Genomic DNA, 114,205 nt, shown 5'->3' with positions numbered 1-114,205 from the left:
GTTAAAGCTACTTTCGGTTTTGATAATGGCGTAAATAAGATCTTCAGGAATGCCATATTTTTTCGATGCCCGACGAACAATATTGGCGTATTTATAACTGCGAATTTCTAGTTGTTCTTCGACCATAGGAATTTCGACGTAGTAGGCTTTTTTAAAGTCGACCTGTTTGACTTTGAGTTTGTTCGCGATCAGGTAATCAGCAAATCGGTTTGCTCGCCATGACCATTGGATGGGCTTATTTTCTTGATCGACCACTTGTTGATAAAGAAAAGGTTGGCCTTCTAAGCGAATATCTTTAGACGAGAAAAGATCGACTTGCGCAGGATCATCGGGCGTCAGTAGCGTGGTCACAATCGCGTTTTTGAGGTGCTCTTTCGGAGCGGTGGGGGAGACGGTCTCTACAGTAATAAGGCCTTGATTGAAATTCACCTCTGAACGGCTGAGATAGTTGTCGATGTACTTAACGTAATTGCTTTTACCCGCATACTTAACTTCATTTTTGCCCCAACGCTTTTCAATGTTGCCGGAAAAACTGCTAATAAGGGTGTCTAATGCCGCCGTGTCTTTTTCAAATTGTCCTGGCAACTGGGCTAGATTACGAGCAAAACGGTTGGTCGGCTCGTAATTGACATCGTAAAAACCTTCGACAAACTCGCGGCTACAGCCAGTGATCGCCAGTGCTAAAAGCAAATAAGTTAACTTTTTCATCATGATATCTATGCCAATGCTATCGCTCCCCGTGTTCGTACCGAATCGGAGGCGTAAAAAAGACACCAGTGCAGAGCAGTGATGTCTTTTACTATTGAGTTATCGCTGGGTATTACTCGCTTGGTGGCGTGTAGCCTTCGATATGAACATCTTTACCTTCGAAAAGGAAATTCACCATCTCTGTCTCAAGTAATTTACGATGCTCAGGATCCATCATGTTGAGTTTTTTCTCATTGATCAGCATTGTCTGTTTGTGTTGCCACTCAGCCCATGCTTCTTTAGAGATATTGTCAAAAATACGTTTACCCAGCTCACCTGGGTACAACTGAAAGTCCATACCTTCAGCTTCTTTCTGTAATCGAGCACAAAATACGGTGCGGCTCATGATGACTCCTTAATCGTGTTCTGATTGAAGTTCGAACGGAAGGCTGTCCAGTAACTGTTTTACTGGAGCCGCTAGGCCGATCTCTTCAGGTTTTGATAAGTTATACCAAAGACCTTTGCTTCCTTCCATTACCACATCCGGTTGCTTTGATAGTTCTACCAGAATTGGCGTGATATCGAGATGGTAATGGCTAAAAGTGTGTCTAAAGGCAATTAATTGTTTTTTCTGGTGGATGTCTGGCTCACGGACGCCGCGCAATGAGAGCAGATGATCGAGTTCATCATTGCTATGTTCTGGAAAACAGAATAATCCGCCCCAGATGCCAGACTGAGGGCGCTGCTCTAACCAGATATGGTTGTTGTGGTGCAGCATGACGAACCACGTCTCTTTTACTGGTTTTTCTTTCTTCGGTTTTTTACCGGGGTAATCGAGAGGGTTGCCTTGCTTGTTGGATACACACAGCGACTCCACCGGGCACAACGTACATTTGGGCTTACTGCGGGTACAAACCATCGCGCCCATGTCCATCATTGCTTGGTTGTATTTATCGACATCGCTGTTTGGCGTATGCGCTTCTGCGTGTTCCCAAAGCTGATTTTCGACTTTCTTTTGCCCTGGCCAGCCATCAACCGCAAAGCAGCGCGCTAAGGTACGTTTCACATTGCCATCAAGAATCGCGTGCGGTTGTTTATGCACCGACGATAGGATAGCAGCCGCAGTCGAACGGCCGATCCCAGGTAAAGCGTTCATTTGCTCTATATCTAATGGGAACTCACCGTTGTATTGCTCTGCAACGGTTTTGGCTGCCTTATGTAAATTGCGGGCGCGAGCGTAATAACCTAAGCCCGTCCATAAGTGCAGCACTTCGTCTTGTTCGGCGTTTGCAAGATCGATAACCGTTGGGAATCGCTGAAGAAAACGTTCGTAGTAAGGGATAACTGTCGCTACTTGAGTCTGTTGAAGCATGATCTCAGACAGCCAGACGCTGTAAGCGGTCTTATTTTGTTGCCATGGGAGGTTTTTTCTTCCATAGGCGTCATACCAATCTAGTATGGCTTTGGCAAAAGGGGTCACGACTTGCTCTGTGTTTAATATTTGTATAGCAAAATTGCACCACAAATTGAGCAATTTGTACAACCGACAAAGTGTGTGGTTATCTGTTCATCGGTTAAGACCAGCCGGGAACATACGGGATTTTCGGGAAAAGACTTGCACCCGTAGCAATTCTTTGGATAATCACAAGCCCTTTGAGTCGAGTGCAAAATTTATACAGGCAATATCAATGAGTGAAGTGACTACCAACGAATACACAGAAGACGGTAAGTTGATCCGTAAAGTGCGCAGTTTTGTTCGCCGCGAAGGCCGCTTAACAAAAGGCCAAGAAAACGCGATGAATGAGTGTTGGCCAACCATGGGTATCGACTATCAAGAGAAGCTGCTCGACTGGAACGAAGTATTCGGCAACGATAACCCTGTAGTACTTGAGATCGGCTTTGGTATGGGTGCTTCATTGGTTGAAATGGCGAAAAACGCACCTGAGAAAAACTTCATTGGTATTGAAGTACACAGTCCAGGCGTAGGCGCTTGTTTGTCAGATGCTCGCGATGCGGGTGTGACGAACCTACGTGTGATGTGTCACGATGCGGTGGAAGTGTTTGCGAACATGATTCCAGACAGCAGCTTGGCAACGCTACAGCTATTCTTCCCAGACCCATGGCATAAAAAGCGTCATCATAAGCGTCGTATTGTTCAGCTAGACTTTGCTGAAATGGTACGTGAAAAGCTGATTCTTGGTGAAGGTGTTTTCCACATGGCGACGGATTGGGAAAACTACGCAGAGCACATGGTTGAAGTGATGAACCAAGCTCCTGGTTTTGAGAACATTGCACAAGAAGGTGATTTTGTTCCTCGTCCGGAAGACCGTCCTCTAACAAAATTTGAAGCGCGTGGTCACCGTTTGGGTCACGGCGTGTGGGATATTAAATATAAGCGCGTAAAATAAACGACTCACAGCGCTAATATCGTTGAATATTAAGAAAGCCAACATTGAAGGATGTTGGCTTTTTTGACCCGGTAAGAAAAATAATAAGCCTTTGATAAATAGGTAAGTAATGAAACCAACAAAAGAAATTTTAGCTGAAATCCTTAACGAAGTTCGTCCACTTATCGGTCACGGCAAAGTGGCGGATTATATTCCGGCTTTGGAGAAAGTGCCGGCTAACAAATTAGGTATTGCGGTTTTTACCAATGAAGGGGAAGTGATCAAAGCAGGGGACGCGGATGAGTCGTTCTCTATTCAGTCGATCTCTAAAGCGCTGAGCTTGACCCTAGCAATGTGCCTGTATAAACCTGACGAGATCTGGACGCGCGTAGGTAAAGAACCATCGGGTCAAGCATTTAACTCGTTGATCCAGCTTGAAATGGAGCAGGGCATTCCGCGCAACCCCTTTATTAATGCGGGCGCGATTGTGGTGGCTGATTTGCTGAATAGCCGTTTGTCCGCCCCTCGTCAGCGTTTGTTGGAGTTCGTTCGTCAGCTCTCGGGTGATACGCACATCTGCTACGACAAAGTGGTTGCCGCGTCGGAAATGATGCACAGCGATCGCAATGCCGCCATCGCCTATTTGATGCGTTCGTTTGGCAACTTCGAAAATGAAGTCATTCCGGTACTCAACAATTACTTTCACGCCTGTGCGCTTAAAATGAGCTGTGTCGATTTGGCGAAAACCTTTAGCTATTTAGCGAACAAAGGTACATCGGTACAAACTGGACGTTCTGTGATCACCCCAACGCAAACCAAACAGCTTAATGCACTGCTGGCAACGTGTGGCTTATATGACGGAGCCGGCGAGTTTGCTTACCGCGTTGGTATGCCAGGTAAGTCTGGTGTTGGTGGCGGTATTATCGCGATTGTACCGGGCGAAATGACGATTGCGGTATGGTCGCCTGAGCTTGACCCATCAGGCAACTCACTGGCAGGAACAAAAGCGTTGGAGCTGCTTTCTGAGCGGATCGGTCGTTCTATCTTCTAGACTTAAGTAAGTCGGTGCAGGAGGCGATATGACGAAGCAAGAGTCTGAATGGATACACGATGAATTACTGAATAAGCTGGTGGTTTACCCTTTGCTGCATGAGGTGGTGCGCAAGAACGGCCCACAGCATATCGAGAAGCAGCCACAAGAGCAGTTCCTTACATACTTAAGTCGCGCGGTCGCCGGGCAGCAGCTTTCTGTTACGGCAGCAAAAACGATCTGGCAACGTGTTGAGGCTCAGTCGTTAGATCTGGGGCTGCCTAGGTTATTGGTCGAAGAGCATTACGACACATTAAGAGGTTGTGGGTTGTCTAACGCCAAAGTGAAGACGTTATTGGGCATCAACCACGCGCTCAAAGAAGGCATTATTTGTCCATCGGTGCATCAAAGTGACGACGCGCAATTTATTATCGAGCAACTGGTGCAGTTATGGGGCGTCGGGCAGTGGACGGCTGAAATGGCACTGATGTTTTTCTTCGCTCATCCTGATGTGTGGTCAGACGGTGATCTGGCGTTAAAACGCGGCTTAAAGCGAATGGCAGAGCAGCAAGGTGTCAGCAGTGAGGAGATCCTTCAGTCTGTGACACCTTATCGAACGTATTTTGCCCTGCACGTTTGGGAGGTGATGGACGCAGAGCTAATGAAAGAGGATTAATCCTCGTCCTCAGACATAAAGGCTTCGAGAAGGTCGTTCAAAAACAGTTTGCCTTTCTCGGTAATTTGCCAGTGCGTTTCAGACTCGCTCAGGTAACCCATCTCTTTTGCCCAGTCGATGGTCGGTTTTATGGCGTCAAACCCTAAACCAGTGGTATCGAGAAAATCTTGTTTTGGGCACGCTTCCATCAATCTAAAGCGGTTCATAAAGAACTCAAACGGTCTATCTTCAGCCGCGACATTCGTTTCACTGTCTAAATACGGTTTGACCATATTCTGATACGCTGCCAAATAGCCTTTTGGGTGTTTCACTTTGGTGGTGCGAATGATGCGCCCGTCAGCAAAACTCAGCTTGCCGTGCGAGCCACAGCCGATTCCTAAGTAGTCACCAAAACGCCAGTAGTTAAGGTTGTGCTGGCACTGATAGCCAGGCTTGCTGTAGCCTGATATTTCGTACTGGACGTAACCTGCTGCCGCGAGCTTCTGGTGGCCTAACTCAAAAATGTCCCACAGGTCGTCGTCGTCAGGCAGTGCTGGCGGTTTGTAGTAGAACATGGTGTTAGGCTCAATGGTAAGCTGATACCACGACAGATGTGGTGGGTTCAGTTCGATCGCTTTGTCCAAGTCCGCCAGCGCTTGCTCGACGGATTGATCCGGCAAGCCGTGCATCAGGTCAAGGTTAAAACTGTTCAAGCCGATTTGATGGGCTAATTTCGCTGCGTTAACTGCCTCGTTCTGACCGTGAATACGACCCAACCTTTCCAGTTTCGATTGCTCAAAACTCTGCACACCGATAGAGATCCGAGTGACGCCTGCTTTGCGATAGCCCGCGAAACGTTCCGCTTCAATTGTGCCTGGGTTGGCTTCCATGGTGATCTCAATCTCAGGCTTAAAAGGAATGCGCTGTTCAATGCCTTTCAACAGGTCTGCGATACCTTCGGCGGAGATAAGGCTCGGCGTACCGCCTCCGATAAAAATCGAATGGAGCGGGCGCGGATTCGCCTTAAGCTGGTAGCGTTCGATATCGCTGTCGAGATCTTCCAGTAGAGCAGCGATGTACTGCTGCTCTGGGATCTCGGCTTTGAGTGCGTGCGAGTTAAAATCGCAGTACGGGCACTTTTGTACACACCATGGGATGTGGACATAAAGGCTTAAAGCAGGAGGCGTTAGTTGGCTCATTATGGCTGCTCAGAAAGGGTAGCAAACAGCTGCTTGAGCGCTTTACCGCGGTGAGAGAGTTGCTTCTTGCGTATTGGTTCCAATTCAGCAGACGCACAATCATCTTCAGGGACGTAGAAAACAGGATCATAACCAAAGCCGTTTTCACCGTGTGCCTGTGTCAAGATACGGCCTTCCCATTTGCCGTGGCAAACAATCGGCGTAGGGTCGTTTTCGTGGCGCATCAGAACTAATACGCAGTGGAATCGTGCAGTGCGTTCAGCTTCAGGTACACCTTGCAGTGCGTGTAACAGTTTTTCTAAGTTCTGCTGGTCTGTCGCATCTTCACCTGCATAACGAGCAGAGTAGATGCCCGGTGCACCTTGAAGAAAATCGACTTCTAGACCAGAGTCATCCGCGATCGCGGGTAAGCCCGTTTCTTTCGCGGCATGGCGCGCTTTGATGATCGCGTTTTCAATAAAAGTCGTGCCAGTTTCTGCTACGTCGGATACATTGAACTCACTTTGTGCCAAGACTTCAAAACCGAAATCAGACAGCAGATCGGCCATTTCTCGCACTTTACCTTGGTTGCCAGTGGCTAGCACAATTTTTTTCATGGGGCTCTCTTTTTGTTGCGATAAAGGAGAACAATCGATTCTCCTCTAGATAACGTCTAACTTAAACGTAAGCTTTTGGCCTACGGGTGTCTAAAAGCATTTGGATCATCACAACCCAATTACTCTTCGACATAAAATTTCTGGGTGAACTGTAATGTGCCATTGCCTTTAATGCCAGCATTTACTTTGACATCAAAGGTGAGATTCTCTTCTTCAGAGACAGGGAATTCGGCAAGGTAATAAATAGCGTTACCTTCTTTGACTTCGCGGAAGCTCAGTTCTCGCGTTTGTCCTATCAAGTTTCTACTGCTACCTGACACGTCGGCAGTGATGGCGGGTTTACCTGCTTGAGAATTATCCAGCACACTGATGTTTAAAATCGCTGAGTAACCGTTGCGCTTCAGGTTGTAGGTTCTGGCCACCTCTGAGGTCAAAAAGGTCGAGTTAAATGCAGAGTAGTGCACCTCAACGTCTTTGATGTTTTTGAACTGTTCTGCCCAGCTTGGCATGGCCAGTGTGCTTGCTAGTAACAGTGCTATCCATTTTTTCATAGTGCTTCCTTTTGCGATAGTGCGCTACAAACCTTGTCAGTTTGCAGCTATCGATAAACAAAAAGCCATCATAGGATGGCTTCAATTTCTTGCGGGATTTGTACAGGAGAGTTAACCCTGACCTGCTTATGCCGGCCTAACTCGCCTTTTTCTATCTTTATTAATCCCTTAGCCACTTTAAACTGTTTGGCTAGGTACTTACTCAGATGAGCGTTGGCTTTTCCGTCAACAGGAGGCGCAGTGATCGCGATCTTGAGTTCATCACCGTGTAAACCAACAATCTTGTCCCGACTGGCTTTCGGTTGAATATAGAGCCGCAGGACAAGGTCTTCTCCATCTTTCCAGACTGCCTTTATCATTATAGTCGGAACCACATCGGACCGATTAGGTCTCCGAGTAAAATGTTGGCAAATTGCAGCGCGATAAACAGAACCAATACGCTTAAATCAAATCCGCCCATCGCTGGGATAACACGGCGAATTGGAGCCAGCATAGGTTCGGTTAGTTGGTGGAATACGTACTCAATTGGGCTGCGGCCTTGGCTAACCCAGCTTAAGATGGCACGAATTAACAGTACCCAGAAAAGTAATCCGCCAGCGGCTTTGACCAGTGACAACGCACCTAGGAACAGGAAGTCTGTGCTGAATGAGACCGCTCCGTTAGAGGCGATCATGATCAAGATGACAAACTTGAGTACGCACAGTACGTACGCAAACAAAACTGTTGCTAAGTCGATGTTGCCCACCGATGGAATCACACGGCGCATAGGGCCAATGATCGGCTGCGTTGCTTTCACGATAAATTGTGAAAACGGGTTGTAGAAGTCTGCTCGTGCAGCTTGCAACCAAATACGTAAGATCACCACCATGATATAAAGATCAAAGGCCGTGGAAATCAGAAAACTCATAGAATTCATGGGTTACCCTTAGTTCGGTGAGCGTTATGCTCAATATTAAAATAGTTTTTCCATTTCTTCAGCTCGAGTCACCGCGGCCTGCATCGCTTTTGCCACGATGTCAGAGAGCTGATGCTCGTTGAATGTACGCAGGGCTTCAGCGGTAGTGCCACCTTTTGAAGTCACTTGCTCACGTAATGTAGAAAGTTCGGTATCAGCATTGGCAATTACCATCTCTGCTGCGCCCAAGGCGGATTGTTGAACCAGTAAACGAGCGGTATCTTTATCAAAGCCTTGCGCGATCGCTTCTGCTTGCATCGCTTCCATAAATAGGAAGAAATAAGCTGGCGCACTGCCTGCTGCTGCAATCACATTGTTAATACCAGATTCTTGCTCTACCCAGCACACCTTGCCAACGGCTTCAAGCAGTGACGCGGCAAACGCTTTGTCTTGCTCAGAAACATGCTCAGGTGCATATAAGCCGCTCATGCCACGCCCAACCAGTGCGGGTGTGTTTGGCATTACGCGCACTAGGTTAAGCGTTGCGCCAAACATTTCGTTAAGTCGCTGCGCACTGATGCCAGCCGCGATAGAGATAACCAACTTATCTGAATAATCTGTACCGCTCAGGCCGTTTGCAACCACTTCCATTAACTGAGGTTTTACCGCAAGTACAATGGCATCGGCGTCTTTCACTGCGGCAAGGTTGTCCGCTTCCGTGTTGATACCATAAGTCTTTGCAAGAAAACTACGCTGATCTTCGTTTGGGTCCGTGGCAGTGATCAAGTTGGCAGGATAGCCACTTGCTACCAGCCCAGCGATGATAGAGCGCGCCATATTGCCAGCGCCGATAAACGTAACCTTCTTTTGTTCCATGACTTTTTCTTCCTATTGATTAGTTTTTATTGCTGTAATCTCTCGCACCAAAAATGGCCGTACCAATTCGAACCATGGTGCTTCCCGCTTCAATCGCGGCTTCCATATCGCCTGACATACCCATTGATAGTGTATCGAGGTTGAGCTCTGGGTAGCGGTCTGCAAGCTTAGCTTTAAGTTGAGCCAGTTGTGTAAACGCATCCAATTGAGATTGATAGTCTGACACGTTGGCTGGGATAGACATTAATCCTCTTAAGGTGAGGTTCGGTAATGAAGAAATCAACGCCGCCAGCTCAAAGACTTCTTCATCGTTGGCACCGGATTTTGAGTTCTCACCACTGGTGTTAACCTGAATCAGTACCTGGATCGGTAGCATCCCTTCAGGGCGCTGTTCATTGAGTCGTTTTGCTATTTTTGCACGGTCTACCGTGTGCACCCAACTGAAGTTTTCTGCCACATGGCGTGACTTGTTGGACTGAATTGGGCCAATGAAATGCCACTCTAGTGGTAAGTTTGGATGGTGCTCGGTAAAGTAAGCGACTTTGTTGGCCCCTTCTTGAACATAGTTCTCACCAAAAGCAATTTGGCCTGCATTTGCCGCTTCTAGAATAGCTTCTACAGGTTTTGTCTTACTTACAGCCAAAAGTTGCACTGAGTCACGAGACCGTCCGCATTTTTGCTGTATCGCTGTAATCTGTGAGGTGATCTGTTCAATATTTTGTTGAATACTGTTCATAGCAGATTTTACTTAAGGAAAATAAATGGATATCGCTGAGTTACTGGATTTTAGTGTAAAGCATAATGCATCAGATCTACATCTTTCTGCGGGTGTTTCCCCAATGGTACGTATAGATGGTGAAGTAAGGAAGCTTGGCGTATCAGCTTTTAGCCATTCTGATGTACATCGTTTGGTTTTTGAGATCATGAACGATGCACAGCGCAGTGAGTTTGAAGAACGCTTAGAAGTCGACTTTTCTTTTGAGCTACCTAACGTAGGGCGTTTTCGTGTCAACGCGTTTAACCAGGCACGAGGCTGTGCCGCGGTATTTCGTACTATCCCGCAAGAGATCCCGACATTGGCGCAAATAGAAGCGCCAGAGATCTTCGAGAAGATCGCCGATATGGAGAAGGGCTTGGTATTAGTGACCGGGCCGACGGGGTCGGGTAAATCGACCACATTGGCGGCGATGGTGGATCATGTCAATCGCCATCACAACAAGCATATTCTGACCATCGAAGATCCGATCGAATTTGTGCACACCAACAACAAATGCCTGATCAACCAACGAGAAGTGCACCGTGATACACACAGCTTTAGCAATGCGTTACGTAGTGCTTTGCGTGAAGACCCGGATGTGATTTTAGTCGGTGAGCTGAGAGATCAAGAAACGATCAGCTTGGCTTTGACAGCAGCCGAAACGGGTCACTTAGTGTTTGGTACGTTGCATACCAGTAGCGCAGCGAAAACAGTCGACCGTATTATTGATGTATTCCCGGGAACGGATAAAGAAATGGTTCGCTCCATGTTGTCTGAATCGTTGCGAGCGGTGATCGCACAAAAACTGCTTAAGCGTGTTGGAGGTGGTCGTACCGCTTGCCATGAAATTATGATGGCGACACCAGCCATTCGAAACCTGATCCGTGAAGATAAAGTGGCTCAGATGTATTCAATCATTCAAACGGGTGCGGCCTATGGTATGCAAACCATGGAGCAGAACGGGTCTCAGTTGATTGCCAAAGGGATGGTCGAGCCTGATGAAGTCGCCAAAAAAATCGGCACTGAATCACACAGCGTGTTCTGATAGAGGTAACTATGGATATCAATACGTTCCTGCAGGGAATGAATAATCAAAAAGCATCGGATCTGTATATTACCGTTGGTGCTCCCGTTTTGTATCGCGTAGATGGTGAGCTTCGTGCTCATGGTGAAAAGCTAAGCTTGTCTGATGTGGATAGCCTTCTGGGCACAATGATGGATCAAGAGCGTCACAATGAGTTTATGCAGAGTAAGGAAGCAAACTTTGCCATAGTACGCGATTTTGGCCGTTATCGTATTTCAGCGTTTTATCAGCGCGAACTGCCGGGAGCGGTCGTTCGTCGTATTGAAACGACCATCCCGACGTTTGACGATCTTCGGCTGCCGGATGTGTTGCAGAACTTGTCCATTGCTAAGCGCGGTTTGGTGCTGGTGGTAGGGGCTACAGGGTCCGGTAAGTCGACTACCATGGCAGCCATGACTGGCTTTCGCAACTCGAACCGGACTGGCCATATCTTAACAATTGAAGATCCGATTGAATTTGTGCATGAACACAAACGCTGTATTGTGACTCAACGTGAAGTGGGGTTAGATACAGAAAGCTATGAAGTGGCGCTGAAAAACTCACTTCGCCAAGCGCCAGATATGATTTTGATTGGTGAGATCCGTACCCGAGAAACCATGGAGTACGCGATGACCTTTGCTGAAACAGGGCATTTGTGTATGGCGACATTACATGCCAACAATGCCAACCAAGCGCTTGAACGTATCTTGCACCTTGTGCCAAAAGAGCAAAAGCAGCAGTTCTTGTTTGATCTTTCGATGAACTTGCGGGGTGTGGTTGGCCAGCAGCTCATTCGAGACAAGAATGGGCGAGGGCGCCATGGTGTATTTGAGATCTTGCTAAACAGCCCACGCGTATCGGATTTGATCCGCCGAGGTGATCTGCATGAACTGAAATCAACCATGGCGAAGTCCACAGAGTTCGGTATGCAAACCTTCGATCAGTCTCTGTATCAGCTTGTGGTGGATGGAAAGATCAATGAAGAAGATGCGCTGCATAGTGCAGATTCTGCCAATGATCTTCGTATTATGCTGAAGACTAAGCGCGGAGACTCTTTGGCTGGTGGTTCACTGGAACATGTGAAGATAGACATGGGTTAATTGTTCAGTCGCTTAAGAACAACAAAGGCTTGGTGAAAACCAAGCCTTTTTTATGATCGTGCGCGAAATTAGATTAGCCCCATTGAGCTTCAAACCAACTTTCAAGAATGACCACCGCCGATTGGCAATCGACATTGCCTTTACTCAGCGCTTTATAGCCCCCCATTTCAAACAGTTCTGCTCGCGCCGCTGTGGTAGACAGTCTTTCGTCATGCAGTTCAACAGGCAGGCCAAAACGGCCATGGAGACGGTTGGCAAACTTTTTTGCTCGGGGAGTGATGGTTTCCAAATCTTTACCGCGCAGGTCGGTGGGCAGACCGACGACCAATAAGTGTGGTTGCCACTCCTTAATGAGCTTTTCGATATCATCCCAGTTTGGAATACCGTCATTCGCTTTAAATGCTCTGAGTGGGGATGCGGTCCCCGTGATCTCTTGGCCGATAGCACTGCCGATACTTTTAGTGCCAAAATCAAAGGCCATGATAGTTCTAGACATAGTCTTATGTGTCTCTTAAATAATTACGCGTGACCAATTTCGCTGGATAGCTGAGAAGCATCAATTCCTAACATTTGCACGGCTTTCTGCCAGCGCTCATTGATAGGTGTGTTGAAAATAACGTCAGGGTCGGCCTCAATGGTTAGCCAAGAATTTTCCGATAGCTCAATTTCTAATTGACCGGCTTCCCAACCTGAATAGCCTAAAGCAACCAGGTACTTATTCGGTTCAGCTTCTGTGCCCAGTACACTGAGAATATCGCGAGAGGTTGTCACCGAGATATTGTCGGTCATCTGAATACTGGATTCGTACTTATCTTTGGGGTGGTGAAGGATAAAGCCACGATCATTCGAAACCGGACCACCGTTGAGAACTGGTCTTTCTAAGCTCTCGGTATGCAATTGTGGGTGAACAGGCTGTACATCCACTTGTTTCAGCATTTTTCCAACGGTGATATCAATCGGAGCATTAATCATCAGGCCCATCGCACCATCTTCATTGTGTTCACACACATAGATTACGCTGCGTTGAAAATAGGGATCTTTCATCCCCGGCATCGCCACTAAAAAATGGTTGGTTAAATTCATAAACACTCCAACTTATCACGGGGCAGACAATCCCGCCCCAAACTCATAAGGCAATGCTTACTGTTTATTGATACGACGTTCAATCGCATCCATCAGCTTGCCGGTAATCGAGATACCAAATGCTGCTTCGATTTCACGAATACAAGTTGGACTTGTTACGTTAATCTCGGTCAGCTTATCGCCAATAACGTCTAGGCCAACGAATATCAGACCTTTTTCTTTAAGTGTAGGCGCTACAGCCGCTGCGATCTGTTTATCTGTCTCACTAAGTGGACGTGCTTCACCAGTGCCACCGGCTGCTAGGTTGCCACGCGTTTCGCCTTTAGCAGGAATACGCGCCAAGCAGTAAGGCATTGCTTCGCCATCCACCACTAGGATGCGTTTGTCTCCGTTGCTGATGTCTGGCACGAAAGTCTGCGCCATGGCGTAGTTCTGCCCGTGGTTAGTCAGCGTTTCGATGATCACCGATACGTTTGGATCGTTCTCTTTTACACGGAAGATCGATGCACCGCCCATACCGTCAAGCGGTTTTAAGATCACATCACCGTGTTCTTCGCGGAACGCTTTGATCTTCTCTGCTTTGCGCGTGACCACAGTCGTTGGCGTCAGCTCTGGGAACCAAGCGGTAAACAGTTTTTCGTTACAGTCGCGCAGACTTTGCGGCTTGTTGACGATCAATGTGCCTTTTTCTTCCGCTCGTTCAAGAATATAGGTTGCGTAGATGAACTCGGTATCAAATGGAGGATCTTTACGCATCAGTACGGCATCTAACTCAGAAAGAACGATCGTTTGTTCTGATTTAAATTCGTACCAGCCATTGGGATCTTCTTTTAGCTCTATCACTTTGGTGTCGGCGACGGGCACACCTTGGTCTAGGTGCAGATCGTTCATTTCCATGTAGTGGATTTCGTAGCCGCGGCGCTGCGCTTCAAGCATCATGGCAAAGCTAGAGTCTTTTTTGATGTTAATGGACGAGATAGGGTCCATCACAATACCTAATTTGATCATTGTTGTTCTCCGTTTAACCAAGATCGCCGAAACGAACTTGAAGGGCAGTAATAGCGGTTAGAGCCGCGGTTTCAGTACGCAAAACGCGTGGACCAAGTAGCGTCTCTTCAAATTGATACTCTCGGGTTTTGTCGATTTCTTCTGCGGACAAGCCACCTTCAGGGCCAATCAGTAGGCGGACTTTTTCTACCGGTGTCGGAAGCGTATTGATGGAGTATTTTGCGCGTGGGTGCAAGTTGAGCTTGAGGCCATCGTATTCTTCAGCGCACCATTCGTCTAAATGCATGATAGGACGAATTTCCGGTACAGTATTACGTCCGCACTGCTCGCATGCACTAATAGCAATCTTCTGCCACTGGGCGAGTTTTTTCTCAAAACGTTTTTGGTCAAGTTTGACACCACATCGTTCAGAGATCAGTGGCGTAATGGTGTTAACGCCTAATTCTACAGACTTCTGGATGGTGAATTCCATCTTATCGCCACGAGAAATTACCTGTCCAAGGTGCAAATCTAGAGGAGATTCAGAGCTGCGCTCTATACGCTCTTTTAGCTCCACCTCGACTGACTTTTTCGACACATTGGAAATGACTGCCGGAAACTCCGCCCCACTACCATCAAACAGAAGGACTTCTTGGCCTTCTTTCATACGCAAAACGCGCCCAATATGGCCGGCAGCGTCTTCGCTCAGTGACACTTCACCGAGCTGGTGGATGGTTTCTGGATGATAAATTCGTGGGATTCGCATGAGATTTCCAGCAAGAGAGTTAAAGTTAATCCCTAACATGGATGCTTTGTCACGAAAAAACAAGGGGAAAAGGCGTTTCTTTGTGGCTAAGAAACGCCGTGTTGATTAGTGCGCTCTGCAGGCTTCAAAGACGTATGGGTTGTGGTTTCCCTGAACTTTGAAAATTCGCGCTTCTCGTTCACATTCCCACGTGTCGACGGGGTAAAGTTTATTCCATGCGGTCATCAAATTGGTTTGCTGTTTTGACAGCTTAAAACCGTACTCTTTACTCATGTAGAGGTAAGTACGAGCGATGGAACCTTTGGCGCGATCAGGTGGCATGACCTTACGTTGTTTAAAGTTAACCTGTACTTCGCAGCGTCCATAGGTCGCCCCATCAATACCGTTCCATTGGCTGAAGTTGTAGTTAGAACGATCGCCGTTTACCTCACCAATGGCGGGGGTCAAGTTGTGTAGATCGGCTTCCATCATGCGGAACGTTTTATCTTTTTTCTTACAGTTTCTACGTCCACCGTTTTGCCAACATTGGCGTTGATGACCGAATTGCCAAGCAGGAACAACATGCTCCCATTCAATCCGCGAGGCGCGTTTTTGTTGTTTGCGAACTTGATAGCCGCACGATTGTAAATCGGGCACACCTTTACGCCCTTTCCATTGAATATCACAGCCGCAGTAAAAGCTGGTTGGGTGGTCAGCGTAGATTTTTACTGCTTCTTTTTTCGCTTTTGAAAACGAGCTGGGAGGGGCTGCAAACGCTGAGCTGGAAAACAGCGTGACAGCGACAGCAATAACGGAGAATAACTTCATAAATCGCGTATTAGAAAAGTATTAGATAATTAAGTCTAACACGCAGAATAATGATCAATTAAAGAGTTTTAAATCAACTATGAGAGCTGCTTGCCAGTAAACATCAGGGTGTGATCGCATTGCTGGCAGCGGTAAGAAGCTTGATGACGCATTACTTTGTTATGGCGACGAATCGAAAGCGGGTAGGTAGTACAAGCACATTGGTATTCAAAGGTTTTCCCTTGCACTGATTTCACAGAGAAACTGTGAGTCGTTTTGGCTGGGACGGCAAATACCGACTCCATCACGCCTTGCCACTCTTTGCCGTGTGGTCGGACACGACCATACACTTGGTGTGTAATTAAATGTGCGATCTCATGGGGGATCACTTCAGCTAGGAAAGCCTGCCGGTTTTCTTTGAATAGCACTGGATTTAAGCGGATCTCATTTAGGTTCAGGTAGGCTTTACCCGCGACTTTGCCTCTGAGTTTGAAATGCACGGAAGGGGAAGGAAATGTGCGCTGAAATGCGGTTTGCGCCTGTTGGATGCAACGAGCAACCACCTTATTGATCTGATAATGCGTTTCTATATCCACCCTTACTCCCAAAAATAACCCCAGCACAATGGCTGGGGCGCATCATAAACCGAATCTTACTGAGAAGTTAAGGAGTATGTTTTTTCTTAATGGTCTCATGGTAACCATGCCAGGTCGCATAACCTAAGATAGGCATGGTAAACAGCATTCCGATCCCGTAAGTGGCAAAGCCGACCAAAATACCGCCGCAGATCAGTAGTGCCCACACGATCATCGCTGGAATATTCGATTTCACCGCGTTAAAGCTACTGAATACCGCAGTCATAACGTCAACGCGGCGTTCCATCATTAGTGGAATTGAAAATGCAGAGATGCTGAACACTACTGCTGCAAGCACAAAGCCCACCAGCGAGCCGATCACCAAGAAAGGTAAGAAGTCAGCCAGCGGCGCGCCTTGCACTGATGGGTAAAGAGCATGAAGCAGGGCTGCGATACGCATCCAAAAGATCATTGCTACCGCGAGTAAAACCGCAAATGCCCATTGAGAGGTTGAGTTACGTCCAATCGCTTTCATTGAGTGGAACAGACTGGCTTTGTGGCCTTTTTCTCGCTCCCAGCTCGCGTCGTATAGGCCGAGTGCTAAAAATGGGCCGATTAACATGTAAACAATTAGGCTCGGTAGTACGACTAGGTGTGTGCCTTGCCATTGCACTAACAGTACGATACCCACCGCGGCGGCCATGAAGCAGAGCCCGTAAAATGCACTGATGAGTGGCATGCGGACAAAGTCATGCAGTCCGAGGGACAACCAATGAAAAGGAGCGGATATGCTCAGTTGGTTGCAAGGTATCGTGCGAGCATATTCTTTATCTGAGACTTCCTTTCGCTTGTTGCTGAAGTCATGTTGGTTCACCGTACGAGGCATAGATCCTCCTTGATCGATTCTCTGTTCTCACCAAGCGATATGCTTGGTGCGTTTGAAACTCGATGCCCGGCTTGCGTGACTTCTGTTGGGGGCAAGAGTTTATTGTATCAACGAACTGAGCCGGAGGACTTAGCTCGTTAACATACTCTTAACTATTGACCGCTTGGCAAAAAAATACAAATTTGTTGTGTGCTTTTATGCGCAATAAAAAAGAGCTTCTGGTTGCCCAGAAGCTCTTTCGTGTTTGATATGGGTGAGGTATTAAATTATTTAATACCAGCAAACTCGCGCAGAAGTGCTGCTTTGTCTGTTGCTTCCCATGGGAATTCTTCGCGACCGAAGTGACCGTATGCTGCGGTCTTCTTATAGATAGGCTGAAGAAGGTTAAGCATTTCTTGTAGGCCGTATGGACGCAGGTCAAAGAACTGGCGAACCGCTTTAACGATAACGTCGTGAGAGACTTTCTCAGTACCGAACGTTTCCACCATGATAGAGGTAGGATCCGCCACACCGATTGCGTAAGACAGTTGGATTTCACAACGGTCAGCCATACCAGCGGCAACGATGTTTTTCGCTACGTAACGTGCTGCGTATGCTGCAGAACGGTCAACTTTTGATGGATCTTTACCAGAGAATGCACCACCACCGTGACGCGCTGCACCGCCGTAAGTGTCAACAATGATCTTACGACCTGTTAGACCACAGTCACCCATTGGGCCACCGATTACGAAACGACCGGTTGGGTTGATGAAGAAGTCTGTGTCTTTGTTGATCCATTCAGCAGGCAGTACCGGCTTGATGATTGTTTCCATCACCGCTTCGCGTAGGTCAGGCGTAGAGATTGAGTCACAGTGCTGAGTTGAAAGTACAACTGCGTCAATACCAACGATCTTGCCTTGGTCGTATTGGAACGTTACCTGTGATTTTGCGTCTGGACGCAACCAAGGTAGTGTGCCGTTTTTACGCACTTCCGCTTGCTTTTGCACAAGACGGTGAGAGTAAGTGATTGGCGCTGGCATTAGCACGTCAGTTTCGTTACATGCGTAACCGAACATAATGCCTTGGTCGCCTGCACCTTGTTCTTTAGGGTCTGCTTTATCAACACCTTGGTTGATGTCTGGAGACTGCTTACCGATGGTGTTCAGTACCGCACAAGAGTTAGCGTCAAAGCCCATGTCTGAGTGCACGTAGCCGATTTCGCGAACGGTTTCACGAGTTAGCTCTTCGATGTCTACCCATGCTGAAGTTGTGATTTCACCACCGACCATTACCATGCCGGTTTTTACGTAAGTTTCACATGCAACACGAGCCTTAGGATCTTGCTCTAGAATCGCGTCAAGAACCGCATCAGAAATCTGGTCTGCAATTTTATCTGGATGACCTTCTGATACTGACTCAGAAGTAAACAGGTGCTTAGCCATGTTAGCTCCACTATATCTGGTTTAAAACCGGAGCATGATAAACGCTCCAGCGCAAAATAATACTAATATATGCAGGTGTATCTACATCTAGACGGCTATTCTAATTTTGATTGCTCGAATTACAAGCTCTTTTTTGGTTTTTGTTATAACCAAACGTTTGCTTAGTTTCGCTTGATTAAATTAAATCAGTAGGAATTGGGATAAAAGGTGCAACAATTGTGAGGTCTTGGCTTGGAAAACGTTTGCACACCCTGTGGTGCTTTGAGAGAATTATTAACCAAATTTTTCGTATCGCTTAATGTACTCAGGAGCAGACATGTCGTCTCGTAAACATCTTGCCAATGCAATCCGCGCTTTAAGCATGGATGGCGTTCAAAAAGCCAACTCTGGCCACCCAGGTGCACCTATGGGTATGGCTGATATCGCCGAAGTTCTTTGGCGCTCTCACCTAAATCACAACCCAACTAACCCAGAGTGGGCCGATCGCGACCGCTTTGTGCTTTCAAACGGCCACGGTTCTATGTTGATTTACTCTCTGCTTCACCTAAGCGGTTACGAGCTATCAATTGATGATCTGAAAAACTTCCGTCAGTTGCACTCTAAGACTCCGGGTCACCCAGAGTACGGCTACGCACCAGGTATCGAGACTACGACTGGTCCTTTAGGTCAAGGTATCACCAACGCGGTTGGTATGGCGTTGGCAGAGAAAGCGCTAGCGGCACAGTTCAACAAAGAAGGCCATGACATCGTTGATCACTTTACGTACGTGTTTATGGGTGACGGTTGTTTGATGGAAGGTATCTCGCACGAGGCATGTTCTCTGGCAGGTACATTAGGTCTTGGCAAACTGATCGCATTCTGGGATGACAACGGCATCTCAATTGATGGTGACGTGGAAGGCTGGTTCTCTGACGATACACCGAAGCGTTTTGAAGCGTACGGTTGGCATGTTATCCCAGCGGTAGACGGGCACGATCCAGAAGCGATCAACGCAGCGATTGAAGCGGCAAAAGCAGATCCTCGTCCAACGCTAATCTGTACTAAAACGATTATTGGTTTTGGCTCACCAAACAAAGCGGGCTCACACGACTGCCACGGCGCACCACTAGGCGCTGACGAAATTACTGCAGCACGTGAGTTCCTTGGTTGGGAGCACGGTCCTTTTGAAATTCCAGCTGATGTATATGCAGAGTGGGATGCGAAAGAAGCAGGTGCCGCTAAAGAAGCTACATGGAATGAAAAATTCGAAGCATATGCAGCGGATTACCCTGAGCTGGCAGCTGAATTCAAACGCCGCGTAAACGGTGAACTACCAGCAGAGTGGGAAGAGAAAGCAAGCAAAATCATTGCGGATCTTCAAGCAAACCCAGCAAACATTGCGTCACGCAAAGCCTCTCAAAATGCGTTAGAAGCATTTGGTGCGCTAATGCCTGAATTCATGGGTGGTTCTGCTGACCTTGCGCCTTCTAACCTGACTATGTGGTCGGGCTCTAAGTCGCTAACAGCTGATGACGCGTCTGGTAACTACATCCACTACGGTGTGCGTGAATTCGGTATGACAGCCATCATGAACGGTATCGCGCTACATGGCGGTTTCGTTCCTTACGGCGCAACATTCCTAATGTTTATGGAATACGCACGTAATGCAATGCGCATGGCAGCTCTGATGAAAGTTCAGAACATCCAGGTTTACACGCACGACTCTATCGGCCTTGGCGAAGACGGTCCAACTCACCAACCAGTTGAGCAAATGGCGTCTCTACGTCTGACTCCAAACATGAGCACATGGCGTCCATGTGACCAAGTTGAGTCAGCAGTGGCTTGGAAACTGGCTATCGAGCGTAAAGATGCGCCAACCGCACTTATCTTCTCGCGTCAGAACCTAGCACAACAAGAGCGTACGGCTGAGCAAGTTGCAGACATCGCAAAAGGCGCTTACATCCTGAAAGATTGCGAAGGCAAGCCAGAGCTTATCCTTATCGCAACAGGTTCTGAAGTTGAGCTAGCAGTAGAAGCTGCAGCACAACTAACTGCAGAAGGTAAGCAAGTACGTGTTGTTTCAATGCCTTCAACAGACGCATTCGACAAGCAAGACGCAGCTTACCGCGAAGCAGTTTTACCATCAGACGTAACAGCTCGTATCGCTATCGAAGCGGGCATCGCAGACTTCTGGTACAAGTACGTGGGCTTTGATGGTCGCATCATCGGTATGACGAGCTTTGGTGAATCTGCGCCTGCTGGACAGCTGTTTGAGATGTTCGGTTTCACAACTGAAAACGTAGTAAACACAGCGAAAGAATTGCTAGCGTAAGCGAACTAAAACGTTGTTGAAAGAGGGCCATCATTGATGGCCCTCTTTTTTTAATTCTTATTACTGTGACTGAAGTGATTGATAGATAAAGTTAAAAAACAGAGTTGAAGGTCTATACTCAATACTCACATGAAGGTATCTGGGACCAAATTGCGGAGTGTGTATGCGAATAGCAGCTTATTATATGCTTGGTGGTATTATCGCTTTAGTTTTATCAATGCTCGGCCTTGGTTGGTTGTTCAGTTTAATCATGCTTTGGACAGCCGTATCTTTGGCGTTGGTGGCGTTGGCCTACTTTAGAAATAATGCAGCTATTTTTCGTAAACGCAGTGATGGAACCATCCCCAAAGCCGTTAGGGTCTTGTTTTGGCCGTTTATGCTGGGCGTGTACACTTACAACCGCGTAATACGTTCGATTACCTCACTGCCCAGTATTCAGCGTATTGAACCCGGTCTATTCCTAGCTGCACGTTTAACTCCAACGGATATTGAGGCTCTGCATGAACACAACATTGATGCGGTACTTGATGTCACCGCAGAATTTGAAAGCCTGAATGTTTCTTTGCTTGGCGAGGGTATCGACTACCTAAATGTCCCTGTCTTAGACCACTCCTATCCTGATTTCCCCACCCTGTTAAAAGCGGTACGCTGGATTGAATCACAGCGGAAGAAAAACCGTTCGGTAGTCGTTCATTGCGCGCTGGGGCGTGGCCGCTCTGTGATGATTATGGTCGCTTATTTACTAGCCAGATCGCCAAATAAGAGCATTGCTGAGGTGATGAAACAAATTCAATCGATTCGCCATCGTGCTCGACTGAATTCGGCACAGTATAAAGCGTTGCAACAGTATATGAGCAAGCAAGAATTTGGTTTGGCAAAACCCAAAGTGATCCTGGTTGCTAATCCGGTGTCTGGCGGTGGCAAATGGCCCGAAAATAAAGCGAATATAATGGCAGCATTGTCACCCTATTTTTCAATCGAGGTGCAAGAGACAACTGAGGAGGTAAGCGCCACTCAACTAGCCAAGCAAGCTCTTACCCAGCAGCCTGATATGATCATTGCCGCAGGTGGCGATGGGACAGTAAACGAAGTGGCCTCAGAAATCGTTGGAAAGCCGATACGATTCGCAGTCTTACCTTGTGGTACGGCGAACGCGCTTTGCCATGCTTTGTGGGGAATTGGTTCTAAGTTTACGCCTATTGAGATGGCGTGTGATGCCATTATCCATGGTGAGGCGAGGAAGATCGATGTCGCCAAATGCAATGAGCAGATTGCATTATTGATTGCTGCTGTGGGTTTTGAGCAGCAAATGATCGAGTTTGCTAACCGTGATGCGAAGAACAGTGATGGGCAAGGGGCCTACTTGAAAGGGTTTCTTGACGCTGTCGCGAATGGTGAGGTTTTGTCGCTGAACGTCCGTTTTGATGATGAAAAAGAGCAAGTGATCGATACGCACAGCATGGTGATCGCCAATGCGGCGCCATTTAGTACCTTATTGGCACAAGGCAGCGGAGAGCCAGACATTAACGATGGAAAGCTAGACGTAACCTGGATCCCCGAAGCCGAGTCACCAGGTATGCATGTGCTTTCGTTAACCGAGCTGGTGGTTTCAGGTTTCACCTCAGAGAAAGTGGGCGGCTTTACCGAGCACCGCCAAGTCGAGTCGGTTCGAATTCACCACCCGCAGGGAATCAAATACGTCATAGATGGTGAATTGTTTGAAAGCGATGCGCTCGAGGTCTCGATCAAGCCGGATGCGCTATCAGTGATGTCCCCCAAACGAGTTGACACCGCAGGCTAATTCTCTAGTGAGTGTAGACCCACTACCAACCTGGCGGAATGTTCTGATGAAAGCTTTCTAGCAAAGCGGACAGGCGCAGCGGAGGCCGGCCAGCGGGGGTGTAGCAATTTATCGCAATAGGCTCGGAAAGCCAGCCTTCAAGACAAGCCTGTATTCTGCCTGGGTGATGTTTTTCATACCCTTTAACTGTCCACGTTGGGAGTAGCCCCACGCCATGTCCGTTAGCGATAGTATCGATCTGCATCGCAATATTGTCACTGTAAAGTCGGCTGACAAAGGGTTCTAGGAAGTACTCTCCGCGTTGTGGATGCGCCAATATCAAGCCATTTTCTCGCACGGAGCCAAAATCGATCCAAGGGTGGTTTTCTAGTTCTTCTGGGTGGCTAAATGGGCCATATTTTTGCACATACGCACGTGATGCGAACGGTGTGTAGCGAAAGTGGCCCAAAGTTTCCTTACGCCAATCCAATCCGCTTCGATCTCCTAGCCAAATGAATAGATCTGGGTCGTGGTGGTCATCTGAAAAATCACTGGTGAGCTTAATGCGCACATTGGGGTTGTCTGCAATAAACTGATTCAGAATGCTGCCCAGCCAGCTTCGCACTAATGCTGCGTGGCAGACAATGTGAAGCTGGCCTGAGATTTGATTATTCAGTCCTTGCAGCGCGTCATGGCTTTCTTCGCTCAACTCAATCATTTGTCGGCTGTAGTGAGCAAACACTTCGCCAGCACGCGTTAGGAGCAGCCGGTTTCCTTGCCGAGTCGTCAGGGCTTGGCCTAAATCTTCTTCTAACTGAGCAAGCTTACGACTAAGCGTTGATTTTGGTTGGTTAAGAGCCTTGGCCGCCGCCGTCAGGCTTTTATGCTGGTTAAGCGCATCAAAAGCGCGAATTGAAGCTAAGTCATGCATCTATTACTTCTCACCCTCACCGTATTGATGTTCCATATTCGGGAAGAACCGTTCCATAAGTCTCTCTATGAATTTCATTCTATTTATGAATAATTCTCGTTCGGAAATAATAATCATTATCAATTATGGAGATCGGAATGTCCACTCATAAACTGCCAGTGATCACGACTGGTGTTTTAGCCTTCGTCAGTGCACCTTACGTCTTTGCGTCTGAAGACACGCACCAACTAGAAACAGTTGTTGTGACCGCATCTGGTTTTGAACAAACTCAAGCCGATGCACCTGCGAGTATCAGCGTTATTTCACGCGATGAGCTTGAGTCTCGCTACTACCGCGACGTTACCGATGCACTGAAAAGTGTGCCGGGTGTTGTTGTTACTGGTGGTGGCGATACAACGGATGTCAGCATTCGTGGTATGAGCTCAAAGTACACCTTGATTCTGGTTGATGGTAAACGTCAAACAACACGTGAAACACGCCCAAACAGTGATGGTCCTGGTATTGAGCAAGGGTGGCTTCCACCGTTACAAGCGATCGAACGTATTGAGGTGATCCGCGGTCCTATGTCTACGCTTTATGGCTCTGATGCGATTGGTGGTGTGATTAACATCATTACGCGTAAAGATGCGACGGAGTGGACTGGTAACATTCAACTCGGCACAGTGATCCAAGAAGATCGCCGTTCTGGTGGTGAACAAAGCGCTAACTTTTTCCTAAATGGTCCATTGGCAGAAGATCTGTCAATGCAGGTATCTGGTCAATACACGACCAGACAAGAAGATGATATTGAATATGGCTATGAAGACAAAGATCTGCAGAGTATTAGCTCAAAGCTAACTTATCAGATTAACGACTACCACTCGGTACAATTGGAGGGGGGAACTTCTGCGCAGACTCGCCGAGGTAACGTTGGATTATCGGTTCCTGAAACGAGAAAAGACTCGTTCAATGATTATCGCCGTACTTACTTTAGCATCAGCCACAGTGGTGACTGGCAAGGCATAGGACACTCCGATACTTACTTGCAACGTGAGAATAGTGAAAACAAAACGCGTGAAATGCTCATCACTAACACTACGTTTAAGTCGAGCTTATCAACTGAGTTGGGATCTCATATCTTAACGACAGGTGTTGAAGGAACCCGCGCAGAGCTAGAAGATTACACATCGAATAAGGCATCATCTCAAACAGAAGCGTCTAACACTAAGTGGGCAGCCTTTATTGAAGATGAATGGACCATTGTGGATCCGTTTAGCCTTACACTAGGTGGACGTTTGGATCATGATGAGAACTATGGTTCTCACTTTAGCCCGCGTGCTTACGGTGTGTGGCGTCTTGATTCGGATTGGACACTAAAAGGCGGTGTGGCGACAGGTTTCCGCTCTCCTCAACTGCGCGAAATCACAGCTGGGTGGGCTCAGGTAAGTGGCGGCGGTAACATTTACGGCAACCCTGATCTAACCCCTGAAACGTCAGTAAACAAAGAGCTCAGCTTGATGTATCAAAATGAGTCAGGCTTAGATGCCTCTTTAACTGTGTTCCATAATGACTTTAAAGACAAAATTACGCGAGTAACGTGCCCAGATACTCTGTGTACAGACGGTCCAAACCAGTGGGGATCTGACCCTACTTACCGTATTAACGTCGATGAAGCGGTTACACAAGGTGTCGAAGCGACCTTAGCTACCCCTGTCACCGAGACGGTGTATCTAAGCTCAAGTTACACATTTAACGACTCAGAGCAGAAAACAGGTAAATACAAAGGTCAGCCACTGCAACAGCTACCAAAACACCTGTTTAACTTAGACGTCAGCTGGCAGACAACATCTGCGCTTGAGAGCTGGACCAAAGTTACTTATCGCGGTGAAGAGATGGATCCAACAACGACGCCATCATCACGAACTAGAATCGAACCTGGGCATACGTTTGTTGACGCGGGTATTACCTATCAACTGACCAATAACACCACGCTAAAAGGTGCTATTTACAACCTGCTTGATGAAGATATTGATTACGCAGAGTACGGTTATGTTGGCGATGGACGTCGCTACTGGCTAGGGCTTGATGTCGCATTTTAAGCTTGAATTGGCCGGACGTTGTTCCGGCCTTTTTATTCCTACTTAAGCACGATACAACAGGTGCGCTTTTCAGCCTTATCAGTTACTATCTGTGACACGAAATGTCAGTAGGGCGAAGGAATCATGCTAAAAGTTGCGATCAATGGATTTGGACGTATCGGTCGTAATGTCTTAAGAGCGATATATGAAAGTGGCAAAAGCCAGCAAATAAAGGTAGTCGCGGTTAATGAACTAGCCCAGCCAGATGCGATGGCTCACTTGCTTCAATACGATACGACGCATGGTCGTTTTGGTAAAAAAGTCACTAACGATCAAGAACACATTTACATTCACCATGACAGCGGTGAATTTGACCCTATTCGCATCCTTCATCTCTCAGAAATCAATTTGCTACCGTGGCGTGATCTGGAAGTCGATATTGTACTCGATTGTACGGGCGTTTTTGGCTCTCAAGCGGACGGGCAAGAGCATATTGAAGCCGGCGCGAAGAAAGTACTCTTCTCGCACCCAGGAGCGAATGATGTCGATAACACCATCATCTATGGTGTGAATCACGATACACTGACAGCCGAGCATAATGTTGTCTCTAACGGTTCTTGTACCACAAACTGTATTGTGCCGATCATTAAAGCACTGGATGATGCATTTGGCATCGACTCCGGCACCATCACTACCATCCACTCTTCTATGAATGATCAGCAAGTGATTGACGCTTATCATTCTGATCTTCGACGTACCCGCGCAGCCAGTCAATCTATCATTCCTGTGGACACTAAGTTGCATAAAGGAATTGAAAGAATATTCCCGAAATTTTCCAACAAATTCGAAGCAATTTCAGTCCGAGTGCCGACTGTCAACGTCACAGCGATGGATTTAAGTGTTACGATTAATACAAATGTGAAAGTTAATGACGTAAATCAAACCATTGTTAACGCATCTCAGTGTACATTACAGGGCATAGTTGACTATACTGAAGCGCCGCTTGTTTCTATCGACTTTAATCACGATCCCCATAGCGCGATTGTCGATGGTTCACAGACACGAGTGAGTAACGGGCAATTAGTAAAAATGCTTGTTTGGTGTGATAACGAATGGGGCTTTGCGAACCGCATGCTGGATACTGCGCTCGCAATGCAGGCTGCAAAGTAAGCTATCTTGCAGTTTTGGAGAAATATTTATTTTCCCCTTGAAATAAATATTCAATATCTCCATATCAAAACCAGTTTGAAGAATTAACAGGCTTGGCAGGGTTGCCGGGCTGCTGAAAACTTTACTTTTTGAATATTTGAGAGGACACATCATGTCTGTAATCAAGATGACTGACCTGGATCTAGCAGGTAAACGTGTATTTATCCGTGCGGACCTAAACGTACCAGTGAAAGAAGGCAAAGTGACTTCTGATGCACGTATCCTAGCTTCTCTACCTACTATCAAGCACTGTCTAGAAGCAGGCGCGAAAGTTATGGTTACTTCTCACCTAGGTCGCCCAACGGAAGGTGAGTACGCTGAAGAGTTCTCTCTACAACCTGTTGTAAACTACCTAAACGACGCACTAGATTGCGAAGTTAAGCTAGCAAAAGACTACCTAGATGGCCTAGAGCTGAATGCTGGTGAGCTGGTTGTGCTAGAAAACGTTCGCTTCAACAAAGGTGAGAAGAAAAACGAAGAAGAGCTATCTAAGAAATACGCTGCACTATGTGACGTATTCGTAATGGATGCATTCGGTACGGCTCACCGTGCTCAAGCGTCAACTCACGGTGTTGGCATGAACGCACCAATCGCTTGTGCTGGCCCTCTTCTTGCGAACGAGCTAGAAGCGCTAGGTAAAGCAATGGACAAACCAGAGCGTCCAATGGTTGCTATCGTTGGTGGTTCAAAAGTTTCAACTAAGCTGACTGTTCTTGAGTCTTTATCTAAAATTGCTGACCAACTAGTCGTTGGTGGCGGTATCGCAAACACATTCATCGCAGCGGCTGGCCACAACGTTGGTAAGTCTCTATACGAAGCAGACCTAGTCGACACAGCTAAAAAGCTAATGGACGAATGTGCGATTCCAGTAGCGACTGACGTTGCATGTGCAAAAGCATTTGATGAAAACGCAGAAGCTGAAATCAAGAACGTTGCTGACGTACAAGACGACGACATGATCTTCGACCTAGGCCCTGATTCAACGGCTGAATTGGCAGAAATCCTTAAGAATGCAAAGACTATCCTATGGAATGGCCCAGTAGGCGTATTCGAATTCAAGAACTTTGAAGCGGGTACGAAAGGCATCTCTGAAGCTATCGCAGCTTCTGAAGGCTTCTCTGTTGCTGGTGGTGGTGACACACTAGCAGCTATCGACAAGTTCGGTATCAAAGCTGACGTTTCTTACATCTCAACGGGCGGCGGTGCTTTCCTTGAGTTTGTAGAAGGTAAAGTTCTTCCAGCAGTAGAAATGCTAGAAGCGCGCGCTAAGTAATTAAATGGAAGCGGGGGAGTGATTCTCCCGCTTTCTTGTTTGCTGCATGCCACACTATTCTTTGTTAGAATGGCCAGCGTTGTGAGCAAACGTTTGCAAGAATTTAAACTTAACAAGTTTTATTTTAAAACGACAGATAAATAGGATTACATCCATGTCTAAGATCTTCGATTTCGTAAAACCAGGTGTTATCTCTGGCGATGACGTTCAGAAAGTATTTGAAGTAGCAAAAGAGAACAACTTCGCGCTTCCAGCTGTAAACGTTGTTGGTACTGATTCTGTTAACGCAGTACTAGAAGCTGCAGCAAAAGTTAAAGCTCCAGTTGTAGTTCAGTTCTCTAACGGTGGTGCTGGTTTCTTCGCTGGTAAAGGCGTTAAACTTGAAGGTCAAGGTGCTCAAATCCTTGGTGCTGTAGCGGGTGCTAAATATGTACACGCAGTAGCAGAAGCTTACGGTGTGCCAGTTATCCTGCACACTGACCACGCGGCTAAGAAACTTCTTCCATGGATTGACGGTCTACTAGACGCTGGTGAAGAGTACTTCGCTCAAACTGGTAAGCCTCTATTCTCTTCTCACATGATCGACCTTTCTGAAGAGTCTCTAGAAGAAAACATCGAAATCTGTGCTAAATACCTAGAGCGTATGGCTAAGATGAACATGACTCTAGAGATCGAACTAGGTTGTACTGGTGGTGAAGAAGATGGCGTTGACAACTCTGATATGGATGCGTCTGAGCTATACACTTCTCCAGAAGACGTTGCATACGCATACGAAAAACTAAGCGCAGTAAGCCCACGTTTCACTATCGCAGCATCTTTCGGTAACGTACACGGTGTTTACAAGCCTGGTAACGTTGTTCTAACTCCAACTATCCTACGTGATTCTCAAGCACACGTTTCAGAGAAATTCGGTCTTCCAGCGAACTCTCTAAACTTCGTATTCCACGGTGGTTCTGGTTCTTCTCAAGAAGAAATCCAAGAGTCTATCGGCTACGGTGTTATCAAAATGAACATCGATACTGATACACAGTGGGCAACTTGGGATGGTATCCGTCAGTACGAAGCGGAAAACCACGATTACCTACAAGGTCAAATCGGTAACCCAACTGGTGAAGATGCACCAAACAAGAAGTACTACGATCCACGCGTATGGCTACGTGCTGGTCAAGCTTCAATGGTTGCTCGTCTTGAGAAAGCATTTGCTGACCTTAACGCAGTTGACGTACTATAATCGACGACGTTAAATTAGTTCTTAAAACCCGCTCATTGAGCGGGTTTTTTATTACCTATTACTTAGATTAGATGTAAATAACCTTTCTGATATATCCATTCGTTTTTATTCGTCCAGATATCATTGATGTAAGGAATGAATATCTTTTGTATGAATATTCACCATGTGGTGCAAAACTACGCAAAAAATCTGGCGAAATGTAAAACCTTTACGTACCCTGTAACAAGCCGATATCAAGCAATACATATAACCACTTGTTTCATAGGTATTTGCAGAAATCTGACTTGTAAAAATCAATTTTAAGATATTGTGCCAAAATTCTGACGTTCGGTCAGTTTAACAATATGGATGTAGTTAAGATTTAGAGTCTCAGGTTTTGTGACTCATATTTTTTGAAAAACTTTAAGTTAAATAAGAATCTGTATTTAGAGGATACGAATTATGGCAGGTGAATCAATGGGCGTGGAAGCACCGATTGTTGAAGGGCTTTCCCAGGCGGAAAAGTGGCTGACGAATAACTCAGATCTACTTATTCAATATGGTGTGAATATTCTTTCTGCGCTGATTATTCTGTTTATCGGTAACATCATCGTAAAAGCGGTAGCGGGCAGTGTTTCTAAAGTTCTAGAAAAGAAAAACATGGATAAAGCGGTTGTTGAGTTTATTCATGGTCTTGTACGTTACCTATTGTTCATCATTGTATTGATTGCCGCTCTTGGTCGAGTAGGTGTGCAGACAGCATCTGTCGTGGCGGTTATTGGTGCGGCTGGTCTTGCTGTTGGTCTTGCTCTTCAAGGATCACTATCGAATTTTGCGGCGGGCGTTCTGATCGTTGCATTCCGTCCATTTAAGTCGGGTGACTACGTAGAAGTTGGTGGGGTTGCAGGCAGTGTTGAAGCGATCCAAATTTTCCAAACAGTACTTAAAACACCAGACAACAAAATGGTTGTGGTTCCAAACTCAGGCGTGATTGGCGGGCCGATTACAAACTATTCTCGCCACGCGACTCGTCGTATTGACTTGGTTATTGGTGTTTCATACAGTGCGGATCTAAAGAAGACAAAGCAAGTGCTTCGCGAGACGCTAGAAAAAGACAGCCGTATTCTGAAGAATCCAGACATTACCATCGGTGTACACACACTGGCAGACTCTTCAGTAAACTTTGTTGTGCGCCCATGGGTTAAAACAGCGGATTACTGGGATGTATACTTTGACTCAATGCTGGCTATCAAAGAAGCGTTGGATGAAAATGGTATCGAAATTCCATTCCCACAGATGGACGTTCATCTAAACAAAGTCGAAGCTTAATCAAAGCGAGAGATATTCGAAAGCGAGGCATTGGCCTCGCTTTTTCTATATTTCAAAGTGAGGATTTGGTAGGTGTTTAAGGATCTTCGGTAGCTCCGCACCCGCAAAGCCAATGGTTCGTTCAGGAAGCCCTGGTGTATAAAGAATCTCATCATGCAGGTAAAGCTGACGGTCGACAAAAATGGTAATCTCTTCAGGCAGGCCAAAAGGGCATACGGCACCAGGTATACAGCCAGTGAGATCTGTCATTTCTTCATTGCTTACGATCGAAACTCTTTTCCCTGCGACGTTTTTTATCGCCTTACTATCCAGCCGGCTGTCTTTATCCGTTATGTATAGAGCGTATCCTGACGGCTTCATCTTCAAAAACAAGCTCTTACTGTGAGTTCCTGTCCAGCCTAGCTGATTGGCGACTTTGATGTCGGTTTCGAAGTCTAGTATCGGCTCATGCGTCCACTCTGTATAGCGTATGTCTAACTGACTTAATAACTGGGTATTGAAGTGATAAATTTTTTCTAGTATTTCCATAACTCTCTACCAATATGTTGCGGCAAGCTCTTTGGCCAAAAGAAACGCGATGACATACATCATAAGACCAATAGTGATATCAATTCCTTGCTTAACTCTTGGTTTCGACAATGTGGGGGCTAGCTTGGCTGCACCCAATGAAAGCGAGTAAAACCAAACGAATGATGCGGTCATCGTGCCAATAGCAAATGACGCTCTATCCGGCCCTTCAAATTGTCCTCCGATGGAGCCGAGAATCACCACAGTATCGAGATATAGGTGAGGGTTAAGCACGCTGACTGCGACGGCGCCTACAATTACCGCTCGTCTCCCACCAATTGCTTTTATTGAATCGGTCGTTGTCTGGTTTGAATGCGCAAAGGCACTTTTGAAGGATAAGAACCCATAAAAACTTAAAAACACAACTCCGCCGAGCGTGACGGAAGTCAGTAGTGTTTCGTTTTGAGATAAAAGGGCGCCGCCCCCAAATATACCAAGCGAGATAAAGAAGATGTCGAGGAAACTACACACCGTCGCGGTTGTTAAGTGGTGATTACGTTTTATCCCTTGATTCAATACATAAGCATTTTGAGCACCGATCGGAATGATCATACTTGCGCCTAAACCAAACCCTTGAAGTAACAACCAAATATTCACTCTATTTCCTCCTCGACTTATATGTAGTAATGGTTTGGTCACAAGATAACTATTATAAGAATATAAATATAATTAATGATTTTCATACTATATTAGAAAAACTAATGAGATGGTGGAGAAATATGAGTGGGAATGGGGAGTAAACGTGCGCGGTTTAGACTATAAATGGATTGAAGCTCTGGAAGCTGTCGTGAGTAGCGGCAGTTTCGATAAAGCTGCGGAAGCGTTGTTTGTTTCTCAATCTGCGGTGTCTCAAAGAATTAAGCAATTGGAAAAGTTCATTGCTCAACCTGTAGTGATAAGAGAGCAGCCACCACGTCCGACATTGATAGGAAAAAAGCTACTTGGATTTTATCAACGAGTACAACTGCTTGAGAATGAGCTTATTCCTGAGCTAGGCAATGACAGATCAAGTCATCCAATAAAGGTATCAATAGCGACTAATGCTGACAGTTTAGCAACTTGGTTATTGCCAGCATTAGCTCCGATCATGCGTGAACATAAGGTAGAACTCAATTTTGTGGTGCACGCAGAAGCCCGCACGTTATACAAGCTAAGAAATGGTGAAGTAATCGGAGCGATAAGTATGGCGACTAAGCCTGTATCTGGTTGCCAAGCCGAATACCTAGGACGGATGGATTATGTGTGTGTGGCTAACCCAGAGTTTGCCAATACGTACTTTCCCAATGGAGTGACACGAGAAACGCTTCAGCATGCTCCAGCCGTTTCATACGATCAGCACGATAACTTGCACCGTAATTTCCTTCTGCAGCATTACAACATTGACCCTGATAGCGTCATCAACCATCACGTTGCAAGTTCTGAAGCGTTTGTGAAGATCGCCTTGATGGGAAGCGCTTACTGTTTGATTCCGAAACTTCAGATAGAAAACGAACTGGCGGATGGCACTTTGATCGATTTGATCCCCGGCTTTTTCATGACGTTTAGAATTTACTGGCACCACTGGGAGCTTGAGGCGGGGATGTTAGAGGATATCAGCCAAGCAATTACCTCTTACGCGAACTCCATTTTGCCTAAGTGATTACATCCAGTGAGTTAATTCTCTGTCATATCCACGGTAGGGTACTTGGTCAATTGATTTTGTTTTTCTATGATGTATGAATTCCATCACATACGGAGACGAGGAATGAAACAAGTTCCAACATTATTGGCAACGCTATTAACGGGTGTAATGAGCTTTGGGGCTATGGCAAATACGCCTGATTTTCCACATCTATCGACATCGGGCTACGGTGAAGTGATCGCAAAACCCGATATGGCGGAGTTTTCGGTCAGAGTGGTGGAAACGACCATGACCGCAGAGCAAGCTAAAGAATCGGTCGATAAGGTTGTATCAGACTTCCTGTCTCAGTTGAAAAAGCAAGGCGTGCATGCGGACAATATCAATAGCTCAAATTTATACCTTTCTCCTCAATACCATTATCCAAAAGATGGTAAGCCGGAGTTAGTGGGGTATCGTGCAAGCCGAACAGTCAGCGTGACCGTGAATGATCTTAAGAATCTCAATCAATATCTTGATACCGCGCTGAATGCGGGAATTAATCAGGTTGATAACATTCAGCTGAAGGTTAAAGAGCCCGCTAAGTACCAAGAGCAAGCGCGCATGGAGGCCGTGAAGGACGCCAATATGAAAGCAGAATCGCTGGCGAAAGGGTTTGGCAAAGAGCTGAAAGGGGTTTGGCGAATTGACTATAATATGCCTAGCACGCAGCCAGTACTAATGCGTTCTATGGCGATGGACGCGAAAGCGGAGTCGAATACTTATCAGGATTCCACTATGGTAATACGCGACCGAGTGGATGTGATCTTCCAGCTAGATTAAACCTGCGCGAATTAACTGAAACAAAAAAGAGGGCTGAAGCCCTCTTTTGATTCATCTTATAAACGTTAGGAATTAAAGAACGTGTACAGATGCAGTGTTTGTAGTACCTGAAGCTACTAGAGCACCAGAAACCATCACTACGATGTCGCCTTTGTTGCCTAGGCCTGACTCTAGTGCAAGCTCTTTACCGCGTAGGTAGAAGGCGTCAGTGCTGTCGATAGCTTCAACAACAACTGGTGTAACACCTTTAGTCAGAACAAGCTGTGCTGCAGTTTTAGCGTTAGTTGTTAGCGCTAGGATGTTTGCAGTTGGGAAGTACTTACGTACTGAACGTGCAGATTTACCGCCTTCAGTTGCCACAACGATCAGTGGAGCTGCAAGTTTTTCAGCTGTGTCTACAGCGCCTTTACATACTGCTTCAGTGATGCGAAGACGTGGGCTGTCTAGGCGAGAACCTAGCTCAGCTTTAAGCGCTGAATCAGTACGGTTCGCGATTTGCGCCATGATAGTTACTGCTTCAACAGGGTACTTACCTTTCGCTGTTTCACCAGAAAGCATTACTGCGTCAGTACCGTCCATTACTGCGTTCGCAACGTCGCCTGCTTCCGCACGAGTAGGACGTGGGTTGTTGATCATAGAATCAAGCATTTGAGTTGCAGTGATAACCATCTTACGAGCACGGTTACACTTCTCGATCATCATCTTCTGAGCGAAGATTACTTCTTCCGCTGGGATTTCAACACCTAGGTCACCACGTGCAACCATGATGCCGTCAGAAAGCTCTAGGATCTCGTCGAAGTTATCAACACCTTCTTGGTTTTCGATCTTAGAGATGATGTGGATGTTTTCGCCGCCGTTTGCAGTAAGTACTTCACGGATTTCCTTCACGTCAGATGCTTTACGGATGAAAGATGCCGCAACGAAGTCAACGCCTTGCTCACAACCAAACTTAAGGTCGTTTTTATCTTTTTCAGATAGAGCTGGTAGGTTTACAGAAACGCCAGGTAGGTTAACGCCCTTGTTTTCGCCTAGAGCACCGTTGTTAAGAACTTTACATTTAACTTCAGAGTCAGTTGTTGCGATAACTTCCATCTCGATTAGACCGTCGTCTACTAGGATAGTGTTACCCACGTTTAGGTCTGCTGCGAAACCAGCGTAAGTGACTGCTACTGTGTTTTTGTTGCCTACTACTGACGTGTCAGTAGTGAAAGTGAATTCTTGACCAGCTACTAGATCAACGTCGTCGCCGTTTTCTAGTTTGATAGTACGGATTTCAGGACCTTTAGTGTCTAGAAGGATCGCTAGCTGTTTACCAGACTCTTCCATTACTTTACGGAAGTTCGCGATACGAGTGCCGTGCTCTTCGTAGTCACCGTGAGAGAAGTTTAGGCGCATTACGTTCATGCCTGCATTTACTAGTTCAGTTAGCTTCTCTACAGATTCAGTTTTAGGGCCAATCGTACATACGATTTTGGTCTTTTTCATGGAAGATACTCTCCGGTCAATAATAGTTACAATTTGAAAGTTGTTGCTGTGCATGAAGTCATTCGCTTTTACCGGGCATTTTGTGCCTGCCCATTACAAGTTAAAGCGGCTTTTTGCATAACTTCAAAACTGAAAGTCTTTCACTAAGTTTAGTCATTTTATGACTAGTGTTAGACGCTAATATCCAGTGTTTATGTGACTAACCTAGTATATATGTGGCTAGTTGCAAAAATATAACGTTCAATTCTGTAATTTTTTTTCGTTTAGGTGGCGCATTCTACCACCGAATCTAGCCAATATCACTGTCTAAGAATTGTCTTAGGACAAGGTTTTATCGCTATTTATTAATTTTTTGGTTCAAAATAAATGGACTAAAAAGTTTCGATTCGACTATAATATCTTTCGAAATGAAACTATAAAAATATAGATAAATGTCGAAACGAAATACTCAACTTCGCAGACACACTATTTCTAACCTTGTAAATGAAAAAGGTGAAGTGAGTGTTGAAGAATTATCACATCAATTTGCCACTTCAGAGGTCACCATTAGGAAGGATCTCGCGTCTCTGGAAAAAAATGGCCAGCTACTCAGACGATACGGTGGGGCGATTGCACTGCCGAAAGAAGTGGTTAGTGATGAAATGAGTGATAACGTTTCGGTTCGTAAGAATGAACTGGCTCAGGCTGCGGCGAAACTGATCCGCGAACATAACCGCATTGTGATTGATAGTGGCAGTACCACTGGCGCATTGATCAAACAATTGGATGGCATGCATGGCTTAGTCGTCATGACCAACTCGTTGAGTGTGGCGAATGCCCTCAATGAACTTGAAAGCGAACCGACATTATTAATGACCGGAGGCACGTGGGATTCACATTCGGAATCTTTCCAAGGCCAAGTCGCGGAATCTGTTCTGCGCTCTTACGACTTTGACCAATTATTCATCGGCGCAGATGGTGTCGATTTAGATCGTGGAACCACCACTTTTAATGAATTAGTGGGTTTAAGTAAAGTGATGGCGGAAGTGTCTCGTGAAGTCATCGTCATGGTTGAGTCTGAGAAAATCGGCCGCAAAATCCCCAATTTAGAGTTGGCCTGGGATGTGATTGACGTCTTGGTGACCAACAAAGATCTCCCCCAGAATCTAAACAGATCATTGAGTCCCATGGGATCAAAGTGATCTGTGTATAACAAATTTTTGAATTAATCACCCAGTTGGCCCTTGCTTGTAGCCACTGGGCATAAACAGATATTGGAGTAAAAATATGTGCGGAATCGTGGGTGCAGTAGCACAACGTGATGTAGCGGAAATTTTGGTTGAAGGCCTACGCCGTTTAGAGTACCGCGGTTATGACTCGGCAGGTGTCGCGATTGTTGATGCGGAATCGAATCTAACGCGTCTTCGTCGCTTAGGTAAGGTTCAGGAGTTAGCCGACGCTGTTGCCAGCGAAGAAGTGGTTGGTGGTACTGGTATTGCACATACTCGTTGGGCAACGCACGGTGAGCCTTCTGAAGTCAACGCGCACCCACACATGTCTGGCGATATCACAGTGGTTCACAACGGTATTATTGAAAACCACGAAGAGTTGCGTGAAATGCTTCGTGAGCGTGGTTATGTATTTGAATCTCAGACTGATACTGAAGTGATCGCTCACCTAGTTGAATGGGAGATGCGCACTGCTGATTCACTCGTGACTGCGGTACAGAACACAGCAAAACAACTGGAAGGTGCGTATGGCACGGTCGCCATGGATCGTAAAGATCCGTCACGTATTGTAGTGGCACGTTCTGGTAGCCCAATCGTGATCGGGTTTGGTGTGGGTGAAAACTTCCTCGCGTCAGACCAACTTGCGCTGTTAAACGTAACTCGACGCTTTATGTACCTCGAAGAAGGTGATGTTGCTGAGATCACTCGTCGTGAAGTAACGGTATTTGATGAGTCAGGTGAGAACGTTGAACGCGAAATCACTGAATCAAACGCAGAACACGATGCGGGCGACAAAGGCAAATATCGCCACTTTATGCAAAAAGAAATTTACGAGCAGCCAACGGCGCTGATCAACACGATGGAAGGCCGAATCACAGGTGACTCTATCGTCACAGAAGCGATCGGTGTGAATGCGGCAGAGATCCTAAGCAAAGTCGAGCACGTGCAGATTGTTGCGTGTGGTACGTCTTACAATGCTGGTATGACAGCGCGCTACTGGTTTGAAGATATCGCAGGTGTAAGTTGTGATGTAGAAATTGCCTCTGAATTCCGTTACCGCAAGTTTGTGACTCGTCCAAACAGTCTATTGATCACGCTTTCTCAATCTGGAGAAACGGCTGATACTTTAGCGGCGCTTCGTCTGGCGAAAGAAAAAGGTTACATGGCGGCAATGACAATTTGTAACGTCGCAGGCTCTTCGTTGGTTCGTGAATCTGATTTCGCCTTTATGACTCGTGCTGGCGTTGAAATCGGTGTGGCGTCAACCAAAGCGTTTACTACACAGCTATCTGCGTTGCTAATGCTTGTGACAGCTCTGGGTAAACAGCAAAACCGTGTGAGCAAAGAAAAAGAGAAAGAAATCGTGGAAGCACTTCACGCTCTTCCTACTCAAATCAATGCCGCTCTTTCTTTTGAAAAAGACATTGAAGCGCTAGCAGAAGATTTTGCCGACAAGCATCATACATTGTTCTTAGGTCGTGGCGAGTTTTACCCAATTGCGATGGAAGCTTCGTTAAAGCTAAAAGAGATCTCTTACATCCACGCAGAAGCTTATGCGGCGGGTGAGCTGAAACATGGCCCACTTGCTCTGATTGACGCAGACATGCCTGTTGTTGTTGTGGCACCAAGCAACGAGCTGCTGGAAAAACTGAAGTCAAACGTGGAAGAAGTTCGCGCACGTGGCGGTTTGCTGTACGTATTCGCTGATGCAGAAGCTGGCTTTGAAGCGGATGAAACCATGAAAATCATCACGATGCCACACGTTAGTGACATCACTGCACCAATTTACTACACCATTCCAATGCAGCTACTGTCTTACTACGTCGCGCTTATTAAAGGCACCGATGTAGACCAACCTCGTAACTTAGCGAAAGCGGTAACAGTGGAATAAAAGCGTCACTGAATAGAACGATAAAACCTCTTGTTTGGCATAGTCAGGCAAGAGGTTTTTTGATCGTATCGCACTTGAACAGCTTAGGGATAATAAGGGTAGGTGTATAAATATCAACGGGGTGTTAGGAAGGAGGGATACCCCAAGTGATAGGCGGCTTGGGGTATAAAAAGCAAACTTATAGATCGCTTGCTTCTATCCAAAGAACGGCATCTTGAGACAGCTCTTTGCCGTTAAACTCTTTGTCTGGGCCAGAGCCTAAGCATGCAAAACCCCATTTGCCCGCTTTCGGCACACCAAAGGTGAACATGCCATTGTCGTCAGTAATCGCGACGATAGCAGAAGCCGGGGTATCACGATGTGTTCCCTTAGCAAACGCGTTTTTGTTCAGATCCACGTCGGTATTCAGGAATTCAATTTCACATTCAACACCAGCCGCTGGTTTACCTTCAGAAAGTAGTTGGCCTGTAAATGTGCTGCCAGCCAGAACTTGATAGGGTTTGTTTTTTGGCACGATCTCTGTTTTAAGGCCTAGTGGTTCTTCCCAGCTCGTAGGAAGGCCACCTTTATTGATGTAGCGCTTGGTGATCTGCTGAATATAAATATCTTCACCACCTTCATAGTAAGGCGCAGGAACCATGCTGAAGATGTAATCCCCATTACGGCGAATTTTGTAGTCTAGCTTGAATGCATCTGCCTGATTATCAGGGCCAGTCCATTTGACTTGTTTAAGCTTGGTTAATAAGTCAGTCTGTTTACCTTTGAATGTAACAGAAACTGCTTCTGGCTTCGCCATATCCATCACATGGCCATTTTCCATCGGGTGACCAAATACCAATTTCATGTCGAGAGTTTCTGGCTTCTCTAACTGAGAGTCAGGGGTATACATCAATTGGAAGTGGGCATGGGAGGCCGCAGAAAGAGAGAGCGCAGCTGCACCTAGAGCGAGTGTGATTTTTTTCATTATCGTTTTCCGTAAGTCAGAGTGAAATTATTCAACAATATCTTTGCCATCAACTTCGATAGAGTGGCCAGGACCTGCATTGAAGAGGACTTTGTAGTCACCCGCAGGCTTTTTGAATTCGAACTCGCCATCTTCGTTGATTTCACTTTTGATTAGTTCATTACCTGCTTTATCAAGTACCAACATTTCTACGCCAGCAGCAGAAGAACCATCTGAGAAACCGCCTTCACATAAAATCGTGTTGTCACCAAAATCGTAACACGAGAAAAGCGGGGTATGAGCGAACGCAACGCCAGGTAATGTGGCACTGACGAGTAATGCCATTAATGCTCTTTTCATTTATTTATCCTCTTAAATTCAGATTCTTATGATGCTTTGAACCAAAGAAATGGAATGCATATCCACTAAGTGATGCTGAGACTAACGATTAAATAATACAAATGTAAGTGATAACCATTCGTAATAGCGTCTTTCATTGATTTGGATCATGTATATGAGATTTATTCTCAATTGAAATTGGAAATAATTGATTACAATTTGAAGCATTCAGGTTTTAGCAGGTTAGTTTCACATGCACACATCTCTTGCGCATTTTTCTCCCGGCCATAAAGGCGTGATTGTTTCTCATCAGTCCCAAGGGGCGACTCGACAAAGATTGCTTGATCTCGGTTTGATCCCTCAGGTCGAAATCGAATTGATCCGTTTTGCACCATTAGGTGATCCCTTGGAGTTCAAGGTTGGGCAGACCAATGTCGTGATCAGAAAGGCAGAAGCGCTAACCGTGATCGTGGAACGCATCACCGATTGACCGAAACAGGAATCCAAAATGGAACGCAAAAAAATACTGCTTGCCGGTCAGCAAAATGCCGGTAAATCGACACTGTTTAACATGCTCACTGGGGCGCGTCAGCATGTGGCGAACTATCCCGGTGTTACGGTTGATAAGAAGACAGGTTATTTTTCTAATCAACATGGGGCTTACCAGTTAGTGGATTTGCCTGGAACATACAGCCTGACCAGCTTTTCATTGGAAGAGCGAGTGGCACGTAAAGCGCTACGAGAAGAAAACGCCGATGTGGTGCTAAACGTGCTCGATGCTGCGAATTTAAATCGTTCGCTGCATTTAACGTTGCAGTTACTGGAAATGGAGCAGCCCGTGGTCCTAGCCCTCAATATGATGGATGTGGCTGTTACTGAGGGTATTCATATTGATAGCAAGAAGCTGGCTGATAGCTTAAAAGTGCCCGTTGCCGAGTGTATAGGCCGAAAGGGGAAAGGCATAAAAGATATCGCCAATGCTCTGACTCAGGCTCAAATTGGCGGCTTTTGTGTGGATTACCCTGAGCTTGAAGGAGCGGTTGCTGAACTTTGCTCTGTGTTAGAACCTCATCAATTAGAGTCTAGTCCAAGCCGACGTTGGTTAGCATTACGCCTGCTCGAAAATGACCAAGAAACGCAACGTTGGTTGCAGTCGGTCCTAGACGAGCAATCCATGTTAGAGCTGAACAATGTGGCGATCCAGCAACAAGCGCAAGTGGAGCAAACACTGCAGCTGGCCGTCAGTGATTATATGGCCACTCAACGCCAGAAAAGGGTATCGCAGCTGATCGATGACTGTGTTACTCAAGTCCAAAGAGAAGCCAATCAAGGCAATACCACACAAAACATTGACCGTGTGGTACTGAGTCGATTGGGGGCGCCGTTCTTTCTGATCGCAACCGTATTCATTATCTATCAAAGCGCGATTGTTTACGGCTATGAGCTCACGAACTATTGGTGGCCTTACCTCGCGGCTTGTCGTGAGATCATTGCTGGAATGCTGCCGGAGGCGGGGTTTCTTTATGACCCTTATGTCCGTTCTTTAGGGCTTTGGATTGTCGATTCAGCTAACACACTACTTAACTACATTCCGATCTTCCTGATTTTGTTTGCCCTGATTGCGGTACTGGAAGATTCAGGTTATATGGCGCGTATTGCTTTTATCTCTGACAAAGTGCTGCACAAATTTGGCTTACACGGCCAGAGTACGTTGCCTATGATTTTAGCGGGCGTTTTTGCTGGTGGTTGCGCGGTGCCAGGGGTGATGGCGACCAAAGGTATTCCAGATACGCGCGCCCGCATCGCGACTATCTTAACTGTGCCTTATATGAACTGTTTGGCGAAGATCCCCTTGTATACCTTGTTGCTCAGCATTTTCTTTGTTGATCAGAAAGGATTGATGACGTTTTACATCTCGACCATTTCCATTATTGCCGCGCTTTTAGTGGCGAAATTGCTGACTCAAACGGTGCTGCGTAAAACCGAAGTCGCTCCTTTTGTGATGGAGCTGCCTCGTTACAATTGGCCGACATTGCGCAGTGTGGTGACTCGTTCGCTGGAAAGAACTTGGGTGTATGTGCGTAAAGTCGGCACGATAGTCTTGGCGGTATCGACGATTATTTTTGTGCTGCTGCAGTTTCCTGGTATCCCAGACGATCAGCAGACCGTATTTCAGCAACAGGCTCAATCGGCAGTGAAAAAGTTCCAAACTGTGGCGGATAAAACGCAATTTGCTGGCCAATTTGACGATCACGCTTTGACGGAACTCGTGAACTTTTATACCGATTATCGCCGCGCAAAACTCAATGCTCAAGGTGCCGAAGCGTCAGCTAAAGTTAATCAAACGTTCAAACAACGCAATGAAGACTTTTTCGCGATAACGGCGGCAAAAGGGGGCAAAGATGCGAAGAAATTGAATCGAGCGTTAAGGAAGCTGACCTCAGCACGTAAAAAGATCCGTCGTGAAATGAAAGAGCTTAGATTGGAGAGTTCGCTACTTGGTAGCTTTGGGCGAGCGCTAGAGCCTGTTACACAATACGCGGGTTTTGACTGGAAGATTAACGTGGCGCTGTTTTCTTCTTTTGCGGCTCGTGAAAGCAGTGTGGCGACGTTAGGTGTGCTATTTCAACAAGATGAAGAGAGTAATGAAAAACTAGAAGACAGAATCGGGGGATCGAGTGAACTGTCACAACATGGTGATGTAGCTGCGGTGGCATTGATTCTGTTTTTTATTCTTTATCCACCTTGTTTAGCCACGGTGATGATGATCAAAGTTCAAACGGGCGAATATAAATGGATGATTTTATCCATTGTACTGCCGACCGTGATTGGTTTTGCCGTCGCGACAGCGGTCTATTCGATCGGTATCCAGTTTGCGTTGTCGGGAATTCAAGTGATGTCACTGGCGTATTTCTCTGGGCTGTTTTTACTGTTGTTCTTGGGCCTTAAAGATTGGATCTTCAAGAAAAACTCTGATGATCGCATTCCGATTAAACTGATTGAGGATTGACGATGTTCGAACAACAATTCCAGTTATGGGATCTTGCTATCGTCCTAATAGTCGTGCTCGCCGCGGGGTTTTACCTTTATCGTAGAATGCGCCCTGGTTCAGGTCCGTGTGGGAAAGGCTGTGGTGGTTGTCCGAGCCAAGCGAAAGAGGATAAAGGGCAGAGATAATATCTGCCCTTAGAGAGAGTGAAGGGATTAGTTTGCGTCTAAGTAAGCTTTGGAAGAAATATCCGTCCAAGCTCTGACTTTGGAGAGATATTGCTTTTGTGAAGCAATGATCTCTTTGGCTAGTGGATCTTTGTCTGCTTCCTCTTTAAGTAGCTGAGAGGTCGCAGCCTTCATGGCATCCAAGACTTCTGGTGGGAAGTCCCTCACTTTGATATCTGGGTAGTCGCTACTCATCGTTTTCCAGCTGTTGGCGTTGGCATCAATCGATTGGGTGTACATATCAAAAGCCGTTACGCGGAAAGCGGTTTCAAGAATGCTTTGCAGATCGCTGGGCAGTTTCTCCCACGTTTTTTTGTTGACCAAGAATTGGGTTTCTGAGCCCGGCTCGTGCCAAGCGGTGTAGTAATAGGGCGCGATTTTTTGGAAACCCATCCGTAAATCAAAGGCAGGGCCAACCCACTCTAACGCGTCGATGGTGCCTCTTTCTAATGAGGTATACAGTTCGCCTGGAGCGATGTTGGTCGGTTTGGCTCCGACACGCGCCATGACTTCACCAGCAAAACCGGGAATACGGATCTTTAAGCCTTTAAGATCGTCTAGGGAGTTGATCTCTTTTTTAAACCAGCCGCCCATCTGAATGTCAGAGTTGCCGCCGGGGAAAGAAAGCAGGTTATGTGGACCATAGACTTTCTCCATCAGCTCCATGCCGCCCCCGCGGTAAAACCACGCGTATTGCTCAGTGGCCATCATGCCAAAAGGCATAGAGGAAAAGTACAAGGTGTTTGGTACTTTACCTTTCCAGTAGTAAGAGCTGGAATGCCCCAGGTCGTATTGGCCAGATTTGACCATATCAAAAATGCCCAGTGGCGCTTTATGCTTGTTGGCGGAATCGACGCGAATTTTAAGTCGACCGTTCGACATTTCTTCGGCCAACTGGGCCATGTTTTTGGTCGCATCACCTAAAATGGGCGTATTTGGCCCCCAGGTTTCTGCGAGTTTTAATCGGTATACCTTGTCGGCAGCAAGAGTACTGGCTGAGAGCAGGGCCAGTGAGAGTGTGAGGGCACCCGTTAAAGTCGAGCGCAGGTGTTTTCCGTTTGGCAGCATGACTGAACAATTTCCTTATTGTTTTGATTATCGCGTTGCTTAGCTTTCAATTAGATGATTAGGCCGTCAACGTCTTTTGTCAGTCGTTATGGTCAAGGTTTTAGTGGATCTTACTAGCTTGTAATGGCCAGTTGGTTGGATCTTTCCCAGTACGCCATTGATACCAATGATTTGTACGCATAGGTGTGGGAATGAGGTTGATGATCTTGATAACAAAAGTGCCGCATGAGTCACGCGGCACAATTAAGGCTGAACGGTTAGAGTGGAATTTGGTGATATTCCATATATTGGCGGGCCTTATCGGCACCCATATACCGGGCTAGAGTTTTGACAGGTACTTGTCGTAGGTCGACCATAATTAATCCATCCAGAGCGTTATTGAAATCTGGGTCGACGTTAAAAGAGACTAATTTTCCGTTTAACGCCAAGTACTGCCTGAGCAATACTGGTACGCTTTTTCCTTCATCAATACGTGCAATCACACGCGAGAGCAGTTGTATGTCTCCAAGTGCGGTGAGCATGCTGGTGTTCCAGCCATTGTGCTGACTTGGCAAAGGGTTAGTGGGCGTCACGTATTCTGCCTTTTCTGCATCGTAGTGATGCAAAGTCATCGTCTCAGCGAGCAATTGTCTGGCTTGATCACTGTAGTCATTGCTGATGCTTACCGGGCCGAATAGATGGGTGTAGTCAGGGTTGCGCTGAATGTATGTCGCAATCCCTTTCCAAAGCAGTAGCAGGGCGCCCATGCTTTTTTGGTATGGTTCATCGATCACTGAGCGTCCCATCTCGATCGCTTTTCCCATACTTTGCAAAAACGGCTGTTCATAATGAAATAAGGTACGAGAATATAGACCATTTAGCCCACAGGTATCTAAAAGGTTATCGACCAGCCCTAAACGGTACGCGCCCACCAAGCACTGGTTGTCTCTATCCCAGATAAAAAGGTGGAGGTAATGACGGTCAAATTCATCAATATCCAGTGCGAGCCCGGTGCCTTCGCCGACTTTGCGAAAGTTTTTCTCTCTTAGTCGACCGATCTCATGCAGGAGTGATGGGATATGCTCTGAGCTTGTGCAGTAAACTTCAAACTCACCACTGGATAGCATGTGGTGATCGTTAGGCAAGGTATCAAGATCGATCAGCAGATCATTAAGCGGCAGAGGATCTGCGATGGGTAAGGCTTCTGTAGTATGTGGGCGGGTATCACTCGTTGTCAGTGTTTTGTTTTGTAGCAGGTAAGTATTGAGGCGTAAATAATTCACTATTTGGCTATCAGTCAGGCCATTCAGCTCTTTGAACTTAATGGCAGATCCAATAGATAAGTTAATACACTCTTTGGACTTATTGAGTAACTCTCGTCCGAGCATCAGAGTTCTTAGCAATGGGTGAACCTTACCCGCCATATAGAAGCGTTTAGAGTTTTGGCCGTCAATAAAAACGGGGACTGTGGTGGCGCGTGACTTCTTAATTAAGCTACTGACGGAGCGACTCCATTCTTTGTCTTCCAAACGTTGCGTTTTTCGGTCCACCAGCTGTGAGACTTCCCCAGCGGGAAATAGGAGTAACAAACCGCCTGCTTCAAGATGTTGATGTGCTTGTCGAAGCGCCTTTAGGTTGGCCTTATGTGCGTTTTTTCCTTCGAAAACATCCACACCAATGAATAATTCATCCAGCTCTGGCACCGTTTTCAGGTACTGATTCGCGAGTATTTGAACATCGCTTCTAAGTTGCAATAAAAGCTCTGCAAGGATCACGCCTTCTACACAGCCAAGGGGATGGTTGGCGACGATTACGGTGGGCCCTGAAGTCGGGATGTGAGCCAATGATCCTTTTACCACTTGGTAGTCGATCCCTAGGATCTCTAATGTGAATGTCAGGAACGCCTGGGTATCACAACCTGCCGGACGCTGGGCATAAAATTTATCCAGTTTGCTGAGACCGGTGGCCCACTCTGCAAAATTCTCACCTAAACCAAACAGGGTTTTTCTTGGTAAACGAAACGGGCTAGAGACTTCCATATAAACCTCGTTAGAACAAAGACCCTTGAGAGAGTAAGAAAGGGATATTGCAAAAGCGGGTCAGTAAAATGAGGAATCAGTGACAGAATAGTGAAGAGCAGATGACAGGGAGAGGAGTCAGAGAGCCTAAGTCGGTGAGAAATGTAAGAATGGGAAACAGTCTTGTTTTAAAGAATATATCGCTCACAAAACATACTAATTTTGCATCTATTGTTAAGTTTTATTGCTAATTTCAATATCGAGGGTACGTACATTGTTGCTTATAAATATCGAGCTTAAGACTCACGCCAGTAACGCCGTACAGCCAATTTGCCTTCGTTTTGCTGATCTGGAATAAGCCATCTGACTTATACAAATAGCTTGGGTAGCGGTACTTAAGTGAAGGAAATAAACAAGATGGAAAAACGGGAACCCTAGCGGGTTCCCGTTGCTGTTTCTATGGTGTGGCTTTCTATTTGCTGCGATGTACCGCCATGTGCGCCAGTGCTACCATCGCTTCTTTGTATGGAGATTCGGGTAGAACGCTGAGTTCAGCAATCGCTTTATCTGCTTCTTCGTACGCTTTTTGGCGTGTGTATTCCAAAGAGCCTGTTTCATCCATCGCAGCCAGAATATCGTTTAGCCTTTCCATGCCATTGGCTTTTTCGATGGCTTCGCGGATCATGGTCGCTTGCTCAGGCGTACCGTTTTGCATCGCATAGAGAAGAGGCAGCGTTGGTTTACCTTCTGCTAGGTCGTCACCGACGTTTTTACCCATCTCATCGCCGTCTGATGTGTAGTCCATCACGTCATCGATCAACTGGAATGCGGTACCAAGAAATTTACCGTAATTTTGCATAGCCAGCTCAGTTTCTGCTGACGCATCGTTTAGAATGGCACCAATCTGTGTTGCGGCTTCGAACAAGCGAGCAGTTTTGGAATAGATGACCTGCATGTAGCTTACTTCAGTCGTGTCTGGGTCGTTGCAGTTCATTAGTTGTTGAACTTCACCTTCCGCAATGACGTTAACCGAATTGCTCATCAGTTGAAGGATCTTCATTGATCCTAACTCTGTCATCATTTGGAAAGAGCGGGTATAGATGAAGTCGCCGACGAGGACACTGGCCGCGTTACCAAATGCAGCGTTGGCCGTCGCTTTACCACGACGCATGTCGGATTCATCAACAACATCGTCATGCAAGAGTGTTGCAGTGTGAATAAACTCAATAAAAGCAGCCGCTGTTGTATGAGCGTCTCCTTGGTAACCCAAAGCACGGGCTGATAAAACAGCCAAAAGTGGGCGTATCCGCTTACCACCACCACTGATGATATAAAACCCGAGTTGGTTGATTAAAGATACGTCAGAGTTAAGTTGAGCGTGAATTGTTTCGTTCACTTTTGCCATGTCATCGGCAGTAAGCGCTTGGATAGCTTTAAAATCCATGGTACATCCGGCTGAAGTTAGAACTTATAAGGTATTCTTATCTGTTTTAATCGTTGGATAATACACTAAAAAACGTTGATTAATACATGGTTAAAAGGCATGATTGCCGCACTTTTCATTGGCGATTAGCTTTTCGCCAATTTTTTCAAAATATGGCTTGTCATAGGGACGTCTCTTCTGTAGAATCTGCGCCCTATTGATGATTAGTTTAGCGCACACCCTCAAGAAAGGCTGTGCGGAAAAAGCGGAGTAAGATATGTACGCTGTTTTCCAATCTGGTGGTAAACAACACCGTGTAAGCGAAGGTCAAACTCTTCGTTTAGAGAAATTAGACGTTGAAACTGGTGCAACTGTAGAATTTGAAAAAGTTCTTCTTGTTGCTAACGGTGAAGACATTAAAGTTGGTGCTCCTCTAGTAGAGGGCGGTAAAGTGGTTGCTGAAGTAGTACAACACGGTCGTGGCGACAAAGTTAAAGTCGTTAAGTTCCGTCGTCGTAAGCACTCTCGTAAGCAACAGGGTCACCGTCAGTGGTTCACTGAAGTGAAGATCACTGGTATCAACGCTTAATCTAATAGGAGAGTTTAACAATGGCACACAAAAAAGCTGGTGGTTCTACTCGTAACGGCCGCGATTCAGAAAGCAAACGTCTAGGTGTTAAGCGTTTCGGTGGTGAATCTGTACTTGCAGGTAACATCATTGTTCGTCAACGCGGTACTAAGTTCCACGCTGGTAACAACGTTGGCCTAGGTAAAGACCACACTCTATTTGCTCTAACTGACGGTAAAGTTAAGTTCGAGACAAAAGGTCCTAAGAACCGTAAATTCGTTAGCATCGACGCTGAGTAATTTTAGCTGAGATAAGAATTTAGGCTTCTAGCTGAATTCAAAAGCCCTGCCAATTCGGCGGGGTTTTTTATTTATAGTAACTCAGTATCTTCTGGGTGGAGCCAATACTAAGGCACTTTGAAAAAAGTCCCTCATTATTTGTTCCTGGGTAGCAGACGATCTTAGGTTTAGGTGATCGATCTGAAAATGGGATCTGCTAGAATTTATATCATTCACGACCATATTTTGGGGTGAGATGATATTTGCAACGCTGCTATGTAAAGTAGCAATTGAGCGGAGTAAGAGATGAAATTCGTTGATGAAGCGGTAGTTAAAGTTCAAGCCGGTGATGGCGGTAACGGTGTAGTGAGTTTCTGGCGTGAGAAATTCGTTGCAAAAGGCGGACCTGATGGTGGTGATGGTGGTGATGGCGGTGATGTTTACATCCAAGCTGATGAAAACCTCAATACGCTAATTGATTATCGCTTCCAGCGCTTCTACGAAGCGGAACGTGGTGAAAATGGCCGTGGTGGTAACTGTACGGGTAAGCGTGGTAAGGATAAAGTACTACGTGTTCCTGTTGGTACACGCGCTGTAGATATTCACACAAATGAAATTGTTGCTGAAGTTGCTGAGCACGGCAAAAAGCTGATGGTTGGCAAAGGCGGCTGGCATGGTCTAGGTAACACGCGTTTCAAGTCTTCAGTTAACCGTGCACCACGTCAAAAGACGATGGGTACTAAAGGTGAAGTGCGTGAATTGCGTCTAGAGCTATTGCTGTTGGCGGATGTTGGTATGCTAGGCCTGCCAAATGCGGGTAAGTCTACCTTTATTCGTTCTGTTTCTGCTGCGAAGCCTAAAGTGGCAGACTATCCGTTTACGACACTGATCCCAAGCCTTGGTGTTGTCAGTGTGGTTCCAGAGAAAAGCTTTGTGGTTGCGGATATTCCTGGTCTGATCGAAGGGGCATCTGACGGTGCAGGCCTTGGTATTCGATTCCTTAAACACTTAGAACGTTGTCGCGTACTGCTGCATATGATCGATATCATGCCAATTGATCAGTCGGATCCTGTTGAAAATGCACTGACGATCATTGATGAATTAGAACAGTACAGCGAAAAGCTTGCGGATAAACCGCGTTGGTTAGTGTTCAACAAAGTTGACTTAATGCAGGAAGAAGAAGCGGATGAAATCATCCAACGCGTTCTTGATGCTCTGGGTTGGGAAGACGAATACTTCAAGATCTCGGCAGTGAATAAGCAAGGCACAAAAGAGTTGTGTTATAAGCTGGCTGACTTTATGGATAACTTGCCTCGTGAAGAGGAAGAGCTTTCTGAAGAAGAGAAAGTCAACTTCATGTGGGATGACTACCATAAAGATGCGATGTCTGGTAACAACGTTATCACCGAAGATGATGATGACTGGGATGATTGGGACGACGAAGAAGATGACGGGCACGTTGTTTACGTTCGCGATTAATTCCTGACGAAATTGAAGCCGCAATTATCTATTGCGGCTTTTTTTGTGTCTAAATCAAATCATTCAGGTAGATTATTCGCAACAATACATAGCTTGAAGAAAACGGGGTCATTACCCGTGTTGCACACTTGAACTATGTTCATTAAATAGTGGAATAGCTTGATTTGTTAATGTTGAGGTTGGATTCTAAAGGAGTAGAGCAGGTTCATGGATTCTAAACAACGGTCAGTGTCTCGTTTAATTGCTCATGCGGGGCAAATGCTACTGGCTCATGGTGCTGAAAGTACATTGGTCGGCGATTTAATGCGTCGTTTTGGTATTGCGGCGGGTATGGATGAAGTCGAAGTTTCACTATCGGCAAGCTCCATTGTTGTCACGACGGTTTACCAAGAGCACTGCATCACGACTGCGCGTCGTTGCCCTGATCGCGGGATAAATATGCGTGTCATCACACAAGTGCAACGGATTTGCATTATGCTTGAGCGCGGTATCATCGACTACTCGATGGCAAAGAAAAAACTCAACCAGATCAGCCCGGAGCGTTACAACCGATGGTTGGTTGTGTTTATGATTGGCTTATCCTGCGCGGCATTTAGTCGCCTAGCAGGAGGGGATTGGACGGTGTTTGTCATGACCTTCATCGCCTCTGCTATCGGGATGGTGGTCAGGCAAGAAATCGGTCATCGCCATTTCAACCCTTTGATGAACTTTGCGGCGACGGCTTTCGTTACTACGGCTGTCTCGGCACAAGCCGTGATTTATAACCTTGGCAATGCTCCTTTTGTAGTGATGGCTTCTTCGGTTTTAATGTTGGTTCCTGGCTTTCCTTTAATTAACTCGGTCGCAGACATGCTCAAAGGTTACATCAATATGGGCATAGCGCGCTTTGTGATGGCCAGTTTATTGACCTTGGCTACCTGCCTGGGCATCGTTGCCGCGATGAGTTTGGTTGGCGTGTGGGGGTGGGTACTATGATGACTTTTGAACTATTGCTCGGTCTTCTTAATGACATGGCGTTTGCGTCAATCCCCGCAGTCGGTTTTGCATTGGTATTCAACGTTCCGCAAAGGGCTTTAATCTATTGTGCTTTGGGTGGTGCGATTGGCCATGGTTCACGTTATTTAATGATGCAGTTTGGTGTGCCGATTGAGTGGGCTACTTTTTTCGCGGCGATGATCGTCAGTATGGTCGGCATTCATTGGTCGCATCGCTTTCTTGCGCATCCTAAGGTCTTTACGGTAGCCGCTTTGATCCCAATGGTGCCAGGTGTGTTTGCCTTTAAAGCTATGATCGCCTTGGTGGAGTTGAACCACCGTGGTTACAGTCCAGAGCTCGTTGCGATGCTGATGGAAAATTTCCTTAAAGCGATGTTTATTATTGCAGGATTAGCGGTTGGCTTAGCGATGCCAGGGTTGCTATTCTATCGCCGCAAACCCATTGTTTAAGGTCGTTAGGCCAAGCAGAATCCAGGAGTATTAGGAATGATCATTAGTATGATCGCCGCAATGGCACAAGATAGAATCATTGGTAAAGATAATCAGATGCCTTGGCATTTGCCAGCGGATTTCGCTTGGTTTAAACGCTGTACCATGGGGAAACCAGTGGTGATGGGGCGTAAAACCTATGAGTCGATAGGGCGTCCTTTACCTGGACGTCAAAATATTGTGATCAGCCGCGATCCAAGTTTAGCGATTGATGGTGTTGTAACAGTGACATCGATTGACGACGCGATTCAGGCCGCTGGTAATGTTGAAGAGGTGATGATCATTGGCGGTGGTACGATTTATGAAGTGTGCCTGGCCAAAGCTAACAAACTTTACATTACACATATTGATGCAGAGGTTGAAGGTGACACTCAGTTTCCCGAGTGGGGCTATGAGTTCAAAGAGACTTATTCCGAGCAATACCCAGCCGATGAAAAGAACGCGTATGATATGCGATTCGTGGTATTAGAGAAGTAACTTCATACTGCTAAATATGTCGTACAAGGCCAGTGTTTCACACTGGCCTTTTCTATTTGGGTCTATAGAGCAGGCTGGGTAAAGAACTGTTTATCTTCCCATCGCAACATGGTCAAACTGCCACCCCAGACACAGCCAGTATCTAAGCCGATGGCATCTTTTCCATGGTAACCTTCTAGGGCCGCCCAATGGCCAAACAAAATGGTTTTATCGAGCATGACGCGATCTTTGACTTCAAACCATGGAACTAATCCAGCTTGGTCGACGTTTTCTGGAGGCAGCTTACATTCCATATCGAGACGACCATTGGCAAAACAGAAACGCATTCGGGTATACGCGTTAATGATATAGCGATAACGATCTAATCCTGTCAGGTCTTCGTCCCAATAGTCAGGCTGGTTGCTATACATGTTTTCAATCAACCATTGCCAATTGTCGCTTTGCAGAACCGCTTCGACTTCTCGTGCGCTTGAGCGCGCTTGTTCTAGAGTCCATTGAGGCGATATTCCTGCGTGGCACACTACGAACTCGTCGTGTTCAGCAAGTAAAGGTTGGCTTCGTAACCACGCTAACAATTGGTTTTTATCCTCCGCAGCAAAGATAGCGGCGGTTTTATCTTTGTTCTTTACTTTATGTATGCCTAGCGATACCGCTAAAAGATGCAAGTCATGGTTACCCAGTACAACTTTTGCACTGTTTCCTAGTGACTTAATAAAACGAAGAGTTTCAAGAGATTTAGGGCCGCGTGCGACTAAATCTCCGGCAATCCAAAGTGTGTCTTGCTCGGAATTGAAATCGACTTGCGCAAGAAGATGCTGCAACTCATCAAAGCAGCCTTGGATATCACCAATAATGTATGTGGACACAAGCTTATCCTAAATTGAGATTAGTTGAGAATATTGGGAAGAGCGAGGCGAAAAGGATCGATGTCCGCCATGAACTCTTGGCCATTCTCATCCTGCATTATGTATTGACCTTGCATCACGCCAACAGGTGTCTCAAGAGCTGTACCACTGTTGTAAGTGTATTCATCATTGGCAGAAATAAAGGGTTGTTGACCTACAACACCTTCTCCTTCTACTGTCATCTGTTTTCCGTTGGCGTCAGTGATCAACCAACGGCGACCGATGAGTTGAACGGTCTGAGAGCTGAGGTTCTTTATGGTAATGATGTAGGCAAATACGTATCGCTTAGCATCGGGCTGAGATTGCTCAGGAATGTATTTGGTATGGACTTGGACTTTTATACAAGGGGCGGATTCCATTTTAACTCCTGCTTAAAGCCAAAAAATAGAGTTGTCGCCGTCAAGCGTACAACTCTAAGTATATGAAGATTATTTATGATTTGCGTCTAGCCAGTTAGCTAAATCAACAAATTGCTCTAGTGTTAGGTTCTCTGGTCGCATGCCCGGGTTGATGCCAAGCTCTTCCAGTGTTTCTGCGGCAACCAGGCCTTTGTAGCAGTTTCTAACTGTTTTACGGCGTTGGTTGAAACCATCACGACACACACGCTCTAACCAGCTAAGGCTAGTCGCTGGGTAAGGCAGTTCTTCGTACGGCACGAGGCGAACAACCGCAGAATCCACTTTCGGTGGTGGGACAAACGCGGTTGGCGGCACTTCTAACACAGGTACAACTTTACAGTAGTACTGCGCCATGACCGTTAGACGACCGTATGCTTTAGAACCAGGGCCAGCCGCTAGACGGTTAACCACTTCTTTTTGCAACATAAAATGCATATCTTGAATATCTTTATGGTATTCAAAAAGGTGGAACATCAGCGGGGTCGAGATGTTGTATGGCAGGTTACCAAAGATACGCAGCTTGTTATTTGGTTTTACTAGCTGTGTGAAGTCAAAGCGCATGGCATCGCCTTCATGAATTGTCAGCTTATCTGCGAGTTCTGGATGGTTACGCAAGCGATCTGCCAAGTCACGGTCAAGTTCAATCACCGTAAACTTATCGACTTCGCGTCCAACAGGTTCTGTGATTGCACCTAGGCCTGGGCCGATCTCAACTAGGTTTTGACCAGGTCTAGGGTTAATTGCAGAGACAATACCGTCGATAATATATGGGTCATTTAAGAAGTTTTGACCAAAGCGTTTACGCGCTTTGTGCCCTAGATGGACATCATTTCTCATAATTTTCTCAAGTTAACTGGTTTTCTTTTCCACTAGCTCAATCGCATGAGCCAGCGCAGTCCTAAAACTTCCTGTATCCGCATCGCCTGTCCCTGCAAGGTCTAATGCGGTTCCGTGATCAACGGAAGTCCTAATGAAAGGCAGGCCTAACGTGATATTCACCGAACGCCCAAAGCCTTTGTATTTTAGTACAGGGAGCACCTGATCGTGGTACATCCCTAGCACAGCGTCAGCATCTTGAAGGTACTTCTCATTAAAGATAGTGTCCGCTGGAAGCGGCCCAATCAAGTTAATGCCATCACGCTGCTGCAATTTTTCTAGTGTCGGGGTGATGGTTTCTATTTCCTCGTTGCCGAGACAACCATCTTCACCTGCATGCGGATTCAATCCACATACATAAATTTTAGGTGACGGGATAGCAAACTTTTCCACTAAATCTTTGTGCAGAATGTGGATGATTTTTTCCAATCTTTCTTCTGTTACCGCTTTCGATACGCTTGCCAGAGGAATATGAGTGGTGACTAATGCGACGCGTAATCCTTCTGTCGCGAGCATCATCACAACCAGTGGAGTATTGGATTTTTCCGCAAAAAACTCGGTATGCCCACTGAACGCTACCCCTGCACGGTTAATAACCCCTTTGTGCACAGGGCCGGTGACAATAGCATCAAATTCACCATTCATACAGCCCAAAGCCGCTCTTTCTAGGGTTTTTAATACATAGTGACCATTGGCTTCATTGAGGGTACCAGCGACGGCCGTTTCTGCTAGCGGAACGTGTTCAACAATGAGTGTCCCCGCTTGCTGAGGCGCTGCGGTTTGTGTTGCATCATAGTCGATGAGGTCCACTTTGATACTGAGTTGTTCCGCGCGTGCTTGTAGCATGCTCTTGTCTGCACAAACGACAATCTGGTGAGTCCAGTCCTCTTTAGACAATGCGAGAACGAGATCTGGGCCAATACCAGCTGGCTCGCCAGCGGTAACGATAATACGTTTAACGGTCATTTTCGCTATCCTCTACCATTTCAATGTAGGCACTGGCTCGCAGCTCTTGTAACCACGCGCTCACTTCTTCATTAAACTTACGATTGAACAAAATGCGATACGCTTTGTTCTTTAATGCGGAATCGGTACGGTCGACTTGACGGCGATCCAACACTTCGACGATATGCCAACCATGCACGGTTTTAAATGGTTGACTGATTTGACCGATTGGTAGCGTATCCACTTGGTGTTTAAACTCAGGAACGTAGATGTCAGAGGTTTGGTAGCCGAGTTTACCGTTTTGGGCAGCCGAGCCAGGATCTTGGCTGTATTGCTTTGCCATTTCGCCAAACGTTGCTTCGCCTGCACGAATACGTCGAATGATATCGTTGAGCTCTCTTTGTACACCTTCATCACTTAGGATCACGGTTGGGCGGATCAGGATATGGCGGGCATTAATCTCTGTCACCGCTACGGTTTCAAGGCCTTTTACATCTTCGATTTTTAATATGTGGAAGCCGACACCGCTACGAAATGGTCCAATCACGCTGCCTTTATTCTCTAGATTGATTTGGTCGGCGAAAATGGTCGGCATTTCTTCTTTTCTCATCCAGCCCCAATCACCACCTTGCAATGCTTTCGGTCCTTTAGAGTAGGTGTAAGCCATGGTGCTAAAATCGGAGCCCGCATTCAGCTTATCAACGATCTCTTGTGCTTGCGTTTTTTTTGCTGCAGGGTCATCACCGTCATTGAGTCGCAATTGAATATGACCAATTTTATATTGCACAGTGGCATTGGTTTCTTTCGCGAGAATATTGGCTAAGTTGTCCACCTCCGCAGGAAGGATGTTAATACGGCGGCGAACGAGTGCGTTGCGAGCTTCACTGGCGGCGATTTCCTTACGGATTTGCTCACGAAATTCAGAGTAAGTAAGGCCTTCTTCGGCTAAAGAGGCGGTCAGCTGCTCAACGGTTTGGTTGTTTTGCTTGGCAATATCGTCAATAGCGGTGCTCAGACGGCTGTCATCTATGCGCACACCAATACGTTCTGCTTCTTGCTGCTGGAGCGTATCAATGATCAGCTTTTCAGTCACTTGCTGACGCAGTACGTCATGGCTTGGTAGCGCTTGATCGCTCTGTTTTGCATTTGCTTTGAGGGCTTTAATGGATGTGTCGATATCACTTTCTAAAATAACGCCACTATTAACGATGACGTTAATCTTATCCAGCTCGACAGGCTCGGCATTGGCAAATGTGAAATGACTGACCGCAATTAATGCAAGCAGCGACTGTTTCCAAAGTTTCATTTGTGTTCCTATCCATTGATTCGTTTGCTGCGGTTAGACAGCAAACGGGGAAATTAGTTGTTCAAGAAGAATGGGCGGCCATAGCCTAGTGAGTTATCACTGCTGCCAGAAATGCCACCAACTTGAGTGCCGAATCCAACAATACCGATGTTAATACTGAAGTTGCTCTCGTAGTCAGGCTCTGCGGCTGGGTAACTGGTAAATTCTGGTTCCCAAGTTCTAAGCTGATTGCTGTAAGAAAATCCGACGTACCAACAATCTGATGTGTAGCTGACTTGGCCAAGCCATTCTATCGCTTGGTCGGTGGTTAAGTCGTAGAAGTATTGGACATTCGTATCCCAGTGTCTGGACAGTTTATAGTTGGCCAATAGTCCAACTTGAGAGATGCCATCTTCGGTAATCGCATCCAGATCACCCAGGCTATCCCCTAGCGTATTATTGATGTACTCGCGCGTTACGTAGCGGTAGTTACCTTGGACATACCCCTTATCAAAGCGATATTCCAGCGTACTGTTTCCGGATTGAACGCTATTGGTGTCGATATCGTATTGAATACCACCATGATAAAAAATGGCGTCATTGTAGTTGAAGTCCATCTCTACAGCCCAGGCTGAATAATTTGATGGGCTGTCAGAACTGATGTCTAAACGGTTGGCTTTATCAATGTATAAGATTTGACCAAAAGAGAGGCTAAGGCGCTCTTTATAGTTGTCATCGTAGAAACGAGTACTCGCACCATAACTGAGCTGATTTGCCCCTTGGATTTTATCGACGCCGCTGTATTTTCGGCTGCGGAAGAGTCCGTAATAATCGCTTTGTAGCAACGTCGTATCGTAGTTAGCGATATTATTTTGCTCTTCTTCCGGGATATACAAATACTGGATTTTCGGCTCTAGGGTTTGCGTGTAATTGTCTAAAACAACCGTATCACGCTCCAATATAATACCAGCCACGGTTCTAAACTCTGGAATGACACGTGACACATTCTCTTCCAAATCTGGGTCACTCACACCATCAAGCTCTTGTTGATAGTAAGTCCCTAATACGCGAGCTTCCGTCGTCCATGAGCCCCAAGTGGTGCCGATAGGTAAGGAAATACCTGGTTCAATGTGAACACGTGTGGCTGATGGCTTCCCTTTGGCGTCGGTGTCAAAGCGCGTTACATGGCTTATCACATCAAAGTCAAAGGCATTGAGCAGCTCTGGCGCGTAATAGTTAAACGAGAGCTGAGGGAGAATCCGGTAGGGGAGGTTATCTCTTTCCGTCAGTACCTGGAAGTCACGGCTGAGTAATTTGGCATCCCAATTATTGGTACGATACTGAACACTGCCTTCTTGCACGAGCTGGCCGTCTTCTCGACTACCAATATTGGAGTCTAAATCCGTGAAATAGTTGATATCACTAACCTGAGAGTAATCAATATGAAACTTCCAAGCTTGCTGATAAATACCGCTGTGCGTGTATTGAACGCCCCAGCGGTCTTCTAACTCTGGGTACTTCTCGTCATCGGCGAGGTATTCTGCTTCCAACTGGCCTTGGCCAAATGCAGAGAGATAGCGGAATTTATTGTTTAGCTGAACGCCACGCTTTTGCATGTACTTCAGCGTGGTTTCTAAATCGTAGTTGGGCGCGATATTCCAGTAAAAAGGCACATCGATTTCAAGGCCATCACTAGAACCGTAAGAAATAGTTGGGTACAAGAAGCCTGTTTTACGTGTGTCGCCAATAGGTAAGGTTAAGTAAGGCACATAGAAAATTGGCACATCCAAAACCTCGAAACGAGTGTTGTAAAATGTAGCTTCTTCTTCATTTTGATCAATCTCGATATCTGATGCGAGCATTCGCCAAGCATTATCGCCTTCTGGGCAAGAAGTAATGCTGCCATCTTCAATCTCGTACACCGCTTTGCCCGTTTTTGAAACGTAGACCGCTTCCCCGCGGCCCGATTCACACAGGAATTGGTATTGCGTGTTTTCTAGCGTGACATCGTCGGTGTTTAGGTTGTTCGTGACCTTATCGGATGTGGCTTTTACTTGACCGTCACTGAATGCGACATGTCCTTCTGCCACGATGATGTTTTCTTTTTCATGCAGCGTGACTTGATCGGCCTGCACACGTTTTTTACCCTGAACGACGACCACATTGCCGCTGTAGGTCGCTTTATCTCCGCTGATCGCTTCTAAGCTATCAGCTTCAACAGTTACGGGTTGTTGATTTGGGTCTTCAGGCTCGTGTTCGTCGATCAAACATTGATCTATAGCGGGCAGTTCCTGCACACTATCGTCTAACATAGCTTCTGCTTGAGTCTGAGGCACAAAAAGAGCTGCACTGATTGAAGCGGCTAATAGGGTGCGGGAAAAAGGTGACATCGAGTTTTACTATCCTGTTGATCTTGTTATTTCCGGTTATCGATTCCCAGCCGTTCCAGAGAGTTAACCTCTTGGCTTTTAGGTTACCGAAATAAAAATAAAACGGTGCTTATGATAAAGGAATTTGTAGCTAACAGCACTATCAGACCGCTTTACGATGAAAAAATTCATAGATTGAGAGCACATAATGCATATTTTTGGCAAAATTTTAGGGGGCTTTTTTGGCTTTCTTTTTGGCAACTTGTTCGGTGCGCTGTTAGGCGTATTTATCGGCCATCAGTTTGATAAAGCTCGCCGTTTAAGAGACGCTGGTTTTAATTCAGGGTTTGGCGGAGGGCCAAGTCAGGCCGAGCGGCAAGAAGAGTTCTTTAAAGCGGCTTTTGCTGTGATGGGGCACTTGGCAAAAGCTAAAGGTCAGGTGACACGACAAGAAATTGAATTAGCCAGCACCATGATGGATAGGATGAATCTACATGGGGAACAGCGTCGAGCCGCACAAGATGCTTTCCGAGAGGGCAAGGGGGCAGATTTTCCTTTAGAGACCGTCCTGCAAAGAGTCCGAATTTCAGCGGGAGGGCGTTTTGATTTAATGCAGTTTTTCCTTGAACTGCAAATTTCCGCGGCGTTTGCGGATGGCGAAATTCACCCTAGTGAGCGACAAGTATTACACAAGGTGGCAAAAGGGTTAGGTTTCTCATCTGAACAACTTGAGCAACGTTTGCGAATGCAAGAAGCGGCGTTTCGATTCCAACATGGTGGATTTGGCGGCCATGCTGGTGGGGGACAATCTCATCAGTCAGGAGGGAGCTGGCAACAAGCCTCGACGGCGGATCAACTGAGTGATGCGTATAAAGTCTTGGGCGTTGATAGTAGCGCGGATGCGAAGGCGGTGAAGCGAGCGTATCGTAAACTTATGAATGAGCACCATCCAGATAAGCTGATGGCTAAAGGCCTACCACCAGAAATGATGAACGTGGCCAAAGAGAAAGCACAAGAGATCCAAAACGCCTACGACTTAATTAAGAAAGCTAAAGGCTTTTAAGCTGATTGAGTTAATGTAGTGCTTAAGAAGAAAAAACATCGCTCATGTCTTTGAGCGATGTATCGCGTCGAAAATCTTACCTTAGAGACAGTATTGAAAATAAAGCGTGTTTGTTGCACGTGGATCATTATCTACAACTAGTATGAATATGAACACGCATTGCTAAGGTCAATACAATGAGAAATACTTCCCTTACAGTCAGTCTTGCTATGACACTGTTTTCTTCTTCAGCGCTATCAGCAACGGATTATCAACTTGCTACAGATCTATCCTCGGTAAGCTTTGCCACCATTAAAAAGCAATTTGTGGTAGAACCCGCGACCATGAGTTTATCGTCAGGCTCGCTTAATGAGAATGGTCAATTCCAAGTGGTGGGTGATGTGAAAAGTGTGAGCACCGGTGTCCCTATTCGTGATACACGGTTAAGTGAATTATTCTTTAACGTTGCAGCGTACCCTCAGGTTACGGTTTCTGGTTCAGTCGACTGGAAAGCAATGTCTAGCGGCCCACAAAAAATGACTATTCCTGCCGAGGTGACAATGTATGGCACTACTCACATGATGGAATTCCCGGTTATCGTGATAAGTGCAGAAAGTGCTATCACCGTTAGTTCATACTCTCCGGTCATCGTAAACGCGGAGGATTTTGGTATTCCTGCAGAGAGCTTAACCAAACTATCAGCGACCGTTGGGGATATTCCTATCTCTACTCAAGTGCCTCTTAGCGTCACGCTGACCTTTATGAAGTAGGGTAACGGCAAAGCCTAATGATCTCCTCATTAGGCTTTGATTGTTTGTGCCATACATCTTTTTTACCTAAAGAGAGAGATTCTCAATCGTTGAGGATACTCTTTTCGCATCTTCTGTTATTTCATCAATGATTTCTGATGTTTTTGCTGTGTGATTTTCACCAAGCGTGGTTTTTTCGATCACGGTTTGTAATTTGCTATCTAAATCAGACGTGATTTTGGAGTTATCATTGATCACATTGGTGATTTCTTCGGTTGATTTTGATGTTCTCGCCGCCAGATTACGCACTTCATCTGCTACGACAGCAAAGCCACGTCCTTGATCGCCTGCTCGTGCGGCCTCGATAGCTGCGTTGAGTGCGAGCAAGTTGGTTTGCTCTGCAATTGCGCTAATGGTTGATATGATCTCTTCAACATTTTTTGACTGTTTGTTGAGATCTGACACTAAGTGGTTGATGTCTTCCACTGACTGGTTGATTGCTTCAGAGGTTGATAAGAGGTTAGTGACGTGGTGCTTGCCTTGGATCGCAGAGTTTACGGTTTGCTGGGCGATTTCTAGCGATGTGGTAGCGGCTTCATTGACCTTCATCGCTTTATCTACTCGCTCAGTAATGTCGCTGGCGAGCTTAATGATCCTCACTACTTTACCAGCATGATTGTAGATAGGGTTGTAGGTAGCTTCTAGCCAGAGCCTTCTGCCCATTTTATCTATACGCTGAAATAGCCCTTGTTTAATCGCTCCAGAACTGAGTTCGTTCCAGAAATTGGGGTTGTCTTGGTAGAATTCAGGTGTGCAGAATATTTGATGGTGTTGCCCTGAAATTTCTTCGGCTTGGTAGCCCATACAGGCTTGAAAGTTCTTATTGGCGGTAATAATTGTGCCGTCAGGTTCGAAGTCTATGACGGCCAAAGACTTATCTAAGGCACTCAGCAGAGCTTGGTTTCTTTCTCGTTCTTGCTGTTCGGCCGTTACATCCGCTGCGACTTTTGCCACATATTCGACATTGCCAGCGTGTGAGGTGACAGGGAAGTAGGTTGCTGCCAGCCAAATAGCCGTGTCTTGCTTGTTCTTGCGAATGAATCGGCCACTTTGAGGTGTTCCATTCGCAAGGTCATGCCATAGCTGTCTGTAATTTGGTTTTTCAACATCTTCTGGAAAACATAGAAAGCTATGGTGTTTTCCAAGTACCTCGTCCAAAGAGTAACCTGTGACCGCAAGAAATTGTTCATTAGCGTACAAAATAACGCCTTCTGGCGTGAACTCAATGTACGGGACTGTGTTTTTTAGCGATTCTCTAAAATTAGCGGCTGCTACCAGCTCTGTATCTAATTCAGATCTTTCTTTTGATTGTGTGCGTTTGAAGCCAAACATCCGTGTTTCTCCAACACCGTAGTCATTAATACTTGTGAAATGAGTTTAGTAGGACATCGGGCAACTGCAATTAAGTGGGGGATGAAAATTGCGTTTACGGAGTATTTCGTACTGAAATTGCGCCTTAGACATATAATTTAGGTGTAAGAAGAGAAAAGGCGTAGTAGGTATTAACCTGCTACGCCTTTCTAAATATGGTGGCCCCTCGCAGACTTGAACTGCGGACCAATCGATTATGAGTCGACTGCTCTAACCACTGAGCTAAGGGGCCTTTGTAGGGCACTGATTATAGGGGATGAAGATTATGCTGTCTAGACAGGTAGTGGGGTAATTGCGCTTAGTTTTTATCCATTTAAATCAGATAAATACTAAAAAGGTGAGCCATAGCTCACCTTTTAATCATATAAACCAAGAGTTTGGTAAATTACTCATCTAAGAAGCTGCGCAGAGTTTCTGAGCGGCTTGGGTGACGCAACTTACGTAACGCTTTCGCTTCAATCTGACGGATACGCTCACGAGTAACATCGAACTGCTTACCCACTTCTTCCAGAGTGTGGTCAGTATTCATGTCGATACCAAAACGCATACGCAGTACCTTCGCTTCACGAGGAGTCAGACCTGCCAGTACATCTTTCGTTGCGACTCTTAGGCTACCTGAGGTCGCTGAGTCTAATGGCAGCTCTAGCGTGGTATCTTCAATGAAGTCACCTAGGTGCGAATCTTCGTCGTCACCGATTGGTGTTTCCATTGAGATTGGCTCTTTCGCGATCTTCAGTACTTTACGGATCTTATCTTCTGGCATTTGCATACGTTCAGCCAGTTCTTCCGGTAACGGTTCACGACCCATCTCTTGCAGCATTTGGCGAGAGATACGGTTCAGCTTATTGATCGTTTCGATCATGTGAACCGGAATACGGATTGTACGCGCTTGGTCTGCAATTGAACGTGTGATCGCCTGGCGAATCCACCAAGTAGCGTAAGTAGAGAACTTGTAACCACGACGGTATTCGAACTTATCTACTGCTTTCATCAAACCGATGTTACCTTCTTGGATCAGATCCAAGAATTGTAGGCCACGGTTGGTGTATTTCTTCGCGATAGAGATAACCAGACGCAAGTTCGCTTCAACCATCTCTTTCTTCGCGCGACGAGCTTTCGCTTCACCGATAGACATACGACGGCTGATGTCTTTAATGCTTTGAACCGTTAAAGATGTCTCTTCTTCAAGGTGTTTTAGCTTAATGATTGAACGACGAATATCATCTTCGCTACGACGAATTTTTTCAGCGTAAGGTTTATCAGACGCTAAAATCTCATCTAGCCATGCGTCGCTTGATTCATTACCAGTGAATAGGGCAATGAAAGACTTCTTAGGCATTTTTCCATATTCAACAGACGCTTTCATGATCAAGCGCTCTTGAGTACGTACTCGTTCCATGGAAGTGCGCAGCTCATTCACTAGGTAATCAAACTGCTTTGGTGTTAGACGAAACTCTTTGAATACGTCCAGCACTAGCTCGTGAGCAATTTGTGCTTTAGGGCTTTCTTTGCCGTACTCATTACAAGCCAGCTGGAAATTTTGGAACGTATTACGAAGTGCTGTGAACTTCTCTAGAGCAAGTTCAGGGTCAATACCTGTATCTTCCTCTTCGTCAGAGTCGTCTTCATCTTTTTCTTCATTCTCATCGGCGTCTTCTTCGTCTTCATCTTCAAGATCAGATTCAGCGAGTTCAGAACCAATGTGGGTAGCAGTTGGTGCAGTTGTTTCTTCTGCATCAGGGTCAACAAAGCCTGTAATCAGGTCAGTCAGGCGAAGTTCTTCCGCTTGGATTTTGTCAAACTGCTCAAGAATGTAAGGGATTGTGCCTGGATACTCAGCCACTGCGTTTTGAACTTGGTTAATACCATCTTCAATACGCTTAGCGATGTCGATCTCGCCTTCACGAGTTAGTAGTTCAACTGTGCCCATTTCGCGCATGTACATGCGTACTGGGTCAGTTGTGCGGCCGATTTCGTTCTCTACGCTTGACAGTGCTGCCGCAGCAGCTTCTGCTGCATCTTCATCGGTGATAGTCTCATCGTCATTCAGAGCCAGATCATCAGCATCTGGTGCTGTTTCTACAACACGGATACCCATGTCGTTGATCATCTGAATGATATCTTCTACCTGCTCTGAATCTACGATTTCTGCTGGCAGGTGGTCATTTACTTCTGCGTAGGTCAGATAGCCTTGTTCCTTGCCTTTAATGACAAGCTGTTTTAGCTGTGACTGCGGATTTTGATCCATAGACGGTATCCAACTTAGTATCTGGTGAAGGAATTAGTATGCGAGTTGCAAACCACACATAGTAACAAATTAATTGGTTGCTGACTATTCGAACAGGGTTACGCTTTTAAATCTAGCATGAGTGCTAGCAGCTCCCTTCTTTCTTCGGCTGATAAACCGACACTTCTTTCTTTGGCCTGCAGGTTCTCAATTTGTTTTTCAACACACTGAGCAAGTATTTTGTCCAGTGAGTCTAAAAATATATCTTGTTCATTATCTTCATCTAGGGGAATCTCCCATCCTGCTAGACGAGATAGTAAAGCCTCTTGGCTTGTATTACGCCAGTGTTCTATTAACTGGCCCGTATTTATATTGGGATGCTGATGACAATATTCAAGCACTTCTACAAATAATCTTAGTCCAGGAACTGTTAGATCTCTCACACTTGAGAGATCTGGTACCATTTGAGCATAGTTCGGATTCTGGATAAGCAAAGTGATCACTTCCCGCATTGGAGTGCGTTTTATCTCTTTATGCGGTTGAGGTCGGGTTTCACCTTTATGTTTTCTTGCTTGTCGAAGGCGATTATCGAATCCTGTTCGTTCATCTAGCAGCTTTTCTAGCAGTTCTTGGAAGTAAGGATCGGGGATTTTCTCGATCAAAGCACTGGCGTGCGCGCGCAGAGCAGACTTACCTTCATTACTGCCGAGGTTGAGCTGGTGGATTTCTATTAGATTATCAAACAGGTAGTTTGATAACGGTGTCGCTTGCTGGATTTGTTGCTCAAGCGCCTCTTTGCCATATTTTCGCACGTAGCTATCTGGGTCTTCACCATCTGGTAAAAACAAGAATTTAAGCGTGTTACCTGTTTTAAGGTATTGAAGAGCATTCTCTAGGGCTCGCCATGCGGCTTCTTTACCCGCACGGTCACCATCGTAGCAACAGACAACGGTATTGGTTTGGCGAAACAGCAGTTGGATATGATCGCCAGTGGTTGACGTGCCCAGTGAAGCAACAGAATAATCGACGCCATATTGCGCTAAAGCGACAACATCCATGTAGCCTTCAACGACCAAGATTTGTTTGGGTTCTCGATGCGCTTGCATTACCTCATAAAGGCCGTATAGCTCTTTGCCTTTATGGAAGATAGGGGTTTCTGGCGAGTTGAGATATTTTGGTGTTCCATCCCCAATGACTCGGCCACCGAAGCCAATGACACGGCCACGACGATCACGGATAGGGAACATCACTCGACCACGGAAGCGGTCGTAGCGGTTGCCTTTGTCATTTTCGATCAGCATACCGCCAGATACCAGCATATCTTGCGTTTGTTTGTTTTGGCCGAAGTTCTTACGGATTAAATCCCACTCATCAGCGACATAGCCAATACCAAATTTTTGTACGATCTCGCCGGACAAACCGCGATCTTTGAGATAATCGATCGCGATCTTACTACTTGATAGCTTTAATTGATCCCGATAAAACTGAGCGATACTGCCCATTAAATCGTAGAGGTTGCGCTTTTGCTCGGTACTGGCTTGTGGACGATTGGACTGAAAACGCCCATTACTACTTTGCTCGCGGGGAACATCTAAGCCTAGGAAAGAGGCAAGCTCTTCAATGGCTTCGGGGAACTCTAGGCGCTCGTATTCCATCATAAAGTCGATGGCGTTACCATGCGCACCACAGCCAAAACAGTGATAGAACTGCTTTTCTTGGCTGACGCTAAAAGAAGGCGTTTTTTCGTTATGGAAAGGGCAGCAAGCGCCGTAGTTTTTGCCTTTTTTCTTAAGTTTTACACGAGCGTCAATGATATCGACGATATCAAGTCGTGCGAGTAGGTCATCAATAAAGCTGCGAGGGATGTGTCCTGCCATAAAACCTAACAAAGAAAGAAAATACTGAGGATAGATACAAACAAGCCGTGCGCTCCAAAGGATAGCACGGCTTGCTGCAATTGGGTTGGGTAATTAAGCGAGTTTAGAGCGAACTAAACCACTTACTTTACCCATATCTGCACGCCCTTGAATTTGTGGCTTAAGCACTGCCATCACTTTACCCATGTCTTGCATGCCCGCAGCACCCGATTCCGCAATTGCACTTTCAATCAGTACACTTACTTCATCTTCTGTCAACGGTTGAGGCATAAAGTCCTCAAGTACAGCGATTTCAGCTTGCTCAGCGTCAGCAAGATCTTGACGTCCTGCTGCTTCAAATTGCGCTACAGAGTCGCGACGTTGTTTAACCATTTTAGTCAATACAGCAAGAATGTCGTCATCGCCCAGAGTGATCTGTTCGTCAACTTCACGTTGCTTAATTGCTGATAGAGCTAAACGAATAGTACCAAGGCGCGTTTTGTCCTTGGCTTTCATCGCTAATTTTTGCTCTTCTTTGAGTTGTTCAATGAGAGCCATAACTGAATCCTTTTGGACCGAGTTATTAGTACAGGCGAACGCGACGAGCGTTTTCGCGAGCTAGCTTCTTAGCGTGACGCTTTTGAGCTGCTGCTTTAGCGCGTTTGCGAACTGTAGTTGGTTTTTCGTAGTGCTCACGACGACGCACTTCAGAAAGGATACCTGCTTTTTCGCAAGAGCGTTTGAAACGACGTAGAGCAACGTCGAACGGTTCGTTTTCACGTACTTTAACTACTGGCATATGCCTTTCACCTCAGGGGTTAATTCGTTAATGCTGGAACGTTAGTGAGCCAAACACTTATGTTCAGTCTCAAACCAGCTTGATCAAAAATGGTGCGGAATTTTAATCCGATCGCTACTGCTTTGTAAAGCACTTTGTCGATTATAGTCTGTACAAAATTTGTTTGAGAAGCAAAGGCGAGGTAATATTGCGCCAATTTTGAATTATAGACAGAGACATCCAGGGTAAACCATGCGCATTATTGGTATCGAAACCTCTTGTGATGAAACAGGAATCGCGATTTACGACGATGAGAAAGGCCTGCTTTCTCATAAACTTTACAGTCAGGTAAAACTGCATGCAGACTACGGCGGTGTTGTGCCAGAACTGGCGTCTCGTGACCATGTAAAAAAGACCATTCCATTGATCAAAGCGGCAATGGCTGAAGCCAATGTGACACCTCAAGATATTGATGGTGTGGCTTATACCGCTGGCCCAGGTTTAGTCGGTGCGCTGCTGGTTGGTGCGACCATAGGTCGAAGCCTTGCTTACGCATGGGGTGTGCCTGCTGTGCCTGTGCATCACATGGAAGGACATTTGCTCGCGCCAATGCTGGAAGACAATCCACCACCATTCCCGTTTGTGGCTGTGTTGGTATCCGGTGGTCACTCAATGATGGTGGAAGTGAAAGGCATCGGTGAATACAAAATTCTGGGTGAGTCGATTGACGATGCTGCGGGCGAAGCGTTCGATAAGACCGCAAAATTGATGGGGTTAGATTACCCAGGAGGCCCACTGCTTTCAAAGTTAGCAGAGAAAGGCACTCCTGGACGCTTTAAATTCCCGCGCCCGATGACAGACCGCCCGGGATTAGATATGAGCTTCTCTGGCCTTAAAACTTTTACCGCGAATACTATCGCAGCAAACGGTGACGATGAACAAACCCGTGCAGATATCGCGTTAGCATTTGAAGAGGCGGTATGTGCCACTTTGACGATCAAGTGTAAGCGCGCTTTGGAGCAAACAGGGTTTAAGCGCATTGTTATTGCTGGTGGCGTTAGTGCCAACCGCCGTTTACGTGCTGATCTGGAACAGTTGGCCAAGAAAGTTGGCGGTGAAGTGTATTACCCTCGTACAGAGTTTTGTACCGATAACGGCGCGATGATCGCGTACGCTGGTATGCAGCGCCTGAAAAATGGTGAATTAGCGGATCTTTCAGTGCAAGCAACGCCGCGCTGGCCGATTGATCAGTTGGATCCTATCGCTTAAAGCAAAGTTTAGATGAAAGGCCGCTTATTACAGCGGCCTTTTGTTCTTCTGTAATAGAAACAGATAATGGCTCTAAACCGAATATCATTTGTAGTCTGTATTGATAAATATAACGGAAAAAATATGCATAAGTTTTCTATCGATGGGCGTGAAATGGCCTACTTGGATGAAGGGCAAGGGCCGGTGATCGTATTTGGCCATAGTTATCTTTGGGACAGTGCGATGTGGGCACCTCAGGTTAATGCTTTACGAGCACAATACCGTTGTATTGTTCCTGAACTATGGGCTCATGGTGAGTCAGATCATGCACCGTCTTCAACTCGATCTTTGACGGACTATGCGCAACAGATTTTAGCACTAATGGATCATTTGAATATCGAAGAGTTTTCGATCGTTGGCTTGTCTGTGGGAGGAATGTGGGGGACAGAGGTTGTGACCTTAGCACCACAACGAGTTAAATCTTTAGTATTGATGGATACCTTTGTCGGGCTAGAGCCGGAAATAACACATCAAAAGTACTTTTCGATGCTGGATACCATCAGTGACGCTCAACGAGTCCCTGAGCCAATTATTGATGCTGTAGTACCAATGTTTTTTGCTCGCAATGCGACAAATGATTCGCCAGCGTTAGTAGAGTCTTTCCGTCGTAAGCTAGCTACACTCTCTGGAGAGCAAGCCGTGGAAGTGGCGAGAATAGGCAAAATGGTGTTTGGTCGTCGTGACCAATTTGAAGATATCGAAAAATTCGCACTACCTGTGTTAATTGCCGTTGGTCAAGAAGATGCTCCGCGCCCAGTACTGGAATCTTATTTGATGGTTGACTGTATTTCTGGTGCTGAATTAGTGCAGATCCCGAATGCTGGCCATATTTCGAATCTTGAACAACCAGAGTTCGTTTCCAATATTCTGTTAGAATTTTTAGCGAAACACGCTCACTAAGAAATGGATAAGGCCTCTGATTATGAGGCTTTATCCAAGCCGTTCTTTTTCTCCCCCACCTTAGGCTCAGATCCTTCAAGCAAGCGTTTAATGTTTTGGTGGTGCCTAAAAACGATCAAGCAGCACAGCATTGCCACGGGCAGGGTGTATTGGGGTTTGATCATCCATGTGTAGAACGGTGCCAGTAGTACTGTTGTTAAAGAAGCTAGGGACGAGTAGCGAAAGGCAAACACGACGGCGAGCCATGTACCAAGTACCATAACGGTAAAATCTAACCCGATAGGCGCGATTGCCCCCAGCGCGGTTGCCACACCTTTGCCCCCTTTGAAGTGAAAAAATATCGGATACATATGTCCAAGGCATGCCGCGATAGCAATGACGCCTAAAATGATTGGCTCAATATCAAGAAAGAATGCGCCCCATACAGGAATGGTTCCTTTAAGCATGTCACACAGTAGGACCGATGCTGCCGCTTTCTTGCCTCCGATCCTTAGGACATTCGTGGCACCTGGATTATTGGAACCAACTTGCCGAGGATCCTGCAAACGCAGAATCCGGCAGATCAAAACAGCACTCGAGATCGAACCTAACAGGTAGGCGGCAATGATCATCACAAGTGCTAATGGGGTCATACTGATTTAACTCATCTTTTAGAGGTGTTTGCTAAGCAACTAATTGATATCATATCTTGCTTAAGACTCCCAAACCACCCAGGTAGGGAGTTTGAAAAAATGAAATAGTACGACTTTTTAATCAAATTGGGTATCCGACCTCTAAGGAAGCAAAGCGCATGGATAAAGTATTTATCGAGCAATTAGAAGTGATTACAACAATCGGTGTTTATGACTGGGAACAGCAAATTAAACAAAAACTTGTGTTGGATATTGAAATGGCTCACGACAATCGTCCTGCAGGGAAAAGCGACGATGTCATCGATGCGTTGGATTACTCTCAGGTAAGCGAGGCTGTACTCAATCATATTGAAGGTGGTCGCTTTTTACTGGTTGAACGCGTTGCAGAAGAAATCGCTGAGCTCATCATGACACGCTTCAATGTGCCATGGATTAAAATCCGTTTAACTAAGCCAGGTGCGGTTGCTCAAGCAAAAGGTGTTGGTGTGATCATCGAACGAGGCAATGCATGATCACGGCTTACATTGGGATTGGCTCCAATGTGGAACGACGTAAGCATATTCAAGCGGCTATTGATGAGCTGAACAGTTTGGGTAGTGAACTTCGCTTATCAACCATTTATGAATGCGAATCGGTGGGTTTTCAAGGAAATGCCTTTTTCAACCTTGTCGTAGAAATGAAAACGACACTAAGTTTGTCAGAGTTTTCACGACAATTACGCCAAATTGAGTTCAAATGGGGCCGTTCTGAGCAAGCGAAAAAGTTTGAACCTAGAACGGTAGATCTTGATATCATTTTGTTTGGCGAGCATACCTCTCAACAAGATCCCGAGTTACCGCGTAGTGATATCTATAAGTATGGCTTTGTGATAGAGCCTCTTAATGAACTTTGTGCTGAACTAATTATCCCAAATGATGGTCGAACCGTCCGTCAAGTATGGCAGGAATCATCCTATAAAGAAGTACTGAACCCAGTTCCTCTGTGGTTCGTTGTCCCAAAATAATGAGAATACCATGAGTTATTTCGAAGCGTTTATCTTGGCTTTAATACAAGGCCTTACCGAGTTTTTGCCCATTTCCAGCTCAGCGCACCTTATTCTTCCCTCGGCGATATTGGGTTGGGAAGATCAAGGCTTGGCGTTTGATGTTGCTGTTCACGTCGGTACGCTAGCGGCTGTTGTTATTTATTTCAGGCGTGAAGTGGTTTATTTATTACGCGCATTTTTTGCTTCGATTTTTAAAGGGGACCGAAGTAAAGAGGCCAAACTGGCTTGGATGATCGTTATCGCGACGATCCCTGCGTGTGTGTTTGGCTTGCTGATGAAAGACTTTATTGAGCTTTATCTGCGCAGTGCGTGGGTTATAGCCACCACGACTATCGTTTTCGGTCTTCTGCTTTGGTATGTGGATAAAAACTCAAAGCTAACCGATGACGAGTACACGGCGGATTGGAAAAAGTCGGTTTTTATTGGCCTTGCACAAGCGATGGCGATGATACCAGGGACATCTCGTTCTGGTGCAACAATCACCGCAGCCCTTTATCTTGGTTTTACGCGTGAGGCTGCTGCGCGTTTCTCGTTTTTAATGTCTATCCCGATTATTACGCTGGCGGGCAGTTATTTAGGGCTGAAGCTTGTGACTAGTGGTGAGCCCATTCATTTCGGTTTTCTGATGACAGGAATCGTCACTTCTTTCATCAGCGCGTACATTTGTATCCATTTCTTCCTGAAATTGATTTCTCGGATGGGTATGACGCCTTTTGTTATTTACCGTTTGCTACTTGGTGTGGGTTTGTTCGCATTTTTGATGATGAACTAACCTTAGCTAAGGTAACGTAATCTAGTCAGAGGCCACATATAAGCCACCTCGCCTGAACGGTGACATTGTGATATATATGTGGTCTTTCTTTATCTCACTTCTTTGAATCAACCTTATGCGAATTTTTGCACTGACTTTACTTTTGGTTCTGGGCTGGCTGCAGTTTGAACTGTGGTTTGGTAAGAATGGTATTGCTGACTTTCAACTTGTTGAAGCGGGTATCGAGGTTCAACACCAAGTGAATGCAAGTTTGAAAGATCGAAACAACGAAATGTTTGCTGAAATTGATGATTTACGTCAGGGGCTCGATGCGATTGAAGAACGTGCTCGGCACGAGTTAGGCATGATCAAAGAAGGTGAAACTTTCTACCGCATTATTGGAGAGGATAACTAATGTCCGATCTCAATACATTTGCTCTTATCGCTATCGTGCCTGCCGCTGGCGTTGGCAGTCGAATGAAAGCCGATCGTCCCAAACAATACCTCACTATTGATGACAAAACCGTGCTTGAGCATACAGTCGATAAACTGCTGTCACACCCTGCTATTCGTCAAGTCGTGGTGGCTATCAGTGAAAGTGATCCTTATTACTCTGAGCTAGCCATAAGTCAACGTGCCGATGTGGTGCGTGTTAAAGGTGGTAAAGAACGGGCAGATTCCGTACTGTCTGGGCTTGAGTATGCCTCCACACAATCTAGCAACTGGGTTTTAGTGCATGATGCTGCAAGGCCATGTGTTAAACACGATGATATTGACCGGTTGATTGAGGTGGCTCGCACACATAAAACGGGAGCGATTTTGGCGTCTCCGGTGCGAGATACGATGAAAAGAGCAAATACAGATAATAACATTGACCATACGGTTGAAAGGGAAGCTTTGTGGCACGCACTCACTCCACAAATGTTTAAAACTCAGCAACTGACTCACGCACTATCCTCGGCCCTTGCTGAGAATGTCGCAATCACCGATGAAGCGTCTGCGCTTGAGTGGCTTGGAGAGCACCCTGCTTTAGTTCAGGGTAGCGCCGATAATATAAAAATAACCCAGCCCGAAGATTTGGCGCTTGCTGAGTTTTATCTACAGCGAAATAAAGGATAAGTTATGATTCGAATTGGCCACGGTTTTGATGTTCACAAGTTTGGTGGTGAAGGCCCAGTCATTATTGGTGGGGTTGAAGTCCCTTACGAGCAAGGCCTTATTGCACATTCTGATGGTGATGTCGCGTTACATGCCTTGTGTGACGCGTTGCTTGGTGCGATTGCCGCCGGAGATATCGGCCGTCATTTCCCTGATACGGATGATAAATGGAAAGGGGCTAATAGCCGAGACTTATTGCGCGACGTTTATCGCCGCGTTAAAGAACAAGGGTATGTCTTAGGCAATGCTGACGTAACTATTATGGCGCAAGCGCCTAAAATGGCGCCTCACATTGAGTCTATGTGCCAAGTAATAGCAGAGGATCTTGAAACCGACCTTGGCAATGTGAATGTAAAAGCAACCACCACCGAGCGTTTGGGCTTTACCGGACGAAAAGAAGGCATCGCGACGGAAGCGGTGGTATTACTTATCAAAAAATAACTCAGTTATGTGTCGCTCGGCCTTTTCAGTCAGAGCCGCACGTAATGGAACAAAATATGTCTGATATTCTATCTTCTCTGGCTTACCTTAATGGTAAACCAACAGCTACCGCTAAAATTAAAGCGCAGCCTGAACACTTTCAAGTCAATGAAATTTTGGGGTATGAATTCGCTGGTAGCGGCGAACACCTCATGGTTCATATTCGTAAAACTGGTGAAAATACCAGCTTTGTCGCCAACGAGTTAGCCAAAGCGTGTGGCGTAAAATCAAAAGATGTGAGCTGGGCAGGCTTAAAAGACCGTCATGCGGTAACGCAACAATGGTTAAGTATTCATTTGCCTAAAGGGGAGACTCCTGACTTTAGTGCATTCCTTGCGCAGTATCCGAGTATCGAAATTCTGGAAACGACGCGACACAATAAAAAGCTGCGTCCGGGAGAATTAGCGGGTAATCACTTTACCGTTACGCTATCTGAAGTCAGTGATGTCGATAGCGTACTCAAGCGTTTAGAGTCTATCGCCAAAACGGGAGTGCCAAACTACTTTGGCAGTCAGCGTTTTGGAAATCAGGGTAGTAACCTTGAAGAAGCTCGACGTTGGGGCCGAGACAATGTACGCACTCGCAATCAGAACAAGCGTAGCTTATTGCTTTCGGCAGCACGATCATGGATTTTCAATAGCATTGTGTCTGCGCGAATTGAACAAGGCTTCTTTAGTCAGGTCATTGATGGTGATCTTGTACAGCGTGAGGCAGAACAGTTGCTAGTGGATTCTTCGAACAAAAGCATGCTTGAGGAACAGGTCCTTCAAGGGTTTGCAGATATTACGGCTGCCATGGCAGGTGATAACGCACTGCCTACGCAAACGGAAGCACTGGCATTAGAGCAACCACATTTAGATGCAGAGCCCGATTTAATGGCTCTGATCCGTGGTAATCGCATGCGTCACGATCGCCGTGTGGTCTCTCTTAAAGCGCAGGATCTCACCTGGAGTTCAGACAACGATTCTGTGACTTTGAGCTTTTCATTAGATTCGGGCTGTTTTGCCACCGCTATCGTTCGAGAGTTGATTGAAGAGGTGGAAGTGGAGCGAACTTACTCATGAAAGACAAAGCGCTAAAGATCTTATTAAGCAATGACGATGGTGTTTATGCTGAAGGTATTCACGCGCTAGCCGCTGCAATAAAAGATATTGCAGATGTCACCATTGTTGCTCCTGACCGGAATCGTTCTGGAGCATCAAACTCTTTAACACTAGAGCAGCCTCTTCGTGTGACTGAAATTGCTGATAAAGTTTTTTCTGTTCAAGGGACGCCCACAGATTGTGTGCACTTTGCTTTGAATGAACTAATGAAAAATGATCTCCCTGATTTGGTCTTAACCGGCATTAATCATGGTGCGAATCTGGGCGATGATGTGTTGTACTCAGGCACAGTCGCTGCTGCGATGGAAGGGCACTTTCTTGGGGTTCAAGCGGTCGCATTTTCTTTGGTAGGGAAAGTCAATTTTGCTGCGGCTGGGAAAATTGCCAGACAAATTGTTGAACAGCATATCCAAGCGCCCATCCCGACAAACCGACTCTTGAACGTTAATATTCCTGACTTGTCATTTGAACAGCTCAATGGGGTAAAAGTGACTCGTTTGGGGGCTCGCCATCACTCAGAAGCGATGATCAAACAGCAAGACCCACGTGGCCATGATATCTATTGGCTTGGCCCACCGGGCAAAGAGCAAGATGCTGGTGAAGGAACAGACTTTCACGCGGTGGATAAAGGCTATGTTTCAGTCACCCCGTTACAGGTTGATCTGACCGCGCATGAGTCATTAGCAAGTATGGATAATTGGTTAAAGGGTGATTGAGGATGGCAAACCCACAGGCTGATCGTTTAGTCGAATTTCTTGCAAAGAATGGCATTCAAAACACTAAAGTTTTGGACGCCATTCGTTCTATACCTCGTGAACGTTTTGTCTCTCAGGCAATGATGCACCAAGCGTACGATAACAATGCGCTACCGATCGGGTCTGGGCAGACGATCTCACAGCCATATATTGTCGCTAAGATGACAGAAACACTGGAACTGACACATTCAAGCAAAGTCCTAGAAGTAGGGACGGGCTCGGGTTATCAAACGGCCATCTTGTCCCAGTTAGTGGATCGTGTTTTTTCAGTCGAAAGAATTAAATCTTTGCAGTGGGAAGCCAAGCGCCGTCTTAAACAGCTTGATATTTATAACGTCTCAACAAAGCACGGCGATGGATGGCAAGGGTGGTCCGCTAAGGCGCCTTTTGATGCCATCATTGTTACTGCTGCGGCTGAAACAGTGCCTCCTGAACTTTTGGCACAGTTAAGCGAAGGGGGGATTATGGTGATCCCTGTTGGAACCGATGTTCAACAATTGCTGAAAATTACTCGTCAAGGTGATACATTTCATTCGGAAGTTATTGAACTTGTTCGTTTTGTTCCTTTAGTGGCTGGTGATCTCGCTTAAACATGACATTTAAATCTTACTCAGTTCTGATGCTAGGTGTATGCAGTGTGCTTTTCGGGTGCGCGGCACATACTCCTGCTCCTGTTTCTGGGTTAAAGAAAGATTACAGCTCCATACCGCGCGGTAGTTATCGTGGTAGCTACTATGAGGTCGAAAAAGGTGACACACTGTACTTTATCGCGTACGTCACAGATAAAGATGTAAAAGAGATCATCCGTTACAACGACCTAGCGCCTCCCTATACCATTTTTCCTGGTCAGAAGTTAAAGCTTTGGCAGCCTGCTTATACCCCGCCATCATACGGGCAAAAAACACCGACTGTTGTTAGCGTGCCAGCGGCAGTGACCGTACCAGCGGTAGTTAGCGTAACGCCACCTCCTGTTCCCGTATCTCCTCCCGTCAATGTGAGCAAAAACTCTAGTCAACAAGCTACTCCTAAAGAGGTAAAAAAATCACCACAAGTGGTTAAAAAAGATCCACCTAAGAAGGTTGATCAAAGCAAACCAAAGGAGTATGTTGAACCTACAAAGAAACAAAATGTTAACAAAACGGTCAGTACACCCAAGCCAAAAAATAACAAAATATCGAAGTGGTTATGGCCGACAAAAGGAAGAGTAATTAAAAACTTTTCTGCTGGAGATCAGGGTAACAAGGGCATTGATATCGCAGGACAACGAGGCCAAGCCATTGTGTCTACAGCAGGAGGCACCGTCGTATACTCGGGGAACGCACTTCGTGGATACGGTAATCTTGTAATTGTAAAACATAATGATAATTACTTGAGTGCATATGCACACAATGATCAGTTGCTAGTGAGTGAAGGACAAAGTGTTAAAGCTGGCCAAAAAATAGCCACAATGGGCAGCTCAGGAGCCAACAGTGTTCGATTACATTTTGAAATTCGCTACAAAGGTAAGTCTGTGAATCCAAAGCGCTACTTGCCGTAACAATTTGACTGGCTAAAGGAATATAGCGACATTAGAAGTAGTAATGTCTTGCTAGCTCGCCGGGGGAGGCACTATGAGTATCAGCAATACAGCAACGAAAGTCGAAGTAGTCGAACAGGAAGCAATGGATGTACTTCCTAGAGACGATGATCAATCCGTAACTAATAAAGAGTTTGATGCGTCATCTAAAAGTTTAGATGCAACACAACTCTACCTCGGTGAAATTGGTTTTTCACCACTACTCACCGCAGAAGAAGAAGTCTTATATGCTCGCCGTGCCCTACGCGGGGACGAAGCAGCACGCAAGCGAATGATAGAAAGTAACTTGCGCCTAGTGGTTAAAATTTCTTCGCCGATACAGCAATCGAGCCGATACAGCAATCGAGGTTTAGCACTTCTCGACTTGATCGAAGAAGGTAATCTTGGTTTGATCCGTGCGGTTGAAAAATTTGATCCAGAACGCGGATTCCGCTTCTCTACCTACGCCACTTGGTGGATTCGTCAAACTATCGAACGCGCATTGATGAATCAAACGAGAACAATCCGTCTACCTATTCACGTAGTAAAAGAATTGAATATCTACTTACGTACGGCTCGAGAACTCTCTCAAAAGCTTGATCATGAGCCTACGGCAGAGGAAATTGCTTCTGAGTTGGATAAGCCGGTAGACGATGTCAGTAAAATGCTTCGTTTGAACGAACGCATTAGCTCAGTGGATACGCCAATCGGTGGTGAAGGTGAAAAAGCCTTACTGGATATTATCCCTGATGTGAACAATTCAGACCCCGAAGTATCGACGCAGGACGATGATATTAAGCTGTCTTTAATTCACTGGCTTGATGAGCTAAATCCAAAGCAGAAAGAAGTATTAGCGCGTCGATTTGGCCTGCTTGGCTATGAACCATCAACACTAGAAGAAGTCGGGCGAGAGATTAATCTTACGCGTGAGCGTGTTCGTCAAATTCAGGTTGAAGGTTTACGTCGACTAAGAGAAATCTTAGTGAAGCAGGGGCTGAATATGGAAAGTTTATTCAGTGTCAATGAAGAGTAGCGGATAGATTAGCATGTAAAAAAGCCTTGGGTCTTCCAAGGCTTTTTAGTTTGTATTTGCTTTACTTTATTTCTTAGCGGTCTTTGGGAATACCTTCACAAGCTTTATTCGATTTTCTTCTAGTTCGATAATTTCCATGCGATGACCAAAAACATGTACGCTGAGGTGGCTTTCAGGAATATGCTCTAAATGTTCAAGTATTAAGCCATTCAACGTTCTAGGTCCGTCAGTAGGCAGTTTCCACTTCAGTCCTTTGTTGATATCACGAATGTTGGCACTGCCTTCGATTAAGAAGCTTCCATCGACTTGAGGCACAATCTCTTCAGATAAGCTCGGTGCGATGGATGTTGTAAACTCACCGACGATTTCTTCCAAAATATCTTCTAATGTGATCAGGCCAATAATGTCGCCGTACTCATCAACAATCAGGCCTATGCGCTGTTTGTTGCGTTGGAACTTAAGCAGTTGAACATTGAGTGGTGTGCTTTCTGGAATGAAGTACACTTCATCAGCGGCTCTTAGAAGTGTTTCTTTAGTAAACTCATTCTTTTCAAGCATTAATCGGTAAGACTCACGCAAACGTAACATGCCGACCACTTCATCAATTTGGTCTCGATATAGGACGACACGGCCATGAGGCGAGTGGGTCAACTGACGAACAATTGACTTCCAGTCATCGTTAATATCAATACCTGTGATCTCGTTACGTGGCACCATGATGTCATTAACAGTAACGTGCTCAAGATCTAGGATGGAAATCAGCATATCTTGGTGACGTCTTGGAATTAAGCTCCCTGCTTCATTCACTACAGTTCGCAGCTCTTCTGAACTCAGGTGGTCAGCACCACCATGATCGGCTCTTATTCCCAGCAACCGGATAAACCCATTCGTGATGAAGTTGACAAAAATCACTAAAGGAGACAATAGTTTCATTAGGATTGTTAACAGCACACTGCTTGCGTAAGAGACTTTCTCAGGGTAAAGCGCAGCAAGGGTTTTAGGCGTGACTTCTGCAAAGACCAAAACAACCAATGTGAGGGCGCCTGTTGCTATTGCGACACCCAAATCACCATAAAGTCGCATCCCGAGTATGGTCGCAATGGCTGAGGCTAGGATGTTAACTAGGTTGTTACCGATTAGGATCAAACCGATAAGACGATCTGGACGGTTAAGCAGTTTTTCAACGCGCTTAGCTCCCTTGTGGCCTGTATTGGCTAGGTGCTTAAGGCGGTAGCGGTTCAAAGCCATCATCCCTGTCTCTGAACCCGAAAAATATCCTGAAATTACAATTAGACACGCGAGTAGCGCAAATAAGATACCCGTTGATATGTCGTCCAAAGCTTATCTATTCCTTGTGGTGTTTAGTTAACCATGACTTACCGACTAAGATAAGTTCTGTCAAAAAGGGAAGTGGCATTGTAAAAGAAAGGTGCCACTTATGCACCTTTCTAGCCTGTTTAGTTAAGAATGATTTCTCGCACAAAGCGGCTGCCGAAGTAAGCAAGAGTCAACAAAGTTGCACCCGCGACGGCAAACCAAGTGACTTTTTTCCCTCGCCATCCTTTTTGATAATGACCCCACAGTAATACTGTGTAAACCATCCATGCGATAAAGGAGAGGATTGCCTTATGGGCCTTACCTTGAACAAACATATCTTGAACAAATACAAATCCTGTTATGAGAGTTCCGGTAAGTAATAGGGTTCCTATCAGGATAATATTAAAGAGTTGGCGTTCTACCATAAGCAGAGGAGGCAAGTTGGGGTTAATAGCCAGAGCTTTTTTGGTTTTCAGCTTATGATCAAGCCATGCCAGTTGGAGCGCATAGAGTGCACCAATCGTCAGTGTTGAATATGAGAATAAAGCCAAGGAAATGTGGATGAGCAATTTGGGGTCTTGCTCTAAATGAGTAATAAAAGTACTTGGCAGGAAAGCAGCTGCACTGAGGTTGATTGCTGAAAAACTGTATACCACAGGTAATAAGAACCATAGTCGAGTCTTCAGCATTGCTATGCTCATCACCAGAGAGATAATGAAGCTAATCAATGAAGCGACATTAAGAATACTTAAGTTTTGACCTGCACCTTCAAAGATCAGATCACTGAGTAACCAGGCATGAAAAATGAGCGCAAGCGAAGCGCTGACAAAAACAGTTTTTGCTCGAATACCGGTTTGATGGACTAAACCCGGTATGATGGTCGCAATTGCCAAAAAATAAAGTATCGCGGCAACAACGGCTATTAAGTTGTCCATGGTTCTCTAACAGCTGGTGGATTTTTAACAAATTATACCCTGACTCAACGACTTGAGCCATGACTTATCTGGTTCATTTACGTGACTTGAGATGTCAAAACTGATTAGAGCTGTGCACAGGACCATCTGCTCAGGTATACTCGCAGTAGTTTGTCGCGAAATTTAGGGTGCGTTTGATAACAAACACCCGGGTAAAGAGACTGAAGATGTTTGAGAATTTAACGGATCGATTGTCCAAAACGCTGAAAAATATCAGCGGTAAAGGTCGCCTGACCGAAGACAACATTAAAGAAACGCTACGCGAAGTGCGCATGGCACTTCTGGAAGCTGATGTAGCGTTGCCTGTTGTCCGCGATTTTATTAAACGCGTAAAGGAAGCAGCAGTAGGTGTAGAGGTATCTAAATCTCTAACGCCAGGCCAAGAGTTCATCAAAATCGTTCAAGGTGAACTTGAAGCGGTAATGGGTGAAACCAACGAAGCGCTTAATCTGGCGGCTCAACCACCAGCGGTTATTTTAATGGCTGGCTTACAAGGTGCGGGTAAAACCACCTCAGTCGGTAAGTTATCTAAGCTTCTAAAGGAACGTGACAAGAAAAAAGTTCTGGTTGTTTCTGCCGACGTTTACCGTCCTGCCGCGATTAAACAGTTGGAAACCCTCGCATCAGATATTGGTGTGGATTTCTTCCCATCATCACCCGATCAAAAGCCTATCGATATCGCTAATGCTGCGATTGACCACGCGAAGAAGAAATTCTATGACGTATTGATTGTCGATACGGCGGGGCGTCTGGCGATTGATGAGCAGATGATGTCTGAGATTCAGGACCTTCATACTGCTATTACGCCAGTGGAAACCCTATTCGTTGTTGATGCCATGACGGGTCAGGATGCGGCGAATACAGCCAAAGCGTTTGGCGATGCGCTACCTCTAACGGGTGTGATCCTGACAAAAGTGGATGGCGACGCTCGTGGCGGTGCCGCCCTGTCTGTTCGTCATATTACGGGTAAGCCAATCAAGTTCTTGGGTGTGGGCGAAAAAACCGACGCGCTAGAACCTTTCCACCCTGATCGTGTCGCATCACGTATTCTTGGCATGGGTGACGTACTGTCACTGATTGAAGATTTGCAACGCAATGTCGACCAAGAAAAAGCTGAAAAGCTGGCGAAGAAATTCAAAGAGAAGAAAGGCTTCGATTTGGAAGACTTCCGTGAGCAACTTGGCCAGATGCAGAACATGGGTGGTATGATGGGGATGATGGACAAGCTTCCTGGTATGTCTCAACTGCCTGACAACGTCAAAGATAAAGTCGATGACAAAATGTTTAAGCAGATGGAAGCGATCATCAACTCGATGACAATGAAAGAGCGTCAACGTCCTGAGCTGATTAAAGGCTCACGCAAGAAACGTATTGCTGCTGGCTCAGGTACGCAAGTACAAGACGTTAACCGCCTACTCAAGCAGTTCACCCAGATGCAGAAGATGATGAAAAAAATGCAGAAAGGTGGCATGAAAGGCATGATGCGCAACATGCAAGGCATGATGGGTGGCATGGGCGGCGGCGGTGGTTTTAACCCGTTTGGTCGCTAAAAGTTTATTTTCAGTCTGTTAGCTAGTTCACAAACTTAAATCTCCTAGATTGTTTTAGAAGAAAAATAGTTGTTGGTGAAAAAATAGCTAAAGACCTTGCATTGCTCCGGAATAAGAGTAAAATTCCGGAGCTTTATTTTGGCACGAGCCCCAAACTATTTAGCGATAAATGGTTACTGGGGTTAATTTTATTTTTGAGAAAGCAAAGAGGACGACATGGTAACCATTCGTTTGGCACGTCACGGCGCTAAAAAGCGTCCATTTTATCAAATCGTAGTAGCGGACAGCCGCAATGCAGCAACTGGCCGTTTCATCGAGAAAGTTGGTTTCTTCAACCCAACTGCTAAAGGTCAAGAAGAAGGTCTACGTCTAGACCTAGATCGCGTTAACCACTGGGTTGGTCAAGGCGCATCTGTATCTGACCGCGTTGCTAAGCTAGTTAAAGACGCTCAAAAAGCGGCTTAATTCTTAAATAAGAAGTAGAAATTAGCTTATGTCGATGAAAGGTAAAGAAACAATGAGCAGCGAGAAAATTGTTGTAGGCAAGTTTGGTGCTACTTACGGCATTCGTGGCTGGCTTAAGGTTTTTTCCTACACAGACAATACTGAAAGCATATTTGATTACAGCCCTTGGTTCATTGAACAGGGTGGCAAGTGGGTTGAATACAAAGTTGAAAGCTGGAAGCGCCATAACAAAGGTTTGGTAGCTAAGCTGGAAGGTCTGGATGTGCGAGAAGAAGCACAACTAATGACAAACTTTGAAGTCTATATCGACCCTGCTGTTCTTCCAGAATTGCCAGAAGATGAGTTCTACTGGCGTGATTTGATTGGAATGCAAGTGGTAACTGATAAAGGTTACGACCTCGGCACAGTTTCTGATCTTCTAGAAACTGGCTCCAACGATGTTCTGGTTGTAAAAGCAAATCTGAAAGATGCTTTCGGACAAAAGGAACGACTAATCCCGTTCCTTGAAGAGCAAGTGATCAAACACATTGATCGCGAAGCTCAACGGATCGAAGTTGACTGGGATCCTGGGTTTTAACTCCAAGTAATGAGCGATAGAACAATGTGGATCGGCGTAATAAGCCTATTTCCTGAAATGTTCCGCAGCGTTACTGGTTACGGAGTAACAGGCCAAGCGGTTAAAAAAGGTCTTTTGTCTATTGAGACATGGAATCCTCGTGATTTCACTCACGACAAACATCGCACTGTCGATGATAGGCCTTATGGTGGTGGTCCTGGTATGTTGATGATGGTTCAGCCTCTGCGCGATGCCATTCATACTGCCAAAGAGGCCTCACCGGGAAAGACGAAAGTTATCTATCTGTCTCCTCAAGGTCGTAAGCTCGACCAAAAAGGAGTTGAAGAGTTAGCAACAAACGAGAACTTGCTTCTTATTTGTGGCCGCTATGAAGGGGTAGATGAGCGTATCATCCAATCAGAAGTTGACGAAGAATGGTCAATTGGTGACTTTTGTGATGACGGGTGGTGAAATACCAGCCATGACGTTAATCGATTCTGTCTCTCGGTTTGTACCGGGAGTGCTAGGGGATTTTGCGTCGGCAGAAGAAGATTCTTTTGCAAATGGTTTGTTAGATTGCCCTCACTATACGCGTCCTGACGTGTTAGATGGAAAAGAAGTGCCAGCGGTACTCAAATCCGGTAACCATAAGGACATTCGTCGCTGGCGACTAAAGCAGTCGTTGGCCCGTACTTGGCTAAGAAGACCAGAGCTCCTGGAAAACCTAGCTCTGACTGACGAACAGGAACAATTACTTGCCGAGTTCATTAGAGAGCATCGAAACAAGTAACCTATTTAATTTAGTATCAGTTTATTCTAGGAATATTGAAAATGAGTAACATCATCAAAGCTCTTGAAGAAGAGCAAATGAAAAAAGACCTACCTAACTTTGCACCAGGTGACACTGTTGTTGTTCAAGTTAAGGTAAAAGAAGGTGAACGTGAGCGTCTACAGGCTTTTGAAGGCGTTGTAATCGGTATCCGTAACCGTGGTCTACACTCTGCATTCACTGTACGTAAGATCTCTAACGGTGAAGGTGTTGAGCGTACGTTCCAAACTCACTCTCCAATGGTTGATAGCATTGAAGTTAAACGCCGCGGTGCAGTACGTCGTGCCAAGCTGTACTACCTACGTGAGCGTTCTGGTAAGTCTGCTCGTATTAAAGAGAAACTTGCTAAGAAGTAATGCTATAACTAGCGTTCTCATAGTATTAGCGGAGGCCATTAGGCCTCCGCTTTTTTATTTTGTTGCTTATAACTTGCTCTTTCCCTTCCTATCGTTGTCATCGCTGCTTATTTACTGGCACAGTTGTTTCAAGAAAGGTCCGCGCCTTTTTCTAGGTAGAAAGAAAAATATCTACGTTCTAAGACAAAAAATGGTTTGACCTAAGAGCTTGGGTAATACACAAGAAACAAAAAAGCCGATGTTTTCACATCAGCTTTTCTATTTGCGAGTGGCAATTGTGTTTCTTTAGTATTGGTCTTCTGACCATCCATCGCTGTCAGACATGTCCGGTGCTCCCGGAATAGCATTTTCTTCATCAGCCCATTCCCCAAAATCAATCATCTGACATTTTTTGCTGCAAAATGGGCGGTGTGGACTTTGCTCTCCCCACTCAACATCAGCACCACACTGAGGGCAAGGCACAATGGTAATCTTTGACATGATGATTCTCTAAGCTGTATTTAAGATATTTTGAGAAAGATTATAACGCGTTTTGGTCATATTAGCTGCATACAGCCAAGCGGAACTCAATGTTTTGAGTGCTCGCTTGCCCTGAAGAAAAATCGAGAAACTTAATTGCAAAGCGATTTTTGTGACCAGAAATCATAGGGTAGACATCGTAGTGCATTGGGATTTCCAAGCGCAAGATATTGGCTTCGTCAGCATCACTTTGATAGAAACCAGAGTGAGCAGCGATATTGTGGAAATCACCAGTTTCTCTGGTGAGGTTGAGCCATAATGTCAGTGCCTCAGATAATGGTTTTAGTGAAGCCATCCATTTGTGTGCATCGGACTTTTTGGCCTCCTCTGGTAAATGAAGCCAATGATGCAATGCGGGTAAATCAAAACAGCACGAGCCGCCAGGCAAGTTAAATCGTTGACGGATAGTACTCAAAAAGCGGTCTTCTCTGAGGCTTTGCCCAAAGCGTTCAGCTGCCATTAACTTACTGTGCGTGTTGTCTACATTATTCAGAATTTCGCGCAGCATTTCCTGATCAACACCATCAATATCAAGCCACGCTCGATAGGTAAGCCTTTGCTTCTCTATGTCTTTGGCTAGCTCACTCTTTAATTGTATCTGTTCAAAGATCTCCAACATGTCAAATAGTGAGCGGAAGAAAACTAAATGTTGCATGTCATCGTTAAAATCAGCAGCGATGTTGAGCTGATTTAGCAGAGCTTCAACCCTCAGATAAATTCGGGTTTTCTCATTGAGTGGATGTTCGAAGTAGTGAGTGGTCATTAAAATGCAATTCTGGATGAGTCTACTGCTATTTTCACAGATCTTCCCTACTCATTTCTAGGAACTTTTTATGCAATTCTGTGATTTGAGGCAAAAGTTTTTGGTTTTCTGTATTATTTTTAATCACATAATCAGCTGATGCCAAGCGTTGCTGGCGGCTTGCTTGAGAAGCGAGAATCGATTCTGCTTGTTGGCGGTCAATATGATCTCTGGCCATAGTCCTGGCCAATTGTGTTTCTTCATCTACATCGACGACCAAGACATTATCCGCTAGTGTCTGGAGATTATTCTCGACCATGAGTGGGATCACGAGCAGGGCGTATTCGGAGCGAACACGACTCAAATCAGAGAGCATCTTTTCTCGGATCATTGGGTGCAATAAAGCGTTTAACCATTCTTTTGCTACGGGATCAGAAAAAATGACTTCTCTCAGTTTAGCGCGATTTAAAGTGCCATCTGACAGTAATATCTCAGAGCCAAACTTGGCTTCGATAGCGTTTAACCCAGGGCTGTTAGGCTCTACGACCTCCCTTGCAATCACATCCGCGTCAACGATTTCAATTCCAAAATGTTGGTTAAAAAGGTTAGCTATGGTTGTTTTTCCACTGGCAATCCCACCAGTTAATCCCACAACAAAAGGCATATTAGATCCCAATATAATTTGCTAGATACCAATTCAAGACGCTTTCTCCCCATATCATGCTTATCCAGCCAGCTATCGCCAGGTATGGACCAAATGGGAAGGCTTGCTCAATACCTTGCTTTCTTAAACGAAGTTGGATTAAACCAAAAATCAGTCCGACAAAAGAAGAAAAAAGAATGATCATTGGTAGGTACTGCCAACCTAACCAAGCCCCAAGCGCAGCGAGAAGTTTGAAGTCTCCATAGCCCATCCCTTCTTTACCTGTCAGCAGCTTAAAAATCCAGTAGACAGACCAAAGTGAAAGGTAGCCCGCAATAGCGCCTATAACCGAATCTTGCAGTGATACGGGACTAATTTGCATTAAGGCTAACACTATTCCTGCCCAAACTAGTGGCAAAGTGAGTGAATCAGGAAGCAGCATCGTGTCTAGATCGATAAACGTCGCGGCTATGAGTACGAAGGTAAAAAGCAGCATTGCGATAGAAAAATAACTGAAGCCAAATTGCTGCGCAATTACAAAACATAGGGAACCAGAAAGTAACTCGACCAACGGGTAGCGAGCGCTGATTGGATTGCCACAATGATGGCACTTTCCTTTTAGGAAAAGCCAACTGATTACAGGGATATTATCAATAACGCGTATAGGTGTTTGACACTTTGGGCACGTTGACCTTGGGACGCTGAGGTTATAAATGCCCTCTGGCGGGGAAATATTATATTCAGGGAAGCTGTCCGCACACTCCTGGCGCCACTCGCGCTCCATCATTATTGGCAAACGGTGGATCACGACATTCAGAAAGCTACCGATGACCAAGCCAAATACTGCAGATAAAATAGGGTATAGCCAAGGGTAGAAATTAAAAAGTTCCATGAAGTACCGTTACCTGAAAAAGATGGTGTGAGGGGTAGGTTCCCCAAAAACGTGAGTTAAACGCAATTCTATCCTAAGACACTCATTAAGTTAAAGATAGGTAAGTACATCGCGACGACTAATCCACCAACTACGACACCGAGGAAAATGATAATCAAAGGTTCTAAGATTTTCCCTAGGTTGTCTACCGTATTATCGATTTCAAACTCATAAATGGTCGCGATTTTATTGAGCATATCATCCAGTTTGCCTGACTCTTCACCAATCATCACCATTTGTAACACCATTTCTGGAAAAGTTTGGGAATTGCGCATCGCAATGTACATAGGCATACCCGCAGCAGTGTCGTCATATACCCCATCAATAGCGGTTTGGTAATGGACATTATTGGCGGTTTTAGCCGATGTTTTTAAACTTGAAAGTAAAGGAATACCCGCACTAAAACTGGTTGCCAGAGTCCGACTGAATTTGGCAATTGACGCTTTCGTCAGGATGCCACCAATAATGGGGACCTTTAGGCCGAATCGACTAGATGCTAAGCGAATTCTGAAAGATTTTTTTCGTGCGACTTTTAACGTTATTAGCGCGGCGATAAAAGCCAATAGCGTTAGTCCGCCGTATGCTTGGGTGACATGCGAAACTTTTAAAACCTGTTGAGTAAACCAAGGTAACTCGGCTCCAAACCCCTTGAACATGGACTCAAATTCAGGAATTACTCTTGTCAGCATTAAGTAAGAAACACCAATGGCGGTTAATACAACCATAGTCGGGTAGATTAGCGCTTTGATCACTTTAGAACGTAGTTGTTCTGACTTTTCTCTATATGTCGCAATACGCTCAAACACTTCTGGGAGATTACCCGATTGTTCGCCTGTCGCCACAAGGTCGATATAGAGTTGATCAAAGTGAGAGCTGGCTGTGTTTAGTGACTTGGATATAGGCGTACCTGATTCGACGCCTTTGATCACTTGCGACAGGATGGATTTCATCTCTGCTTTACGGTGATTATCCGAAACCAGTTTTAATGCAAGAATTAGAGGAACACCAGTGACAAGCATGGTGGATAGTTGGCGGGTAAGTATGGTGATATCTTTGCTTTTTACTCTTTGTGTGGCTCGAGTGATAGCAGAGACATTGCGCTTTTTAAGTTTTCTGACTTGTATATGCTGTGCTTTAAGCTTGTCTCTTACCTCTAGTTCACTTAGCGCCAGCAGTTGCCCTGAGACAGGCTTACCGGTGCCGTTGACACCTTTCCAGTAATAGTTTTTTAACTGGTTGGAATTTTTGTGTTTCATTATTTGTCTCCAACTTATAGATACAAGACCCGCTGTAGCTCTTGCAAGCTAGTGACGCCCTGTAGCATTTTTTCAATTCCCGACTCTTTGAGCGTTTTCATCCCTTCTTGGCGAGCAAGTTTTTCAATGCTTTGTATATTGGCACCTTCTGCTACGGCTTGAGATAGGGACGGGGTAAAGTTCATCACTTCGTAAATGCCTACGCGCCCCGAATAACCATTGTTGCACTCTGAGCAACCGTGGGGGGAGGCTTGATAAACAGTGGCGCTTGTATCTAGACCGAAGCGCTCCGCAACCTCCGGTGGAGGGGCATATGGATCCTTGCAGTGTGAGCATAGTCTTCTAGCAAGGCGCTGAGCGATAATCAAGCTGAGAGAGGAAGCAACATTGAACGATTCAATGCCCATATTGCTTAGCCGAACCACACTTTCTGATGCTGAATTTGTGTGGAGGGTGGAAAGGACCAAGTGGCCCGTTTGTGCGGCCTTTACTGCAATTTCTGCCGTTTCAAAATCGCGAATTTCACCGACCATTACAATATCAGGGTCTTGTCTCAAAAATGCTCGTAGTGCCTGCGCAAAGCCAAATCCAATCTGGGGTTGCACTTGCACTTGGTTGATACCAGGCAAGTTTATCTCAACAGGATCTTCTGCAGTGGCGATATTAACTTCAGGCGTGTTAAGAATCCTTAATCCGGTATAAAGGGAAACGGTTTTGCCACTCCCTGTCGGGCCTGTCATTAATATCATTCCTTGAGGCTTTTTCAGCGCTTGAAGGTAAAGTTCTTTTTGTTGGTCGTTATAGCCCAGTACATCAATATTAAGGTTCGCCTCACTGCTATCGAGTAGGCGAAGAACAATCTTCTCTCCCCACAATGTGGGTAGCGTCGATACACGCATATCGATAGCCGTATCTTGGTTGAGCCTGAGCTTAATTCGACCGTCTTGAGGTAAGCGTCTCTCCGAGATATCCAGTTTAGAGAGTATTTTAATTCGTGCAGACAATCGTCGGCTAAGGTGGTGAGCGGGCTGCTGTATTTCAATTAAGATGCCATCGCAGCGAAGTCGTACACGGTAATACTCTTCGTAAGGCTCAAAATGGATATCAGATGCACCCTTGCGGACCGCATCCAATAAAATTTGGTTGATATAACGACTAACGGGTGCGTCGTCTTGGCTTAAGTCTTCGATTGAACTGATTTCATCATCGGCAACATCAACTAAGTTTGCCAATTCTTGCTCGCTAATTTCTTTCTTGCTGTCTTGCGAGCCGGAAATAGATTTACCGTAGAGTTTTCTTATTGCGCCTTGTAATTCCTTAAAATCCGCTAGAACCAGTTCTACTTGTAGGCCCGTTGCAAACCGGAAATCATCCTCAATATCTGTGTCACTCGGATCCGCAACAGCAACAGTAAGTACGTTACCGCTTTTTTCTAACGGTAAAGCGTAAGAGCGAGTAATTAGCTCACGTAAACCAAGTTGGCTACAAAGTTTTGAGTAATTAAAGTGCGATATGTTGGTTTTTGGCAGATTTAATATATTTGATAGTTGCCTTGTTAATTCATTACTATCAAAAATGTTTAAATAAATTAAAGCTTCAGGCACAGTTTGGCCTGAAGCTTGTGTATGTTCTATAACCTGAAGTTCTTGCTTTGAGTCCAGATGACTAGATTGGCGCAAGATCGAACATAGGCCTTTTAACATTATGAACAGCTAGTAGGTTGAGCTGCTGATGGGATATTGGCTGTAGTGCAAGCCCAGCCTGCAGAAGAGTTTTTGCTTAAAGGTGATGGTGCCTTCTGAACCTGATTCGGCCATAGAGCCTTTAGAGAATTTAAATTGGATAGCGTTATTGCCACTAACACTTAGAGTCCCCAAAGTATTTGAACCTGAAGAAATGCCAACTGCGCCAAAGACTGCAGTTTGATCTGTGGCTGAAAAATCCCCATTCTCTTGAATATAAAGCTCTGCTGGCGTTACAACTGACTTAAGAGTAGCTAAAGCTGAAGCTGCTTCGCTTTTTGCTACGTAGTTTTGGTATGCAGGTACTGCTATTGCAGATAACACACCAATGATCGCTACCACGATCATCAATTCAATTAAAGTAAAGCCCTTTTGCTTACGACGTTGTTGTTGCATTGTTTTTCTCCATGAACCAAATGCGAAATTTCACAGAGAGCATAATGGGGATGTCCCAAAGTGGATATTATGCGGAATAGGCTTTCCGAGCCAAATTAGAAAACAAGCAGACGAATTTCATTTGGCACTCAAATTAATTCGAGTGACCACAAAAATACGAGGTGTTTTGTCTTAAAAACAAACAAAAAAAAGAGGTCAATAGACCTCTTTTTAATATTTGAAAAATAAGATGTTTCTCTAACTTTTCCAGTGAGCTAATTACTTAAAGCGCATCGACAAATCCATTGCGCGAACGTGTTTTGTTAGTGCGCCTACTGAAATGTAATCAACCCCAGTTTTAGCGTACTCACGAATAGTCTCTAGGGTAATGTTGCCCGAGTTCTCTAATGCTGCTCGACCTGCATTGATCGCAACAGCTTCTCGCATCATCTCTTTGGTGAAGTTATCCAGCATAATGATGTCTGCGCCCGCATCGATCGCCTCTTTTAGTTCGGCTAGGCTTTCTGTTTCGACTTCAACGGGTTTGCCTGGGTTAAGTTCTTTGGCTGTTTTGATGGTCTGTGCGATACCGCCATTGGCGATGATGTGGTTTTCTTTAATTAGATAAGCATCAAATACACCGATACGATGATTAAAGCCGCCACCACATGCGACGGCGTACTTCAATGCGCTACGTAAGCCTGGGATGGTTTTACGTGTATCGAGCAAACGGCAGTCGGTACCTTCTAACTTTTGCGCGTATTCGGCAACCATTGTTGCGCAGCCAGATAGCGTTTGGATAAAGTTCATCGCATTACGCTCGCCCGTCAGTAGCATACGAGACGAGCCTGAAAGCGTACAAAGTACTTGGTTAGGCTCTACCTTATCACCGTCTTTCACGTGCCATTGAATTTGAACTTCGCTGCCATTTTCTTGTTCGGCCAGTTGCTTAAACACTTCATCAGCCCAAGCTTGTCCGCAGAATACGCCGTGCTCTCGGGTAATAATGGTGGCTTCGTTTTTCGCGTCTGCTGGAATCAGACTTGCAGTGATGTCTGCTGCAGGATCAAGGGTTCCCCCTAAATCTTCTTTTAGTGTGTCTGCCACAGCACGCGAGATCTCAAGAGGTAGTTGTTGTTTCAGATACTCAAGACGTTCTTGGCTATTGTGTGTGTTTTTCATCGCAAATCTAATACGCAGTTAAATAGAGGGAGGAAATGATACGCTGACTGCGCATGAAATTCAGCCATTAATCTCGCAATTCATAAGCAAATAGATAAAATTGTGCAGAGCCTACAACACTAGGACTAAGATATGATTGACGCCCAAGGTTGGTATAACCAGGCACGCCACGTTCCCTCGCCATTTTTTGACCAACGGTCAGATGTTTCAGACATTTCACTGTTGGTTATACACAATATTAGCTTGCCACCAGGGCAATTTGGTGGGCCGTATATTGAGCAGTTTTTTACTGGAAAACTGAACGCGGACGAGCATCCGTTTTTTAAAGTGATTCATAAAATGGGGGTGTCGGCTCACTGTCTTATCCGTCGTGATGGTGAAGTGGTGCAATTTGTGCCGTTTACCGCAAGAGCTTGGCACGCAGGTGTTTCGAGTTTTGCTGGCCGGGAAAAGTGCAATGACTATTCCATAGGGATTGAGCTAGAAGGGAGTGATTTTGTCGCGTATACCAATGAACAATATCAGGCATTGGCAAGCTTAACCCAGGACCTACAGCTGACGTACCCGAAAATTACTCCGCCACGCATTACTGGACACCAATACATTGCGCCGCTGCGTAAAACCGATCCTGGGCTTGTGTTTGACTGGGGTAGATACCGAAATATGTTGGCAGATGACAAATAGTGAGGTTGTTTCCCCCTGCGTGTTAAGAGGCAGGGGGGGGGAGCGATTTTATAGCGTCTCTTGGTATTCTACTAGAATCTGCTCAACCCAGTTGGCAATACGTTCATCGCTGAGTTCATATTGAGAGTCTTCATCCAGTGCCAGTCCAACGAATTGGCTTTCATCTGCAGTTAGTGCCTTTGAAGCTTCAAACTCATAGCTTTCATCATTCGGCCAATAGCCGACAATGTTCGCTCCGGTCTTTTTCAACTCGTCGTGCAGCATCCCCATCGCATCGAGATACCATTCGCCATAGCCTTCTTGATCGCCTAAGCCGAATAGTGCGACAGTTTTGCCACTTAGCGGAACGCCGTCGATTTGATCCCATATTTCGTTCCAGTCTTCCTGAATTTCACCAAAATCCCAGGTAGAGATACCAAGGATAAGAAAGTCGTACTCTGCCATTAAAGATAATGGAGATTCTTTGACATTGTGAATATCAATCAGATCTTCACCAATAATGGTACGAATTTTTTCTGCCGCCATTTCGGTATAACAAGTGGTTGAGCCGTAAAACAGACCGATTTTCATAACTTTCTTTTCTTTAGGTTGACTAGATAGCGAATTCTAACCACAAAACCGTCTGCTTTGCAGTGAATATCCTCTTCAAAGCGGAATTTTTATGGCTTTCTTTGGGTTAGGAACTTACAGTGAGGCCATAAAAATAAATAGAGGTAGCACGTGTCTGAAGTAATGTCTCCTGATCAAGGAATTGTAGAACAGTTTTTAGATGCTATGTGGATGGAGCGTGGTCTGTCTGAAAATACATTGGCTTCGTATCGCAATGATCTGATGAAATTATTGCACTGGATGACGGCGAACAACTATCGCTTAGACTTTATCAGTGTATCTGGTTTGCAAGAGTACCAAAGTTGGCTTGTCGACCAAGATTACAAACAGACCTCCCGCGCTCGGATGTTGTCGGCGATTCGGCGACTTTTTCAATATTTACACAGGGAAAAGCTCCGTGCGGATGACCCGAGTGCGTTATTGGTTAGCCCCAAATTGCCTAAACGGCTGCCCAAAGACTTGAGTGAAGAGCAAGTCGATGCTTTATTAAGCGCGCCTGATCCCAATGATCCGATGGAGTTGCGCGATAAAGCCATGTTGGAGTTACTATATGCAACTGGGCTTCGTGTGACCGAATTGGTCAGTTTGACGATGGAAAACATCAGCTTACGCCAAGGCGTCGTACGAGTGACGGGTAAAGGTGGTAAAGAGCGTTTAGTACCGATGGGCGAAAATGCGGTGGAATGGATTGAAACTTTTCTCCAAAACGGAAGGTCTGAGTTGTTAGGGGAAAACACTTCCGATGTTGTATTTCCCAGTAAGCGCGCCCGTCAAATGACCAGACAAACGTTTTGGCATAGAATTAAACATTATGCCGTACTGGCGGGAATTGATACTGAATTACTCTCTCCACACGTGTTGCGACATGCATTTGCAACGCATTTACTGAACTATGGGGCAGATTTACGTGTTGTACAGATGTTGCTAGGTCATAGTGACTTGTCGACAACGCAAATCTATACTCATGTAGCGACCGAGAGATTGAAACAATTGCACAGTGAGCACCATCCAAGAGCGTAAGGTCTCCTGTAAATTAAGGTGAATAGAATGAGCGTATTACGCCGAGCAACCCTAATGACATTGCCGCTTCTACTCGCAGGACAAGTTTCTGCGGCGGGTGTGAAGATAGATAAAGAACAATTGGAACAGCGTTTTTCCAAGCTGGGTCTAGAAGTGAGTGATGTAGTGCCTGCCGATATCGACGGTTTGGTGGAAGTTCAAACCAGCGGAGGTGTTTTGTTTGCCTCGCCAACCGGGGATTACTTCCTTGCGGGTACTTTGTACAAGTTGGCTGAAAATGGTCAATACGAAGATGTTTTAGCGAAGCGACAAGCGCCGGTTAACGCTAAAAAAATCGAAGCGCAAAAGGCGAACATGATCGAATATAAAGCAGAAAACGAGAAATACGTCGTGTCTGTTTTTACCGACATCACATGTGGTTATTGTGTACGTCTGCATAGCCAGATGCAGGGTTACAACGACTTAGGTATTACGGTTCGCTACATGGCGTACCCACGCCAAGGTCCAACAGGACCGGTGGCAGATCAAATGGCTTCTATCTGGGGTGCCGAAGATCCAAAGGCTGCAATGAACAAAGGGAAAATTGAGCGAAATTTCCCTGAAAAAGGCAAAGACTTCGCTAAGCACCAAGATATTGTTAAGCAGCAATTTGCTTTAGGTCGTGAGCTCGGTGTGAGTGGTACTCCTGCAGTCTTTCTCCCTAATGGCGAAATGGTTGGAGGTTACCTTCCGCCCGCCGATTTATATAAACGTCTTCAACAAACTCAGTAGTGAATAAAGAGCCTCTCCAGCAGGGGCTCTGCTTAAATTTATGATAGAAATTCAACGTCGAACAGAACCCGATTTATCTCTCCTTCCTGACTCCATTACACCACTGTTAAAGCGCATTTATATTAACCGTGGCATAACGTCTCCAGAGCAACTTGAAACCACCGTTCGTTCACTGCATTCGTACCAAAGATTGCATGGTATTGATGCGGCTGTCGAACTGCTGTTTGAAGCCATTCAGACCCAAAAACGTATTATTGTCGTCGGTGACTTTGATGCCGATGGTGCAACCAGCTCGGCTTTGTCTGTCCTTGCGTTGCGAATGCTGGGGTCAAACAACGTTGACTACCTCGTTCCAAACCGTTTCGAAGACGGCTATGGCTTAAGTCCGGAAGTGGTGGATCAAGCGATCGAAATCGGCGCTGAAGTGATCATGACCGTTGATAACGGAGTTTCCTCGATTGAAGGGGTGCGTTATGCCAAAGAGCAAGGCTTAAAAGTCTTGGTCACCGATCACCACTTGCCAGGTCATGAATTACCTATTGTCGATGCGATGGTGAACCCAAATTTACAGGAATGTTCTTTCCCGTCGAAGGCGCTGGCTGGTGTTGGTGTGGCGTTTTATTTGATGATGGCACTGTGTGTCCATATGCGAAAAGCGGGTTGGTTCGCGCAGCAGGGCATGGCTGAGCCTAAGTTAATGGAGCTGGTGGACTTGGTGGCGCTAGGAACGGTAGCTGATGTGGTTCCTCTGGATGAAAATAATCGTATCTTAGTTCATCAGGGTTTGCAGCGTATCCGTGCAGGTAAGGGGCGACCGGGGATCCAAGCTCTCATTGAAGTAGCAAAACGTGATGCTCGCCGTTTGGTTGCATCTGATTTTGGCTTTGCTTTAGGCCCGCGTATCAATGCGGCGGGTCGGTTGGATGACATGTCATTCGGCGTGGAACTTCTAATGAGTAATAACATCCACGCAGCGCGTCGTATGGCGAGTGAATTGGACGGTTTAAACCAGACTCGCAAAGAAATCGAAGAGGGCATGAAGCAAGAAGCGATGGCGTTTTGTGAGCGACTCCAGTTCGGAGAAAATGCCGAATTACCTCATGGTTTGGTTTTATTCCAGCGAGACTGGCACCAAGGCGTGATTGGTATTCTGGCTTCTCGCATCAAAGAGAAATTCCACCGCCCTGTCATCGCATTTGCTGATGGTGGAGAGGGCACGGTCAAAGGCTCCTGTCGTTCGATCCCAGGCCTGCATATGCGTGATACGCTCGATAGAATAGATACCCAAAACCCAGGATTGATTTTAAAGTTTGGTGGTCATGCCATGGCGGCGGGTTTAACGATCATGGAAAAAAACTATGAGCGTTTTACTCAGTTGTTTGATGAGGCGGTGAAGAAAGAGTTGGATGAAGCGGCGCTTAAAGGTGTGATTCTCTCTGATGGTGAACTCAAGCCCGAAGAGTTTAGTATGCATATTGCAGAATCACTTCGCGCGGGTGGTCCTTGGGGGCAAGCGTTCCCTGAACCTTTGTTTGACGGTGAATTTAAAGTACTGCATCAAAAGCTGGTTGGCGAAAAGCACCTGAAATTGATGCTTGAGCCACTGCACAAAGGTCACCCGACCAATATTATGATTGATGGTATTGCTTTTAATGTTGATTTACGTCGTTGGCCTGACGCTTCCGTGAAAACGGTGCGTCTTGCTTATAAGCTGGATATCAATGAATTTCGAGGCAACCAATCGCTGCAGTTAATGATTGATCATATCGAAGCCAAGTAGTTCTTACTGGTCTTACCTTTATTTTCTAGAGCAAAACCGAACCTGGGTTTTGCTCTGGCTCGCTTCCCTTATTTACCCCACTTGTCACGTTATCCGATTCAACGCATTCCAACACTTTTAAATACCTTCAGACACGTTTGCTCATACTCGTTCATTTTTCTTTAAAGTTGGATGGTTAGTGTGTGATATCTGGCACGTTTTCCACCCATCTGTTTATAAATTGTAATTGGTAAGACCAATTTGATTGATGTTTCAATCGACTATTGTTGCCAAAGTGTTTAAGCGTGAGCTGTTCTATGATTTGGGTCAACTTTTGTCTGGAACTTGCGTTTTAATTATGTTAATTTCCACGCCAACATAAAATTGGTATTACCAATTGTCTGCAAAGAGTAGAAGAACAATAACTATGGCTTATCAAAGGATTCGTCAGCCAAAACTTTCTGATGTAATTGAACAGGAATTAGAAAGGCTGATTGTGGAAGGAACACTGGCTCCGGGGCAACAGTTGCCACCAGAGCGCGAACTGGCAAAACAGTTTGATGTGTCTCGTCCATCTGTCCGTGAGGCAATTCAACGCCTTGAAGCTAAGCGTCTTCTTACTCGCCGTCAGGGCGGTGGCACATTTGTTAGCGAGAACATCTGGACGAGCTTTTCAGATCCTTTGCTAAATTTATTGTCTAGCCACTCTGAAACTCAGCTGGATTTACTGGAAACGCGTCATGCGATGGAAGGTATTGCCGCTTATTTTGCAGCCGTTCGTGGTACCGAAGAAGATTTTGCGCGCATCCAAGCCAGCCTTGAGCGCATTGGCAAAGAGCAATCAAACGACGTCGAAGCTGAGTCGGCAGAAGTGATGCAATTCTTGATTGCGTTAACGGAAGCGGCTCATAACGTAGTCTTGCTGCACATCGTTCGTAGTTTGGCGCCTTTGCTTGAGCAAAATATTCTGCAGAATTTTAAATTGTTACGTCGCCGCCCTGAAGCGGTCGAAAAAGTAAGTAAACACCGAGCTAATATCGTGGATGCGATTGTTTCTGGTCAGCCAGAAAAGGCGCGTGAGATGTCTCATTCACACTTAGCTTATATTGAAGAAACATTGTTGGATTTGACTAGAGAAGAGTCTCGTCGCGAGCGATCTTTACGTCGAATGCAACAGGGCAATGACTCGTAAAGACGATTTGCAAGTTTAATAGATCCAACCAACAGAAGGATAGATCGCCATGTCTGATATGAAGCATGACGTAGATGCACTGGAAACTCAAGATTGGCTACAGGCACTTGAGTCAGTTGTACGTGAAGAAGGCGTAGAGCGTGCTCAGTTCCTACTTGAGCAAGTTCTAGACAAAGCACGTCTAGACGGTGTTGACATGCCAACTGGAATCAACACGAACTACATCAACACGATTCCAGCAGATCAAGAACCAGCTTACCCAGGTGACACAACACTTGAGCGTCGTATTCGCGCAATCATTCGTTGGAACGCAGTCATGATCGTATTGCGTGCATCGAAGAAAGACTTAGAGCTAGGCGGCCACATGGCGTCTTTCCAGTCTTCTGCAGCATTCTACGAAACATGTTTCAACCACTTCTTCCGTGCTCCAAACGAGAAGGACGGTGGCGACCTAGTTTACTACCAAGGTCACATTTCACCAGGTATCTACTCTCGCGCATTCGTTGAAGGTCGTCTAACTGAAGAACAGCTAGATAACTTCCGTCAAGAAGTAGACGGCAAAGGTATCCCTTCATACCCGCACCCTAAACTAATGCCTGAATTCTGGCAGTTCCCAACGGTATCGATGGGTCTAGGTCCGATCTCTGCGATCTACCAAGCTCGTTTCCTTAAGTACCTAGAAGGCCGTGGCATGAAAGACACGTCTGAGCAGCGCGTTTACGCGTTCCTAGGTGACGGTGAGATGGATGAGCCAGAATCACGTGGTGCTATCTCTTTCGCTGCGCGTGAGAAGCTAGACAACCTATGTTTCCTAATCAACTGTAACCTTCAGCGCCTAGACGGCCCTGTAATGGGTAACGGTAAGATCATTCAAGAACTTGAAGGTCTATTTAAAGGTGCTGGTTGGAACGTAGTGAAAGTAATCTGGGGTAACAACTGGGATTCACTACTAGCGAAAGATACGTCTGGTAAGCTTCTTCAGCTTATGAACGAAACGATCGACGGCGACTACCAAACATTCAAATCAAAAGATGGCGCGTACGTACGTGAGCACTTCTTTGGTAAGTACCCAGAGACAGCTGCACTAGTTGCTGACATGACTGACGACGAAATCTTCGCACTTAAGCGTGGTGGTCACGAGTCTTCTAAGCTTTACGCGGCATACAAAAACGCGCAAGACACCAAAGGTCGTCCAACGGTTATCCTAGCTAAGACTGTTAAAGGTTACGGCATGGGTGAAGCGGCTGAAGGTAAGAACATCGCGCACCAAGTTAAGAAGATGGACATGACTCACGTACTACACTTACGTGATCGTCTAGGTCTACAAGACATCCTAACTGACGAAGCAGTGAAAGAGCTTCCGTACCTGAAACTTGAAGAAGGTTCAAAAGAGTACGAATACCTACACGCTCGTCGTAAAGCGCTACACGGTTACACACCTCAGCGTCTACCAAACTTCACTCAAGAGCTTGTTGTTCCTGAACTAGAAGAGTTTAAACCTCTACTAGAAGAGCAGAAACGTGACATCTCTTCTACGATGGCATTCGTACGTTCACTAAACGTTCTACTTAAGAACAAGAACATTGGTAAGAACATCGTTCCTATCATTGCTGACGAAGCACGTACATTTGGTATGGAAGGTCTGTTCCGTCAAATCGGTATTTACAACCCGCACGGCCAAACTTACACACCAGAAGACCGTGGTGTAGTTTCTTACTACAAAGAAGCGACTTCAGGTCAGGTTCTACAAGAAGGTATCAACGAGCTAGGTGCTATGTCTTCATGGGTTGCAGCAGCAACTTCATACAGCACGAACGACCTACCAATGATCCCGTTCTACATCTACTACTCAATGTTCGGCTTCCAACGTGTTGGCGACATGGCGTGGATGGCTGGTGACCAACAAGCACGTGGTTTCCTACTAGGTGCAACAGCTGGTCGTACTACACTGAACGGTGAAGGTCTACAGCACGAAGACGGTCACTCGCACATCATGGCGGGTACGGTTCCTAACTGTATCTCTTACGACCCTACATTCGCGTACGAAGTAGCGGTAATCATGCAAGACGGTATCCGTCGCATGTACGGCGAACAAGAGAACGTGTTCTACTACCTAACGCTAATGAATGAGAACTACGCAATGCCAGCAATGCCAGAAGGCGCTGAAGAAGGCATCCGTAAAGGTATCTACAAGCTAGAAACTTACACTGGTTCTAAAGGCAAAGTTCAGCTAATGAGCTCTGGTACTATCATGAACGAAGTACGCAAAGCAGCTCAAATCCTAAGCGACGACTACGGTGTTGCCTCTGACGTTTACTCTGTAACGTCATTCAACGAAGTAACTCGCGACGGTCAAGCAGCTGAGCGTTACAACATGCTACACCCAGAAGCGGAAGCGCAAGTACCTTACATCCAGACTGTTATGGGTACTGAGCCAGCTATCGCAGCAACTGACTACATGAAGAACTACGCAGAGCAGGTTCGTGCATTCATCCCTGCTGAATCATACAAAGTTCTTGGTACTGACGGTTTCGGTCGCTCAGACAGCCGTGAAAACCTACGTCGTCACTTCGAAGTGAACGCAGGTTACGTAGTAGTAGCAGCGCTAACTGAACTAGCGAAACGTGGCGAAGTTGAGAAATCTGTAGTTGCAGAAGCAATTAAGAAATTCGACATCGACACTGAGAAAACAAACCCGCTATACGCTTAATTAAGAAGGTAGATACGAAATGGCAATCGAAATTAATGTACCAGACATCGGTGCGGATGAGGTTGAAGTTACTGAGATTCTTGTAAGCGTTGGCGACAAGGTTGAAGAAGAGCAGTCTCTGATCACAGTTGAAGGCGATAAAGCTTCTATGGAAGTACCTGCTTCTCAAGCAGGTATCGTTAAAGAAATCAAAGTTGCAGAAGGCGACAAGGTTTCTACTGGTTCTCTAATCATGATTTTCGAAGCCGAGGGTGCAGCTGACGCTGCACCTGCTCCTGCGGCGGAAGCAGCTCCAGCAGCAGCTCCAGCTCCAGCAGCAGCGGCAGAACTAAAAGAAGTTCACGTACCAGACATCGGTGGTGACGAAGTAGAAGTTACTGAAATCATGGTTGCTGTTGGCGACAGCATCGAAGAAGAGCAATCTCTTCTAACGGTTGAAGGCGACAAAGCTTCTATGGAAGTTCCAGCGCCATTCGCAGGTACGCTTAAAGAGATCAAAGTAGCAGCTGGCGATAAAGTATCGACTGGCTCTCTAATCATGGTATTCGAAACTGCAGGTTCAGGTGCTCCATCAGCTCCAGCAGCTCCAGCAGCTCCAGCAGCTCCTGCGGCAGCAGAAGCACCAGCGGCGGCAGCTCCAGCAGCGTCTGCGGCAAAAGAAGTGAACGTTCCAGATATCGGCGGCGACGAAGTAGAAGTGACTGAGATCATGGTTGCAGTTGGCGATACAGTGGAAGAAGAGCAATCTCTAATCACTGTTGAAGGCGACAAAGCTTCTATGGAAGTACCTGCACCATTCGCTGGTACGGTTAAAGAAATCAAGATTGCAGCTGGCGACAAAGTGTCTACTGGCTCACTAATCATGGTATTCGAAGTGGCCGGCACTCCGGTAGCGGGCGCAGCACCTGCACCTGCTCCTGCAGCGGCTCCAGCTCAAGCAGCAGCACCTGCGGCAGCTCCAGCTCCTAAAGCAGAAGCTCCAGCGGCAGCTCCTGCAGCGACTGGCGATTTCAAAGAGAACAACGAGTACGCACATGCATCTCCAGTTGTTCGTCGTCTAGCTCGCGAGTTCGGCGTAAACCTATCTAAGGTTAAAGGTACTGGTCGTAAGAGCCGTATCCTGAAAGAAGACGTTCAGTCTTACGTGAAAGATGCACTTAAGCGTCTTGAGTCTGGCGCAGGTGCTGCAGCATCTGGCAAAGGCGACGGCGCAGCTCTTGGTCTACTGCCATGGCCAAAAGTGGACTTCAGCAAGTTCGGTGAGACAGAAGTTAAACCTCTATCGCGCATTAAGAAGATCTCTGGTGCTAACCTACACCGTAACTGGGTAATGATCCCGCACGTTACACAGTGGGATAACGCAGACATTACGGCTCTTGAAGCATTCCGTAAAGAGCAAAACGCGATTGAAGCGAAGAAAGACACTGGCATGAAGATCACGCCACTTGTGTTCATCATGAAAGCAGTTGCTAAAGCGCTTGAAGCATTCCCAGCGTTCAACTCTTCTCTATCAGAAGACGGTGAGAGCCTAATTCTGAAGAAATACGTGAATGTTGGCATCGCAGTAGATACGCCAAACGGTCTGGTTGTTCCTGTATTTAAAGACGTGAACAAGAAAGGCATCTACGAGCTATCTGAAGAGCTAATGGCTGTTTCTAAGAAAGCACGTGCTGGTAAGCTAACTGCGGCTGACATGCAAGGTGGCTGTTTCACTATCTCTAGCCTTGGTGGTATCGGCGGTACTGCGTTTACTCCAATCGTAAACGCGCCAGAAGTTGGTATCCTAGGTGTGTCTAAGTCAGAGATGAAACCTGTATGGAACGGTAAAGAGTTCGAACCGCGTCTACAACTTCCACTGTCTCTATCATACGACCACCGTGTGATCGATGGTGCTGAAGGTGCGCGCTTCATCACTTACCTAAACGCATGTCTATCTGACATTCGTCGTCTAGTTCTTTAATAGAAGTTAGATGAATGAGAGGCGGCAATTTAGCCGCCTCTGCTAGGGTCTGTTGACCTTTTGAGATGATTTTTGCAGCAGCTTGTGGGTTCTTTATACAAGGCAGAGGCTTTGAAATGTAGTTACTCTACCTGATAAGCCGATAACGCAGTAGAAAGGAGCCACAAACGCTGCCCGAAGGGTTCGGCTAAAAGCGTTTTACTCTTTGTTGAGAGGTATTTGCTTAGAATGACTAGGCGGCACACCTCTCGCCGCGATTAAAAAGCTTTTATCTCGAACAAAAATTAACCGCAAAAGATAAACAGACCCTTATGATAATTACCGGACAATTTGATTGTCTCCCTAGTCTCTACAGGGTTTTCACAATCGAACTGTTGTCTAGCTCACAGGCTAAATTGATTTACTTTTCACACCATTAACATCTCTGTAAACTGTTGGCGGTCTGAAAATAACTGTTTAAAACCATTCTCTCTTAAACATAAAAAATCGATACCCACTCAGCCTGTTAGGGATAATGACTACAAGAGGTCAAAATGAGCAAAGAAATTAAAGCCCAAGTTGTTGTACTTGGTTCTGGTCCTGCTGGTTACTCCGCTGCCTTCCGTTGTGCGGATTTAGGTCTTGAAACTGTACTTGTTGAACGTTACAGCACTCTAGGTGGTGTATGTCTGAACGTGGGTTGTATCCCATCTAAAGCACTTCTACACGTTTCTAAAGTAATTGAAGAAGCGAAAGCGATGGCTGATCACGGCGTTGTATTCGGCGAGCCTCAAACAGACATCAGCAAAATCCGCATCTGGAAAGAAAAAGTTGTTAACCAACTAACTGGCGGCCTAAGCGGCATGGCTAAGATGCGTAACGTGACAGTTGTGAACGGTTACGGTAAGTTCACAGGCCCTAACTCGATCCTTGTTGAAGGTGAAGGTGAGCCGACAGTGGTTAACTTTGACAACGCGATCGTTGCGGCTGGTTCTCGTCCAATCCAACTGCCATTTATCCCACATGAAGACCCACGTATTTGGGATTCAACTGACGCTCTTGAACTGAAAGAAGTGCCAGAAAAACTGCTTATCATGGGTGGTGGTATCATCGGTCTAGAGATGGGTACGGTTTACCACTCTCTAGGTTCTAAAGTTGAAGTTGTTGAAATGTTTGACCAGGTAATCCCTGCGGCAGACAAAGATATCGTTAAAGTATTTACTAAGCGTATCAAAGACAAGTTCAAGCTAATGCTAGAAACGAAAGTAACAGCAGTTGAAGCGAAAGAAGATGGTATCTACGTTTCAATGGAAGGCAAGAAAGCGCCTGCTGAAGCAGAGCGTTACGATGCAGTTCTAGTTGCTATCGGTCGTGTACCAAACGGTAAGCTAATCGACGGTGAAAAAGCGGGTCTAGAAATCGACGAGCGCGGCTTCATCAACGTTGATAAGCAAATGCGTACTAATGTTCCTCACATCTTCGCAATCGGCGATGTTGTTGGCCAACCAATGCTTGCGCACAAAGGTGTGCATGAAGGTCACGTAGCGGCTGAAGTTATTGCTGGTAAGAAGCACTACTTCGACCCTAAAGTTATCCCTTCAATCGCGTACACTGAGCCAGAAGTGGCTTGGGTTGGTAAGACTGAAAAAGAAGCGAAAGAAGAAGGCATCAAGTACGAAGTGGCAACATTCCCATGGGCAGCATCAGGTCGTGCAATCGCATCTGACTGTGCAGACGGTATGACTAAGCTAATCTTCGACAAAGAAACTCACCGCGTAATCGGTGGTGCTATTGTTGGTACTAACGGTGGTGAACTACTAGGCGAAATCGGTCTTGCGATCGAAATGGGTTGTGATGCAGAAGATATCGCTCTGACTATCCACGCTCACCCAACTCTACACGAGTCTGTAGGTCTGGCTGCTGAAGTATTTGAAGGTTCAATCACTGACCTTCCAAACAAAAAAGCAGTTAAGAAGAAAAAGTAATTTTTCTTAAAGCTTAATAAAAACCGCTGATGAACTCAGCGGTTTTTTTATACGTGTGATTTAGCCAATGCACGACGGACAATAAAAAAGGCCGATGTAAACATCGGCCTTCTCTGTACTCGCGCTTATCTTAGTGATCGCGTTTGTAGATGCACAGCATATCCAAGTAGCTTTGCGTAAGATTCGCTAACGCTTCAGGGCTTTGTGTGCGGTTGGCTTGAACAAACAACGAGTAGCACATACCGTGGAAAAGGGTCGCCAGATCAGCAGGATCGTGCTGATCACAAACTTCTCCACGTTCAATTGCCTTGATAAACATGTTTTGTACTAACAGCTGATTAGTACGGTTTGTTGATACAAACAACGGCCACACTTCATCACGCGTTGATGCACTCCACTCATACCACACTTTAAGCCAGTGGCAATCGTTAATCACGAGATCCACCATCGCAGAGGTGAGGTTTGCCAAATTTTCTTTTGCGTGCAGATCTAGGTCAATATTGTCAGAAAGGAAGTTCGAAAACTGTCTAACGACATGGTTTAGTACATCATCGACTAAGTCTTCACGAGTGGGAAAGTAGTTGAAGACAGTTGCTACTGAAACTTGAGCAATTTCAGCAATATCCGCATGGCCGCCACGGCCAATACCTCGTCGAGCAAACACCTCTAATGAAATTTCCATCAGTTGTTGCTTTCTCTTTTGTGGAGATAGGCGCGTACGTGGCCTTTTAGCTATAGAGTCCATTATCAATATCCTTGCCAAATGAGTTGGTTGGGCATTGCCCTATTTAGTATTTTGTAATTTTTATACAGCCTTATGAGTGTAATGGTGCATATGCATAAGGTCAACGTTTTGAGGTTATTTTATAACCATAATTGTTAATATACGTATTCAATCTCATCCGCGTTGTTCATCCGTTGTGTTATTTCTGATGCATGAGACTTTTTCCTTATTCTTTAGCAGTGGTACACTACGCGCTCAACATCATCAGCTAGTATCTACATGGTTGACAGGTACTAGGAAACGCGACAAACGAGATTAGTATGAAACATACAATAGAAGTAATGATTTCTGAGCAAGAGGTTCAGGAACGCGTACGTGAACTTGGGAAACAAATCACCGCCCACTATGAAGGCAGCGAAGATCTGGTTCTGGTTGGACTACTGCGTGGCTCATTTGTTTTTATGGCAGACTTAGCACGTAATATTGAACTGACTCACCAAGTGGATTTCATGACGGCTTCTAGCTACGGCAATACAATGGAGAGTTCTCGTGATGTGCGCATCCTTAAAGATTTGGATGATGACATCAAAGGTAAGGACGTACTTCTCGTTGAAGACATTATTGATACAGGTAATACGCTGAACAAGATTCGCGAAATCCTGTCGCTTCGTGAGCCTAAATCTATCGCGATTTGTACTCTGCTCGATAAGCCTTCGCGCCGTGAAGTTGAAGTACCTGTCGATTGGATCGGTTTTGCGATTCCAGATGAGTTTGTTGTTGGCGTCGGTATCGACTACGCTCAGAAGTACCGTCACCTACCATTTATCGGTAAAGTGGTCCCACAGGAATAAGCTTTATTGCTTGAAACACGTTCAGAGCAATGACGGGTCTGAACGTGGCCTACAGATACAAAAAAGCGCCCATTTTCGAGTGGGCGCTTTTTTAATATCATGGATGACCGCTAAGGATTAACGACAAAGCAGCTTGTGCGATGGGTTAAGGATTTCTTCCATTGCTTTTTGGTAAGAGGCATCAACACTTTCACGCGAGTGAGAGCGCACACCTAAATACTCCAACTTACCATCGCCAATGCCGTATACGACGCCGTGGATCTCCACATCTTGTCCTCGTTCCCACGCATTCTGCATAATGGTGGAATTACCAAGGTTGTAGACCTGCTCTGCAACGTTAATTTCACCAAGCTTATCGGCGCGATCCGCGGGCTGCATGGCATCTAAATATTCACGGTGCTTAAAGTACAGATCACGAATATGTAAAAGCCAGTTATTGATTAAGCCAAGTTGTGGATTATCAATCGCCGCATTCACCCCACCACAGCCGTAGTGGCCACAGACAATGATGTGCTTAACTTTAAGAACATCGACGGCGTATTGGACAACCGATAAGCAGTTTAGATCCGTGTGAATGACTTGGTTTGCCACATTGCGGTGAACAAACAGTTCGCCCGAGTAAAGGCCTGTTAGGCGCTCTGCAGGAACTCGGCTATCTGAACATCCAATCCATAGGAAGCCCGGGTTTTGACCTGCTTCTAACTTAGAAAAGTACTCAGGTCGTTCAGCTTTGATTGATTCAGACCATTTCGAATTGTTTTCAAATAGCTGTTTGATTTCTGGCATTTTATTAATAGTCCTTAAAAAATACTTTCATCACTATACACAATGTTACAAATTCCTTCCCGTAAAAAGTATGTTAAAAGGCACTCATCTGACGTCTTTGAGCGTCAAAAAACATAAACTTAGTGGCTATCCTAATTAATTGTTATAACGCATAACAAGGAGGCTGGTTAATACTTATCTCGCTTGGGTTATAATTGTTAAAACTAGGTTTATCTCTGTATTTCGATGCAGATGTGCGCATATTTTGTTTAATTCGGTAAGTTTTAACGTGGAGTTGAGTTGTGTTCAGAAGCCGTTTTGAAGATATCAATCTCAAAGGAGATTTATTTGGTGGTGTCACCACAGCGATAATCTCGCTGCCTTTGGCCTTAGCATTTGGTGTTGCTTCCGGAGCTGGGGCTGAAGCCGGTTTATGGGGCGCGATTATGGTGGGCTTTTTTGCTTCACTATTTGGCGGTTCCAATACGCTAATTTCCGAACCTACTGGCCCAATGACGGTAATTATGACCGCGGTACTCACCAGTATGATGGCCAAGTACCCAGAGTCAGGGATGGCCATGACCTTTACCGTGGTGATGATGGCGGGTGCCTTTCAAATATTATTAGGTACGCTTAAGCTCGGAAAATACGTCACATTGATGCCTTATAGTGTGATCTCCGGCTTTATGTCGGGAATTGGCGTGATCCTTATCATTTTACAGCTCTCGCCTTTGTTGGGTCATGCCGCTCCATCTGGTGGGGTCGCGGGAACATTAACTGCGTTGCCAGACACCGTCGCTAATATGAAATTTAGCGAGCTTTTCTTAGGCTTGCTCACACTCGGAATTTTATTTCTGTTCCCGAAAAAGTACCGTAAGTATGTGCCTGCCCAACTAGTGGCTTTAGTCGCGGTCACGTTGCTTTCGGTGATCGTCTTCGATATGGAGTCGATTCGTCGTATTGGTGAGATTCCTGCTGGTTTACCGTCTTTGGTCGTTCCTCATATTAATGCCGAAATGTTTACTGAGATGGTGATCGATGCACTGGTACTCGGAACATTAGGTTGCATCGATACACTGTTGACGGCGGTAATCGGTGACTCGCTGACGCGAAAAGAGCACGATTCGGATAAAGAACTGCGTGGTCAAGGCTTGGCAAATATGCTTTCAGGCCTGTTTGGTGCGTTGCCTGGGGCTGGTGCGACGATGGGCACCGTAACAAACATTCAAGTTGGCGCACGTTCTCCGCTCTCTGGTGTCGTTCGGGCACTGATGCTGGCATTGGTTGTTTTGGTTGCGGGTGGTTTGACCGAACCGATCCCGATGGCCGTATTGGCAGGTATTGCTGTCTATGTTGGTTTTAACATTCTTGACTGGAGTTTTATCCAACGTGCGCACAAGGTCAGCGTGCAGGGCATGGTGATCATGTATGGTGTTATGCTACTGACCGTATTTGTGGATCTAATCGTGGCGGTTGGCTTAGGTGTCTTTATCTCGAATGTGCTCGTGATTGAGCGTTTGAGCCGTGAACAAGCGCGCCAAGTTAAAGCAATCAGTGACGCCGACGATGATGATGTGCCGCTTACCGACAGTGAAAGGGCGTTACTCGACAGAGCAAAAAGCAAGGTGCTGTTCTTCTATTTGTCTGGGCCGATGATTTTTAGTGTTTCTAAGGCGATCTCGCGTCAGCACACCAGTATTTCCGATTATGAAGTGATGATCCTCGACTTAACCGACGTGCCAATGATCGATGTGACAGTAGGCTTAGCGTTAGAAAACGCGATTAAAGATGCGCTCGACGCCCAATGCCAGGTGTACTTGCTGTGTCCGAATGAAAACACCCGCCAGCAGCTAGAAAAATTCCATGTCGTCGACTTAGTCCCTGACGACAAGATGTTTAAGTTTAGATACGAAGCTCTCAAAGCGGCGATTAAGCACATGGATAGCGATGAACATCAACTTAACGCGGTTTAACCTCTTCTAACTCCACTCTCTCGAACGCCTCAGCCCTGCTGGGGCGTTTTTCATCTATGCCCAAAAGGTTTGAGAATCGGCGTTTTTATTTTAAATATCAATATTTCTAAAAAAATAGAAAGGTTTAATTGTAATCAACCGTACGCAACGATAGACTAATTTCCATTCACGACCCATAACGGCAAATAGAAAGTATGTACGCTTTAGAGATTGAACAGCTACGTAAAACGTATGCAGGTGGCTTCGAAGCTTTAAAAGGAGTGAGCTTAAAAGTTGAAAAAGGGGACTTTTATGCTCTGTTAGGTCCAAATGGAGCGGGAAAGTCGACCACGATCGGGATCATTTCCTCGTTAGTGAACAAAACCTCGGGCAAAGTGACGGTATTTGGTCACGACATTGATAACGAGTTGGAGTTAGCGAAGCAAAACCTTGGTTTGGTGCCACAAGAGTTTAACTTCAACCAATTCGAAACGGTTGAACAGATCGTTCTTCAGCAAGCGGGCTATTACGGAGTACCAAAATCTGTCGCGAAGCAGAGAGCTGAAAAATACCTAACTCAACTCGATCTGTGGGAAAAGCGCAACGAACGTTCGCGAAACTTATCGGGTGGTATGAAGCGTCGCTTGATGATTGCTCGCGCTTTAATGCACGAGCCTAAGCTTCTGATTTTGGATGAGCCAACCGCGGGGGTCGATATCGAGTTGCGCCGTTCGATGTGGCAGTTCCTTAAAAAGATCAACCAGCAGGGGATTACCATCATCCTCACTACGCACTATCTCGAAGAAGCTGAAATGTTGTGTCGTAATATCGGCATCATCAATAAAGGTGAGCTGATTGAGAATACGACAATGAAAAGCTTGCTGGGTAAGTTGCAAGTAGAAACATTCATTCTGGATTTAGAAGAGGGTACTCAAGAGCCTGTTTTAGAAGGGGTGGTGAACCAACGTATTGAGTCCGGTTCGTTAGAAATTGAGATAGAGAAAACCCAAGGTTTGAATGGTATTTTTGGTCAGTTAAGTGAGCAGGGGATCAAAGTTCTCTCGATGAGAAACAAAGCGAACCGCTTAGAAGAACTGTTTGTCAGTATTGTTAGAGAGGAGAGCAAGTAAATGTACCGTATTTACTGGACTGCATTTCGCAGTTTACTGGGTAAAGAGATCACGCGTTTTACTCGTATTTGGGTGCAAACTCTAGTTCCCCCAGCGATCACAATGACACTGTACTTCATCATTTTTGGTAACTTGATTGGTTCAAGAATCGGTGAGATGAACGGCTTTAGCTACATGGAGTACATAGTTCCTGGCCTGATTATGATGTCTGTGATCACCAACTCGTACTCGAACGTCGCTTCCTCCTTTTTCAGTGCAAAACTACAAAAAAACATCGAAGAGTTACTGGTTGCGCCAGTGCCTAACTACGTGATCATCGCGGGTTATGTGATGGGTGGCGTGACACGAGGCTTACTGGTTGGCGCGATTGTTACGTGTGTGTCGCTGTTGTTTGTTGATCTGCAAGTCGAGCATTGGGGCATTATCGTCGCGACAGTCTTCATGACTTCAGTGGTGTTCGCGCTAGGCGGCCTGATTAACGCGGTTTATGCCAAGACGTTCGATGATATTTCAATCATCCCAACGTTTGTGTTAACGCCCCTGACGTATTTGGGTGGGGTATTTTACTCGATCAGTTTGCTGCCAGAGTTTTGGCAAGGTGTGTCTAAGATTAACCCAATTGTCTACATGGTCAACGCGTTCAGATATGGCTTTTTGGGAGTCTCAGATGTGGGGATCGTGACCTCATTTGGGGTGCTAGGGATCTTTGTGATTGCACTGTACTCGCTAGCTCACTACTTGGTGACACGTGGTATCGGTTTACGCTCTTAATCAATAGGTATAAAAAAAGGGTTGGCAGTTGCCAACCCTTTAATTTTTATGTGATTAAGCGTCTTCTTCAGAAGATGGCTCAGAGTCATCACTCTCTTTAGTTTCAACAATCATGTCGACAACTTGGTTATCGATCAAGCGCGCTTTACCCAAGAATGCAGACATCAGAATCACGGCTTGAGTGCTTTCTGCACCAATCGGCTGTAGCGTGCGGGCATCACGAATGAATATTTCATCTGGGTGAAGGCCTGCCGCGCGCAGTTGATCGCTGGCATCTTCAATAATCGAGGCATAATCATCGCGCCCACCACGGATCGCACTGCTGATCCAGCGCATGGTGCGAGCCAGTACTGGCGCGCGTTGACGCTGATCGAGAGTCAGCAAGCCATTGCGAGAGCTCATGGCTAATCCGTCCATTTCACGCACGGTCGGAACGCCAATGATTTCGATGTCCATCGCGAGATCTTCGGTCATCTTGCGGATAACAGCCAACTGTTGGAAGTCTTTCTCACCAAAGCAAGCGATATCTGGCTGAACAATATTGAATAGCTTGGTGACAATCGTCGAAACACCACGGAAGTGACCCGGACGAGAAGCGCCTTCCAAAATAGTAGACAGCCCCGGCACTTCAACAGAGGTTTGTTTATCTAAACCTTCTGGGTAGATGATGTCTGGGGTTGGCGTGAAGACGAGCTCAACGCCTTCATTGCTTAGTTTGGCCAGATCGTCTTCCAATGTACGCGGATAGTTATTGAGATCATCAGCGCGATCAAATTGCATTGGGTTGACGAAAATGCTTACCACGACAATGTCGGCATGCTCACGAGCTTTACGAACCAGCGTTAAGTGACCTTCGTGTAGGTTGCCCATTGTCGGAACAAAAGCAACTTTGCGGCCTTCACGCTTGTACTGTTTGATCTGCTCGCGTAGAGCCGAAATTTCAGTAAAAGTCTGCATGATAATTGTATCCTTAGGCAATCGTATGAGATTCGTCTGGGAAAGCGCCGCTTTCGACATCCGATTTGTATTTAGCGACTGCCTTACGCATATCACCTGTTTCTGCTAAAAAGTCTTTTGAGAACTTAGGCATATAGTTGGCTGAAATGCCAAACATGTCGTGCATAACCAGAATTTGACCATCGGTTACGTTGCCAGCACCAATGCCGATCACAGGGACATCACACACTTCGGTAATACGTTCTGCAAGCTCTTGTGGTACACACTCTAGCAAAATGATCTGCGCGCCAGCTTTTTGTAGAGCCAGTGCATCGCTTACCATGCGGTCTGCTTTTTCTTGCTCGCGGCCCTGTACTTTAAATCCACCAAAAATGTTTACCGACTGAGGCGTTAAACCTAGGTGTGCACAGACAGGGACAGCACGTTCTGTCAGCATTTTTACAGTGTCGACCAACCAGTCGCCACCTTCAATTTTTACCATATTCGCGCCGGCACGCATTAGCTGCCCAGCGCTTTCACAAGCTTGCTCAGGTGTTGCGTAGCTCATAAATGGCATATCGGCCATTAATAGGCAGTTTGGGCTGCCTGCGCGTACACAGCGAGTATGATAAGCGATGTCTTCTACTGTGACAGGTAGCGTGTCGCGCGTGCCTTGAAGAACCATTCCTAAGGAGTCGCCGACCAGTAGCACAGGCATTTCTTGGCTTTCAAATAGCTGTGCAAAGCTCGCATCATAAGCGGTAGAAGTTGCAAATTTACGACCTTCCTGCTTCCATTTCATCAGGTCGTTGATGGTAATTTTTTTCATGATTTTTCCTTTTAAGGAGTTGGCTATGATTGCCAAATATTCAGGCCATTCTTATCTACGACTTTTAGTAAGTCTTCTAGCCTGCTTCCACATGGGAGGGTTAAATTTGGTGCGATTTCAGCAAGCGGGTAGAGCACGAACTCACGCTCTTTCATTCCATAATGTGGAACGACCAAGCGCTCTGAATCAATCACCTCATTGCCATAAAGAATAATATCAAGATCTAAGGTTCTTGGGCCCCAGCGCTCTTCTTTACGGACGCGCCCTTGCTCTAACTCAATGGCTTGGGTGCAATCGAGCAGTTCAAGTGGCGTTAATTTTGTTTTTATTTCAACAACTGCGTTGATGTAATCGGGCTGATCTTGTGGCCCCATCGGAGTGCTACTGTATAGCATTGAGCTTTGAATGAACTCTGAGCTAGGTAGACTTTTTAATGCTTCAATTGCATTTTGTGCCTGCCCGACGGGATCGGACAGGTTACTTCCTACCGCAATGAATGCCGTGATCATGAGGTTGCCTTCGGTTTGCTTTTGCGGAAGTTTTTACGACGGCGTTTTTTGGGTGCGCCCGATCCTGACGTTGATCCATCAATGTCAGCAACCATGGCTTGGCGCATATTACGACCTGCCGATTGGAAGGTATTCCACCATTTGGCCAGCTGTTCTGTTTCACCGCCTTCGACTTCACCACGCATTTCTAAGAAGTCAAAGCCTGCTCTGAACTTATTAAGCTCCATTAAGCGGAAGGCACGTTTACCGTTGCGACGCGGCATGCGGAGCTGAAGCTGCCAAATCTCTCGAATAGTTGCCGTGTGGCGACGAGGAATGGCAATGGAGCGTACTTGTTCATCAAGAATGATATTGCTCGCTTCCATGATGGCGTCGTAATGGGAGAGTTTACGCTTCTCCATTAACCACTTCGCTTTCTCTTGCAAAGGGTACCAAAGCATGGCGGCAAACATGAACGCTGGGTTGATACGTTTGCCTTCTTCAATACGTTGGTCTGTTGCGTCCAGAACCAAATCCAGCATTTGCTCAGTGTTCGATGTGTACTCTTCGGTGAAGTATTCCGCAATGGTTGGGAACAACTGCTGGAACAAATTGTATTCACGCATCAGGTGATAGGTTTCTAGGCCATGACCTGATTGCAACATCTTGAGAGATTCTTCGTAGAGACGCGCTGGTGGAATGTCTCGTAAGAGGGGCGCCATGTATTCAATAGGCGCTGCTGTATCTTCTTCAATGTCGAAATCGAGTTTGACGGCAAAGCGGATCGCGCGCAGCATTCGCACCGGATCTTCGCGGTAACGCGTTTCTGGGTCGCCAATTAAACGCACCAGTTTATCTTCGAGATCTTCAATACCACCTGCGTAATCATGGATAGAGTAATCCGCGATGCTGTAATACATGGCATTAATCGTAAAATCACGACGTTCTGCGTCTTCATCAATGGTGCCATAGACATTATCACGCAACAGCATCCCTTCTTTGGACTGCTGAGAGACGTTTTTGCTTGGTTCCTGGTGATGACCTCGGAAAGTGGCGACTTCGATGATATCGCGGCCAAACATGATATGAGCCAGGCGAAAACGTCGGCCAATTAGGCGACAGTTTTTGAATAGCTGGCGGATCTGTTCAGGGGTCGCGTTTGTCGCAATATCAAAATCTTTAGGGTGTTGGCTGAGTAATAAATCTCGTACTCCGCCACCCACTAGATACGCATCAAAGCCAGCTCCATGAAGTCTGTATAGCACCTTCAATGCATTATCGCTGATTTGTTTACGAGAGATATTATGCTCTTGGCGAGTTATGACATTCAGAGAGAGCTCTGGGTATATGTTTGTTTCGCTTGGTGTATAGTCGTTTTTATTCATGTGCTTCTGGCAATAATATGGTGAAAACCAACCTTGCTTCAGGCTAATTTGGTGCCTATTGAGGCGAATTGCGGCTAATAATAGCTTACAGCGAGCCTTTTGAGAATCTCGGTGTGATCTCAGTCGATTCTGGCAACTGCTGCAATTGCCAATGTTTTACGCCCCAAGTAATGATTTTAGATATTTCCAATTGTGCAATATCTTGAGTGATTTCAAAGCCTAGGAAGCGCATTGCGTCGAGCAGTGCAGGCTTAGGATTACAGTTATCAATAGCCGGAGCATGATTTTGTTTGGACAGTTTTTGTCCGTTGTCACCGAGCGCCAACGGTAAATGCAGATAGTTGACCGGTGTTTTTTCTAGCATCTTATAAAGGCTGATCTGGCGTCCAGTTGGTTCAATCAGATCCGCACCGCGCACGACTTCAGTGATCCCTTGCTCAATGTCGTCCAATACTACCGCAAGGTTGTAGGCATATAAGCCATCTCGGCGTTTTATAATAAAATCTTCATCTGCCAGTGCGGTCGGGATGTTGAGCTGTCCGTGTTTTTTATCGTCAAAGTGGTACACAGGGTGAGTCATCTTCAATCGAATGGCACAATTTCCTGTGTCTGTCAGCACTAAGTCGCGACATGTTCCGGTATAGAAGCCACCAGACGCTTTAATTTGCTTGCGAGTACATTGACAGTAGTACGCTTGACCAGATTCAAGCCACGCATCAATTTGGGCTTGATAAACCTCGTGGCGCTGGCTTTGATAAATGACCTCTCCATCCCAATGTAAGTGATACGCTTCCAGAGTTTCCAGTATCAGTGCCGAGGCGCCTGGCATTTCTCGGGGTGGATCTAAATCTTCGATACGCACCAGCCACTGGCCATTATTGGCTTTCGCTTGAAAATAGCTGCCTAAGGCCGCAACCAGAGAGCCGAAGTGGAGTGGCCCTGAAGGGGAAGGCGCAAAGCGTCCGATATAACTCATAACAATGTCGTGAATCTTATTAAACCAAAAAGGGAGCCAAAGCTCCCTTTCTCTTTATCATAGCATCCAGCTGGTGATTAACCCTGCATCTGCTTTTCTTTGATCTCTGCAAGTGTTTTGCAGTCAATACAAAGATCGGCGGTTGGTCGTGCTTCAAGACGACGGATACCAATTTCGATACCACAAGACTCACAGAAGCCAAAATCATCTTCTTCGATTTTGTCTAAAGTCTTCTCAATCTTCTTGATTAGGCGACGCTCGCGATCACGGTTACGTAGCTCAAGGCTAAATTCTTCTTCTTGCGAAGCTCGGTCAACGGGATCCGGGAAATTTGCTGCTTCATCCTGCATGTGGTGAACAGTGCGGTCAACTTCTTCCCTAAGCTGGTTGCGCCAAGCTGTCAAAATTTTTGTAAAATGAGCCAATTGTTCTGGTGACATGTACTCTT

At 45.8% G+C, this 114,205-nt stretch carries 113 protein-coding genes, 1 tRNA gene and 2 pseudogenes (2 of these 116 cut by a window edge); 57 read left to right on the top strand and 59 right to left on the bottom strand.

The features are described 5' to 3' along the window. The 3 genes from mltC to mutY form a co-directional block, all read right to left on the bottom strand. Positions 1-708: the 5' portion of a membrane-bound lytic murein transglycosylase MltC gene (gene mltC, locus VNE01S_RS09040; protein WP_053394281.1), read on the bottom strand. Its footprint begins 429 nt before the window's first position; only the first 708 of its 1,137 coding nucleotides appear in the window; it begins with the start codon at positions 706-708; the stop codon falls past the left edge of the window. Positions 709-820: 112 nt separating this feature from the next. Next, positions 821-1,093: an oxidative damage protection protein gene (locus VNE01S_RS09035; protein ID WP_053394280.1), complete on the bottom strand. Its 273-nt coding sequence runs from the start codon at positions 1,091-1,093 to the stop codon at positions 821-823. A 9-nt stretch (positions 1,094-1,102) separates the two neighbouring features. Beyond that, positions 1,103-2,167 carry an A/G-specific adenine glycosylase gene (gene mutY / locus VNE01S_RS09030; protein ID WP_053394279.1) on the bottom strand — a complete coding sequence of 355 codons (1,065 nt, stop codon included), beginning with the start codon at positions 2,165-2,167 and terminating at the stop codon, positions 1,103-1,105. Between the two features lie 208 nt (positions 2,168-2,375). Between mutY and trmB the strand changes: the two genes are divergently transcribed. The 3 genes from trmB (at position 2,376) to VNE01S_RS09015 (ending at position 4,780) form a co-directional block, all read left to right on the top strand. Next, on the top strand, positions 2,376-3,095 hold the full coding sequence (gene trmB, locus VNE01S_RS09025; RefSeq protein ID WP_053394278.1) for a tRNA (guanosine(46)-N7)-methyltransferase TrmB: 720 nt from the start codon (positions 2,376-2,378) through the stop codon (positions 3,093-3,095). Between the two features lie 109 nt (positions 3,096-3,204). Further along, the gene (gene glsB, locus VNE01S_RS09020; protein WP_053394277.1) at positions 3,205-4,125 is read left to right on the top strand and encodes a glutaminase B; all 921 of its coding nucleotides are present in this window, start codon (positions 3,205-3,207) and stop codon (positions 4,123-4,125) included. 28 nt (positions 4,126-4,153) lie between these two features. After that, complete coding sequence (locus VNE01S_RS09015) at positions 4,154-4,780, top strand: DNA-3-methyladenine glycosylase family protein (protein WP_053394276.1); 627 nt, start codon at positions 4,154-4,156, stop codon at positions 4,778-4,780. Here VNE01S_RS09015 and hemW read toward each other — a convergent pair. The 7 genes from hemW to VNE01S_RS08980 form a co-directional block, all read right to left on the bottom strand. Continuing rightward, a complete protein-coding gene (gene hemW, locus VNE01S_RS09010; protein ID WP_053394275.1) occupies positions 4,777-5,958 on the bottom strand; it encodes a radical SAM family heme chaperone HemW in 1,182 nt (393 codons plus the stop codon). The two genes, VNE01S_RS09015 and hemW, sit on opposite strands and share 4 nt — an antisense overlap. Then, positions 5,958-6,554 carry an XTP/dITP diphosphatase gene (locus VNE01S_RS09005; RefSeq protein ID WP_053394274.1) on the bottom strand — a complete coding sequence of 199 codons (597 nt, stop codon included), beginning with the start codon at positions 6,552-6,554 and terminating at the stop codon, positions 5,958-5,960. The genes hemW and VNE01S_RS09005 overlap by 1 nt, the downstream gene beginning before the upstream one ends. A 119-nt stretch (positions 6,555-6,673) precedes the next feature. Then, on the bottom strand, positions 6,674-7,105 hold the full coding sequence (locus VNE01S_RS09000) for a DUF4426 domain-containing protein (RefSeq protein WP_053394273.1): 432 nt from the start codon (positions 7,103-7,105) through the stop codon (positions 6,674-6,676). A gap of 68 nt (positions 7,106-7,173) precedes the next feature. After that, on the bottom strand, positions 7,174-7,464 hold the full coding sequence (gene yggU, locus VNE01S_RS08995) for a DUF167 family protein YggU (RefSeq protein ID WP_053394272.1): 291 nt from the start codon (positions 7,462-7,464) through the stop codon (positions 7,174-7,176). Beyond that, on the bottom strand, positions 7,464-8,021 hold the full coding sequence (locus VNE01S_RS08990; RefSeq protein WP_053394271.1) for a YggT family protein: 558 nt from the start codon (positions 8,019-8,021) through the stop codon (positions 7,464-7,466). Before VNE01S_RS08990 ends, yggU begins: the two co-directional genes overlap by 1 nt. Positions 8,022-8,057: 36 nt before the next feature. Then, positions 8,058-8,876 (bottom strand): pyrroline-5-carboxylate reductase, encoded by an 819-nt coding sequence (gene proC, locus VNE01S_RS08985; protein ID WP_053394270.1) that lies wholly within the window; start codon positions 8,874-8,876, stop codon positions 8,058-8,060. A 19-nt stretch (positions 8,877-8,895) separates the two neighbouring features. Beyond that, on the bottom strand, positions 8,896-9,612 hold the full coding sequence (locus VNE01S_RS08980; protein WP_053394269.1) for a YggS family pyridoxal phosphate-dependent enzyme: 717 nt from the start codon (positions 9,610-9,612) through the stop codon (positions 8,896-8,898). Between the two features lie 25 nt (positions 9,613-9,637). Here VNE01S_RS08980 and VNE01S_RS08975 point away from each other — a divergent pair, with 25 nt between their 5' ends. Together VNE01S_RS08975 and VNE01S_RS08970 are read left to right on the top strand one after the other, a co-directional pair. Beyond that, positions 9,638-10,678, top strand: coding sequence for a type IV pilus twitching motility protein PilT (locus VNE01S_RS08975; RefSeq protein WP_053394268.1), 1,041 nt, complete (start codon positions 9,638-9,640; stop codon positions 10,676-10,678). Between the two features lie 11 nt (positions 10,679-10,689). Then, positions 10,690-11,796, top strand: coding sequence for a PilT/PilU family type 4a pilus ATPase (locus VNE01S_RS08970; RefSeq protein ID WP_053394267.1), 1,107 nt, complete (start codon positions 10,690-10,692; stop codon positions 11,794-11,796). 73 nt (positions 11,797-11,869) lie between these two features. On the opposite strand, the gene ruvX is transcribed toward VNE01S_RS08970, so the two are convergent. The 8 genes from ruvX to metK all read right to left on the bottom strand — a co-directional run bounded on the left by ruvX (position 11,870) and on the right by metK (position 18,300). After that, positions 11,870-12,292: a Holliday junction resolvase RuvX gene (ruvX, locus tag VNE01S_RS08965; protein ID WP_053394266.1), complete on the bottom strand. Its 423-nt coding sequence runs from the start codon at positions 12,290-12,292 to the stop codon at positions 11,870-11,872. A 23-nt stretch (positions 12,293-12,315) separates the two neighbouring features. Further along, the gene (locus VNE01S_RS08960) at positions 12,316-12,879 is read right to left on the bottom strand and encodes a YqgE/AlgH family protein (protein WP_053394265.1); all 564 of its coding nucleotides are present in this window, start codon (positions 12,877-12,879) and stop codon (positions 12,316-12,318) included. Positions 12,880-12,936: 57 nt separating this feature from the next. Continuing rightward, on the bottom strand, positions 12,937-13,887 hold the full coding sequence (gene gshB / locus VNE01S_RS08955; RefSeq protein ID WP_053394264.1) for a glutathione synthase: 951 nt from the start codon (positions 13,885-13,887) through the stop codon (positions 12,937-12,939). A gap of 13 nt (positions 13,888-13,900) precedes the next feature. Beyond that, positions 13,901-14,632 (bottom strand): 16S rRNA (uracil(1498)-N(3))-methyltransferase, encoded by a 732-nt coding sequence (rsmE, locus tag VNE01S_RS08950; RefSeq protein ID WP_053394263.1) that lies wholly within the window; start codon positions 14,630-14,632, stop codon positions 13,901-13,903. Between the two features lie 105 nt (positions 14,633-14,737). Next, a complete protein-coding gene (locus tag VNE01S_RS08945) occupies positions 14,738-15,439 on the bottom strand; it encodes an endonuclease (RefSeq protein WP_053394262.1) in 702 nt (233 codons plus the stop codon). Between the two features lie 77 nt (positions 15,440-15,516). Continuing rightward, entirely contained in the window at positions 15,517-16,014 is a 498-nt protein-coding gene (locus tag VNE01S_RS08940) for a SprT family zinc-dependent metalloprotease (RefSeq protein ID WP_053394261.1), read from the bottom strand. 67 nt (positions 16,015-16,081) lie between these two features. After that, positions 16,082-16,879, bottom strand: a complete 798-nt coding sequence (locus VNE01S_RS08935; RefSeq protein ID WP_053394260.1) for a DUF2189 domain-containing protein — start codon at positions 16,877-16,879, stop codon at positions 16,082-16,084. A 266-nt stretch (positions 16,880-17,145) separates the two neighbouring features. After that, positions 17,146-18,300 (bottom strand): methionine adenosyltransferase, encoded by a 1,155-nt coding sequence (gene metK / locus VNE01S_RS08930; RefSeq protein WP_053394259.1) that lies wholly within the window; start codon positions 18,298-18,300, stop codon positions 17,146-17,148. Positions 18,301-18,616: 316 nt separating this feature from the next. Here metK and tkt point away from each other — a divergent pair, with 316 nt between their 5' ends. Continuing rightward, entirely contained in the window at positions 18,617-20,611 is a 1,995-nt protein-coding gene (tkt, locus tag VNE01S_RS08925; RefSeq protein WP_053394258.1) for a transketolase, read from the top strand. 163 nt (positions 20,612-20,774) lie between these two features. Continuing rightward, positions 20,775-22,412 (top strand): diacylglycerol kinase family protein, encoded by a 1,638-nt coding sequence (locus tag VNE01S_RS08920; RefSeq protein WP_053394257.1) that lies wholly within the window; start codon positions 20,775-20,777, stop codon positions 22,410-22,412. A gap of 22 nt (positions 22,413-22,434) precedes the next feature. On the opposite strand, the gene VNE01S_RS08915 is transcribed toward VNE01S_RS08920, so the two are convergent. Then, positions 22,435-23,322 carry a LysR family transcriptional regulator gene (locus VNE01S_RS08915; protein WP_053394256.1) on the bottom strand — a complete coding sequence of 296 codons (888 nt, stop codon included), beginning with the start codon at positions 23,320-23,322 and terminating at the stop codon, positions 22,435-22,437. A gap of 137 nt (positions 23,323-23,459) precedes the next feature. Here VNE01S_RS08915 and VNE01S_RS08910 point away from each other — a divergent pair, with 137 nt between their 5' ends. The 5 genes from VNE01S_RS08910 to mscS all read left to right on the top strand — a co-directional run bounded on the left by VNE01S_RS08910 (position 23,460) and on the right by mscS (position 30,400). Beyond that, on the top strand, positions 23,460-25,400 hold the full coding sequence (locus VNE01S_RS08910; RefSeq protein ID WP_053394255.1) for a ligand-gated channel protein: 1,941 nt from the start codon (positions 23,460-23,462) through the stop codon (positions 25,398-25,400). 123 nt (positions 25,401-25,523) lie between these two features. Then, a complete protein-coding gene (gene epd / locus VNE01S_RS08905; protein ID WP_053394254.1) occupies positions 25,524-26,549 on the top strand; it encodes an erythrose-4-phosphate dehydrogenase in 1,026 nt (341 codons plus the stop codon). Positions 26,550-26,700: 151 nt separating this feature from the next. Next, positions 26,701-27,861: a phosphoglycerate kinase gene (locus VNE01S_RS08900; RefSeq protein ID WP_053394253.1), complete on the top strand. Its 1,161-nt coding sequence runs from the start codon at positions 26,701-26,703 to the stop codon at positions 27,859-27,861. 154 nt (positions 27,862-28,015) lie between these two features. Beyond that, the gene (fbaA, locus tag VNE01S_RS08895) at positions 28,016-29,092 is read left to right on the top strand and encodes a class II fructose-bisphosphate aldolase (protein ID WP_053394252.1); all 1,077 of its coding nucleotides are present in this window, start codon (positions 28,016-28,018) and stop codon (positions 29,090-29,092) included. A 441-nt stretch (positions 29,093-29,533) separates the two neighbouring features. Further along, on the top strand, positions 29,534-30,400 hold the full coding sequence (mscS, locus tag VNE01S_RS08890; RefSeq protein ID WP_053394251.1) for a small-conductance mechanosensitive channel MscS: 867 nt from the start codon (positions 29,534-29,536) through the stop codon (positions 30,398-30,400). 45 nt (positions 30,401-30,445) lie between these two features. Here the strand turns inward: mscS and VNE01S_RS08885 are convergent, their stop codons facing one another. Then, positions 30,446-30,928, bottom strand: coding sequence for a YbaK/EbsC family protein (locus VNE01S_RS08885; protein WP_053394250.1), 483 nt, complete (start codon positions 30,926-30,928; stop codon positions 30,446-30,448). Between the two features lie 6 nt (positions 30,929-30,934). Next, on the bottom strand, positions 30,935-31,564 hold the full coding sequence (locus tag VNE01S_RS08880) for a LysE/ArgO family amino acid transporter (RefSeq protein ID WP_053394249.1): 630 nt from the start codon (positions 31,562-31,564) through the stop codon (positions 30,935-30,937). A gap of 145 nt (positions 31,565-31,709) precedes the next feature. Here VNE01S_RS08880 and VNE01S_RS08875 point away from each other — a divergent pair, with 145 nt between their 5' ends. Together VNE01S_RS08875 and VNE01S_RS08870 are read left to right on the top strand one after the other, a co-directional pair. Beyond that, entirely contained in the window at positions 31,710-32,606 is an 897-nt protein-coding gene (locus tag VNE01S_RS08875) for a LysR family transcriptional regulator ArgP (RefSeq protein WP_053394310.1), read from the top strand. A 105-nt stretch (positions 32,607-32,711) separates the two neighbouring features. After that, positions 32,712-33,407 carry an oxidative stress defense protein gene (locus VNE01S_RS08870; protein ID WP_053394248.1) on the top strand — a complete coding sequence of 232 codons (696 nt, stop codon included), beginning with the start codon at positions 32,712-32,714 and terminating at the stop codon, positions 33,405-33,407. 72 nt (positions 33,408-33,479) lie between these two features. Here the strand turns inward: VNE01S_RS08870 and pykF are convergent, their stop codons facing one another. After that, complete coding sequence (gene pykF / locus VNE01S_RS08865) at positions 33,480-34,892, bottom strand: pyruvate kinase PykF (protein ID WP_053394247.1); 1,413 nt, start codon at positions 34,890-34,892, stop codon at positions 33,480-33,482. 431 nt (positions 34,893-35,323) lie between these two features. On the opposite strand from pykF, the pseudogene VNE01S_RS08860 reads away from it, so the two are divergent. Then, positions 35,324-36,084 (top strand): annotated as a pseudogene (locus tag VNE01S_RS08860) (DeoR/GlpR family DNA-binding transcription regulator). 74 nt (positions 36,085-36,158) lie between these two features. Next, complete coding sequence (gene glmS, locus VNE01S_RS08855; protein WP_053394245.1) at positions 36,159-37,991, top strand: glutamine--fructose-6-phosphate transaminase (isomerizing); 1,833 nt, start codon at positions 36,159-36,161, stop codon at positions 37,989-37,991. A gap of 178 nt (positions 37,992-38,169) precedes the next feature. On the opposite strand, the gene VNE01S_RS08850 is transcribed toward glmS, so the two are convergent. Together VNE01S_RS08850 and VNE01S_RS08845 are read right to left on the bottom strand one after the other, a co-directional pair. After that, positions 38,170-38,955, bottom strand: coding sequence for a DUF4198 domain-containing protein (locus tag VNE01S_RS08850; protein WP_053394244.1), 786 nt, complete (start codon positions 38,953-38,955; stop codon positions 38,170-38,172). 27 nt (positions 38,956-38,982) lie between these two features. Further along, positions 38,983-39,294 (bottom strand): hypothetical protein, encoded by a 312-nt coding sequence (locus VNE01S_RS08845; protein WP_053394243.1) that lies wholly within the window; start codon positions 39,292-39,294, stop codon positions 38,983-38,985. A 232-nt stretch (positions 39,295-39,526) separates the two neighbouring features. On the opposite strand from VNE01S_RS08845, the gene VNE01S_RS08840 reads away from it, so the two are divergent. From VNE01S_RS08840 to VNE01S_RS18885, 3 genes are read left to right on the top strand one after another with little or no spacing between them, the layout of a single operon-like run. Next, on the top strand, positions 39,527-39,763 hold the full coding sequence (locus tag VNE01S_RS08840; RefSeq protein ID WP_053394242.1) for a FeoA family protein: 237 nt from the start codon (positions 39,527-39,529) through the stop codon (positions 39,761-39,763). Between the two features lie 18 nt (positions 39,764-39,781). Beyond that, positions 39,782-42,283, top strand: coding sequence for a ferrous iron transport protein B (gene feoB / locus VNE01S_RS08835; protein ID WP_053394241.1), 2,502 nt, complete (start codon positions 39,782-39,784; stop codon positions 42,281-42,283). A gap of 2 nt (positions 42,284-42,285) precedes the next feature. After that, positions 42,286-42,450: a FeoB-associated Cys-rich membrane protein gene (locus VNE01S_RS18885; RefSeq protein WP_082331635.1), complete on the top strand. Its 165-nt coding sequence runs from the start codon at positions 42,286-42,288 to the stop codon at positions 42,448-42,450. Positions 42,451-42,477: 27 nt separating this feature from the next. Here VNE01S_RS18885 and VNE01S_RS08830 read toward each other — a convergent pair whose 3' ends face one another. The 3 genes from VNE01S_RS08830 to ispB all read right to left on the bottom strand — a co-directional run bounded on the left by VNE01S_RS08830 (position 42,478) and on the right by ispB (position 46,998). Next, complete coding sequence (locus VNE01S_RS08830; protein ID WP_053394240.1) at positions 42,478-43,557, bottom strand: TRAP transporter substrate-binding protein; 1,080 nt, start codon at positions 43,555-43,557, stop codon at positions 42,478-42,480. A gap of 257 nt (positions 43,558-43,814) precedes the next feature. Next, on the bottom strand, positions 43,815-45,575 hold the full coding sequence (locus VNE01S_RS08825) for a bifunctional lysophospholipid acyltransferase family protein/GNAT family N-acetyltransferase (protein ID WP_053394239.1): 1,761 nt from the start codon (positions 45,573-45,575) through the stop codon (positions 43,815-43,817). Positions 45,576-46,026: 451 nt separating this feature from the next. Then, positions 46,027-46,998 (bottom strand): octaprenyl diphosphate synthase, encoded by a 972-nt coding sequence (gene ispB, locus VNE01S_RS08820; protein ID WP_053394238.1) that lies wholly within the window; start codon positions 46,996-46,998, stop codon positions 46,027-46,029. 256 nt (positions 46,999-47,254) lie between these two features. Here ispB and rplU point away from each other — a divergent pair, with 256 nt between their 5' ends. The 6 genes from rplU (at position 47,255) to folA (ending at position 51,263) form a co-directional block, all read left to right on the top strand. Continuing rightward, complete coding sequence (gene rplU, locus VNE01S_RS08815; RefSeq protein WP_053394237.1) at positions 47,255-47,566, top strand: 50S ribosomal protein L21; 312 nt, start codon at positions 47,255-47,257, stop codon at positions 47,564-47,566. Between the two features lie 20 nt (positions 47,567-47,586). Further along, positions 47,587-47,844, top strand: a complete 258-nt coding sequence (gene rpmA, locus VNE01S_RS08810) for a 50S ribosomal protein L27 (RefSeq protein ID WP_053394236.1) — start codon at positions 47,587-47,589, stop codon at positions 47,842-47,844. 285 nt (positions 47,845-48,129) lie between these two features. Continuing rightward, a complete protein-coding gene (gene cgtA, locus VNE01S_RS08805) occupies positions 48,130-49,302 on the top strand; it encodes an Obg family GTPase CgtA (RefSeq protein WP_053394235.1) in 1,173 nt (390 codons plus the stop codon). A gap of 207 nt (positions 49,303-49,509) precedes the next feature. Continuing rightward, positions 49,510-50,277, top strand: coding sequence for a threonine/serine exporter family protein (locus VNE01S_RS08800; protein WP_053394234.1), 768 nt, complete (start codon positions 49,510-49,512; stop codon positions 50,275-50,277). After that, the gene (locus tag VNE01S_RS08795) at positions 50,274-50,747 is read left to right on the top strand and encodes a threonine/serine exporter family protein (protein ID WP_053394233.1); all 474 of its coding nucleotides are present in this window, start codon (positions 50,274-50,276) and stop codon (positions 50,745-50,747) included. Before VNE01S_RS08800 ends, VNE01S_RS08795 begins: the two co-directional genes overlap by 4 nt. Before the next feature lie 36 nt (positions 50,748-50,783). Then, complete coding sequence (gene folA, locus VNE01S_RS08790; RefSeq protein ID WP_053394232.1) at positions 50,784-51,263, top strand: type 3 dihydrofolate reductase; 480 nt, start codon at positions 50,784-50,786, stop codon at positions 51,261-51,263. Positions 51,264-51,325: 62 nt separating this feature from the next. Here folA and apaH read toward each other — a convergent pair whose 3' ends face one another. The 6 genes from apaH to lptD form a co-directional block, all read right to left on the bottom strand. Then, positions 51,326-52,129 (bottom strand): bis(5'-nucleosyl)-tetraphosphatase (symmetrical) ApaH, encoded by an 804-nt coding sequence (gene apaH / locus VNE01S_RS08785; protein WP_053394231.1) that lies wholly within the window; start codon positions 52,127-52,129, stop codon positions 51,326-51,328. Positions 52,130-52,149: 20 nt separating this feature from the next. Continuing rightward, entirely contained in the window at positions 52,150-52,527 is a 378-nt protein-coding gene (gene apaG, locus VNE01S_RS08780) for a Co2+/Mg2+ efflux facilitator ApaG/CorD (protein ID WP_053394230.1), read from the bottom strand. Between the two features lie 69 nt (positions 52,528-52,596). Beyond that, positions 52,597-53,403, bottom strand: coding sequence for a 16S rRNA (adenine(1518)-N(6)/adenine(1519)-N(6))-dimethyltransferase RsmA (rsmA, locus tag VNE01S_RS08775; protein WP_053394229.1), 807 nt, complete (start codon positions 53,401-53,403; stop codon positions 52,597-52,599). A gap of 12 nt (positions 53,404-53,415) precedes the next feature. Further along, entirely contained in the window at positions 53,416-54,408 is a 993-nt protein-coding gene (gene pdxA, locus VNE01S_RS08770; protein ID WP_053394228.1) for a 4-hydroxythreonine-4-phosphate dehydrogenase PdxA, read from the bottom strand. After that, a complete protein-coding gene (surA, locus tag VNE01S_RS08765) occupies positions 54,398-55,693 on the bottom strand; it encodes a peptidylprolyl isomerase SurA (protein WP_053394227.1) in 1,296 nt (431 codons plus the stop codon). The genes pdxA and surA overlap by 11 nt, the downstream gene beginning before the upstream one ends. 53 nt (positions 55,694-55,746) lie before the next feature. Then, positions 55,747-58,062, bottom strand: a complete 2,316-nt coding sequence (gene lptD / locus VNE01S_RS08760; protein WP_053394226.1) for an LPS assembly protein LptD — start codon at positions 58,060-58,062, stop codon at positions 55,747-55,749. Positions 58,063-58,249: 187 nt separating this feature from the next. Between lptD and djlA the strand changes: the two genes are divergently transcribed. After that, positions 58,250-59,104: a co-chaperone DjlA gene (gene djlA, locus VNE01S_RS08755; protein WP_053394225.1), complete on the top strand. Its 855-nt coding sequence runs from the start codon at positions 58,250-58,252 to the stop codon at positions 59,102-59,104. A gap of 176 nt (positions 59,105-59,280) precedes the next feature. Further along, complete coding sequence (locus VNE01S_RS08750; RefSeq protein WP_053394224.1) at positions 59,281-59,853, top strand: YceI family protein; 573 nt, start codon at positions 59,281-59,283, stop codon at positions 59,851-59,853. Positions 59,854-59,919: 66 nt separating this feature from the next. On the opposite strand, the gene VNE01S_RS19700 is transcribed toward VNE01S_RS08750, so the two are convergent. From VNE01S_RS19700 to rpsU, 6 genes are all read right to left on the bottom strand, one after another. Then, complete coding sequence (locus tag VNE01S_RS19700; protein ID WP_053394223.1) at positions 59,920-61,224, bottom strand: methyl-accepting chemotaxis protein; 1,305 nt, start codon at positions 61,222-61,224, stop codon at positions 59,920-59,922. Between the two features lie 195 nt (positions 61,225-61,419). Beyond that, positions 61,420-61,495: transfer RNA gene (locus VNE01S_RS08740), tRNA-Ile, on the bottom strand. Positions 61,496-61,648: 153 nt separating this feature from the next. Then, entirely contained in the window at positions 61,649-63,511 is a 1,863-nt protein-coding gene (gene rpoD / locus VNE01S_RS08735) for an RNA polymerase sigma factor RpoD (RefSeq protein ID WP_053394222.1), read from the bottom strand. Positions 63,512-63,609: 98 nt separating this feature from the next. Further along, complete coding sequence (gene dnaG / locus VNE01S_RS08730; RefSeq protein WP_053394221.1) at positions 63,610-65,367, bottom strand: DNA primase; 1,758 nt, start codon at positions 65,365-65,367, stop codon at positions 63,610-63,612. 93 nt (positions 65,368-65,460) lie between these two features. After that, entirely contained in the window at positions 65,461-65,904 is a 444-nt protein-coding gene (locus VNE01S_RS08725; protein ID WP_053394220.1) for a GatB/YqeY domain-containing protein, read from the bottom strand. A gap of 25 nt (positions 65,905-65,929) precedes the next feature. Then, positions 65,930-66,145: a 30S ribosomal protein S21 gene (gene rpsU / locus VNE01S_RS08720; RefSeq protein WP_001145625.1), complete on the bottom strand. Its 216-nt coding sequence runs from the start codon at positions 66,143-66,145 to the stop codon at positions 65,930-65,932. A gap of 231 nt (positions 66,146-66,376) precedes the next feature. Here rpsU and tsaD point away from each other — a divergent pair, with 231 nt between their 5' ends. Beyond that, positions 66,377-67,393, top strand: coding sequence for a tRNA (adenosine(37)-N6)-threonylcarbamoyltransferase complex transferase subunit TsaD (gene tsaD, locus VNE01S_RS08715; RefSeq protein ID WP_053394219.1), 1,017 nt, complete (start codon positions 66,377-66,379; stop codon positions 67,391-67,393). A gap of 123 nt (positions 67,394-67,516) precedes the next feature. After that, positions 67,517-68,332 (top strand): alpha/beta fold hydrolase, encoded by an 816-nt coding sequence (locus VNE01S_RS08710; RefSeq protein ID WP_053394218.1) that lies wholly within the window; start codon positions 67,517-67,519, stop codon positions 68,330-68,332. Positions 68,333-68,352: 20 nt separating this feature from the next. Here the strand turns inward: VNE01S_RS08710 and plsY are convergent, their stop codons facing one another. Further along, positions 68,353-68,964, bottom strand: a complete 612-nt coding sequence (gene plsY / locus VNE01S_RS08705) for a glycerol-3-phosphate 1-O-acyltransferase PlsY (RefSeq protein WP_053394217.1) — start codon at positions 68,962-68,964, stop codon at positions 68,353-68,355. 158 nt (positions 68,965-69,122) lie between these two features. Here plsY and folB point away from each other — a divergent pair, with 158 nt between their 5' ends. From folB to rpoS, 11 genes are all read left to right on the top strand, one after another. Next, on the top strand, positions 69,123-69,476 hold the full coding sequence (gene folB / locus VNE01S_RS08700; RefSeq protein WP_053394216.1) for a bifunctional dihydroneopterin aldolase/7,8-dihydroneopterin epimerase: 354 nt from the start codon (positions 69,123-69,125) through the stop codon (positions 69,474-69,476). Then, positions 69,473-69,967, top strand: a complete 495-nt coding sequence (gene folK, locus VNE01S_RS08695) for a 2-amino-4-hydroxy-6-hydroxymethyldihydropteridine diphosphokinase (protein WP_053394215.1) — start codon at positions 69,473-69,475, stop codon at positions 69,965-69,967. Before folB ends, folK (VNE01S_RS08695) begins: the two co-directional genes overlap by 4 nt. Before the next feature lie 10 nt (positions 69,968-69,977). Further along, positions 69,978-70,781 (top strand): undecaprenyl-diphosphate phosphatase, encoded by an 804-nt coding sequence (locus VNE01S_RS08690; protein ID WP_053394214.1) that lies wholly within the window; start codon positions 69,978-69,980, stop codon positions 70,779-70,781. Positions 70,782-70,896: 115 nt separating this feature from the next. Then, positions 70,897-71,175, top strand: a complete 279-nt coding sequence (gene ftsB / locus VNE01S_RS08685) for a cell division protein FtsB (protein ID WP_053394213.1) — start codon at positions 70,897-70,899, stop codon at positions 71,173-71,175. Continuing rightward, positions 71,175-71,879, top strand: coding sequence for a 2-C-methyl-D-erythritol 4-phosphate cytidylyltransferase (ispD, locus tag VNE01S_RS08680; protein ID WP_053394212.1), 705 nt, complete (start codon positions 71,175-71,177; stop codon positions 71,877-71,879). Before ftsB ends, ispD begins: the two co-directional genes overlap by 1 nt. Before the next feature lie 3 nt (positions 71,880-71,882). Then, entirely contained in the window at positions 71,883-72,359 is a 477-nt protein-coding gene (gene ispF, locus VNE01S_RS08675; protein ID WP_053394211.1) for a 2-C-methyl-D-erythritol 2,4-cyclodiphosphate synthase, read from the top strand. A 56-nt stretch (positions 72,360-72,415) separates the two neighbouring features. Beyond that, positions 72,416-73,462, top strand: coding sequence for a tRNA pseudouridine(13) synthase TruD (gene truD, locus VNE01S_RS08670; RefSeq protein WP_053394210.1), 1,047 nt, complete (start codon positions 72,416-72,418; stop codon positions 73,460-73,462). Beyond that, on the top strand, positions 73,459-74,217 hold the full coding sequence (surE, locus tag VNE01S_RS08665; protein ID WP_053394209.1) for a 5'/3'-nucleotidase SurE: 759 nt from the start codon (positions 73,459-73,461) through the stop codon (positions 74,215-74,217). Before truD ends, surE begins: the two co-directional genes overlap by 4 nt. A 2-nt stretch (positions 74,218-74,219) precedes the next feature. Beyond that, positions 74,220-74,846, top strand: a complete 627-nt coding sequence (locus VNE01S_RS08660; RefSeq protein ID WP_053394208.1) for a protein-L-isoaspartate(D-aspartate) O-methyltransferase — start codon at positions 74,220-74,222, stop codon at positions 74,844-74,846. Positions 74,847-74,848: 2 nt separating this feature from the next. Further along, entirely contained in the window at positions 74,849-75,793 is a 945-nt protein-coding gene (locus VNE01S_RS08655; protein ID WP_053394207.1) for a peptidoglycan DD-metalloendopeptidase family protein, read from the top strand. Positions 75,794-75,866: 73 nt separating this feature from the next. Continuing rightward, positions 75,867-76,844 (top strand): RNA polymerase sigma factor RpoS, encoded by a 978-nt coding sequence (gene rpoS, locus VNE01S_RS08650; protein ID WP_061781637.1) that lies wholly within the window; start codon positions 75,867-75,869, stop codon positions 76,842-76,844. 66 nt (positions 76,845-76,910) lie between these two features. Here rpoS and VNE01S_RS08645 read toward each other — a convergent pair whose 3' ends face one another. Both VNE01S_RS08645 and VNE01S_RS08640 read right to left on the bottom strand, forming a co-directional pair. After that, positions 76,911-78,182 (bottom strand): HlyC/CorC family transporter, encoded by a 1,272-nt coding sequence (locus VNE01S_RS08645; protein ID WP_053394206.1) that lies wholly within the window; start codon positions 78,180-78,182, stop codon positions 76,911-76,913. A 119-nt stretch (positions 78,183-78,301) separates the two neighbouring features. Next, positions 78,302-79,096 carry a cytochrome C assembly family protein gene (locus tag VNE01S_RS08640; protein WP_053394205.1) on the bottom strand — a complete coding sequence of 265 codons (795 nt, stop codon included), beginning with the start codon at positions 79,094-79,096 and terminating at the stop codon, positions 78,302-78,304. A 206-nt stretch (positions 79,097-79,302) separates the two neighbouring features. Here VNE01S_RS08640 and ffh point away from each other — a divergent pair, with 206 nt between their 5' ends. From ffh to rplS, 5 genes and pseudogenes are all read left to right on the top strand, one after another. Continuing rightward, positions 79,303-80,685, top strand: a complete 1,383-nt coding sequence (ffh, locus tag VNE01S_RS08635) for a signal recognition particle protein (protein WP_053394204.1) — start codon at positions 79,303-79,305, stop codon at positions 80,683-80,685. 216 nt (positions 80,686-80,901) lie between these two features. After that, complete coding sequence (gene rpsP / locus VNE01S_RS08630; RefSeq protein WP_005379962.1) at positions 80,902-81,150, top strand: 30S ribosomal protein S16; 249 nt, start codon at positions 80,902-80,904, stop codon at positions 81,148-81,150. A gap of 28 nt (positions 81,151-81,178) precedes the next feature. Beyond that, the gene (gene rimM, locus VNE01S_RS08625; protein WP_053394203.1) at positions 81,179-81,727 is read left to right on the top strand and encodes a ribosome maturation factor RimM; all 549 of its coding nucleotides are present in this window, start codon (positions 81,179-81,181) and stop codon (positions 81,725-81,727) included. A gap of 24 nt (positions 81,728-81,751) precedes the next feature. Next, a pseudogene (gene trmD, locus VNE01S_RS08620) lies at positions 81,752-82,496 on the top strand (tRNA (guanosine(37)-N1)-methyltransferase TrmD). Between the two features lie 41 nt (positions 82,497-82,537). After that, the gene (gene rplS / locus VNE01S_RS08615) at positions 82,538-82,891 is read left to right on the top strand and encodes a 50S ribosomal protein L19 (RefSeq protein WP_009602110.1); all 354 of its coding nucleotides are present in this window, start codon (positions 82,538-82,540) and stop codon (positions 82,889-82,891) included. 285 nt (positions 82,892-83,176) lie between these two features. Here rplS and yacG read toward each other — a convergent pair whose 3' ends face one another. The 8 genes from yacG to nadC form a co-directional block, all read right to left on the bottom strand. Then, positions 83,177-83,371, bottom strand: coding sequence for a DNA gyrase inhibitor YacG (gene yacG, locus VNE01S_RS08610; RefSeq protein ID WP_053394201.1), 195 nt, complete (start codon positions 83,369-83,371; stop codon positions 83,177-83,179). A gap of 61 nt (positions 83,372-83,432) precedes the next feature. Further along, the gene (gene zapD, locus VNE01S_RS08605) at positions 83,433-84,173 is read right to left on the bottom strand and encodes a cell division protein ZapD (RefSeq protein ID WP_053394200.1); all 741 of its coding nucleotides are present in this window, start codon (positions 84,171-84,173) and stop codon (positions 83,433-83,435) included. 34 nt (positions 84,174-84,207) lie between these two features. Continuing rightward, positions 84,208-84,816 carry a dephospho-CoA kinase gene (gene coaE / locus VNE01S_RS08600; protein ID WP_053394199.1) on the bottom strand — a complete coding sequence of 203 codons (609 nt, stop codon included), beginning with the start codon at positions 84,814-84,816 and terminating at the stop codon, positions 84,208-84,210. A gap of 1 nt (position 84,817) precedes the next feature. Continuing rightward, entirely contained in the window at positions 84,818-85,687 is an 870-nt protein-coding gene (locus tag VNE01S_RS08595; RefSeq protein WP_053394198.1) for a prepilin peptidase, read from the bottom strand. A gap of 68 nt (positions 85,688-85,755) precedes the next feature. Beyond that, positions 85,756-86,982: a type II secretion system F family protein gene (locus VNE01S_RS08590; protein WP_053394197.1), complete on the bottom strand. Its 1,227-nt coding sequence runs from the start codon at positions 86,980-86,982 to the stop codon at positions 85,756-85,758. Between the two features lie 14 nt (positions 86,983-86,996). Next, entirely contained in the window at positions 86,997-88,685 is a 1,689-nt protein-coding gene (gene pilB, locus VNE01S_RS08585) for a type IV-A pilus assembly ATPase PilB (protein ID WP_053394196.1), read from the bottom strand. Between the two features lie 9 nt (positions 88,686-88,694). Next, positions 88,695-89,120, bottom strand: coding sequence for a pilin (locus VNE01S_RS08580; protein ID WP_156472003.1), 426 nt, complete (start codon positions 89,118-89,120; stop codon positions 88,695-88,697). 258 nt (positions 89,121-89,378) lie between these two features. Then, on the bottom strand, positions 89,379-90,281 hold the full coding sequence (nadC, locus tag VNE01S_RS08575) for a carboxylating nicotinate-nucleotide diphosphorylase (protein ID WP_053394194.1): 903 nt from the start codon (positions 90,279-90,281) through the stop codon (positions 89,379-89,381). Positions 90,282-90,413: 132 nt separating this feature from the next. On the opposite strand from nadC, the gene ampD reads away from it, so the two are divergent. After that, positions 90,414-90,965 carry a 1,6-anhydro-N-acetylmuramyl-L-alanine amidase AmpD gene (ampD, locus tag VNE01S_RS08570; RefSeq protein WP_053394193.1) on the top strand — a complete coding sequence of 184 codons (552 nt, stop codon included), beginning with the start codon at positions 90,414-90,416 and terminating at the stop codon, positions 90,963-90,965. Positions 90,966-91,013: 48 nt separating this feature from the next. Here ampD and fldB read toward each other — a convergent pair whose 3' ends face one another. Continuing rightward, positions 91,014-91,535 carry a flavodoxin FldB gene (gene fldB / locus VNE01S_RS08565; protein WP_053394192.1) on the bottom strand — a complete coding sequence of 174 codons (522 nt, stop codon included), beginning with the start codon at positions 91,533-91,535 and terminating at the stop codon, positions 91,014-91,016. Between the two features lie 162 nt (positions 91,536-91,697). Between fldB and xerD the strand changes: the two genes are divergently transcribed. The 7 genes from xerD (at position 91,698) to lpdA (ending at position 102,950) form a co-directional block, all read left to right on the top strand. Beyond that, complete coding sequence (gene xerD, locus VNE01S_RS08560) at positions 91,698-92,594, top strand: site-specific tyrosine recombinase XerD (RefSeq protein ID WP_053394309.1); 897 nt, start codon at positions 91,698-91,700, stop codon at positions 92,592-92,594. Positions 92,595-92,621: 27 nt separating this feature from the next. Further along, the gene (locus tag VNE01S_RS08555; RefSeq protein ID WP_053394191.1) at positions 92,622-93,365 is read left to right on the top strand and encodes a thioredoxin fold domain-containing protein; all 744 of its coding nucleotides are present in this window, start codon (positions 92,622-92,624) and stop codon (positions 93,363-93,365) included. A gap of 40 nt (positions 93,366-93,405) precedes the next feature. Continuing rightward, a complete protein-coding gene (recJ, locus tag VNE01S_RS08550; protein WP_053394190.1) occupies positions 93,406-95,145 on the top strand; it encodes a single-stranded-DNA-specific exonuclease RecJ in 1,740 nt (579 codons plus the stop codon). A 406-nt stretch (positions 95,146-95,551) separates the two neighbouring features. Further along, the gene (gene pdhR / locus VNE01S_RS08545) at positions 95,552-96,316 is read left to right on the top strand and encodes a pyruvate dehydrogenase complex transcriptional repressor PdhR (protein ID WP_053394189.1); all 765 of its coding nucleotides are present in this window, start codon (positions 95,552-95,554) and stop codon (positions 96,314-96,316) included. Positions 96,317-96,365: 49 nt separating this feature from the next. Beyond that, the gene (gene aceE, locus VNE01S_RS08540) at positions 96,366-99,026 is read left to right on the top strand and encodes a pyruvate dehydrogenase (acetyl-transferring), homodimeric type (protein WP_053394188.1); all 2,661 of its coding nucleotides are present in this window, start codon (positions 96,366-96,368) and stop codon (positions 99,024-99,026) included. 19 nt (positions 99,027-99,045) lie between these two features. Beyond that, entirely contained in the window at positions 99,046-100,986 is a 1,941-nt protein-coding gene (gene aceF / locus VNE01S_RS08535) for a pyruvate dehydrogenase complex dihydrolipoyllysine-residue acetyltransferase (protein ID WP_053394187.1), read from the top strand. 533 nt (positions 100,987-101,519) lie between these two features. After that, a complete protein-coding gene (lpdA, locus tag VNE01S_RS08530; protein WP_053394186.1) occupies positions 101,520-102,950 on the top strand; it encodes a dihydrolipoyl dehydrogenase in 1,431 nt (476 codons plus the stop codon). Between the two features lie 130 nt (positions 102,951-103,080). Here lpdA and VNE01S_RS08525 read toward each other — a convergent pair whose 3' ends face one another. After that, a complete protein-coding gene (locus VNE01S_RS08525; RefSeq protein WP_053394185.1) occupies positions 103,081-103,695 on the bottom strand; it encodes a LuxR/HapR/OpaR family quorum-sensing transcriptional regulator in 615 nt (204 codons plus the stop codon). A gap of 299 nt (positions 103,696-103,994) precedes the next feature. Between VNE01S_RS08525 and hpt the strand changes: the two genes are divergently transcribed. Beyond that, positions 103,995-104,525 carry a hypoxanthine phosphoribosyltransferase gene (hpt, locus tag VNE01S_RS08520; RefSeq protein ID WP_053394184.1) on the top strand — a complete coding sequence of 177 codons (531 nt, stop codon included), beginning with the start codon at positions 103,995-103,997 and terminating at the stop codon, positions 104,523-104,525. Positions 104,526-104,642: 117 nt separating this feature from the next. Here the strand turns inward: hpt and can are convergent, their stop codons facing one another. Next, positions 104,643-105,311 (bottom strand): carbonate dehydratase, encoded by a 669-nt coding sequence (can, locus tag VNE01S_RS08515; protein ID WP_053394183.1) that lies wholly within the window; start codon positions 105,309-105,311, stop codon positions 104,643-104,645. A gap of 281 nt (positions 105,312-105,592) precedes the next feature. Between can and VNE01S_RS08510 the strand changes: the two genes are divergently transcribed. From VNE01S_RS08510 to VNE01S_RS08500, 3 genes are all read left to right on the top strand, one after another. After that, a complete protein-coding gene (locus VNE01S_RS08510; RefSeq protein WP_053394182.1) occupies positions 105,593-107,263 on the top strand; it encodes a SulP family inorganic anion transporter in 1,671 nt (556 codons plus the stop codon). Positions 107,264-107,457: 194 nt separating this feature from the next. After that, the gene (locus tag VNE01S_RS08505) at positions 107,458-108,372 is read left to right on the top strand and encodes an ABC transporter ATP-binding protein (protein WP_053394181.1); all 915 of its coding nucleotides are present in this window, start codon (positions 107,458-107,460) and stop codon (positions 108,370-108,372) included. Next, positions 108,373-109,143: an ABC transporter permease gene (locus VNE01S_RS08500; protein WP_053394180.1), complete on the top strand. Its 771-nt coding sequence runs from the start codon at positions 108,373-108,375 to the stop codon at positions 109,141-109,143. Between the two features lie 54 nt (positions 109,144-109,197). Here the strand turns inward: VNE01S_RS08500 and panC are convergent, their stop codons facing one another. The 6 genes from panC to dksA form a co-directional block, all read right to left on the bottom strand. Then, positions 109,198-110,100, bottom strand: coding sequence for a pantoate--beta-alanine ligase (gene panC, locus VNE01S_RS08495; RefSeq protein WP_053394179.1), 903 nt, complete (start codon positions 110,098-110,100; stop codon positions 109,198-109,200). A 13-nt stretch (positions 110,101-110,113) separates the two neighbouring features. Next, on the bottom strand, positions 110,114-110,908 hold the full coding sequence (panB, locus tag VNE01S_RS08490) for a 3-methyl-2-oxobutanoate hydroxymethyltransferase (RefSeq protein WP_053394178.1): 795 nt from the start codon (positions 110,906-110,908) through the stop codon (positions 110,114-110,116). A gap of 23 nt (positions 110,909-110,931) precedes the next feature. Then, positions 110,932-111,417, bottom strand: coding sequence for a 2-amino-4-hydroxy-6-hydroxymethyldihydropteridine diphosphokinase (gene folK / locus VNE01S_RS08485; protein ID WP_053394177.1), 486 nt, complete (start codon positions 111,415-111,417; stop codon positions 110,932-110,934). Further along, positions 111,414-112,781 (bottom strand): polynucleotide adenylyltransferase PcnB, encoded by a 1,368-nt coding sequence (pcnB, locus tag VNE01S_RS08480; RefSeq protein ID WP_053394176.1) that lies wholly within the window; start codon positions 112,779-112,781, stop codon positions 111,414-111,416. Before pcnB ends, folK (VNE01S_RS08485) begins: the two co-directional genes overlap by 4 nt. A gap of 85 nt (positions 112,782-112,866) precedes the next feature. Beyond that, positions 112,867-113,757, bottom strand: a complete 891-nt coding sequence (gluQRS, locus tag VNE01S_RS08475; RefSeq protein ID WP_053394175.1) for a tRNA glutamyl-Q(34) synthetase GluQRS — start codon at positions 113,755-113,757, stop codon at positions 112,867-112,869. Positions 113,758-113,834: 77 nt separating this feature from the next. Beyond that, a protein-coding gene (gene dksA, locus VNE01S_RS08470) for an RNA polymerase-binding protein DksA (RefSeq protein WP_053394174.1) crosses the window boundary here: on the bottom strand, positions 113,835-114,205 show its 3' portion. Its footprint extends 76 nt past the window's final position; the window shows 371 of its 447 coding nt (coding positions 77-447); the start codon falls outside the window, past its right edge; the stop codon is at positions 113,835-113,837.

It is taken from the genome of Vibrio nereis NBRC 15637 (assembly GCF_001591105.1).
GTDB classification, from domain to species: domain Bacteria; phylum Pseudomonadota; class Gammaproteobacteria; order Enterobacterales; family Vibrionaceae; genus Vibrio; species Vibrio nereis.
This window is presented reverse-complemented; position numbering and strand designations above follow the sequence as displayed.

Excerpts from the sequence above, each read along its gene's own strand:
- VNE01S_RS09035 (WP_053394280.1), bottom strand. The coding sequence starts at position 1,093 with ATGAGCCGCACCGTATTTTGTGCTCGATTACAGAAAGAAGCTGAAGGT.
- trmB (WP_053394278.1), top strand. The coding sequence starts at position 2,376 with ATGAGTGAAGTGACTACCAACGAATACACAGAAGACGGTAAGTTGATC.
- glsB (WP_053394277.1), top strand. The coding sequence starts at position 3,205 with ATGAAACCAACAAAAGAAATTTTAGCTGAAATCCTTAACGAAGTTCGT.
- VNE01S_RS09015 (WP_053394276.1), top strand. The coding sequence starts at position 4,154 with ATGACGAAGCAAGAGTCTGAATGGATACACGATGAATTACTGAATAAG.
- hemW (WP_053394275.1), bottom strand. The coding sequence starts at position 5,958 with ATGAGCCAACTAACGCCTCCTGCTTTAAGCCTTTATGTCCACATCCCA.
- VNE01S_RS09005 (WP_053394274.1), bottom strand. The coding sequence starts at position 6,554 with ATGAAAAAAATTGTGCTAGCCACTGGCAACCAAGGTAAAGTGCGAGAA.
- VNE01S_RS09000 (WP_053394273.1), bottom strand. The coding sequence starts at position 7,105 with ATGAAAAAATGGATAGCACTGTTACTAGCAAGCACACTGGCCATGCCA.
- yggU (WP_053394272.1), bottom strand. The coding sequence starts at position 7,464 with ATGATAAAGGCAGTCTGGAAAGATGGAGAAGACCTTGTCCTGCGGCTC.
- VNE01S_RS08990 (WP_053394271.1), bottom strand. The coding sequence starts at position 8,021 with ATGAATTCTATGAGTTTTCTGATTTCCACGGCCTTTGATCTTTATATC.
- proC (WP_053394270.1), bottom strand. The coding sequence starts at position 8,876 with ATGGAACAAAAGAAGGTTACGTTTATCGGCGCTGGCAATATGGCGCGC.
- VNE01S_RS08980 (WP_053394269.1), bottom strand. The coding sequence starts at position 9,612 with ATGAACAGTATTCAACAAAATATTGAACAGATCACCTCACAGATTACA.
- VNE01S_RS08975 (WP_053394268.1), top strand. The coding sequence starts at position 9,638 with ATGGATATCGCTGAGTTACTGGATTTTAGTGTAAAGCATAATGCATCA.
- VNE01S_RS08970 (WP_053394267.1), top strand. The coding sequence starts at position 10,690 with ATGGATATCAATACGTTCCTGCAGGGAATGAATAATCAAAAAGCATCG.
- ruvX (WP_053394266.1), bottom strand. The coding sequence starts at position 12,292 with ATGTCTAGAACTATCATGGCCTTTGATTTTGGCACTAAAAGTATCGGC.
- VNE01S_RS08960 (WP_053394265.1), bottom strand. The coding sequence starts at position 12,879 with ATGAATTTAACCAACCATTTTTTAGTGGCGATGCCGGGGATGAAAGAT.
- gshB (WP_053394264.1), bottom strand. The coding sequence starts at position 13,887 with ATGATCAAATTAGGTATTGTGATGGACCCTATCTCGTCCATTAACATC.
- rsmE (WP_053394263.1), bottom strand. The coding sequence starts at position 14,632 with ATGCGAATCCCACGAATTTATCATCCAGAAACCATCCACCAGCTCGGT.
- VNE01S_RS08945 (WP_053394262.1), bottom strand. The coding sequence starts at position 15,439 with ATGAAGTTATTCTCCGTTATTGCTGTCGCTGTCACGCTGTTTTCCAGC.
- VNE01S_RS08935 (WP_053394260.1), bottom strand. The coding sequence starts at position 16,879 with ATGCCTCGTACGGTGAACCAACATGACTTCAGCAACAAGCGAAAGGAA.
- metK (WP_053394259.1), bottom strand. The coding sequence starts at position 18,300 with ATGGCTAAGCACCTGTTTACTTCTGAGTCAGTATCAGAAGGTCATCCA.
- tkt (WP_053394258.1), top strand. The coding sequence starts at position 18,617 with ATGTCGTCTCGTAAACATCTTGCCAATGCAATCCGCGCTTTAAGCATG.
- VNE01S_RS08920 (WP_053394257.1), top strand. The coding sequence starts at position 20,775 with ATGCGAATAGCAGCTTATTATATGCTTGGTGGTATTATCGCTTTAGTT.
- VNE01S_RS08915 (WP_053394256.1), bottom strand. The coding sequence starts at position 23,322 with ATGCATGACTTAGCTTCAATTCGCGCTTTTGATGCGCTTAACCAGCAT.
- VNE01S_RS08910 (WP_053394255.1), top strand. The coding sequence starts at position 23,460 with ATGTCCACTCATAAACTGCCAGTGATCACGACTGGTGTTTTAGCCTTC.
- epd (WP_053394254.1), top strand. The coding sequence starts at position 25,524 with ATGCTAAAAGTTGCGATCAATGGATTTGGACGTATCGGTCGTAATGTC.
- VNE01S_RS08900 (WP_053394253.1), top strand. The coding sequence starts at position 26,701 with ATGTCTGTAATCAAGATGACTGACCTGGATCTAGCAGGTAAACGTGTA.
- fbaA (WP_053394252.1), top strand. The coding sequence starts at position 28,016 with ATGTCTAAGATCTTCGATTTCGTAAAACCAGGTGTTATCTCTGGCGAT.
- mscS (WP_053394251.1), top strand. The coding sequence starts at position 29,534 with ATGGCAGGTGAATCAATGGGCGTGGAAGCACCGATTGTTGAAGGGCTT.
- VNE01S_RS08885 (WP_053394250.1), bottom strand. The coding sequence starts at position 30,928 with ATGGAAATACTAGAAAAAATTTATCACTTCAATACCCAGTTATTAAGT.
- VNE01S_RS08870 (WP_053394248.1), top strand. The coding sequence starts at position 32,712 with ATGAAACAAGTTCCAACATTATTGGCAACGCTATTAACGGGTGTAATG.
- pykF (WP_053394247.1), bottom strand. The coding sequence starts at position 34,892 with ATGAAAAAGACCAAAATCGTATGTACGATTGGCCCTAAAACTGAATCT.
- glmS (WP_053394245.1), top strand. The coding sequence starts at position 36,159 with ATGTGCGGAATCGTGGGTGCAGTAGCACAACGTGATGTAGCGGAAATT.
- VNE01S_RS08850 (WP_053394244.1), bottom strand. The coding sequence starts at position 38,955 with ATGAAAAAAATCACACTCGCTCTAGGTGCAGCTGCGCTCTCTCTTTCT.
- VNE01S_RS08845 (WP_053394243.1), bottom strand. The coding sequence starts at position 39,294 with ATGAAAAGAGCATTAATGGCATTACTCGTCAGTGCCACATTACCTGGC.
- VNE01S_RS08840 (WP_053394242.1), top strand. The coding sequence starts at position 39,527 with ATGCACACATCTCTTGCGCATTTTTCTCCCGGCCATAAAGGCGTGATT.
- feoB (WP_053394241.1), top strand. The coding sequence starts at position 39,782 with ATGGAACGCAAAAAAATACTGCTTGCCGGTCAGCAAAATGCCGGTAAA.
- VNE01S_RS18885 (WP_082331635.1), top strand. The coding sequence starts at position 42,286 with ATGTTCGAACAACAATTCCAGTTATGGGATCTTGCTATCGTCCTAATA.
- VNE01S_RS08830 (WP_053394240.1), bottom strand. The coding sequence starts at position 43,557 with ATGCTGCCAAACGGAAAACACCTGCGCTCGACTTTAACGGGTGCCCTC.
- VNE01S_RS08825 (WP_053394239.1), bottom strand. The coding sequence starts at position 45,575 with ATGGAAGTCTCTAGCCCGTTTCGTTTACCAAGAAAAACCCTGTTTGGT.
- ispB (WP_053394238.1), bottom strand. The coding sequence starts at position 46,998 with ATGGATTTTAAAGCTATCCAAGCGCTTACTGCCGATGACATGGCAAAA.
- rplU (WP_053394237.1), top strand. The coding sequence starts at position 47,255 with ATGTACGCTGTTTTCCAATCTGGTGGTAAACAACACCGTGTAAGCGAA.
- rpmA (WP_053394236.1), top strand. The coding sequence starts at position 47,587 with ATGGCACACAAAAAAGCTGGTGGTTCTACTCGTAACGGCCGCGATTCA.
- cgtA (WP_053394235.1), top strand. The coding sequence starts at position 48,130 with ATGAAATTCGTTGATGAAGCGGTAGTTAAAGTTCAAGCCGGTGATGGC.
- VNE01S_RS08800 (WP_053394234.1), top strand. The coding sequence starts at position 49,510 with ATGGATTCTAAACAACGGTCAGTGTCTCGTTTAATTGCTCATGCGGGG.
- VNE01S_RS08795 (WP_053394233.1), top strand. The coding sequence starts at position 50,274 with ATGATGACTTTTGAACTATTGCTCGGTCTTCTTAATGACATGGCGTTT.
- folA (WP_053394232.1), top strand. The coding sequence starts at position 50,784 with ATGATCATTAGTATGATCGCCGCAATGGCACAAGATAGAATCATTGGT.
- apaG (WP_053394230.1), bottom strand. The coding sequence starts at position 52,527 with ATGGAATCCGCCCCTTGTATAAAAGTCCAAGTCCATACCAAATACATT.
- rsmA (WP_053394229.1), bottom strand. The coding sequence starts at position 53,403 with ATGAGAAATGATGTCCATCTAGGGCACAAAGCGCGTAAACGCTTTGGT.
- pdxA (WP_053394228.1), bottom strand. The coding sequence starts at position 54,408 with ATGACCGTTAAACGTATTATCGTTACCGCTGGCGAGCCAGCTGGTATT.
- surA (WP_053394227.1), bottom strand. The coding sequence starts at position 55,693 with ATGAAACTTTGGAAACAGTCGCTGCTTGCATTAATTGCGGTCAGTCAT.
- lptD (WP_053394226.1), bottom strand. The coding sequence starts at position 58,062 with ATGTCACCTTTTTCCCGCACCCTATTAGCCGCTTCAATCAGTGCAGCT.
- djlA (WP_053394225.1), top strand. The coding sequence starts at position 58,250 with ATGCATATTTTTGGCAAAATTTTAGGGGGCTTTTTTGGCTTTCTTTTT.
- VNE01S_RS08750 (WP_053394224.1), top strand. The coding sequence starts at position 59,281 with ATGAGAAATACTTCCCTTACAGTCAGTCTTGCTATGACACTGTTTTCT.
- VNE01S_RS19700 (WP_053394223.1), bottom strand. The coding sequence starts at position 61,224 with ATGTTTGGCTTCAAACGCACACAATCAAAAGAAAGATCTGAATTAGAT.
- rpoD (WP_053394222.1), bottom strand. The coding sequence starts at position 63,511 with ATGGATCAAAATCCGCAGTCACAGCTAAAACAGCTTGTCATTAAAGGC.
- dnaG (WP_053394221.1), bottom strand. The coding sequence starts at position 65,367 with ATGGCAGGACACATCCCTCGCAGCTTTATTGATGACCTACTCGCACGA.
- VNE01S_RS08725 (WP_053394220.1), bottom strand. The coding sequence starts at position 65,904 with ATGGCTCTCATTGAACAACTCAAAGAAGAGCAAAAATTAGCGATGAAA.
- rpsU (WP_001145625.1), bottom strand. The coding sequence starts at position 66,145 with ATGCCAGTAGTTAAAGTACGTGAAAACGAACCGTTCGACGTTGCTCTA.
- tsaD (WP_053394219.1), top strand. The coding sequence starts at position 66,377 with ATGCGCATTATTGGTATCGAAACCTCTTGTGATGAAACAGGAATCGCG.
- VNE01S_RS08710 (WP_053394218.1), top strand. The coding sequence starts at position 67,517 with ATGCATAAGTTTTCTATCGATGGGCGTGAAATGGCCTACTTGGATGAA.
- plsY (WP_053394217.1), bottom strand. The coding sequence starts at position 68,964 with ATGACCCCATTAGCACTTGTGATGATCATTGCCGCCTACCTGTTAGGT.
- folB (WP_053394216.1), top strand. The coding sequence starts at position 69,123 with ATGGATAAAGTATTTATCGAGCAATTAGAAGTGATTACAACAATCGGT.
- folK (WP_053394215.1), top strand. The coding sequence starts at position 69,473 with ATGATCACGGCTTACATTGGGATTGGCTCCAATGTGGAACGACGTAAG.
- VNE01S_RS08690 (WP_053394214.1), top strand. The coding sequence starts at position 69,978 with ATGAGTTATTTCGAAGCGTTTATCTTGGCTTTAATACAAGGCCTTACC.
- ftsB (WP_053394213.1), top strand. The coding sequence starts at position 70,897 with ATGCGAATTTTTGCACTGACTTTACTTTTGGTTCTGGGCTGGCTGCAG.
- ispD (WP_053394212.1), top strand. The coding sequence starts at position 71,175 with ATGTCCGATCTCAATACATTTGCTCTTATCGCTATCGTGCCTGCCGCT.
- ispF (WP_053394211.1), top strand. The coding sequence starts at position 71,883 with ATGATTCGAATTGGCCACGGTTTTGATGTTCACAAGTTTGGTGGTGAA.
- truD (WP_053394210.1), top strand. The coding sequence starts at position 72,416 with ATGTCTGATATTCTATCTTCTCTGGCTTACCTTAATGGTAAACCAACA.
- surE (WP_053394209.1), top strand. The coding sequence starts at position 73,459 with ATGAAAGACAAAGCGCTAAAGATCTTATTAAGCAATGACGATGGTGTT.
- VNE01S_RS08660 (WP_053394208.1), top strand. The coding sequence starts at position 74,220 with ATGGCAAACCCACAGGCTGATCGTTTAGTCGAATTTCTTGCAAAGAAT.
- VNE01S_RS08655 (WP_053394207.1), top strand. The coding sequence starts at position 74,849 with ATGACATTTAAATCTTACTCAGTTCTGATGCTAGGTGTATGCAGTGTG.
- rpoS (WP_061781637.1), top strand. The coding sequence starts at position 75,867 with ATGAGTATCAGCAATACAGCAACGAAAGTCGAAGTAGTCGAACAGGAA.
- VNE01S_RS08640 (WP_053394205.1), bottom strand. The coding sequence starts at position 79,096 with ATGGACAACTTAATAGCCGTTGTTGCCGCGATACTTTATTTTTTGGCA.
- ffh (WP_053394204.1), top strand. The coding sequence starts at position 79,303 with ATGTTTGAGAATTTAACGGATCGATTGTCCAAAACGCTGAAAAATATC.
- rpsP (WP_005379962.1), top strand. The coding sequence starts at position 80,902 with ATGGTAACCATTCGTTTGGCACGTCACGGCGCTAAAAAGCGTCCATTT.
- rimM (WP_053394203.1), top strand. The coding sequence starts at position 81,179 with ATGTCGATGAAAGGTAAAGAAACAATGAGCAGCGAGAAAATTGTTGTA.
- rplS (WP_009602110.1), top strand. The coding sequence starts at position 82,538 with ATGAGTAACATCATCAAAGCTCTTGAAGAAGAGCAAATGAAAAAAGAC.
- yacG (WP_053394201.1), bottom strand. The coding sequence starts at position 83,371 with ATGTCAAAGATTACCATTGTGCCTTGCCCTCAGTGTGGTGCTGATGTT.
- zapD (WP_053394200.1), bottom strand. The coding sequence starts at position 84,173 with ATGACCACTCACTACTTCGAACATCCACTCAATGAGAAAACCCGAATT.
- coaE (WP_053394199.1), bottom strand. The coding sequence starts at position 84,816 with ATGCCTTTTGTTGTGGGATTAACTGGTGGGATTGCCAGTGGAAAAACA.
- VNE01S_RS08595 (WP_053394198.1), bottom strand. The coding sequence starts at position 85,687 with ATGGAACTTTTTAATTTCTACCCTTGGCTATACCCTATTTTATCTGCA.
- VNE01S_RS08590 (WP_053394197.1), bottom strand. The coding sequence starts at position 86,982 with ATGAAACACAAAAATTCCAACCAGTTAAAAAACTATTACTGGAAAGGT.
- pilB (WP_053394196.1), bottom strand. The coding sequence starts at position 88,685 with ATGTTAAAAGGCCTATGTTCGATCTTGCGCCAATCTAGTCATCTGGAC.
- VNE01S_RS08580 (WP_156472003.1), bottom strand. The coding sequence starts at position 89,120 with ATGCAACAACAACGTCGTAAGCAAAAGGGCTTTACTTTAATTGAATTG.
- nadC (WP_053394194.1), bottom strand. The coding sequence starts at position 90,281 with ATGAAAAACACACACAATAGCCAAGAACGTCTTGAGTATCTGAAACAA.
- ampD (WP_053394193.1), top strand. The coding sequence starts at position 90,414 with ATGATTGACGCCCAAGGTTGGTATAACCAGGCACGCCACGTTCCCTCG.
- fldB (WP_053394192.1), bottom strand. The coding sequence starts at position 91,535 with ATGAAAATCGGTCTGTTTTACGGCTCAACCACTTGTTATACCGAAATG.
- xerD (WP_053394309.1), top strand. The coding sequence starts at position 91,698 with ATGTCTCCTGATCAAGGAATTGTAGAACAGTTTTTAGATGCTATGTGG.
- VNE01S_RS08555 (WP_053394191.1), top strand. The coding sequence starts at position 92,622 with ATGAGCGTATTACGCCGAGCAACCCTAATGACATTGCCGCTTCTACTC.
- recJ (WP_053394190.1), top strand. The coding sequence starts at position 93,406 with ATGATAGAAATTCAACGTCGAACAGAACCCGATTTATCTCTCCTTCCT.
- pdhR (WP_053394189.1), top strand. The coding sequence starts at position 95,552 with ATGGCTTATCAAAGGATTCGTCAGCCAAAACTTTCTGATGTAATTGAA.
- aceE (WP_053394188.1), top strand. The coding sequence starts at position 96,366 with ATGTCTGATATGAAGCATGACGTAGATGCACTGGAAACTCAAGATTGG.
- aceF (WP_053394187.1), top strand. The coding sequence starts at position 99,046 with ATGGCAATCGAAATTAATGTACCAGACATCGGTGCGGATGAGGTTGAA.
- lpdA (WP_053394186.1), top strand. The coding sequence starts at position 101,520 with ATGAGCAAAGAAATTAAAGCCCAAGTTGTTGTACTTGGTTCTGGTCCT.
- VNE01S_RS08525 (WP_053394185.1), bottom strand. The coding sequence starts at position 103,695 with ATGGACTCTATAGCTAAAAGGCCACGTACGCGCCTATCTCCACAAAAG.
- hpt (WP_053394184.1), top strand. The coding sequence starts at position 103,995 with ATGAAACATACAATAGAAGTAATGATTTCTGAGCAAGAGGTTCAGGAA.
- can (WP_053394183.1), bottom strand. The coding sequence starts at position 105,311 with ATGCCAGAAATCAAACAGCTATTTGAAAACAATTCGAAATGGTCTGAA.
- VNE01S_RS08505 (WP_053394181.1), top strand. The coding sequence starts at position 107,458 with ATGTACGCTTTAGAGATTGAACAGCTACGTAAAACGTATGCAGGTGGC.
- VNE01S_RS08500 (WP_053394180.1), top strand. The coding sequence starts at position 108,373 with ATGTACCGTATTTACTGGACTGCATTTCGCAGTTTACTGGGTAAAGAG.
- panC (WP_053394179.1), bottom strand. The coding sequence starts at position 110,100 with ATGCAGACTTTTACTGAAATTTCGGCTCTACGCGAGCAGATCAAACAG.
- panB (WP_053394178.1), bottom strand. The coding sequence starts at position 110,908 with ATGAAAAAAATTACCATCAACGACCTGATGAAATGGAAGCAGGAAGGT.
- folK (WP_053394177.1), bottom strand. The coding sequence starts at position 111,417 with ATGATCACGGCATTCATTGCGGTAGGAAGTAACCTGTCCGATCCCGTC.
- pcnB (WP_053394176.1), bottom strand. The coding sequence starts at position 112,781 with ATGAATAAAAACGACTATACACCAAGCGAAACAAACATATACCCAGAG.
- gluQRS (WP_053394175.1), bottom strand. The coding sequence starts at position 113,757 with ATGAGTTATATCGGACGCTTTGCGCCTTCCCCTTCAGGGCCACTCCAC.